This is a genomic window from Streptomyces tatrensis (assembly GCF_049310065.1).
In the GTDB taxonomy this organism is placed as follows: domain Bacteria; phylum Actinomycetota; class Actinomycetes; order Streptomycetales; family Streptomycetaceae; genus Streptomyces.
This window is the reverse complement of sequence record NZ_JBMDLB010000011.1, coordinates 3,370,941-3,486,283: the sequence shown is the minus strand read 5'-3', so window position 1 is coordinate 3,486,283 and position 115,343 is coordinate 3,370,941. Positions and strand designations below refer to the sequence as shown.

The 115,343-nt window shown below is 72.7% G+C and carries 92 protein-coding genes and 3 tRNA genes; 49 read left to right on the top strand and 46 right to left on the bottom strand.

Annotation, left to right across the window (positions count from 1 at the left end; genetic code table 11):
* Positions 1-39: 39 nt before the first annotated feature.
* From ACODT5_RS31565 to ACODT5_RS31555, 3 genes are all read right to left on the bottom strand, one after another.
* On the bottom strand, positions 40-240 hold the full coding sequence (locus tag ACODT5_RS31565; RefSeq protein ID WP_030297784.1) for a helix-turn-helix transcriptional regulator: 201 nt from the start codon (positions 238-240) through the stop codon (positions 40-42).
* A gap of 432 nt (positions 241-672) precedes the next feature.
* Positions 673-1,686, bottom strand: a complete 1,014-nt coding sequence (locus ACODT5_RS31560; RefSeq protein ID WP_422522539.1) for a Gfo/Idh/MocA family protein — start codon at positions 1,684-1,686, stop codon at positions 673-675.
* Positions 1,687-1,729: 43 nt separating this feature from the next.
* The gene (locus ACODT5_RS31555; protein WP_422522538.1) at positions 1,730-2,644 is read right to left on the bottom strand and encodes a sugar phosphate isomerase/epimerase family protein; all 915 of its coding nucleotides are present in this window, start codon (positions 2,642-2,644) and stop codon (positions 1,730-1,732) included.
* A 66-nt stretch (positions 2,645-2,710) separates the two neighbouring features.
* Here ACODT5_RS31555 and iolC point away from each other — a divergent pair, with 66 nt between their 5' ends.
* The 4 genes from iolC to ACODT5_RS31535 are packed head-to-tail and all read left to right on the top strand — an operon-like array spanning position 2,711 to position 8,091.
* A complete protein-coding gene (gene iolC / locus ACODT5_RS31550) occupies positions 2,711-3,697 on the top strand; it encodes a 5-dehydro-2-deoxygluconokinase (protein ID WP_422522537.1) in 987 nt (328 codons plus the stop codon).
* Positions 3,681-4,703, top strand: coding sequence for a 5-deoxy-glucuronate isomerase (iolB, locus tag ACODT5_RS31545; RefSeq protein ID WP_422522536.1), 1,023 nt, complete (start codon positions 3,681-3,683; stop codon positions 4,701-4,703). The genes iolC and iolB overlap by 17 nt, the downstream gene beginning before the upstream one ends.
* Entirely contained in the window at positions 4,700-6,580 is a 1,881-nt protein-coding gene (gene iolD / locus ACODT5_RS31540) for a 3D-(3,5/4)-trihydroxycyclohexane-1,2-dione acylhydrolase (decyclizing) (RefSeq protein WP_422522535.1), read from the top strand. The genes iolB and iolD overlap by 4 nt, the downstream gene beginning before the upstream one ends.
* 11 nt (positions 6,581-6,591) lie before the next feature.
* Entirely contained in the window at positions 6,592-8,091 is a 1,500-nt protein-coding gene (locus ACODT5_RS31535; RefSeq protein WP_422522534.1) for a CoA-acylating methylmalonate-semialdehyde dehydrogenase, read from the top strand.
* Positions 8,092-8,234: 143 nt separating this feature from the next.
* Here the strand turns inward: ACODT5_RS31535 and ACODT5_RS31530 are convergent, their stop codons facing one another.
* The 5 genes from ACODT5_RS31530 to ACODT5_RS31510 all read right to left on the bottom strand — a co-directional run bounded on the left by ACODT5_RS31530 (position 8,235) and on the right by ACODT5_RS31510 (position 14,182).
* Positions 8,235-9,449, bottom strand: a complete 1,215-nt coding sequence (locus tag ACODT5_RS31530; RefSeq protein ID WP_422522533.1) for an alpha/beta fold hydrolase — start codon at positions 9,447-9,449, stop codon at positions 8,235-8,237.
* Between the two features lie 73 nt (positions 9,450-9,522).
* The gene (locus tag ACODT5_RS31525) at positions 9,523-10,542 is read right to left on the bottom strand and encodes a WxL protein peptidoglycan domain-containing protein (RefSeq protein WP_422522532.1); all 1,020 of its coding nucleotides are present in this window, start codon (positions 10,540-10,542) and stop codon (positions 9,523-9,525) included.
* 129 nt (positions 10,543-10,671) lie between these two features.
* Positions 10,672-11,964: a hypothetical protein gene (locus tag ACODT5_RS31520; RefSeq protein WP_422522531.1), complete on the bottom strand. Its 1,293-nt coding sequence runs from the start codon at positions 11,962-11,964 to the stop codon at positions 10,672-10,674.
* 310 nt (positions 11,965-12,274) lie between these two features.
* Positions 12,275-13,504 carry a S8 family peptidase gene (locus ACODT5_RS31515; RefSeq protein ID WP_422522530.1) on the bottom strand — a complete coding sequence of 410 codons (1,230 nt, stop codon included), beginning with the start codon at positions 13,502-13,504 and terminating at the stop codon, positions 12,275-12,277.
* 264 nt (positions 13,505-13,768) lie between these two features.
* Positions 13,769-14,182, bottom strand: a complete 414-nt coding sequence (locus ACODT5_RS31510) for a GNAT family N-acetyltransferase (protein ID WP_422522529.1) — start codon at positions 14,180-14,182, stop codon at positions 13,769-13,771.
* Between ACODT5_RS31510 and ACODT5_RS31505 the strand changes: the two genes are divergently transcribed.
* Both ACODT5_RS31505 and ACODT5_RS31500 read left to right on the top strand, forming a co-directional pair.
* Positions 14,181-14,828 (top strand): hypothetical protein, encoded by a 648-nt coding sequence (locus ACODT5_RS31505; protein WP_422522528.1) that lies wholly within the window; start codon positions 14,181-14,183, stop codon positions 14,826-14,828. The genes ACODT5_RS31510 and ACODT5_RS31505 overlap by 2 nt on opposite strands.
* A gap of 7 nt (positions 14,829-14,835) precedes the next feature.
* The gene (locus tag ACODT5_RS31500; RefSeq protein ID WP_422522527.1) at positions 14,836-15,492 is read left to right on the top strand and encodes a nucleoside deaminase; all 657 of its coding nucleotides are present in this window, start codon (positions 14,836-14,838) and stop codon (positions 15,490-15,492) included.
* Positions 15,493-15,511: 19 nt separating this feature from the next.
* On the opposite strand, the gene ACODT5_RS31495 is transcribed toward ACODT5_RS31500, so the two are convergent.
* Entirely contained in the window at positions 15,512-16,081 is a 570-nt protein-coding gene (locus ACODT5_RS31495; RefSeq protein ID WP_422522526.1) for a hypothetical protein, read from the bottom strand.
* A 168-nt stretch (positions 16,082-16,249) separates the two neighbouring features.
* Between ACODT5_RS31495 and ACODT5_RS31490 the strand changes: the two genes are divergently transcribed.
* A complete protein-coding gene (locus ACODT5_RS31490) occupies positions 16,250-16,720 on the top strand; it encodes a phospholipase (protein ID WP_422522525.1) in 471 nt (156 codons plus the stop codon).
* Between the two features lie 95 nt (positions 16,721-16,815).
* On the opposite strand, the gene ACODT5_RS31485 is transcribed toward ACODT5_RS31490, so the two are convergent.
* Together ACODT5_RS31485 and ACODT5_RS31480 are read right to left on the bottom strand one after the other, a co-directional pair.
* Entirely contained in the window at positions 16,816-18,180 is a 1,365-nt protein-coding gene (locus ACODT5_RS31485) for a metallophosphoesterase (RefSeq protein ID WP_422522524.1), read from the bottom strand.
* 26 nt (positions 18,181-18,206) lie between these two features.
* A complete protein-coding gene (locus tag ACODT5_RS31480; protein WP_422522523.1) occupies positions 18,207-20,513 on the bottom strand; it encodes an MMPL family transporter in 2,307 nt (768 codons plus the stop codon).
* Between the two features lie 392 nt (positions 20,514-20,905).
* Here ACODT5_RS31480 and ACODT5_RS31475 point away from each other — a divergent pair, with 392 nt between their 5' ends.
* Positions 20,906-21,889: an AfsR/SARP family transcriptional regulator gene (locus ACODT5_RS31475; RefSeq protein ID WP_422522522.1), complete on the top strand. Its 984-nt coding sequence runs from the start codon at positions 20,906-20,908 to the stop codon at positions 21,887-21,889.
* Positions 21,890-22,046: 157 nt separating this feature from the next.
* On the opposite strand, the gene ACODT5_RS31470 is transcribed toward ACODT5_RS31475, so the two are convergent.
* A tRNA-Arg gene (locus ACODT5_RS31470) sits at positions 22,047-22,119 on the bottom strand.
* A 323-nt stretch (positions 22,120-22,442) separates the two neighbouring features.
* Here ACODT5_RS31470 and ACODT5_RS31465 point away from each other — a divergent pair.
* The 5 genes from ACODT5_RS31465 (at position 22,443) to ACODT5_RS31445 (ending at position 29,436) form a co-directional block, all read left to right on the top strand.
* On the top strand, positions 22,443-24,071 hold the full coding sequence (locus ACODT5_RS31465; RefSeq protein WP_422522521.1) for a dynamin family protein: 1,629 nt from the start codon (positions 22,443-22,445) through the stop codon (positions 24,069-24,071).
* Positions 24,072-24,075: 4 nt separating this feature from the next.
* Positions 24,076-25,902, top strand: a complete 1,827-nt coding sequence (locus ACODT5_RS31460) for a GTPase (RefSeq protein WP_422522520.1) — start codon at positions 24,076-24,078, stop codon at positions 25,900-25,902.
* Positions 25,903-26,038: 136 nt separating this feature from the next.
* Positions 26,039-26,446, top strand: a complete 408-nt coding sequence (locus ACODT5_RS31455) for a single-stranded DNA-binding protein (protein ID WP_422522519.1) — start codon at positions 26,039-26,041, stop codon at positions 26,444-26,446.
* A 68-nt stretch (positions 26,447-26,514) separates the two neighbouring features.
* Positions 26,515-27,876, top strand: coding sequence for a thioester domain-containing protein (locus tag ACODT5_RS31450; RefSeq protein ID WP_422522518.1), 1,362 nt, complete (start codon positions 26,515-26,517; stop codon positions 27,874-27,876).
* Positions 27,877-27,948: 72 nt separating this feature from the next.
* Positions 27,949-29,436, top strand: coding sequence for a bifunctional phosphatase PAP2/diacylglycerol kinase family protein (locus tag ACODT5_RS31445; RefSeq protein WP_422522517.1), 1,488 nt, complete (start codon positions 27,949-27,951; stop codon positions 29,434-29,436).
* A gap of 64 nt (positions 29,437-29,500) precedes the next feature.
* Here the strand turns inward: ACODT5_RS31445 and ACODT5_RS31440 are convergent, their stop codons facing one another.
* Positions 29,501-30,094 carry a hypothetical protein gene (locus tag ACODT5_RS31440; protein WP_422522516.1) on the bottom strand — a complete coding sequence of 198 codons (594 nt, stop codon included), beginning with the start codon at positions 30,092-30,094 and terminating at the stop codon, positions 29,501-29,503.
* Positions 30,095-30,289: 195 nt separating this feature from the next.
* On the opposite strand from ACODT5_RS31440, the gene ettA reads away from it, so the two are divergent.
* From ettA to ACODT5_RS31425, 3 genes are read left to right on the top strand one after another with little or no spacing between them, the layout of a single operon-like run.
* Positions 30,290-31,954 (top strand): energy-dependent translational throttle protein EttA, encoded by a 1,665-nt coding sequence (gene ettA, locus ACODT5_RS31435; protein ID WP_422522515.1) that lies wholly within the window; start codon positions 30,290-30,292, stop codon positions 31,952-31,954.
* Positions 31,955-31,972: 18 nt separating this feature from the next.
* Positions 31,973-32,425 carry an acyl-CoA thioesterase gene (locus tag ACODT5_RS31430; RefSeq protein ID WP_385368904.1) on the top strand — a complete coding sequence of 151 codons (453 nt, stop codon included), beginning with the start codon at positions 31,973-31,975 and terminating at the stop codon, positions 32,423-32,425.
* On the top strand, positions 32,422-33,135 hold the full coding sequence (locus tag ACODT5_RS31425; protein WP_422522514.1) for a DUF8010 domain-containing protein: 714 nt from the start codon (positions 32,422-32,424) through the stop codon (positions 33,133-33,135). The genes ACODT5_RS31430 and ACODT5_RS31425 overlap by 4 nt, the downstream gene beginning before the upstream one ends.
* Positions 33,136-33,349: 214 nt before the next feature.
* Here ACODT5_RS31425 and ACODT5_RS31420 read toward each other — a convergent pair whose 3' ends face one another.
* Positions 33,350-33,754 carry a globin gene (locus ACODT5_RS31420; protein ID WP_422522513.1) on the bottom strand — a complete coding sequence of 135 codons (405 nt, stop codon included), beginning with the start codon at positions 33,752-33,754 and terminating at the stop codon, positions 33,350-33,352.
* A 115-nt stretch (positions 33,755-33,869) separates the two neighbouring features.
* Here ACODT5_RS31420 and ACODT5_RS31415 point away from each other — a divergent pair, with 115 nt between their 5' ends.
* The 3 genes from ACODT5_RS31415 (at position 33,870) to ACODT5_RS31405 (ending at position 36,185) form a co-directional block, all read left to right on the top strand.
* Positions 33,870-34,856 (top strand): methyltransferase domain-containing protein, encoded by a 987-nt coding sequence (locus ACODT5_RS31415; RefSeq protein WP_422522512.1) that lies wholly within the window; start codon positions 33,870-33,872, stop codon positions 34,854-34,856.
* Positions 34,857-34,944: 88 nt separating this feature from the next.
* Entirely contained in the window at positions 34,945-35,322 is a 378-nt protein-coding gene (locus tag ACODT5_RS31410; RefSeq protein WP_422522511.1) for a PadR family transcriptional regulator, read from the top strand.
* Positions 35,319-36,185, top strand: a complete 867-nt coding sequence (locus tag ACODT5_RS31405) for a hypothetical protein (RefSeq protein WP_422522510.1) — start codon at positions 35,319-35,321, stop codon at positions 36,183-36,185. The genes ACODT5_RS31410 and ACODT5_RS31405 overlap by 4 nt, the downstream gene beginning before the upstream one ends.
* A gap of 75 nt (positions 36,186-36,260) precedes the next feature.
* On the opposite strand, the gene ACODT5_RS31400 is transcribed toward ACODT5_RS31405, so the two are convergent.
* The 14 genes from ACODT5_RS31400 to ACODT5_RS31335 all read right to left on the bottom strand — a co-directional run bounded on the left by ACODT5_RS31400 (position 36,261) and on the right by ACODT5_RS31335 (position 56,350).
* The gene (locus tag ACODT5_RS31400) at positions 36,261-37,313 is read right to left on the bottom strand and encodes an FHA domain-containing protein (protein ID WP_422522509.1); all 1,053 of its coding nucleotides are present in this window, start codon (positions 37,311-37,313) and stop codon (positions 36,261-36,263) included.
* A 112-nt stretch (positions 37,314-37,425) separates the two neighbouring features.
* Positions 37,426-38,751, bottom strand: a complete 1,326-nt coding sequence (locus ACODT5_RS31395; protein ID WP_422522508.1) for a vWA domain-containing protein — start codon at positions 38,749-38,751, stop codon at positions 37,426-37,428.
* Positions 38,752-38,777: 26 nt separating this feature from the next.
* Complete coding sequence (locus ACODT5_RS31390; protein WP_422522507.1) at positions 38,778-41,171, bottom strand: protein phosphatase 2C domain-containing protein; 2,394 nt, start codon at positions 41,169-41,171, stop codon at positions 38,778-38,780.
* 3 nt (positions 41,172-41,174) lie between these two features.
* Positions 41,175-43,916 (bottom strand): serine/threonine-protein kinase, encoded by a 2,742-nt coding sequence (locus ACODT5_RS31385; RefSeq protein ID WP_422525098.1) that lies wholly within the window; start codon positions 43,914-43,916, stop codon positions 41,175-41,177.
* Between the two features lie 5 nt (positions 43,917-43,921).
* Positions 43,922-45,238 (bottom strand): hypothetical protein, encoded by a 1,317-nt coding sequence (locus tag ACODT5_RS31380; RefSeq protein ID WP_422522506.1) that lies wholly within the window; start codon positions 45,236-45,238, stop codon positions 43,922-43,924.
* 131 nt (positions 45,239-45,369) lie between these two features.
* Entirely contained in the window at positions 45,370-46,305 is a 936-nt protein-coding gene (locus ACODT5_RS31375) for a glutamate ABC transporter substrate-binding protein (protein WP_422525097.1), read from the bottom strand.
* A gap of 161 nt (positions 46,306-46,466) precedes the next feature.
* A complete protein-coding gene (locus ACODT5_RS31370) occupies positions 46,467-47,870 on the bottom strand; it encodes a hypothetical protein (RefSeq protein WP_422522505.1) in 1,404 nt (467 codons plus the stop codon).
* Positions 47,871-48,025: 155 nt separating this feature from the next.
* Positions 48,026-49,051, bottom strand: a complete 1,026-nt coding sequence (locus tag ACODT5_RS31365) for an N-acetylglucosamine kinase (protein WP_422522504.1) — start codon at positions 49,049-49,051, stop codon at positions 48,026-48,028.
* Entirely contained in the window at positions 49,042-50,307 is a 1,266-nt protein-coding gene (locus tag ACODT5_RS31360; protein WP_422522503.1) for a 6-phospho-beta-glucosidase, read from the bottom strand. Before ACODT5_RS31360 ends, ACODT5_RS31365 begins: the two co-directional genes overlap by 10 nt.
* 5 nt (positions 50,308-50,312) lie before the next feature.
* Positions 50,313-51,230 carry a carbohydrate ABC transporter permease gene (locus ACODT5_RS31355; protein ID WP_422522502.1) on the bottom strand — a complete coding sequence of 306 codons (918 nt, stop codon included), beginning with the start codon at positions 51,228-51,230 and terminating at the stop codon, positions 50,313-50,315.
* Positions 51,231-51,235: 5 nt separating this feature from the next.
* A complete protein-coding gene (locus ACODT5_RS31350) occupies positions 51,236-52,192 on the bottom strand; it encodes a carbohydrate ABC transporter permease (protein WP_422522501.1) in 957 nt (318 codons plus the stop codon).
* 4 nt (positions 52,193-52,196) lie between these two features.
* A complete protein-coding gene (locus ACODT5_RS31345; RefSeq protein ID WP_422522500.1) occupies positions 52,197-53,531 on the bottom strand; it encodes an ABC transporter substrate-binding protein in 1,335 nt (444 codons plus the stop codon).
* Positions 53,532-53,787: 256 nt separating this feature from the next.
* On the bottom strand, positions 53,788-55,035 hold the full coding sequence (locus tag ACODT5_RS31340) for an ROK family transcriptional regulator (protein WP_422522499.1): 1,248 nt from the start codon (positions 55,033-55,035) through the stop codon (positions 53,788-53,790).
* 217 nt (positions 55,036-55,252) lie between these two features.
* Positions 55,253-56,350, bottom strand: a complete 1,098-nt coding sequence (locus tag ACODT5_RS31335; protein ID WP_422522498.1) for a mechanosensitive ion channel family protein — start codon at positions 56,348-56,350, stop codon at positions 55,253-55,255.
* 262 nt (positions 56,351-56,612) lie between these two features.
* On the opposite strand from ACODT5_RS31335, the gene ACODT5_RS31330 reads away from it, so the two are divergent.
* Positions 56,613-57,167, top strand: a complete 555-nt coding sequence (locus tag ACODT5_RS31330) for an HNH endonuclease (RefSeq protein WP_266877654.1) — start codon at positions 56,613-56,615, stop codon at positions 57,165-57,167.
* 341 nt (positions 57,168-57,508) lie between these two features.
* Here the strand turns inward: ACODT5_RS31330 and ACODT5_RS31325 are convergent, their stop codons facing one another.
* Positions 57,509-60,535, bottom strand: coding sequence for a glycoside hydrolase family 84 protein (locus ACODT5_RS31325; RefSeq protein WP_422522497.1), 3,027 nt, complete (start codon positions 60,533-60,535; stop codon positions 57,509-57,511).
* 476 nt (positions 60,536-61,011) lie between these two features.
* Between ACODT5_RS31325 and ACODT5_RS31320 the strand changes: the two genes are divergently transcribed.
* From ACODT5_RS31320 to ACODT5_RS31310, 3 genes are read left to right on the top strand one after another with little or no spacing between them, the layout of a single operon-like run.
* Complete coding sequence (locus ACODT5_RS31320) at positions 61,012-61,209, top strand: hypothetical protein (RefSeq protein ID WP_422525096.1); 198 nt, start codon at positions 61,012-61,014, stop codon at positions 61,207-61,209.
* A gap of 15 nt (positions 61,210-61,224) precedes the next feature.
* Positions 61,225-63,279 (top strand): 4-alpha-glucanotransferase, encoded by a 2,055-nt coding sequence (locus ACODT5_RS31315; RefSeq protein ID WP_422522496.1) that lies wholly within the window; start codon positions 61,225-61,227, stop codon positions 63,277-63,279.
* 20 nt (positions 63,280-63,299) lie between these two features.
* The gene (locus ACODT5_RS31310) at positions 63,300-63,539 is read left to right on the top strand and encodes a hypothetical protein (protein WP_422522495.1); all 240 of its coding nucleotides are present in this window, start codon (positions 63,300-63,302) and stop codon (positions 63,537-63,539) included.
* Positions 63,540-63,649: 110 nt separating this feature from the next.
* Here ACODT5_RS31310 and ACODT5_RS31305 read toward each other — a convergent pair whose 3' ends face one another.
* Positions 63,650-64,141 carry a MarR family winged helix-turn-helix transcriptional regulator gene (locus ACODT5_RS31305; protein ID WP_422522494.1) on the bottom strand — a complete coding sequence of 164 codons (492 nt, stop codon included), beginning with the start codon at positions 64,139-64,141 and terminating at the stop codon, positions 63,650-63,652.
* Between the two features lie 115 nt (positions 64,142-64,256).
* Between ACODT5_RS31305 and ACODT5_RS31300 the strand changes: the two genes are divergently transcribed.
* From ACODT5_RS31300 to ACODT5_RS31290, 3 genes are read left to right on the top strand one after another with little or no spacing between them, the layout of a single operon-like run.
* Positions 64,257-65,198: an EamA family transporter gene (locus tag ACODT5_RS31300; RefSeq protein WP_422522493.1), complete on the top strand. Its 942-nt coding sequence runs from the start codon at positions 64,257-64,259 to the stop codon at positions 65,196-65,198.
* Positions 65,199-65,240: 42 nt separating this feature from the next.
* Positions 65,241-66,191, top strand: a complete 951-nt coding sequence (locus tag ACODT5_RS31295) for a DMT family transporter (protein ID WP_422522492.1) — start codon at positions 65,241-65,243, stop codon at positions 66,189-66,191.
* Between the two features lie 10 nt (positions 66,192-66,201).
* Positions 66,202-67,104, top strand: coding sequence for a LysR family transcriptional regulator (locus tag ACODT5_RS31290; protein ID WP_422522491.1), 903 nt, complete (start codon positions 66,202-66,204; stop codon positions 67,102-67,104).
* Between the two features lie 277 nt (positions 67,105-67,381).
* Here ACODT5_RS31290 and pepN (ACODT5_RS31285) read toward each other — a convergent pair whose 3' ends face one another.
* The gene (gene pepN, locus ACODT5_RS31285) at positions 67,382-69,967 is read right to left on the bottom strand and encodes an aminopeptidase N (RefSeq protein ID WP_422522490.1); all 2,586 of its coding nucleotides are present in this window, start codon (positions 69,965-69,967) and stop codon (positions 67,382-67,384) included.
* Between the two features lie 148 nt (positions 69,968-70,115).
* Here pepN (ACODT5_RS31285) and ACODT5_RS31280 point away from each other — a divergent pair, with 148 nt between their 5' ends.
* Together ACODT5_RS31280 and ACODT5_RS31275 are read left to right on the top strand one after the other, a co-directional pair.
* Positions 70,116-70,346: a ribbon-helix-helix domain-containing protein gene (locus ACODT5_RS31280; protein ID WP_422522489.1), complete on the top strand. Its 231-nt coding sequence runs from the start codon at positions 70,116-70,118 to the stop codon at positions 70,344-70,346.
* Positions 70,333-70,680: a type II toxin-antitoxin system PemK/MazF family toxin gene (locus ACODT5_RS31275; RefSeq protein WP_422522488.1), complete on the top strand. Its 348-nt coding sequence runs from the start codon at positions 70,333-70,335 to the stop codon at positions 70,678-70,680. Before ACODT5_RS31280 ends, ACODT5_RS31275 begins: the two co-directional genes overlap by 14 nt.
* A gap of 61 nt (positions 70,681-70,741) precedes the next feature.
* Here ACODT5_RS31275 and ACODT5_RS31270 read toward each other — a convergent pair whose 3' ends face one another.
* The 4 genes from ACODT5_RS31270 to ACODT5_RS31255 all read right to left on the bottom strand — a co-directional run bounded on the left by ACODT5_RS31270 (position 70,742) and on the right by ACODT5_RS31255 (position 77,716).
* A complete protein-coding gene (locus ACODT5_RS31270; RefSeq protein WP_422522487.1) occupies positions 70,742-71,773 on the bottom strand; it encodes an aspartate-semialdehyde dehydrogenase in 1,032 nt (343 codons plus the stop codon).
* A gap of 127 nt (positions 71,774-71,900) precedes the next feature.
* Positions 71,901-73,415 (bottom strand): TerD family protein, encoded by a 1,515-nt coding sequence (locus tag ACODT5_RS31265; protein ID WP_422522486.1) that lies wholly within the window; start codon positions 73,413-73,415, stop codon positions 71,901-71,903.
* Between the two features lie 134 nt (positions 73,416-73,549).
* The gene (locus ACODT5_RS31260) at positions 73,550-76,882 is read right to left on the bottom strand and encodes a S8 family serine peptidase (RefSeq protein ID WP_422522485.1); all 3,333 of its coding nucleotides are present in this window, start codon (positions 76,880-76,882) and stop codon (positions 73,550-73,552) included.
* 273 nt (positions 76,883-77,155) lie between these two features.
* Positions 77,156-77,716 carry a CGNR zinc finger domain-containing protein gene (locus ACODT5_RS31255; RefSeq protein ID WP_422522484.1) on the bottom strand — a complete coding sequence of 187 codons (561 nt, stop codon included), beginning with the start codon at positions 77,714-77,716 and terminating at the stop codon, positions 77,156-77,158.
* Between the two features lie 119 nt (positions 77,717-77,835).
* Between ACODT5_RS31255 and ACODT5_RS31250 the strand changes: the two genes are divergently transcribed.
* Both ACODT5_RS31250 and ACODT5_RS31245 read left to right on the top strand, forming a co-directional pair.
* Complete coding sequence (locus ACODT5_RS31250; protein ID WP_422522483.1) at positions 77,836-78,294, top strand: VOC family protein; 459 nt, start codon at positions 77,836-77,838, stop codon at positions 78,292-78,294.
* On the top strand, positions 78,294-79,172 hold the full coding sequence (locus tag ACODT5_RS31245; protein ID WP_422522482.1) for a pyridoxamine 5'-phosphate oxidase family protein: 879 nt from the start codon (positions 78,294-78,296) through the stop codon (positions 79,170-79,172). The genes ACODT5_RS31250 and ACODT5_RS31245 overlap by 1 nt, the downstream gene beginning before the upstream one ends.
* A gap of 5 nt (positions 79,173-79,177) precedes the next feature.
* On the opposite strand, the gene ACODT5_RS31240 is transcribed toward ACODT5_RS31245, so the two are convergent.
* Together ACODT5_RS31240 and pepN (ACODT5_RS31235) are read right to left on the bottom strand one after the other, a co-directional pair.
* Positions 79,178-80,137 (bottom strand): hypothetical protein, encoded by a 960-nt coding sequence (locus ACODT5_RS31240; protein WP_422522481.1) that lies wholly within the window; start codon positions 80,135-80,137, stop codon positions 79,178-79,180.
* A gap of 308 nt (positions 80,138-80,445) precedes the next feature.
* Complete coding sequence (pepN, locus tag ACODT5_RS31235; RefSeq protein ID WP_422522480.1) at positions 80,446-83,001, bottom strand: aminopeptidase N; 2,556 nt, start codon at positions 82,999-83,001, stop codon at positions 80,446-80,448.
* A gap of 111 nt (positions 83,002-83,112) precedes the next feature.
* On the opposite strand from pepN (ACODT5_RS31235), the gene ACODT5_RS31230 reads away from it, so the two are divergent.
* Positions 83,113-83,760 carry a mycothiol-dependent nitroreductase Rv2466c family protein gene (locus tag ACODT5_RS31230; protein ID WP_422522479.1) on the top strand — a complete coding sequence of 216 codons (648 nt, stop codon included), beginning with the start codon at positions 83,113-83,115 and terminating at the stop codon, positions 83,758-83,760.
* A 50-nt stretch (positions 83,761-83,810) separates the two neighbouring features.
* Complete coding sequence (locus tag ACODT5_RS31225; RefSeq protein WP_422522478.1) at positions 83,811-84,005, top strand: hypothetical protein; 195 nt, start codon at positions 83,811-83,813, stop codon at positions 84,003-84,005.
* Between the two features lie 521 nt (positions 84,006-84,526).
* On the opposite strand, the gene ACODT5_RS31220 is transcribed toward ACODT5_RS31225, so the two are convergent.
* The 3 genes from ACODT5_RS31220 to ACODT5_RS31210 all read right to left on the bottom strand — a co-directional run bounded on the left by ACODT5_RS31220 (position 84,527) and on the right by ACODT5_RS31210 (position 88,345).
* Positions 84,527-85,183 carry a superoxide dismutase gene (locus ACODT5_RS31220; RefSeq protein ID WP_422522477.1) on the bottom strand — a complete coding sequence of 219 codons (657 nt, stop codon included), beginning with the start codon at positions 85,181-85,183 and terminating at the stop codon, positions 84,527-84,529.
* Between the two features lie 167 nt (positions 85,184-85,350).
* On the bottom strand, positions 85,351-86,760 hold the full coding sequence (locus tag ACODT5_RS31215) for an amino acid permease (RefSeq protein WP_422522476.1): 1,410 nt from the start codon (positions 86,758-86,760) through the stop codon (positions 85,351-85,353).
* Positions 86,761-86,905: 145 nt separating this feature from the next.
* Entirely contained in the window at positions 86,906-88,345 is a 1,440-nt protein-coding gene (locus ACODT5_RS31210) for an amino acid permease (RefSeq protein ID WP_422522475.1), read from the bottom strand.
* Between the two features lie 284 nt (positions 88,346-88,629).
* On the opposite strand from ACODT5_RS31210, the gene ACODT5_RS31205 reads away from it, so the two are divergent.
* Complete coding sequence (locus tag ACODT5_RS31205) at positions 88,630-89,211, top strand: biotin transporter BioY (RefSeq protein ID WP_422522474.1); 582 nt, start codon at positions 88,630-88,632, stop codon at positions 89,209-89,211.
* Between the two features lie 88 nt (positions 89,212-89,299).
* On the opposite strand, the gene ACODT5_RS31200 is transcribed toward ACODT5_RS31205, so the two are convergent.
* Positions 89,300-90,739, bottom strand: coding sequence for an amino acid permease (locus tag ACODT5_RS31200; protein ID WP_422522473.1), 1,440 nt, complete (start codon positions 90,737-90,739; stop codon positions 89,300-89,302).
* A gap of 220 nt (positions 90,740-90,959) precedes the next feature.
* Here ACODT5_RS31200 and ACODT5_RS31195 point away from each other — a divergent pair, with 220 nt between their 5' ends.
* Together ACODT5_RS31195 and ACODT5_RS31190 are read left to right on the top strand one after the other, a co-directional pair.
* Entirely contained in the window at positions 90,960-91,445 is a 486-nt protein-coding gene (locus tag ACODT5_RS31195; protein WP_385368828.1) for a ribose-5-phosphate isomerase, read from the top strand.
* Between the two features lie 138 nt (positions 91,446-91,583).
* Positions 91,584-92,390, top strand: a complete 807-nt coding sequence (locus tag ACODT5_RS31190) for an Fpg/Nei family DNA glycosylase (RefSeq protein ID WP_422522472.1) — start codon at positions 91,584-91,586, stop codon at positions 92,388-92,390.
* Between the two features lie 31 nt (positions 92,391-92,421).
* Here ACODT5_RS31190 and ACODT5_RS31185 read toward each other — a convergent pair whose 3' ends face one another.
* On the bottom strand, positions 92,422-93,648 hold the full coding sequence (locus ACODT5_RS31185) for a GNAT family N-acetyltransferase (protein WP_422522471.1): 1,227 nt from the start codon (positions 93,646-93,648) through the stop codon (positions 92,422-92,424).
* Positions 93,649-93,766: 118 nt separating this feature from the next.
* Here ACODT5_RS31185 and ACODT5_RS31180 point away from each other — a divergent pair, with 118 nt between their 5' ends.
* The 6 genes from ACODT5_RS31180 to ACODT5_RS31155 all read left to right on the top strand — a co-directional run bounded on the left by ACODT5_RS31180 (position 93,767) and on the right by ACODT5_RS31155 (position 102,639).
* A complete protein-coding gene (locus ACODT5_RS31180) occupies positions 93,767-94,912 on the top strand; it encodes a SpoIIE family protein phosphatase (RefSeq protein ID WP_422522470.1) in 1,146 nt (381 codons plus the stop codon).
* Positions 94,913-96,515: 1,603 nt separating this feature from the next.
* Entirely contained in the window at positions 96,516-97,556 is a 1,041-nt protein-coding gene (locus ACODT5_RS31175; protein ID WP_422522469.1) for an ATP-binding cassette domain-containing protein, read from the top strand.
* Positions 97,556-100,009 carry an FtsX-like permease family protein gene (locus tag ACODT5_RS31170; protein ID WP_422522468.1) on the top strand — a complete coding sequence of 818 codons (2,454 nt, stop codon included), beginning with the start codon at positions 97,556-97,558 and terminating at the stop codon, positions 100,007-100,009. The genes ACODT5_RS31175 and ACODT5_RS31170 overlap by 1 nt, the downstream gene beginning before the upstream one ends.
* A 452-nt stretch (positions 100,010-100,461) precedes the next feature.
* Entirely contained in the window at positions 100,462-101,862 is a 1,401-nt protein-coding gene (locus ACODT5_RS31165) for a pyridoxal phosphate-dependent decarboxylase family protein (RefSeq protein WP_422522467.1), read from the top strand.
* The gene (locus ACODT5_RS31160; RefSeq protein ID WP_422522466.1) at positions 101,859-102,314 is read left to right on the top strand and encodes an HD domain-containing protein; all 456 of its coding nucleotides are present in this window, start codon (positions 101,859-101,861) and stop codon (positions 102,312-102,314) included. The genes ACODT5_RS31165 and ACODT5_RS31160 overlap by 4 nt, the downstream gene beginning before the upstream one ends.
* A gap of 130 nt (positions 102,315-102,444) precedes the next feature.
* Positions 102,445-102,639, top strand: coding sequence for a hypothetical protein (locus tag ACODT5_RS31155; protein ID WP_250739483.1), 195 nt, complete (start codon positions 102,445-102,447; stop codon positions 102,637-102,639).
* A gap of 305 nt (positions 102,640-102,944) precedes the next feature.
* Here the strand turns inward: ACODT5_RS31155 and ACODT5_RS31150 are convergent.
* Positions 102,945-103,015: transfer RNA gene (locus ACODT5_RS31150), tRNA-Gly, on the bottom strand.
* A 178-nt stretch (positions 103,016-103,193) separates the two neighbouring features.
* Here ACODT5_RS31150 and ACODT5_RS31145 point away from each other — a divergent pair.
* From ACODT5_RS31145 to ACODT5_RS31120, 6 genes are all read left to right on the top strand, one after another.
* Positions 103,194-103,270, top strand: a tRNA-Pro gene (locus ACODT5_RS31145).
* A 188-nt stretch (positions 103,271-103,458) separates the two neighbouring features.
* A complete protein-coding gene (gene tig, locus ACODT5_RS31140) occupies positions 103,459-104,862 on the top strand; it encodes a trigger factor (protein ID WP_422522465.1) in 1,404 nt (467 codons plus the stop codon).
* A gap of 332 nt (positions 104,863-105,194) precedes the next feature.
* Positions 105,195-105,812, top strand: coding sequence for an ATP-dependent Clp protease proteolytic subunit (locus ACODT5_RS31135; protein ID WP_243334854.1), 618 nt, complete (start codon positions 105,195-105,197; stop codon positions 105,810-105,812).
* A gap of 113 nt (positions 105,813-105,925) precedes the next feature.
* Positions 105,926-106,576 (top strand): ATP-dependent Clp protease proteolytic subunit, encoded by a 651-nt coding sequence (locus ACODT5_RS31130; RefSeq protein WP_327252748.1) that lies wholly within the window; start codon positions 105,926-105,928, stop codon positions 106,574-106,576.
* Positions 106,577-106,729: 153 nt separating this feature from the next.
* The gene (gene clpX / locus ACODT5_RS31125; protein WP_250739478.1) at positions 106,730-108,016 is read left to right on the top strand and encodes an ATP-dependent Clp protease ATP-binding subunit ClpX; all 1,287 of its coding nucleotides are present in this window, start codon (positions 106,730-106,732) and stop codon (positions 108,014-108,016) included.
* Positions 108,017-108,185: 169 nt separating this feature from the next.
* Positions 108,186-108,467 carry a hypothetical protein gene (locus tag ACODT5_RS31120; RefSeq protein ID WP_422522464.1) on the top strand — a complete coding sequence of 94 codons (282 nt, stop codon included), beginning with the start codon at positions 108,186-108,188 and terminating at the stop codon, positions 108,465-108,467.
* A gap of 56 nt (positions 108,468-108,523) precedes the next feature.
* On the opposite strand, the gene ACODT5_RS31115 is transcribed toward ACODT5_RS31120, so the two are convergent.
* Positions 108,524-109,495, bottom strand: a complete 972-nt coding sequence (locus ACODT5_RS31115; RefSeq protein ID WP_422522463.1) for a flagellar basal body-associated FliL family protein — start codon at positions 109,493-109,495, stop codon at positions 108,524-108,526.
* Positions 109,496-109,622: 127 nt separating this feature from the next.
* On the opposite strand from ACODT5_RS31115, the gene ACODT5_RS31110 reads away from it, so the two are divergent.
* Positions 109,623-112,244 (top strand): valine--tRNA ligase, encoded by a 2,622-nt coding sequence (locus ACODT5_RS31110; protein WP_422522462.1) that lies wholly within the window; start codon positions 109,623-109,625, stop codon positions 112,242-112,244.
* Positions 112,245-112,333: 89 nt separating this feature from the next.
* Here the strand turns inward: ACODT5_RS31110 and ACODT5_RS31105 are convergent, their stop codons facing one another.
* Positions 112,334-112,915, bottom strand: a complete 582-nt coding sequence (locus tag ACODT5_RS31105; protein ID WP_327252744.1) for a vitamin K epoxide reductase family protein — start codon at positions 112,913-112,915, stop codon at positions 112,334-112,336.
* Between the two features lie 153 nt (positions 112,916-113,068).
* Between ACODT5_RS31105 and ACODT5_RS31100 the strand changes: the two genes are divergently transcribed.
* Positions 113,069-114,220, top strand: coding sequence for a sensor histidine kinase (locus ACODT5_RS31100; RefSeq protein WP_422522461.1), 1,152 nt, complete (start codon positions 113,069-113,071; stop codon positions 114,218-114,220).
* Between the two features lie 21 nt (positions 114,221-114,241).
* Here ACODT5_RS31100 and ACODT5_RS31095 read toward each other — a convergent pair whose 3' ends face one another.
* Positions 114,242-115,291, bottom strand: a complete 1,050-nt coding sequence (locus tag ACODT5_RS31095; protein WP_422522460.1) for a rod shape-determining protein — start codon at positions 115,289-115,291, stop codon at positions 114,242-114,244.
* Positions 115,292-115,343 lie beyond the last annotated feature (52 nt).

Sequence of the window (115,343 nt, the reverse complement as noted above, 5' to 3'; positions counted from 1 at the left end):
GGGGCCCGGGAGGGTCCCGTCCCTGGACCGGACGCCGTGTCAGTCCTCGCGGCGTCCGCGGTTGCCGGGCCGGCGCGCCACCCAGGTGCGGATGGTGTCGGCGTACCAGTAGGGCTTGCCACCCTCCACGTGGTCGGGTGCGGGCAGCAGCCCGTGCTTGCGGTAGGAGCGCACCGTGTCCGGCTGGACCCGGATGTGAGCGGCGATCTCCTTGTACGACCACAGCTGTCGGTCGCTCATCCTCGACACCTCCTTGTCCACGCCGCGGGGCCGGCCGGGAGGCCGTCGGGGGAGCCGGCGCGTGGACACTGACGATCACTCAGGTTGTGCCCGGGGAACGACGCAGGGTGAGGCCAGGGGAGGGCCTGTCGTCCGGCTGTGACGGAAGACCCGCGTAATGCGGACATGCGTGACACAAGGGCGACCCTCGTGACACGGGTGGCACACGGCATGCAGGGGGAAACGGCATCCCCGGAGTGCTGTGTGGTGCCGCATCACATGGGCAGGGAGAGCAGCCGTACCGGGCCCGGGGGCCAGGGGGGCTCCGTCTTCGTGTACCGGGGCAGCCGCATCGCGGTCGGGGCCGCGGAGGGAGGTAGCTCAGGCATCCCTCCATGATGCTCCTCCTCCGGGGGCCTGCCGAGGGGTGCGGCGCGGGCCGGGGCGGGCGGATCAGCGGTAGAGGGCCGGGCGTTGGGCCAGTTCCACCTGGGTCCGTACGCCGCTGCGTGCCGCGGTGAGGCCCGCCTCGGAGACGGCCGCCGCCGCGTAGCCGTCCCACGCGTCGGGACCGTCCACCCGGCCCAGCGCGGCCGCGGCGACCCAGTGGCGGAGCTGGCGGTCGTAGGCGTCGGCGAACCGCACCGTGAAGTCCTGGTCGATCTCCCCGCCCCAGCGGCCCTCCGACTGCACGACCATCGCGTGGCCGTCGCCGATCCGGGCGGTGCCGGACTCGCCGACCGCCTCGCACTGCACCTGGTAGCCGAAGCCGCAGTTGACGAAGATCTCCACGTCGACCACGGCGCCTCCGGAGGTCTCCATGAGGACGAACCGGGGGTCGCGCAGCCCTTCGCGGGCGGCCGAGGTGGGGGTCGGGGAGAGCACGGTCACCGCGGTGATCTCCTGGCCCAGCAGCCAGCGGGCCGCGTCCACCTCGTGCACCACCGAATCGCTGATCAGCATGTCGCTGGTGAAGAAGGACGGGGAGGAGGCGTTGCGGTGCCGGCAGTGCAGGAACAGCGGCCGCCCGATGCCGCCCGCGTCGAGCAGCTCCTTGAGCCGCGCGTACTCGGAGTCGTAGCGCCGCATGAAGCCGACCTGGACGAATCGGCGGCCCAGCCGCGCCTCCGCCTCCATGATCCGCAGGGCGCCCGCCGGATCGGGGGTCAGCGGCTTCTCGCAGAGCACCGGCAGCCGCCGCTCCAGCGCGTGCAGGATCGCTTCCTCATGGGCGGGCCCGGGCGAGGCGATCAGTACGGCGTCCACCCCGGGCGCCGCTATCGCGGCCGCCGGATCGGTGTGCGCGCTCGCCCCTTCCAGAGCGGCCGCGACCTCCTTGACCCGGTCCCCGTCCGGGTCGGCCACCGCCACCACCCGGGCCCCGCCGACCGTCCGGCCGAAGCGGCGGACGTGGTCGGAGCCCATCTTCCCGGTACCGATGACGGCGATGCCGAGCGTGCTGGTCATGTTCTGTTCCTCCACGAGGGTGCGTACGGCCGGGGGATCCGGTTCAGCGGGCGCCGCAGGAGCGCAGGTGGGCGCGGGTGCGGCGGGCGATCGGCAGCGGCCGGTCGGGCGGGCACGGGTACATGTCCTGCTCCACGATGGCGAACAGGTCCACGCCGAGCCGCTCGGCGGCCGCCAGCACCGGTTCCAGTGCGGGCACCCCCGCAGGCGGCTCGCACATCACCCCGCGGGCCACGGCCGGCCCGAAGGGGACCTGGTCCCGGACGACTTCGGCGAGGATTCGCGGATCGACCTGCTTGAGGTGGAGGTAGCCGATCCGCTCGCCGAAGGTCTCGATCGCCCGGACGCTGTCGCCGCCGCAGTACGCGTAGTGCCCGGTGTCCAGACAGAGGGAGACCAGCGCGGGATCGGTGGCGTCGAGGAAGCGCGCCACGCTCGAAGGGGTGTCGATGTGGGTGTCCGCGTGCGGATGGACGACGATCCGCAGCCCGTACTCGTCCTGGACCCGCTTGCCCAGCCGCTCGGTCTGCGTGGTCAGTTCGCGCCAGGCCCCGGGGGTGAGGGTGCGGTCCTCCAGCACCTCGCCGGTCTTGTCGTCCCGCCAGAAGGCGGGGATCACGACGAGGTGCGCCGCACCCATGGCCCGGGTGAGCTCCGCGATCCGCGACACGTGCTCCCAGGTCTCCTCCCACACGGCGGGCCCGTGATGGAGTCCGGTGAAGACGGTTCCCGCGGAGACCCGCAGGCCGCGCGCCCCGACCTCGTCGGCGAGCCGGACGGGATCGGTGGGGAGATAGCCGTAGGGGCCGAGCTCGATCCACTCGTACCCGGCTTCGGCGACCTCGTCGAGGAACCGCTCCCACGGGGTCTGCCGGGGATCGTCGGGGAACCAGACACCCCAGGAGTCCGGAGCCGAACCGACGCGGATACGGGTCAACGCGGGCGGTGAGGACGTCATACGGCCACCTTAGGGTGCGAGGCTCTTTGGTACGGGGAGCACTCGGTCGGGAGGAATGGTGTGGTGATGGCTGCGGATCCGTTGGCGTTCGACCTGATCACGATGGGGCGGATCGGGGTGGATCTCTACCCCCTGAAGACGGGCGTACCGCTCGGCGAGGCGGACACCTTCGGGAAGTTCCTGGGCGGTTCCCCGACCAACGTCGCCGTTGCGGCGGCCCGGCTGGGCCGGCGGACGGCGGTCATCACCCGGACCGGCGCGGACCCCTTCGGCGCGTATCTCCGGGCGGAGCTGCGCGGGTTCGGGGTGGACGACCGGTGGGCCGGGGAGGTGGCGGCCTATCCGACGCCGGTGACCTTCTGCGAGATCTTCCCGCCGGACGATTTCCCGCTGTACTTCTACCGGTACCCGAAGGCGCCCGACCTGGAGATCGGCGCGGACGAGCTCGACCTCGACGCGGTGCGGGCGGCGCGGGTGTTCTGGATGACCGGTACGGGGCTCAGCGCGGAGCCGAGCCGGACGGCCACCCTGGCCGCGCTGGAGGCCCGCGGCAGGAGCCCGTTGACGGTGTTCGACCTGGACTGGCGGCCCATGCTGTGGCCCTCCGGGGAGGGGGACGGGGCCGGGGCCGGCGGGGCGGGGGAGTGGTACCGCCGGGCGCTGTCCCTCGCCACGGTGGCCGTGGGCAACGCCGAGGAGTGCGCGATCGCCACCGGCGAGACCGAGCCGTACGCGGCCGCGCGGGCCCTGCTCGCGGCCGGCGTCGAGCTGGCGGTGGTCAAGCGGGGCCCGGCGGGGGTCCTGGCCGTGCACCGCGACGGGACGGTGGCGGAGCTCCCTCCGGTACCGGTGACGGTCGTCAACGGGCTCGGCGCGGGCGACGCCTTCGGCGGGGCACTGTGCCACGGGCTGCTCGCGGGATGGGAGTTGAGGCGGGTGATTGGCTACGCGAACGCGGCCGGGGCGATCGTGGCCTCGCGGCTGGCGTGCTCGACGGCGATGCCGTTCGGAGAGGAAGTGGAGGAGGTGCTCGGCCGTGCCGGTGGTGTCTGAGTGGGCGATGGAGTGGACGGGGCTGCGCGTGCTCGACCTCGCACCCGGGGAGGTGTACGCGCACCCGTGCAGGGAGTCGGAGTGGATCGTCCTCCCCCTGGCGGGCGGCTGCGAGGTCCGCTGCGCGGAGCCGTTCCCCCACCCCGCCCCTTCCCGAAACCGGGGCTCCGCCCCGGACCCCGCGCCTCAAACGCCGGCGGGGCTCAAGGACCGGGGCTCCGCCCCGGACCCGGCGGGGGCTCTGCCCCCGGACCCCCGCGCCTCGAATGCCGGCGAGGCTGGAGTTGTCCAGGAGCGGGGTCCGGAGCGGCGCCCCGGGAGCGGACCGCAGGTCTTGCGGCTGCGGGGGCGACGCGGGGTGTTCGACGGCCCCACCGACTTCGCCTACCTCCCCCGGGACGGCCACGCCGAGATCCAGTCGGCCGGCGGCGGCCGCTTCGCGCTGGCCGGCGCGCGCTGCGAGCAGCGGCTGCCCGCGCGGTACGGGCCCGCCGCCGAGGTCCCCGTAGAGCTCCGCGGAGCCGGACAGTGCTCCCGGCAGGTCAACAACTTCGCCGCCGCCGGAGTCTTCGACTGCGACCGGCTCATCGCCGTGGAGGTGCTCACACCCGGCGGCAACTGGTCCTCGTACCCGCCCCACAAGCACGACGAGCACCATCCCGGCGTGGAATCCCGGCTGGAGGAGATCTACTACTACGAGATCGCCCCGCACGGGGACACACCCGGCCTCGGCTACCAGCGTGTCAGCCCCTCCCCGGCGGGGAAGACCGACATCCTCACCGAGGTGAGGACCGGCGACGCGGTCCTCATCCCGGACGGCTGGCACGGCCCCTCCATGGCCGCGCCCGGCCACGACATGTACTACCTCAACGTCATGGCGGGCCCCGGCGCGACCAGGGAGTGGCTCATCCGGGACCACCCCGATCACGGCTGGATCCGCTCCACCTGGACCGGCCGAGACATTGATCCAAGGCTCCCCTTCCACCGAGCGGAGGACCCCGCATGACCCGGACCGTCCGGCTCACCGTCGCGCAGGCACTCGTCCGCTTCCTCTCCCGGCAGTACACCGAGCGCGACGGACACCGCCGCCGCCTGATCGCCGCCACCTGGGGGATCTTCGGGCACGGGAACGTCGCCGGGATCGGCCAGGCCCTGCTGGAGACCGGCCGCGGGGAGATGCCGTTCCTGCAGGGCCGCAACGAGCAGGCGATGGTGCACGCCGCCGTCGGGTACGCCCGGCAGAGCGGGCGGCTGTCCGCGCACGCCGTCACCACCTCCATCGGGCCGGGCGCCACCAACCTCGTCACCGGGGCCGCCCTCGCCACCATCAACCGGATCCCGGTGCTCCTCCTGCCCGGGGACGCCTTCGCGACCCGGCCGGCCGACCCCGTCCTCCAGCAGCTGGAGGTGCCTCATGCGGGTGACGTCTCCGTCAACGACACCCTGCGCCCCGTCTCCCGCCACTTCGACCGCATCACCCGTCCCGAAGCGCTGATCCCCGCCGCACTGCAGGCCGTGCGGGTCCTCACCGACCCCGTGAGCACCGGCGCCGTCACCCTCGCGCTGCCGCAGGACGTACAGGCCGAGGCGTACGACTGGCCGGAGGAGTTCTTCGCCGAGCGGGTGTGGGGTGTACGCCGGCCCCGGCCCGACCGGACCGAGCTGGCGGCGGCCGCCCGCGCCGTACGGGGCTCCGCGCGGCCGCTGATCATCGCCGGCGGCGGGATCCGGCACAGCGCGGCGGGAGCGGCGCTGGCGGAGTTCGCCGAGGCCACCGGGATCCCCGTCGCCTCCACCCAGGCCGGCAAGGGGGCCCTGCCCTGGGACCACCCCGCCGACGTGGGCGGGATCGGGCACACCGGCACGGCCACCGCCGACGCGCTGGCCCGGGAAGCCGATCTGGTGATCGCCGCCGGGACCCGGCTCACCGATTTCACCACCGCCTCCGCGACGCTGTTCCGGCACCCCGGCGTGCGGTTCCTCGGGCTCAACCTCGACCCGTACGACGCCCACAAACTCGCCGCCCGCCCCCTGGTCTGCGATGCGCGGGAGGGCCTGGAGGAACTGGCGGCCGCGGTCGCCCCGTACAGGGTGGACCCCTCGTACGAGGCGGCGTACAAAGAAGGGAAGAGGGCGTGGGAGCGGCTGGTCGACGGGGCCTTCGCGGCTCCCGACGAGGACTCCGTCCCGACGCAGGCACAGGTGCTGGGTCTGCTGGACGGCCTCGTCGACGGTGACGACATCCTGATCAATGCCGCCGGTTCGCTCCCCGGGGACCTGCACAAGCTGTGGCGGGCCCGCTCCGCGGACCAGTACCACGTCGAATACGGGTACTCCTGCATGGGCTACGAGATCCCCGCCGCGATCGGCACCGCGCTGGCCGCCCCCGGCCGGCCGGTGTGGGCGCTGGTCGGCGACGGGACGTACCTGATGAACCCGACCGAGATCGTCACCGCCGTACAGGAGGGGATCCCGGTCAGGCTGGTGATCCTCGACAACCACGGATACGCCTCGATCGGGGGCTTGTCGGACGCGGTGGGCGGCGAGGGGTTCGCCACCGCCTACCGCTTCCGGGCGGTGGACGGTTCGTACAGCGGTGCGCCGCTGCCGCTGGACCTGGCGGCCAACGCGGCCTCCCTCGGGATGGCCGTGTTGAGGCCCCGCACCATCGGTGACCTGCGCAAAGCCCTCGCCGAGGCGCGGGCGGCGGACCGTCCCACATGTGTCTACGCATCGACCCGAACACCCGACACTGTGTCGGGCCCACCCCCGGCACAGGCGTGGTGGGATGTCCCTGTGGCCGAGACCGCGACCCGTGCGTCGGCGGTCGGAGCCCGAGAAGAGTACGACCGGCAAGCCGCGCAGCGACGTCGCCATCTGTGAAGGAGTTAGGCATGAAGACCGTCAACCACTGGATCGGTGGCAAGACCGTCGAGGGCGCGTCGGGCAACTACGGCCCGGTCACCGACCCCGCCACCGGCGAGGTCACCACGCAGGTCGCCCTCGCGTCCGCCGACGAGGTCGACGCGGCCGTACAGGTCGCCAAGGAGGCGTTCCTGTCCTGGGGGCAGTCCTCGCTGGCCGCCCGCACCAAGGTGCTGTTCGCCTACCGCGCCCTGCTGGACGCCAACCGCGACGCGATCGCCGACCTGATCGTCGCCGAGCACGGCAAGGTGCACTCCGACGCGCTGGGCGAGGTCGCCCGGGGCCTGGAGATCGTCGAGCTGGCCTGCGGGATCACCGTGCAGCTCAAGGGCGAGCTGTCCACCTCGGTGTCCAGCCGCGTGGACGTCTCCTCGATCCGCCAGCCGATCGGCGTGGTCGCGGGCATCACCCCGTTCAACTTCCCGGCGATGGTGCCGATGTGGATGTTCCCGCTGGCCGTGGCCTGCGGCAACACCTTCATCCTCAAGCCGAGCGAGAAGGACCCCTCGGCCTCCACGCTGCTGGCGCAGCTGGCGAGCCAGGCCGGTCTGCCGGCGGGCGTGCTGAACGTGGTCCACGGTGACAAGGTCGCCGTCGACGCGCTCCTCGCGCACCCCGACGTCGCGGCCGTCTCCTTCGTGGGCTCGACCCCGATCGCCCGCCACATCCACACCACCGCCTCCGCCAACGGCAAGCGCGTACAGGCCCTGGGCGGCGCCAAGAACCACATGCTGGTGCTGCCGGACGCCGACCTGGACGCCGCCGCCGACGCCGCGGTCTCGGCCGCCTACGGCTCGGCCGGCGAGCGCTGCATGGCCATCTCCGCGGTCGTGGCCGTCGGCTCCATCGCCGACACCCTCGTGGACAAGATCCGCGAGCGCGCCGAGAAGATCAAGATCGGCCCCGGCAACGACCCGACCTCCGAGATGGGCCCGCTGATCACCGCCGCCCACCGCGACAAGGTCGCCTCGTACGTGACGGGCGCGGCCGCTCAGGGCGCCGACGTGGTCCTGGACGGCACCGGCTACACGGTGGAGGGCAACGAGAACGGCCACTGGATCGGCCTCTCGCTGCTGGACAACGTCAAGACCGACTCCGACGCCTACCGCGACGAGATCTTCGGCCCGGTGCTGTGCGTGCTGCGCGTGGACACCTACGAGGAGGGCGTGGCGCTCATGAACGCCTCGCCGTTCGGCAACGGCACCGCCATCTTCACCCGCGACGGCGGCGCCGCCCGCCGCTTCCAGCTGGAGATCGAGGCCGGCATGGTCGGCGTCAACGTGCCGATCCCGGTGCCGGTGGGCTACCACTCCTTCGGTGGCTGGAAGGACTCGCTCTTCGGCGACCTTCACATCTACGGCAACGACGGCATCCAGTTCTACACCCGGGGCAAGGTCGTCACGACCCGCTGGCCCGACCCGTCGGACGCACCGGCCGGCGTGGACCTCGGGTTCCCGCGCAACCACTGACGGGAGTCCCCGGCCCCGGCCCCGGCCCCGGCCGGGCGCACGCCTCGTAGGACCGCTCGCCCCCCGCAACCCTCACCGCGGGGGGCGAGCCCCGTTCCGAGCCCTGTTCCGAGCCCCGTTCCGAGCCCCGTTCCCGGACGGCTTCAGATCAGCGACCAGACGTCCGCCGACGCCGTGTCCGACCAGAGCGGGTCGCCGTGCCCGTAGCCCGGGACGACGGTGTAGCGGACGTGCTGGTTGCCGCCCGCCCGGATCAGCCGGGGGCCGCGCGTGTGGTCGCCGCGGCCCAGCTCGGTGTTGATCCACACCACTTCGGCGGAGATCCGCTCCCAGTCGATCGCGTACGTCTTCTCGTCGCCCGCCCAGACCGCGGCCAGGTCCCGCGCCAGGGCGGTCGGGATCAGCCCGCTGCCCAGGGCGGAGGCCGCCGCGTGCCAGGTGGCGAGCGGGGTGTGGGTGAGGCCGAAGCGGTCCCCGGCCGGGGTGGCGCCGAAGGCGTACGAGCCCGCGGCGTGGCCCTGGGTGTGGATCCAGTCCGCCGGACCGGGCAGCAGGGTCGTGCGGACCAGCACGTAGTGGGCGAGCCCGGCGTGGGTGAAGCGGAGCTCCGGGTCCGGGGGCCAGGGGACCTCCGAGGGGCCCGCCGGGTCGGTGACGGCCCGGGCGACCAGCGCCGCCAGGCCCGGATCGGCCGCGTACGCGCCCTCCGCGAGCCGGGCCTCGTACGCGTCCCGGGTCTGGGCGGCCCGTACGGCCAGGTCACCGGAGTAGGGGCCGGTCGTGTCCAGGGCCACCACCCGGGTCAGGCGGGGCGAGTCGTCGTGCGCGGCCGCGTCCAGGCCGAGCAGGGCCCCGGCGGAGTGGCCGACGTACTGGTACGGCAGCCCGAGCGCCACGTCCAGCGCCTCCACTACCGCGGCCAGGTCCCGGCGGTGCGCCGCGAGCCCCTGCTCGGGGCCGATGTCCTCGGCGGTCGCGGCGTCCTCGCGCGGGGTGACGCCGACGACGAGCAGGCCGTCGCGGCGCAGCCGGTGGGCGAGGTTCAGGTCGGACGGGGTGAAGAAGGCGGAGCCGAAGTTCAGTCCGGCGCCCGGCAGGAGGTACGCGATCCCGCGCGGGGCCCGTCGGGTGTCCGCGATCACGTCCACCGTGACGGGGGCCGGACCGCCGTCGTCGAGCGGGAGCGTGAGGCGGATCCAGCCGTCCCCCGGGACGTACACCGCGGTGCCGGTGCCCAGCGTCCGTTCGACGAGGGTCAGCAGCCCGACCCCCGCGTCGGCGGGATCCGCGGGCCGGCCTGCGGGGACGGTTCCGTGCGCGGGCCGGCCGGGCTCCGCTTCGCCGTGCTGTCGTGCCATGTGTGGTGCCTCCCGGCGCCTGCCCCTGACCGGGGTTGGCCGGATGCCGCCCCCTGGGGGACACCTTTGCCGATCAGCGCACTTCAGCCAAGTCCGGTGCCGGTTCCGGCTGTTCGGCGGCGGCCCGGCGGCGCCGGCGCACCACCCGGGCGGCGATGGCGGCGCCGGCCAGCACCAGGAGGGCGCCGAGCGCGGTCCACGGTACGGCGATGAGGTCCGTGGCGGAGGAGGAGACGAGGTCGGGGTAGGCCGAGGCGCCGGCGGTGATGTCGACGGTGACCCAGTCCGACTGGGGTGCGTCCGCCCAGTCCTCGGTCAGCTCGATCCGCTGGCCGGGCAGCAGCACGAGCTTCAGCTCGCGGGCCGGCCGGTCGAGCACCCGGCGGCCGAACAGCCCCTCGGCGGAGACGGTCACCTTCGGCTCGACGACCACGTTGCCCCGGTTGACCAGGGAGTACGTGATCTTGGCGCGGGCGTCCTTGACCCAGGGCAGCAGCGGCGCCGCCCGGCTGATCTTCACGTCCTCCACGCTCAGCCCCGGGGTCACCGGGCCCGGGACCCGGAAGTACAGCCGGGCGCCGACCTGGCGCTTCACCCCGACCTGGACCTTGCCCTCCTGCTGGATGCCCTCCACGGCGGTGTTGAGGGCGACGATCCCGCCCACGTGGTCACCGGGCGTCGCGTCCGCCGGGACCTTCACGGAGAAGGGGAAGTCCTTGCGGCCCTTGGGCGGCACGGTGACGGTGTTCCTGGTCTCCGGCGGCAGCGCGACCCACGTGCCCACGTCCTTGGGCTTCGTCTCCACCGGCAGCAGCGCGAAGCCGCCGCCCACCGGGGTGTTCACGGCGTCGGTGGCGAACATCTGGAACGTCAGCTCCTTGTCGGAGGAGTTCACGATCGTCGCGCTGTCGCTGATGGTGGTGCCGGCCTCGCCCTGGTGGAAGAAGTACGCGCGGTCGGTCATCGCCGCACCGGCCGGAGGCGTCGGGAACACGCCCCACGTGCCGTTGTCCGCGGCCGTCGCGGGGAGGGCGGGGAGCAGCAGGGCGGCGAGGCCGAGGAGCAGGCCGAGGAGGAGGGTGCGGGTGCGCATGGGCGGTTCTCCAGTCGGGCCGGACGGGGGGAGGGCGTGAGCCGGCGGATCGTCGGCGAGGGGTGGTGCGCGGAAGGGTGGTGCGGCGCCGGAGCGCCGCACCACCCGGGTGGAGCGGGGTCGTACGGGTCAGGCGATCGAGAAGGTGACGACCGACTGGTAGGTGTCCGCGAACATGAACGGCGGGAGCTGGATCATTCCGGCTCCGCCGATCTCGAACTCTCCACCGGTCAGGTTCTCGCCGCCCGCGGCCGCCGAGGCGACCTTCAGCGGGACGTCGGAGATCGCACCGGGCGTACCGGTGGTGCAGACGCTCGGGCTGGCCGGGTTGGTCACCTTGCAGGTCGGCTGGATGCCGATCTGCGCCGTGGCCATGGAGTGTCCGGTGACCGAGTTCAGGAACGGCGTCCGGGTCGCCGAGACGTCCCAGCCGAGGGTCCCGCCGCGGAAGTCCTGGACGGCCATCGCGGTGAACTGACCGACGACCGACTGGGACTTGCCGTTGATGGTGACCGAACCGAAGCTGACGGCGGGGTTGCCCGCCTGCGGGCCGATGGCCAGCGGGCCGGGCAGGACCTCTACGTCCACCGGGTTCTGCACACCGGGCTGCGGAACGATGAAGATGAAGCCCTTGTACGGGAGGATCGAGCCGTCGATCTTGATCGCGTCGGCGGGCTGGTTGACGGTGATGTTGCAGGTCGCGACGCCGGCCGCGGTGGCCGTGCCGGTACCCGTGTCACCCGTGGCCGTGCCGTTCTTCAGCGCGGAACAGGTGACCGCGCCCGCAGGGAAGTTGGCGCCCGTGACGACGACTGCGGTGCCCGCCTCGCCGCTGTTGGGCGTCAGCTTGGTGGTGATCGGGTCCTTGGGCAGCGCTTCCACGACCACCGAGCCGAGCGAGGCGCTCGGGCGGGGGTTGGGCGTACAGGTGGTGGTGAAGACCGAGCCCATGAGGCTCGCGTCGGTCACCGCCAGGTCCAGGGCCACCTGAACCGTGGTGCCCTCGGAGCCGTCCGGGACCTTGATGGTCCCGGAGAAGCCGGCGGGGTCGAGGGGTACGCCGGGCTGCACGTTGACCGTCTCGGGCGGGCTGACCACGGTCTGGAGGGTCGAGCCGACCTTGAGGGTGATCTTGGAGACGTTGGTGGTCGTCACCGCGAACCCGGGGACGACCGGGCTCGGGCCCGGGTCGATGGTGATCGGCACCACGTCGCCGGCCTTGGCGCCGTCGGGCAGCGTGATCGTGTAGGGCTGGGTGCCCGAACCACCCGGCTGGGGCGCCGGCGCGACGCAGTCCATCGGGACGGGCGTCGTCTTGGTCGCGGCCTGCGCGGTGCCCGACAGACCCACTACGGCGCCCGTCAGGGCCAGGGACAGAGCGCCAGCCCCGGCCAGAACTCTTCGTCGAAACGTTGTACTCACTGGGTCGCGACTCCTTCGTCATACGAACCCTCCCCCCACCCGCTGTGTGGGGGAGGTCGAGCCGGTGCGGTGGCCGACATTGACGCGTCGCGGGATTGAGAAGTCAATGACTTGCTTTCGCCCGAAGCACACAGAAATTGATGTGCCATCAGGCCGGGTGGAGCGGAGCGGCGGATACCCGTTGGCCCGTGGCCGTGCGGGTGGGGCGGGTGGGGTTTCGGACCGGGCCTTCGGAGCGGGCATCCGCGGTGGTCCGGCCGGGGTCCGCCGGGGCGGGGGGAAGCGCCGCCGGCGGAGGGCCCCGTACGGGCTACGGGCCGGTCGGGACGTGCAGCAACAGGTTCGGCGTCCCGGCGGGCAGGGCGGTGATCCGGTCCCGCACGGAGTCCCGTACGAGAGTTTCGGCCACCTGCGCGGGCGTCTGGCGCGGGCCGCCGGCCGCCGCGCCCTGCGCCAGCACCAGCGCGGCGGCGCCCGCCACGTGGGGGGCCGCCATCGAGGTGCCGGAGGCGCGGGCGGTGGCCGTGACGGAGCCCTTCCAGGCGGAGGTGACGGCCACGCCGGGGGCCGAGAGGTCCACGCAGGCACCGTGGTTGGAGAAGGCGGGCCGCCGGTCCGCCGCGTCCGTCGCGGCCACGGTGAGTGCCTGCGGGACGGCGGCGGGGGAGCCGGTGCAGGCGTTCTCGCCGGCGTTGCCCGCCGCCACGGCGAAGGTGATCCCGGACGCGATCGCCCGCGTCACGGCCCGGTCGAGGGCGAAGCTGCGGCCGCCGCCCAGGCTCATGTTGGCCACGGCCGGGGTGGCGGGCGACTTGAGGGCGTCCTTGACCATCCAGTCGAGGCCGCGCGTGATGGCCGACAGGGTCGCGTCCCCACGGCAGTCCGCCACCTTCACGGCGACGAGCGAAACCCCCTTGGCCACCCCGTAGGTGGCTCCGCCGACGGTCCCCGCGACGTGCGTGCCGTGGCCGTTGCAGTCCGTGGCGCCCTCCATGAACACCGCGTTGGCGCCCCAGCGGGCCCGGCCGCCGAACTCCTGGTGCAGGGTGTTGATCCCGGTGTCGACGATGTACGCGGTGATCCCCTCGGCCTTGGCCGGGTACGTGTACGAGCCGTCGAGGGGCAGTTCGCCCTGGTCGAGCCGGTCCAGCGCCCAGGGCGCGGGGGCCTGGACGAGGGGAGCGGCGGGGGCGTCGAGGGGGGTGTCGTCGATCCGGAAGACCATGTCGGGCTCCACGGAGGCGACCCGGGGATCGGCGGCGAGTTCGGCGGCGCGGGCGGCGGTGGTGTGGACGGCGAAACCGTTCAGGGCGGTGTCGTAGACGGACCCGACGCGGTCGCCGGCGGCCTCGGCCTCGGCGGCGAGGGCGCGCGTGACGGCGGCCCCGGAGGCGCGGGTGGCGGCGTCCTCGAGGACGACGACGTAGGGGGCGGTGGGGGCGTCGGCGGTGGCGGCTGCGGCGGTGTCGGCGTACGGCGGCAGGGCGGTGGCCGCCGCCAGCAGGGCGGCGGCCGGGAGCAGCGCGGTGAATGCGGTCATGCCGCCGATGCTCGGCGAGGCACGGGCCGCCCGCGCGGAGGGTGCGCCGACTGGCCCCACGACACGCCGCCCCGGGGGGCGGCGACCCTCCCCAGGGCCTGTCGTCACACTCCCGCCGTCGCCCGAAGGGCGGCCGCGCGGCGTCTGGTGCGTGCTCTCGGCGTGCCGGGCGGAGGCCCGCGTATGGACGTACTTGGTTTTCGCCCGGTGCGGCGAGAGCGCGTGCCAGGCGTCGCGAGGCAGGCGGGAGTGTGACGACAGGCCCTAGCGGGCGAAGGGCCGGCCGAGCATCCTGAAGACGCCTTCGTCGCGGGCGCCGGAGGCCCGGTACGTGGCCAGCGCGGCCTCGTTGTCGGTGTCGACGCCCACCCACATGCCGTAGCAGCCGCGCGACTCGGCCTCGGCGGCGAGCGCCTCGGTCAGGGCCCGGCCGATGCCGCGCCGGCGGTGGGCCTCGTCCACGGAGAGCTCGTAGAGGCACATCTCGGTGCCCTTGTCGGGGTGGATCATCTCGATGCCGGAGACCATGCCGACGGGCGCGCCATCCACGTAGGCGATCAGCATCAGGTGCCCCGGGGCGGCGAGGAACCGCTCTGACCAGTCCGCGCGGGCGGGACCGTCGAAGAGGTCTTGCGCGGCGAGGAGTTCGGAGACCGTGCGGGCGGGGCGGATGTCCATGGCGGCGACGATAGCGCTGCCGCTGCCGCTGCCGGTCCCGATTGCGGTGCCGATGCCGGCCCCGGTCCTTGCCCCGTCCCCGGCTCCGTCCTCGGCCCCGGCTCCGTCCTCGGCCCCGTCCTCGGCCCCGTCCCCGGCCCCGGCCCTGGCCGCGTCCGCGGCCCCGGCCCTGGCCGCGTCCGCGGCCCCGGCCCTGGCCGCGTCCGCGGCCCCGGCCCTGGCCCCGGCCCCGGCCCTGGCCCTGGCCCTGGCCCTGGCCCTGGCCCCGTCCCCGTCCCCGGCTCCGTCCCCGGCTCCGTCCCCGGCTCCGTCCTCGGCCCAGGCTCAGGCCCAGGCCCAGGCCCAGGCCCCGGCCCAGGCCCCGGCCCAGGCCCCGGCCCCGGCCCCGGTGCTGGTGGCGATCGTGATCGTGATCGTGATCGTGATCGTGATGGGGGTGGGGGTGGCGATGGCGCGAGCGGCGGCGAGTGAGGAGCCGGTGGCGATGCCGAATGAGGCGCCCACGGTAGTGGCGAATGGGGTGACGCCAGGAGTGACCCAAGTGGTGACGAACGGGGTGACGCCAGCGGTGGCGAACGGGGTGATGACAGCGGCGAGGACGGTGCGGGGGATGGTGCCAGGGCGGTGGTCAAGGCGGTCGCGATAATGGCCGGATGACCAACGGGGAGCACGATTTCGACACGGAGTGGCGCGCAGCGCCGGAGCCTCTGCGCAGGGCGCTCGCCCTTGCCTACGAGTCGCTCGCGGCCGGAGGCCTCGCGGTGGGATCGGTCCTGACGGACGCCGACGGGAAGCCGGTCGCCGAGGGGCGCAACGAGGCGTACGAGGACGGCCCGGGCACGGGGCCGCTGCGCGGCACGCCGCTCGCCCATGCCGAGATGAACGCGCTCGGAGCCGCCCGAACGGGCTGGGACCTCGGCACGGCGACGCTCTGGAGCACCCAGGAGCCGTGCTCGATGTGCGCGGCGGCGGCCGAGTTCACGGGCGTCGGCCGGGTGCGGTACCTGGCCCCGGACCCGTGGGCGCTGTCGAGCGCCAACGGCGCCGGCGCCGACGCAGACCCGGGCCGGCCGCACTGGCTGCTCGTGGCCAACACCATGTTCCTGCGGAGCGTGGCCATTGCCTCGGACGGCCCCGGGGAACCGCGGATCCTGACGCACCACCGAGCCGTCGAACCGGAGACCACGGCCTTCCACGACGGTCTGCCGGCGGGACTGCCGACGGCCGCCTCGCCGGAGGACTGGCTGCGCCCCCACTGGACCCGCCTGACGGAACTCGCGGCGGCCCGCGAGCTGCGCACGGCTCGCTGAACCCCCGGGCGGACCCGGGTCAGGGGGTCGTGGCCGACACCTGCCGCACCGGGGTGCCGTCCTGCGTGCCCGCGTCCGGGGAAGGGGTGCCGTCGGTCCAGGCGTAGACCTCCTTGCCGCGCACCGTGACCTGGTACTGGTAGGTACCCCGGCACTCGGGCCGCTCCTCGGCCCCGGTGCCCGCAGGCCACCACTTGGCCTCCAGCGCCGTCCCCGCGTGCTTGCTCGGCGTGCCCGCCGAGCACTGCGGGCCGTCCAGCGGGGTCGCGCCCAGCGTGAAGCGGAGCAGCCGCGCCTTGCCGTCGGTGCGCGCCATTATTCGCACGTCGGTCGCGTCCTTCGGCACCCAACGCGGCAGCACCCACGTCTCTTCCCCGCGCGCGGACTTCCCGCGCGCGGGCTCTCCGATCGCCGGCTCCGCACGCGTCGGAGCGTCGGCGGCCGTCGCGAAGCGCATGCCCTTCTCCTTGAACACCCGGTCGTTGATCGTGTCGGTCAGGGGGTTGGGCGGGAGGTTGGGCAGGGCGATGGCAGCGGTGGCGAGCACTCCCACGGTGGCGGCGGCGATGACGAGAGGACGGCGGTTCATGTCTACGAGTATTCGCGGCGGAGGACGTAGTCCGCGTCCCTCCCGAGGCTGAAGCGGATCTCTGCCGGAAGAGTGACATCGGCTCATACCTGAGTACCGGTCCCGCCCTCCGGGCGCCCGCGGCTGCCACGCCCGACACCCCGGTCGGCACCCTTCGTTAGACGCTGCGTGCCCCGCCGCCCCGCCCTCGCCCCCGCCCTCCTCTCCGCCGCCGCGGCAGCCGTGCTGGCCTTCGCGCCCCCGGCGTCCGCGGCTCTGCGGGCCCCGCAGGTTCCCGAGGACAAACCGCAGGTGCTGAGCGGCTGGACGCAGCCGGGCACGGCCAGCCAGGGTGCCTGGGCCGCGGCGCGCGGGAACCAGGGCGAGTGGGAGCCGTACGCCTTCGACTGGACCACGGACTACTGCACCACCTCCCCGGACAACCCCTTCGGCTTCCCGTTCCGGACGGCCTGCGCCCGGCACGACTTCGGCTACCGCAACTACAAGGCGGCGGGGGAGTTCCGGGCGGCCAAGCCCCGGCTGGACGAGATGTTCCACGCCGACCTGAAGCGGGCGTGCGCACGCTACTCGGGCGCCCGCAAGGCCTCCTGCGACGGCACCGCGTGGACCTACTACCAGGCCGTCAAGACCTTCGAGTAGCCCTCCGGACCGTCCACCGGCGGCAGCCGGGGCCGGTCCTGGGACGGGGTGGTGCGTGAGTGCGCGGGCTACGGGGGCTACACGGGCTACACGGGCTACGCCTGCGGGGAGCGCAGTTCCAGCAGGCTGATGTCCGCCGGGGCGCCGACCCGGACCGGTGGGCCGAAGAAACCCGCCCCGTTCGTCACGTACACCTTGGTGTCGTCCACCTTGCCGAGGCCGGAGTTGACCGGATTGGCCAGTTCGGTGATCGCGGTCAGCGGGAACATCTGGCCGCCGTGCGTGTGCCCGGACAGTTGGAGGTCCACCCCGTGCCGGGCGGCCTCGGCGGCGAACACCGGCTGGTGGGCGAGGAGTACGACGGGACGCGACAGGTCCCGTCCGCCCAGGGCCTTCCCGAGGTCGGGCCCCCGGCCGTGCTCCTCCCCGGCGAGGTCCTCGACCCCGGCCAGGTCGAGGTAGGCCCCGTTGTGCCGGATCTCCACGCGCTCGTTCACCAGAGGGCGGACACCGACGTTGCGCATCTCGTCCAGCCAGTCCTCGACCCCGTCGTAGAGGTACTCGTGGTTTCCGGTGACGAAGAAGTTTCCGTAGCGCGATTCGAGCCCCTTCAGGGGCCGGGCCGCGGGCCCCAGTTGGGACGCCGTTCCGTCGGCGAGATCGCCGACGATCGTCACCAGGTCCGCCTGCAGGCCGTTGACCATCCGGACGATCCGCTCGGTGTGGGCGCGCCCGAGGAGCGGCCCCAGGTGGATGTCGCTGACGACCGCGATCCGCAGACCGGCCAGGCGCGGGTTCACCTTGGAGAGGGTGATCGGTACGCGCTTGATCAGCGGGTCCCCGAGCGCCGAGGACATGCCGTAGCCCACGGTGCCGAGGGCGGTGGCCCCGGCCAGGGTGCTTACCGCCCGGCCGAGGAAGAGCCGGCGGCCGACCAGGCGGTCCTGCGCCCCGGCCCCAGCCCCGGCCCCGGCCCCAGCCCCGGCCCCGGCCCCGGCCCCGGCCCCAGCCCCAGCCCCGGCCCCGGCCCCAGCCCCGGCCTCGGCCGGTGCCGACACAGCCGCCGCCGCCGACGCCCCCGACACGGCCGCCGGTACCGGTACCGGCACCGGCACCGGAGCCGTGTCCGTCCGCTGCCCGGCCCGCCGCCACGTGCGCAGCGCGAACGCCCGCGGCAGTTCGAGCATCACGAGCGTCGGCAGCAGGTAGAGCAGCACTCCGATCAGGACGTAGCCGGGCCACGCCAGGAACCGGCCACCGCCTCCGTCCGAGGGATCGAACAGCGGGGTGAGGATCCGGGTCCCCGGAGCGAGCAGCGCCGACAGGACCACCCCCCACGTGGCCGGCCGCCGCACGGACGTCCCCGGCCTGGTCGTGTCACGGACCAGCCGGATCCACAGGTAGTAGTGGACGGCGGCGGAGCCCACCAGCATGAGCGCCGTCACTCCGAATCCCAGCACGTCTCTCCCCTCTCGCTCCGGACGGATCAGGCGCGGTCGGCGGGTACGCCGACCCTTGCCGTGGCGGGCTGCCCGGAGGCAGCGGCATTGCCGGTAGAAGCGGTAGAAGCGGTAGAAGCGGCAGCAGGCGCCGCCGGGGCCGACGACTCGGAGATGCCGAACCGCGCGTGGAACGCGCGCAGGGGCGCCGGGGCCCACCAGTTGGCCTTGCCGGCGAGCCGCATGGAGACCGGTACGAGGACCGCGCGGATCAGCGTGGCGTCGACCAGGATGACCACGACCATGCCGATGCCCAGCATCTTGAGGAAGACGATCTCGGACGAGGCGTACGTGGCGAACGAGGCGGCGAGGATGACCGCCGCCGAGGTGATCAGCGGCCCGCTGCGCTCCAGGCCCGCGGCCACCGCGCCCGCGTTGTCGCCGGTGAGCGCGTACTCCTCCTTGATCCGCGACAGCATGAAGACCTCGTAGTCCATGGAGAGGCCGAAGGCCACGCAGAACATCAGGATCGGGATGCTGGGCTCGATCGAGCCGCTCGGGGTGAAGCCGAACAGGTCGGCCAGATTGCCCTCTTGGAAGATCCACACGAGGACGCCGAACATCACGCCCATGCTCAGGGTGTTCAGGAGCATGGCCTTCGCCGGGAGGAGCAGGCTGCCGGTCATCAGGAACAGCACGAGGAACGTGGTCACCAGGATCAGCCCGAAGACCAGCGGCAGCCGGTCGACCAGCTCGGAGCGGAACTCGCTCAGCTCGGCGGGGTAGCCGCCGATCTTCACCGTGCCCGGCTCGGCGCCCTTGGCGGCTACGGAGCGGATCTCGGAGCGGGCCCGGTCGATGTCCTGGGCGACGGTGCGGTGCGTGGCGACCACCGAGTACCAGGTGCTCTGCTCGTTCGCGAACCGGCGGGAGGACTCGCCGGGTTCGGCGATCTTCCGGCCCTTCGCGTACGAACCGGTGAGGGCGTCGACCTGGTGGATGCCGGAGACCCGGGACAGCTCGGTGGCCGTGGCCTCGATCGAGGACCGGTTGGCGTCGGTGCCGGCCTGGCCGGTACGCAGGACCTTGATCGCGCTGGTTTCCTCGGCGGCGAAGTTGTCGAGGATCTGCTGCTGGACCACCCGGCTGGACACGTCGCGGGGTAGCACCTGCGCACCCGGCACGCCGAAGGTGAGACCCAGGGCCGGCGAGGCCAGCCCCAGCAGCACTACCAGCGCCGGGATTCCGTACAGCAGCGGGCGGCGCATCATGCGCAGGGCGGTGCGGTGCCACCAGCCCTGCTCGGGGCGGGTGTTCTCGTTCTTGCGGGCGACCTTGTGGCCGAGGCGGGCCAGCGAGGCGGGCAGGATCACCAGGGCCGCGAAGACCGAGGTGAGGACCGTGGCGATGCCGGCGTACGCGAACGAGCGCAGGAAGGGGAACGGGAAGAGCAGCAGGGCGGCCAGCGACAGGATCACGGTGAGACCGCTGAAGGCGACGGTGCGGCCGGCGTTCGCGACCGACCGCTCGACCGCCTCGTGCACGGACCGGCCGGCCCGCAGCTCCTCGCGGAAGCGGTTGATGACGAAGAGGCTGTAGTCGACGCCGAGTCCGATGCCCATCACCAGGGCCAGGTTGGCGGCGAAGGTCGAGACGTCGGTGATGTACGTGACGCCGCGCATCAGCGCCAGGGTCGTGATCACCGAGAACAGGCCCATGCCGAGGGTGAGCAAGGCGGCCGAGAACCGCCGGTAGATGGCGAACAGCAGGAGCAGCACCAGCGGGAAGACGATCATCTCGGCCCGCAGGAAGTCCTTGCGGGACTGCTCGGCGGCCTGCCGGAACACCTCGTCACCGCCGCCGACCCGGACCTTCAGCAGGGCGCTGTCGCGGGTGAAGGCGGGGGAGATGTCCGCCAGCCGGGTCCGGGCCTCGGTCACCGTGCCCGACATGCGGGCGATGATCAGGGCCTGCTTGCCGTCGTTGCCGCGCATGGTGGGCGAGTTGCCCCGCGACCAGTACGAGAAGACTTCGGCGACCCCGGCCTGCCCGGCCAGCTCCCGCTCCAGGGCGCGGCCCTCGGACGCGACGGTCGCCTCGTCCACGGCGCCCTGCTGGGCGGTGACCATCAGCAGCACGCTGGGCGTGCCCGCCTCGAACTCCTTTTCCAGGACGGCCCGGGTGGTGACGGACTCGGATCCGGGGGTCTCGAAGCGGCTCAGGACCAGGCGGTCCATGGTGCCGGCGGCGAGGACCAGGCCCAGTACGGCCAGGCCGATGCCGACCCAGACCACGAGCCGGGACCGCGAGGCGGCCACCCGGCCCCAGCGCTGCAGTGCGGAGGGATGTTCCACGGGGTCGGTGCGAGGGGACTGCTGTGTTCTCGGTGTGCTCGGCATTTTCTGCTCTCTGGGGAGGACCGGGACCTCGACCGAGCCCGGGCGCTTCGGATCCGTGGAGCGGAGTCGGGCCGCGAGCTCGTGTGTCGCCGCGGGGTTCACCTTGGAGGGCGGCGTTTGACCAGCCGCTGGAGTGATCGCTGACCGTCCGCAGGACCGGCCTCCGCAGGACCGTCCTCCGCAGGCCCTGTTGGTCGCCGCCGTCGCGGACGTACGCCCTTGGCCCCTCTCAATTGCCGGACGGCGTCAGGGCGTCACGCGGTATGACCTCCCTCTCACCAGGCCTTCGGGCGACGAGAACCAGCCGGTAATGCCTAGCCTTACGAAGGTTTGTCTGGGGAGTGGAAATGTCTGGTGTACTGCTGCGCGAGCGCGGCTTCGAGGAAGGCGACGGAGGCCCGTCGCGACTGCGGTTCCGCCTTCTCGGACCGCTGCAGACCAATCGGGGAACGAAGGCGCTGGAGCTGGGTCCGCCCAAACAGCGAGCCCTGCTGGCGGTGCTGTTGCTCAGACCCGGCATGGAGACCGGGGTCGATCAGCTGATCGAGGCCCTCTGGGGGGAGGACCATCCGGCCTACGCGAAGAACCTGATCCAGAAGTCCGTCTCGGGCCTGCGCGGCCTGCTGTCCGCCGACGCGGCCGACGCGGGCGGCTCGGGCGGCAAGGGCGGCAAGGGCGGCACGGGCGACAAGGCCGGCGAGGGCGACAAGGGTGACGGCCGGGGAGTCTCCCTGGAGTGGTCCGCCGGCGGCTACCGGCTGGACATCGGCGACTCCGAAGTGGACCTGTACGAGTACGAACGGCTGGCCGCCGCCGGCATCGCCGCCGCACGCAAGGGCGAGATCCCGCAGGCGGTCGGGCTGCTGGAAAAGGCGCGCACGATGTCCACGGGGCCGCTCGCGGAAGGGCTCGAGGGGCCCATGCTCGACCGTGAACGGCTCTACCGCCAGGAGCGCTTCCTGGCGGACATGGAGGTGCGCGCCGAGCTGGAGCTGGAGCTGGGCAGGCACCGCAACGCCGTTCCGTACCTGTACTACGCGGTGGACAAGTACCCGCTGCGGGAGCGCTTCCTGTGGCTGCTGATGCTCGCGCTCTACCGCTCGGACCGGGGCAACGAGGCACTGACGGTGTACGGCGCCCAGCGCGCCCGCGTGGTCCGGGAGCTCGGCGTGGAGCCGGGCTCGGCCCTGCGGGCCCTGCACGCGCGACTGCTGCTCCAGGATCCGCAGCTGATGGTGATGTCGGCCCTGCGCCGGGACAGCGGGGCGGCCGAGGACGAGTTCGTCCCCGCCCCGCGCCTCCCACCGGCCCGCCGCGGCCCGTTCGGCTGACCTGCCGGCCCGCCCCGGACCTCTCCCGGACCTCCCCCGGGGAGTTCCGGGGCTTTCGCGTCTGCGCTTACGCTGCCACTACGGTGGCGGCGCTAAGGTGCCCTGACCTGCACGAAAGCCCTCCACATGGGAGGGCTTCGGGGTGGGACGGGAAGTGTGCCCCCGGCAGGACTCGAACCTGCGGCCAAGTGCTTAGAAGGCACCTGCTCTATCCACTGAGCTACGGGGGCCGGAAGGTGGCCGTGGTGGCCTGGAGCCCCTGGACGGGGGTGGGGCTTTGGTCCGTGCCGGGTCAAGGATAGGGCTCCGGTTGCCTTGTCCCGGTTGCTTCACTCGCGTGCCACGATGTGGAGGTTCGGTGAAGCGGTCCCGATAATCGCAGGCAGGTGCGATTCTCGCACCGCTTTTGCGCCGTGGCGCCCCGGGTGTTGTGCACTCGTTATGCCTGCGCCCCACTCGTCCGCTGTGTCCGGGATGTGCCGCTGGAGTAGCGCTCGGCGCGCAGAGGACGTATAAGCTTCAAAAATGCTCCTAAATTGGGCATTCTTCGCATGTGGTGACCTTGGATGTTCGGCCTCAGCTGCTCGATGCCCTGTCCGCCCTGCGCGACCGGGTGGCGTCCGTGCGTCTGCCGCTGCCCCTGCCCGGCGCCCCCCGCGCCCGCCAGACCAGAGCGGAGCTGCTCGCGCAGCTCGACGACTATCTCGTACCCCGGCTGAAGGCGCCGGAGGCGCCGCTGCTCGCCGTCGTCGGCGGGTCCACCGGGGCCGGTAAGTCCACTCTCGTCAACTCCCTCGTGGGGCGCCAAGTGAGTGAAGCCGGGGTACTCCGGCCCACGACGCGCACCCCCGTCCTCGTCTGCCATCCGGATGACCACCACTGGTTCGCCGGAGTGCGGGTGCTGCCCGATCTGATGCGGGTCTGGGCCCCCCAGGACGACGAGGACACCCCCGCCTCCGCCCGCAGGCCCCACCGGCCGGGCGGCCACCACGGGCACCCGCCCGCCACCCGCGAGGTGCGGATCGAGACCGTCTCCACCCTGCCCCGCGGCCTCGCCATCCTCGACGCCCCCGACATCGACTCCCTCGTGGTCGACAACCGCACGCTCGCGGCCCAGCTCATCTGCGCCGCGGACGTCTGGGTGATGGTCACCACCGCCTCGCGGTACGCGGACGCCGTGCCCTGGCACCTCCTGCGCACCGCCAAGCAGTACAAGGCCACCCTCGTCACCGTCCTCGACCGGGTCCCGCACCAGGTGCTCGCCGAGGTCTCCCGTCAGTACGGGGCCCTGCTCACCCGGGCCGGGCTGGGCGACGTACCCCGGTTCACGGTTCCCGAGCTGCCCGAATCGGCCGGCGGGGGCGGGCTGCTGCCCGCCAGCGCCGTGGCCCCGCTGTTCGCCTGGCTCGCGCACCACGCGCAGGACCCGGCGGCCCGTCAGTACGCGGTCGGGCGCACCGCGCTCGGCGCGCTCGACTCCCTCGGGCGCCGGATGCCGGAGCTCGCGTCGGCCGTCGCGGCCCAGCACGCCGCCGCCGTACGGCTGACCTTCGCCGTCGAGGACGCCTACAAGCGGGAGGGCAAGCGGGTCCGGGGCCGCCTGGACCGGGGCGCCGTACTCGCCGGGGACGCGCTGACCCGCTGGCGCGGCTACCCGCTCGACACCAGCGCCGACGAACTGCTCGACTCCCTCGCGGAATCCCTCGCGGCGCTGCTCCAGTGCGCCGTCGCCGCCGCCGACGAACGCATCGCGGAGGCATGGCGGCGCGAGCCCGCCGCCGGCGCCGTTTCCCTGCCCGCCCCCGACCGCGAAGCGGCGGAACGCATCGGCGTGGCCGTACGCCGCTGGCGGCGCGTGCTGGAGGAACTCGCCGAGGAAGAGGTCGCACGGCTCGACAAGCAGCCGGCGCCCGACCCCGACGGGGTCGCCGCCCTGCTGGTCGCGGCCCTGCTCGGCGGCAAACGGGCCCGGCCGGCCGGGGAGAAGCTCGCCGAACGGATCGGAGTGCAGGCCGCCGTACGCCTGCGCGACCGCGGCGGCGAGCTCGTCGCCGAACACCTCGACCAGGTGCTGCGCGCCGAACGCGACCGCCGCCTCGCCCCGATCGAAGCGCTCGAAGTCAGTCCCGAACCCCAGGCCGAGCTGATCGCCGCGCTGTCCGTACTGCAGAAGGAGAGGTGACGCGGTGACCGCCCTGACCGACCGCACCGACGACCGCTGGGACGACGGACTGATCGCCCGCTCGCGCCCCCGGGCCGGCGAGGACGACTGGCCCGCGAGCGGTGACGAGGAGGGCGACGAAGCACTCGTACGGGCGGTTTCCGGAGCCGGAAGCGACGGCGGCAAGGCCCCCGCGCCCCCGCTCAGCCCCGAGGCGCAGGCCCTGCGCGTCCGCCTCGACGCGCTGCGCCAGCTCATCGGGCTGTCCCGGACCAGGATCCTCGACGGAAAGACCCTCGCCGAAGCCGGACGCGTCCTGGACGAGGCGGCCGCCCGCCGAGGGCTGTCGGCGCAGCACACCGTCGTCGCCATCGCCGGAGCCACCGGAAGCGGCAAGTCCACGCTCTTCAACTCACTCGCCGGAGTGCAGATCTCCGAGACCGGACTGCGCAGGCCGACGACCGCCGCACCCATCGCGTGCAGCTGGTCCGACGGCGCCGCGGGACTGCTGGACCGCCTGGAGATCCCCGGACGGCTGCGCCGCCGCCCCCGCGAGACCTCGGAGGCCGAGGTGCTGCGCGGCATGGTCCTCGTCGACCTGCCCGACCTGGACTCGGCCGTCGGAGCCCACCGCGACCACGTGGACCGGGTACTGGCCCTGGTCGACGCGGTGGTGTGGGTGGTGGATCCGGAGAAGTACGCGGACGCCGTCCTGCACGAGCGCTACCTGCGCCCGCTGGCCGGGCACGCCGAGGTGACCTTCGTCGTGCTCAACCAGGTGGACCGGCTGCCCGGGGAATCGGCCGACCTCGTACTGGACGACCTGCGCAGGCTCCTCGACGACGACGGGATCGCGCTCGGCGAACACGGCGAGCCCGGGGCCACCGTCATCGGACTTTCCGCCCTGACGGGTGAAGGCGTCGGGGAACTGCGCGAGATGCTCGGACAGTTCACCCAGGAGAAGGGCGCCGCGACCCGCCGCATCTCCGCCGATGTCGACAAGGCCGCGGCCCGCCTGCGGCCGCTCTACGTGGCCGACGGCCACGCCGGGCCGGAGATCGGGGAGACCGCGCGCGCCGAGTTCGAGGACCGGCTCGCTGAAGCCGTCGGCGCGTACGCGGCCGGGCTCGCCGCCGAGCGGGCCTGGCGGCGCAACGCCGGAAAGGCCTGCGGCACCCCGTGGCTGCGCCTGTGGCGGTGGTACGAGAGCCGGCGCTCCCCGCGCTCGCTGGCCGGTCTCGCCGCGCTGGCGGCGATCGGGCGTTCCCCGGCGGCCTTCGACCCGCCGGTCGAGGAAGAGGTGACGGCCCGCCAGCGGGTGGAACAGGCCGTACGGACCGTCGCGGACGAGGCGGTACGGGGCCTGCCCGACCCCTGGGCGCAGGCGGTGCGGGAGACCGCGGTCCGCGGCGCCGAAGGGCTGCCCCAGGCGCTGGACGAGATCGCGGTGACCCTCGGGCCGACGGTCACGGTGCCCAGCGCCCGTCCGCCGCGCCCCTCGTGGTGGCCGGCGGCGGTGCTGGCGCAGGCGGCCATGACCCTGCTCCAGATCTTCGGCGGACTGTGGCTGGTCGGGCAGATCGTCGGGGTCCTGGAGCCGCGACTGATGCCGCCGGTCCTGTTGATGGTGGCCGGGATCATCGGCGGACCGCTGGTGGAGTGGGCCTGTTCGATCGGGGCCCGGGGTCCGGCACGGCGCTACGGGCAGGACGCGGAGCGGCGGCTGCGGCAGGCCGCGGCCGGCTGCGGGCGGGCCCGGGTGCTGGAGCCGGTGGCGGCCGAGCTGCTGCGCTACCGGGAGGTGCGCGAGCAGTACGCGACGGTGGCGAAGTTGTCCACAACCCGTCAGTAGTCCACAGCCTCCGGCAGGTTCCGGCCGCCCGCGCCAGCATGGTCCCACCTCGTGCGGATGGTCCGGACGGGTAGGGAACGCGGGTCCGGGCGGCGCGTGGTCGAGCGCGCCGCCGGGCCCCGGAAGGGCGGCCGGGATGAACGACACCCAGGTGACGCTGGTGGGCTACGTGGCCACACAGATCGACTACAAGGACACGCAGAGCGGGCCGGCGGCCCGGTTCCGCTTCGCGGTCACCCCGAGGTACTACGACCGGAAGAAGGAGACCTGGGCGGACGCGCCCACCAGCTTCTACACGGTGTGGGCCCGGCGCGGCCTCGCCGTGAACCTCGCCGGGTCCGTCTCCGTGGGTGAACCGCTGGTGGTGCACGGAAGGCTGCGGGTGCGGGAGGACCCGCCCGACGGGGAGGGCAACCGGTGGTTCTCGGCCGACATCGACGCGACCGCCATCGGGCACGACCTGAACCGCGGCACGGCCGCCTTCCGCCGGGTGGTCAGGACGGACGTGCCCCTGATGGCCACTCAGAAGGCGGCGGTGGTCTGAGTGTTCGAGGAGGCTAGGATTCCCCGGTACTCATGTGTACCTGGGCCTTCGGCCCGAAGGGGAAGACTGTGTCGATTGACGTTCCCGCACCCTCCGCTCCTGCCGCCGTCAGCGGCGTTGCTCCTGTCGGCGCTCCGGGCGGTGTTCCGCTTCCCGCTGCCGCGCAGGCCTGCGGCGCACCGGCGACGCGCACCGCGGTCGCCGCGGCCATACGGGGCTCCGTACGGCGGCCGATCGCGCTGGCCCTGCTCGCCGCCGCGCTGGCCGGGGCCCCGGGGGCGGTGGCGGCAGCCGACGCCGGCCCGGCCGCACCCCGGACGCCGGAGGGAGCGAGCGCCGTCCTGGACGGGCTGAAGACCTACGGACAAGCGGTCCTGCGCGGCACGGACGGAACCGTGCGGCAGATCCCGGCCGGGCTGTACGAGATGCGGGTCGACGGCGGCGGCATGCTCCAGACGTACGGAGTCGGCGTCACGGGAGACGCGCAGCCCCAGGCCCGGTTCACGGAGATCGGGTGGAACGGCACACCGCTCGCCGGGAAGGGCGACGCGGGCCGGATCCGCTGGGTGCTCGAGCACTCCTACCCCCAGCTGAACGATCTGGCCGGGCTCGCCAAGGCGGCCGGAGCGGCGGCGCTCACCGCGGAGAGCGCCGCGGCCGGGACCCAGGTGGCGATCTGGCGGCTGGCCGAGGGCGTATCGGTGGAGGCCCTCGACCCGGCCGCGGAGAAGCTGGCCGACTACCTCCAGCGGGCGGCGCGGCGGCTGCCCGAACCGCCGGCGTCGCTCGCGGTGGACCCCGGCGAGGTGTCGGGGCCGCTGGGCACCCGGATCGGCCCGGTCACCGTGCGGACGGGCGCGCAGAGCGTGAGCGTGACCCCGGACGCGGCGGCCGTGGCCATGGGGGTGCGGGTGGTGGACGCGCGGGGCCTGCCGGTGACCTCCGCCGTCAACGGAGCGAAGCTGTACTTCCAGGTGCCCGAGGGGACGCCGGACGGCAGCGCCGAAGTCACCCTCCGCGGGTCCACCCGGGTACCGGTCGGCCGGGTCTTCACCAGCGGGGTCCCGGCGCAGGTCCAGATCGTGGCCGGCTCCAGCCAGTCCGCCACCGTGGCCACGGCGACGGCGAAGTGGCCCCGCCTCCCCGCCGCCGCCCAGCCGTCCGGCGGCTCGGCCTCGCCAGGGGCGATGACCGCGCTGGGAGCCCCGGGGGCCCCGGGATCCCCCGGCGTCCTGTCGGCGTCCATGCCGGCCGCGGATCCGGACACCTCCGGGGAGCGGCTTGCCGCCAGCGGCAGCTCGGCGGCCACCCCGGTGATCGCCTCCCTCGCCGTGGGCCTGGTCGTCCTGGGCGGCCTGGTCGTCATCCTCCTGCGCAAGCGCCCCCTGGAGGACGGCCCCGGCCCGGACCGGTCGACCCATCCGGAGTAGGGCAGGGGCGGGGACCGGGCGCTCCTGCCCGGGCCCCCGATTCGGATCCGGGGGTTCGGGTAGGGGCAGAGGATGTCTGATCAAGAACTGACCTGGCGGGGCGCGGTCGCACGAGGGGACCGGTGGCTGTTCGACGTGGTGGCCCGGCGGCACTGGCCCGGGGCCGACCGGGTGCTGCCCCGGCTCGGGCGGGCCGCGAACCACGGGCTGCTCTGGGGCGGCGCCGCCGTCGGGATCGCCGTCCTCGGCTCCGCCGGGGCCCGCAAGGCGGCCGTACGCGGGGCCGCGTCGCTGGCACTGGCCTCCGCGACCATCAACACCGTCGGCAAGTGGTCCGTACGCAGGCCGCGCCCGGTGCTGGACGGGGTGCCCGCCGCGCGGCAGCTCACCACGCAGCCGCGGACCACGTCCTTCCCCTCGGGGCACGCCGCGTCCGCGTTCGCCTTCACCGCCGGAGTGGCGCTCGAGTCCCCGCTCTGGGGCGCCGTACTGGCCCCGGTCGCCGCCTCCGTGGCGTTCTCGCGGGTGTACACCGGCGTCCACTACCCCTCGGACGTGGCCGCGGGCGCCGCGCTCGGGGTGGCGGCCGGGTTCGTCGTCCGCCGGCTCACCCGGGACGCCGAGGTGGCCCGGATCGTGCCCGGTGACGAGCGCGCCGCCGTGGGGGCGCCCGCGCTGCCCGACGGGAACGGGCTCACGGTGGTGATCAACACCGGGTCCGGCACGGCCGCCACGACGGGGCTCGACGTACTGCTGCGGGAGCGGCTGCCGAAGGCCGAGCTCGTCGAGTGCCAGGGGCCGGAACTCACCGCGGAACTGGCCGCGGCCGCCGAGCGGGCCACCGTGCTCGGCGTGTGCGGCGGCGACGGCACCATAAACGCCGCCGCCACCGCCGCACTGCGCGCCGGGATCCCCCTGGCGGTGTTCCCCGGCGGCACGCTCAACCACTTCGCGATCGACCTCGGACTCGCCGGGATCGAGGACACCTGCCGGGCCGTCGCGGCCGGCCACGCGGTCCACATCGGCGTCGGCCGCTTCACCCCAGGCCCGGACCCCGAGGACACCCGGGCCGGGTACTTCCTGAACAACTTCAGCATCGGGGCCTACCCGGAGCTGCTCGGCCACCGGCTCCGCTGGGCCCCCCGGATCGGCGGCGGCCCCGCCGCCCTCCTGGCGGCCTGGCGGGTGCTGCGCGCCGAGCGCCCCGTACGGCTCAAGCTCGCCGGGAAGCCGCGCAGCGTCTGGCTGCTCTTCGCGGGCAACGGCACCTACCAGGGCACGGGCCCGGCGCCCCGCTACCGCAAGAGCCTGGGCGAGGGCCTGCTCGACGTACGCCTGGTCCACGGCGGCGGCCGCCCCGGCCCCCGGCTGCTCGCCGCCGCCTTCGCGGGCCCGCTCACCCGCTCCCCGGTCCACGTGGCCACCCGGCTGCGCAGCCTGCGCGTGAGCGACATCCCCACCGGCACCCCGCTCGCCTACGACGGCGAATACGCCCAGGCCCCCACCGCCCTGGTCCTGGACGAGCTCCCCGACGCCCTCACCGTGTACCGGCCCCACTGAGGCAGGACACCCCCGCCCGGCCGCGCCGGAATCACCTTCGCGTCCCGCCCCGGCCGGGCAGTCGTCACGGACCCGGGGCCAGGCCGGGCGGGGACGGTGGCAGCCCCATCGGAACGGCGTCCACGCCCAGGTCGGCCCGCATCGCGCTCCGCATGACGTCGGCGCGCGCTGAGAGGCCGACGAGCCGGGCGTGGATCTCCTCGAACGACCCGTCCGGTTCGGGGGTGCCCTCCGCCAGCCGCATCGTGCGGGCGTAGGCCCGCGTCATGCCCCGCGTCATGGTGTCCAGCTCGGCGAGCACCGCGGCGGAGGCGATCATCTGTGCCTCGGCGAAGGCGGCGTGATGGCCGCCCCGGACCTCCTCCAGCACGGCCCGCTCCTCCGGGGTGACCTGCGACCTGTGCGCGAGCCAGAGGAAGGACATGAGGCCGATCCGATAGCGCCGGTACGCTGCGTTCGCCGCCGCGTAGCACTCGCGACGCCGGGCCAGCTCCGCCAGCTCCTGCTCCCGCAGCCACCGCGTGCGGTCGACCCGCTGCTCCCGGTCGAACTGCGCCGCCTGCACCCGCGCCAGCATCCGCTGCGAAAGCACCGTCGCCAGCAAAGTTCCGGCCACGCCGACCACGGCCGCTCCGAGCGCGATCAGTCCGCTGTCCATACGTCCCCCCACCTCGGACGCAGCCCCCCGGCCGCACCCTCGTCGAGGGCATCCTGCCGTGCGGCACAAGGCCCCGGGGCGGTTTCGCGAACCTCGGTCGGGTGGTCTCGGGGCCGAACGGGTTTCCCCCCGGGGATGGACGTCAGGCAAGATGGGGTGTATCTGCCCACCCATCGATCTGCCGGACGGTTTCTCTTGGCTGAGTTCATCTACACCATGCGCAAGACGCGCAAGGCGCACGGCGACAAGGTGATTCTTGATGACGTCACCCTGAACTTCCTGCCCGGCGCGAAGATCGGTGTGGTCGGCCCCAACGGCGCCGGTAAGTCCACCGTCCTCAAGATCATGGCGGGGCTGGAGCAGCCGTCCAACGGTGAGGCGTACCTGTCTCCCGGCTTCACCGTCGGCATCCTCATGCAGGAGCCCAAGCTCGACGAGTCGAAGACGGTCCTGGAGAACGTCCAGGACGGCGCCGCCGAGATCATGGGCAAGCTGAAGCGCTTCAACGAGGTCGCCGAGGAAATGGCGACCGACTACACCGACGCGCTGCTGGACGAGATGGGCAAGCTCCAGGAGGTCCTGGACCACGCCAACGCCTGGGACCTCGACGCCCAGCTGGAGCAGGCCATGGACGCCCTGGGCTGCCCGCCCGGCGACTGGCCCGTCACCAACCTCTCCGGTGGCGAGAAGCGCCGCGTCGCGCTCTGCAAGCTGCTGATCGAGGCCCCGGACCTGCTCCTCCTCGACGAGCCCACCAACCACCTCGACGCCGAGTCGGTGAACTGGCTGGAGCAGCACCTTTCGCAGTACAAGGGTGCCGTCGTCGCCGTCACCCACGACCGGTACTTCCTGAACAACGTCGCCGAGTGGATCCTCGAGCTCGACCGCGGCCGCGCCCACCCGTACGAGGGCAACTACTCCACCTACCTGGAGAAGAAGGCCACCCGCCTCAAGGTCGAGGGCCGCAAGGACGAGAAGCGCCAGAAGCGTCTCAAGGACGAGCTGGAGTGGGTGCGGTCGAACGCCAAGGGGCGCCAGACCAAGTCCAAGGCCCGCCTCGCCCGCTACGAGGAGATGGCCGCCGAGGCGGACAAGGTGCGGAAGCTGGACTTCGAGGAGATCCAGATCCCGCCGGGCCCGCGTCTGGGCTCGATCGTCGTCGAGGTCAACAACCTCTCCAAGGCGTTCGGTGAGAAGGTCCTGGTCGACGACCTGTCCTTCACGCTGCCGCGCAACGGCATCGTGGGCATCATCGGCCCGAACGGCGCCGGCAAGACCACGCTCTTCAAGATGCTGCTGGGCCTGGAGGAGCCGGACTCCGGCGCCGTCAAGATCGGCGAGACCGTCAAGATCTCGTACGTCGACCAGAGCCGCGCCAACATCGACCCCAAGAAGTCCCTCTGGGCCGTCGTGTCGGACGAGCTGGACTACATCAACGTCGGCCAGGTCGAGATGCCGTCCCGCGCGTACGTCAGCGCGTTCGGCTTCAAGGGCCCGGACCAGCAGAAGGCCGCCGGCATCCTCTCCGGTGGTGAGCGCAACCGCCTCAACCTGGCGCTGACGCTCAAGGAGGGCGGCAACCTGCTGCTCCTCGACGAGCCCACCAACGACCTCGACGTCGAGACCCTGTCCTCGCTGGAGAACGCGCTCCTCGAATTCCCGGGCGCGGCCGTGGTCATCTCCCACGACCGCTGGTTCCTGGACCGGGTCGCCACGCACATCCTGGCGTACGAGGGCGAGTCCAAGTGGTACTGGTTCGAGGGCAACTTCGAGTCGTACGAGAAGAACAAGGTCGAGCGGCTCGGCGCGGACGCGACCCGTCCGCACCGCGCCACCTACAAGAAGCTCACCCGAGGCTGAGGGCCGAGGAAACGGGCCATGGCCAGACACCACTACCGATGCCCCCTCCGCTGGGCGGACATGGATGCCTTCGGGCACGTCAACAACGTCGTCTTCCTCCGCTATCTGGAGGAGGCGCGGATCGACTTCATGTTCCGCCTCGCGCCGGGGGAGGGCAGTGAGTCCTTCACGGGCGGTTCCGTCGTGGCCCGTCACGAGATCGACTACAAGCTGCCCCTCGTGCACCGTCACGAGCCGGTGCTCATCGAGTCCTGGGTGACCCGGATAGGCGCCGCGTCCCTGACCATCCGCTACGAGGTCAAGGACGAGGCGACCGAGGACGGGCCCGAGACGGTCTACGTGCGCGCCGAGACCGTGGTCGTGCCCTACAACCTCGCCGAGGGGCGGCCCCGCCGCATCACGGCCGAGGAGAAGCTCTTCCTCCAGGAGTACCTGGACGAGCCGAAGAAGGCACAGGGCATCGCGGCATGAACGAGCAGCTGCACTTCGCCGACTCCGGAGAGGCGGCGGACCTCGCCGCCTTCCTGGGCCGGCTGGTGCACTACGACCGCGCCGCCGCCGTCCGCCTGCAGGCGCAGGCCGGCGGCGGCGCGCTCGCCGTCTTCGGGCGGCCGCCGTCCTTCGACGTCCTGGCCGTCCGTACGGTCCGGCTCGCCGCGCCGCTGTCCGCTCCGCTCGACCTGACCGTCTCGGCCGGGGAGCTGCTGGAGTCCGTGGACGAGGGCGAGCGGGCCGGCGCCGTCGTCCCGGCGGCCGTCACCGGACCGCCCTGGGCGGGCGTGCTCCCGCCCCGCGGCGGCTGGACCCCGGTGGCCGGGCTGCCCGGCCCCGAGGCGATGGCCAAGGCCCTGGCGGCGGCCGTCGCCGAGTTCCGGGCCCGCGACGAGGCCCTGCCCCCGCAGCACCGGACCCGCTCCGAGCGCGACCGCATCGGCCGCGAGATCTGGTCCCGCACGCTGGGCGACACCGAACTTCCGCTGCGCGCCGTGCACGCCGCGCAGTCCCTGGGCTTCCTGCGGCCCGTACGGTCCACCGTGCCCGCCGCGCCCACCCCGCCGGGAACCCCCGAGCCGGTGGCACTCTTCGCCTCCGGGAGCTGGCTGCGGCTGCGCACCCCGTACGGGTCCGTGGCCACGCGCCGCCCCGGCGGCCTGGGCACCCTGCTCGTCCGGCCGGTCTAGGCCGTCCCGGCCGCGCCGTACGGGACCCCCGCGCGGGATCCCGTACGGGCTAGGCCGTCTCTTTCGGATCTTGCCGGGCCCGCGCCGTCCGGCACCGCACCTCGCCGCTCTGCCGGGGCTCCCGAGTACGTCCAGTACGCGGGAGCCCCGGCAGCGCGGCGAGGCACGGCACCGGACGACGCGGACCTGACCGACAAGATTCGAAAGAGACGTCCTAGCCCGCGGTGTTGATCATCGACGCGGCGGCGTACGTCAGGTACCGCCACAGCTGCGCCTCGTGCTCCGGCGCGAGGGCGAGCTCGTCCACCGCCACCCGCATGTGGGCCAGCCACGCGTCGTGCGCGGCGGCGTCCACCTGGAAGGGCGCGTGCCGCATGCGCAGGCGCGGGTGGCCGCGGTTCTCGCTGTAGGTGTTCGGGCCGCCCCAGTACTGCATCAGGAACAGTGCGAACCGCTCCTCGGCGGGACCGAGGTCCCCCTCCGGGTACATCGGGCGCAGCAGCGGGTCCTCGGCGACCCCCTGGTAGAAGCGGTGGACCAGTCGGCGGAAGGTGCCCTCGCCGCCCACCAGTTCGTAGAAGGTCTGCTCCTGGACCGTGCCCCGCGGAATCTCATTCACCCGACCATCGTCTCAGACGCCCGGACGGAGGACCCCGGTCCTAGGACCTCCGGGACCCGCTCCGCGCGCTCGCGGCGCGGTCGCACCAGGGCGGTGTCCGCAGGACAGTGGAGACATGGGCGCACACGCCGAGGTACGCGACGTGCGGGAGACCGCGCACGCCGCCCAGGTACGGGAGCTGACCGCCACCGGGGCGCTGGAGGATCCGCGCTGGCGGGCGGCCTTCACCGCCGTGCCCCGGCACGTGTTCGTCCCGTACTTCTACACCGGCCGCGGCGCCGGCCACGAGCGGCTCTGGGCGGAGGACCCCGACCCCGAACTGCGGGCCCGCTGGCTGCGCGGGGTCTACACCGACGCCCCGCTCGCCACCCGGCTGCGCGACGGCGAGCTGGTCTCCTCCAGCAGCCAGCCCTCGCTGATGGCGAAGATGCTGGAGGCCCTGGACGTCCGCGACGGGGACAGCGTGCTGGAGATCGGCGCGGGCACCGGCTACAACGCGGCCCTGCTCTGCCACCGGCTCGGCGACGGGCTGGTCACCACCGTGGACCTGGACGAGGAGATCACCGAGTCGGCGCGCACCCACCTGGACCGGCTCGGCTACCACCCGGCCGTGGTCACCGGCGACGGCGCGCGCGGCTGCCCCGCCCGCAGCCCCTTCGACCGGATCCTGGTGACCTGCACGATCCCGCTGATCCCGCACGCCTGGCTGGGCCAGTGCCGGCCCGGCGCCCGGATCCTGGCCCCGCTGTCGACCGGGCTGATCGCGCTCACGGTGCGGGACGCCGGGTTCGCCGAGGGCCGCTTCCTGCACACCCCGGCCTACTTCGTGCCGCTGCGCGGGGCCACGGCCGCGCCGCCGGGCACGTACGGGATGCCGCAGGGGATCCCGTACGAGCTGGTGGAGAACGAGCGCTTCCAGTTCATGCTCGTGCTGACCTCGGGCGCCCTGCACCCGAGGGAGGCGCTGGACCTGTGGCGGCGCGAGGACCGGCCGGCGCGCGAGCGCTTCGGGGTGACGGTCGGCGACGCGGGGCAGTGGTGCTGGCTCGACGACCCCCAGGGGCCCTACGTGTGGCCCCTGGGGGAGGCCGGCCAGTCGTAGGCGGGCCGGTCAGAGGCGGGCCGGTCAGAGTCGGGGGCGTCATAGGTCGGCTATCGACATATGTCGGCTACCGAGCTATGGTCGGGATGTGAATGATCAAGCTCTCCGCGAGCCGACCCTGCTGATCCTCACGGCGATCGCCGATGCCCCGCGGCACGGATACGCGATCGCCCAGGAGGTCGAGAAGATTTCGGAAGGCCGCACCAAGATGCGCACCGGAACGCTCTACGGGGCCCTGGAGCGGCTCCTGGAACAAGAACTCATCGCCGTCCACGAGGAAGAGGTGGTCGACGGACGCCGGCGGCGCAGCTACGCCCTCGCCCCGCGCGGCCGGGAGACCCTGGCCGCCGAGGCGGCCCGGCTGGCGCGCACCGCGCAGGAGGCCACCCGGCGGCTGGGGCTCGGCGGGTCCGCCGCCTCCCTCGGCACTGCCCTCCGCGTCGGCCGCACGGCGGTGGGCAGGTGAGCGCGCTGCTGAAGCTGTATCCCGCCGCCTACCGGCGGGAGTTCGGCGACGAGATCGCCTACGCGTACCAGGAGGCCACGAGCGGGGCGGGGGTGCCCGCCCGGGTGCGGGAAGGCGCCGACGTGGCCGGGCACGCCCTGCGCATGCGGCTCGGCCTGGGCTCCGCGGGACGCCCCGGCCGGCTCCTGGCGGCGCTGGCGCCGTTCGCCCTGGTCGCCATCGGGGCCGCCGCGTCGAGCTGGGCCGGACTGACGCGCAACGTCTTCTTCGTCGTGGGACCGGACGAGATCGGTCCGGGCTTCGTGGGCACGGTGGCGGCCTACCTCGTCATGCTGATCGGCGTGTTCCTCGCGCTGGCCGGCCGCTGGTCGGCGGGCAGTTGGACCGTGCTGGCGGGAGCGGTGGCCGTGCTCGCGGCCATTGCGGTCCGGATGGGCATCGGCACCTCCGCGCTCTTCACCGGGCCGGTGCTCGCCCTGGCCCTGGTGGCGGTGGCCTGTCCGCCGGACCTGAGGCCGGCTCCCCGTATCCGCACGCGGGCCGGGGTGCTCGCGGTGATGGCGTGGACGCTGGTGCTGACGAGCGCGGTGATGCTGGTCCCGCTGGTGTATCCGGTCACCCAGCTGCGCTTCGCCGTACCGCTGGCCGCCGGACTGCTGCTGGCCGGACGGCAGGCCTTCGCCCGGCTGCGCACCGCGCCGGCCGTCCTGCTCGCGGGGCTGCCGTTCCTGTACTTCGGCGCCGCGCCCGGGACGGTGCCCCCGCTCGCCCTCGCCGGTCTGCTCGTCCTGCTGCTGGTCGCCGCCGCGGTGGTGAGCGTCCGGAGCCGGCGGAGCGCGCGGGATCCGCTGGTCGGCGGCTGAGCACCCCGAACGCGGCGAAGCCCCCCGGTCACACCGGGGGGCTTCGCCGCGTTCAGGACCGGGGTGCGCGCCCGGTCAGCCGCGCCGGACGGTGATCGTGGTCCAGGCGCCGACGTGGACGCGGTCCCCGTCGGCGAGCGGAACCGGCACGTACGGCTGGATCGACTCCTCGCCGCCGTTGATCGTGGTGCCGTTGGTGGAGTTCTGGTCCACCACGGCCCAGCTGCCGTCCGGCTGCTGGACGAGCACCGCGTGCTGGTGCGAGACGCCCGGGTCCTCCGGGGGCACCGACAGGTCGATGTCAGGGGACTCGCCCGTGGAGGCGCGGCGGCGGCCGATGGTGATCTGGCCGCCGGCGAGCGGGAGGTGCTGCTCGGGGGAGTACGCGGGCAGGTCGAGCCCGGAGGCCTCCGGGCCGCTGCGCTGCATCATCGCCATGAAGTACGAGCGGTCCGGACCGATGGTCGCGGTCCACGACCCGCCGCCCTGGGGCTGGTAGGGCTGCTGGTACGACTGCTGCTGCTGAGGCGCCTGGGGCGCCTGATGCTGCTGGTGGTGCGGGGGCTGCTGGGGCGGCTGGTACTGCCCGGTCCGGGACGGCTGCTGCTGGTACTGCGGCGGAGCCTGCTGCGCCTGCTGCTGGTGCGCCTGCGGCTGCGGCTGCTGGTGCTGCTGCGGGGGCGGCTGCTGCTGGTACGGGGGCTGCTGGAACTCCTGGTGCGCCGGGGGCGGCAGCATCCAGTCGTCCTCGCGCTGCAGCGGCTCGGCCGGGCGGTTGACCCGGGAGGGCCGCGAGCCCTGGTAGTCGAAGTGGTCCTGGGAGTAGCCCTGCTGCGGGGCCGCGGGCATGCCAGGTGGCGGGGGCAGGTCCGGGGTGACCGGGGTGTACGAGGTCGCCGTACGGGTCAGGAAGTTGTACCGGCACTCCTCGCAGAACGGGGCCATGGCCTCGCGCGGGGTCCGGCACTGCGGGCAGAGCTCGGCCTGTGCGGTCGGCTCGCCGGTGGGAGGGTAGCCGTAGCCGTAGGAGGGCGCCCCGGGGCTGCCCGTGGGGGCGGCCATGCGGTGGCCGCAGACCTCGCACCAGTCGTCGGAGGCGGACTGGTGCCCGTTCGGGCAGGTCGGCATCGCGGCGCTTCCTCCTTCTTCCTGCGTCAACGAGGCAGGGTCTTCTTCTGCTGCTTCTTCTGTGCATCCGATCGCGTCTGGTTCACGTCTGATCAGAGGGTCGAGCTTTACGTCAAGATTTTCGCACTCGAACGGTTTGAGTGGAACGCGTTTCTAGTGTCATCTCGTCCGCGTCGGCGACCTTTGCCTTCAGTCGCACAGTACCCGCCGCCGCATCGACGACATCCACCACCTTGGCGAGCAGCTTGGCGGTGTCGGCGTTGCCCGAGGAACTCGCCAGCTGCACGGCCCGGCCGAGCTTGGCCGTGGCCCCGCCGACGTCCCCCAGTTTGCGGGCCTCCAGACCCTGCTGGATGGCCTGCGCGAGCTCCGCCTGCCCGGTGTAGTGGGCCACCTGCGGGTTGATGGCGGTGGACGCGGCGAGATCGTCCGTCCAGACGGCGCGGACCAGGCCCTGGGCGAGTACGGCCGGGGCCTCACCGGGCGCTCCCGGCATGACGAGGGCGGCGCGGGCGGCGAGCATCTCCTGGCCGACGGAGGCGCCGGGGACCCGTACGCACACGTGGTACTCGCGGGACTCGTCGCCCCAGGAACCCGTCGGATAGTCCCCGGCGCGCGGGGACGCCTCCGTGCGGCGTGCGGTCAGGTCCTGCACGGCGGGAGCGACCTGCTTGACGTACAGGACCTCCGCGCCCACCGGGGTCCACAGGCGCAGTGAGACGTCCGCCACTTCCTTGCCCATGACCTTCTCCATCATGAGCGTGAAGTCCTCGGTCAGCCGCGCCGGATCGGCCACGATGTCGGCCGTGCCGAGCAGCGCGCTCGCGATGCCGGTGACCTCCTTGACCTCCCAGTCGGTTCCCACGCCACGGGCGTCACAGGTGAAACGGCCCGCGCAGGCGTCGAGCGTGGCGCGGAGCACGGCCGGGTCCTCGTGCTCGTTGCGGCCGTCGGTGAGCAGGATCCCGTGCCGGATCGCCGCGGTGGACCCGCGCAGCAGGCCGTCGGCGAGGCGCAGCCAGGTGCCGATGGCGGTGCCGCCGCCGGAGGAGAGGCCGCGCAGGGCCTCCTTGGCCTGGGCCCGGGTGGTCGCGTCGGCGATGGCGAGGAGGCCCCGGCGGGGGAACACCTCCTTGGCCACGTGGGTACCGGCGATCACGGCGAAGGCGGTGCCGTCGCGGAGGGTGTCGACGGCCGCTGCCGTCGCCTCGCGGGCGCCGCGCATCTTGTCGGGCGGGTACTCCATGGAGCCGGAACAGTCGACCATGATCACCACGGCGGCGCCGCCGGGGGCGACGGCCGTCCGGGTGGCCGTGGCACCGCCGGTGGAGGTGACCGTGACGATGGCGTGGACGTCGCGGGCGCCCTCGGCGAGGAACTCGTTCTGGTACACCTCCACGCTGAAGCGCGGGGCGCTCGGCTTGGCGAAGTTCGCCATCGGTCGCTACTCCTCGGGGACGGGGATCAGGCCTGGGCCTGCGGGGCGGCGGGGCCCGCGGGGCTTGCGGGCGGGGCCGGCTGGGTCGGCGTGGTCGGCGTGGTCGGTGGGGTCGCCGCGAACGGGACGATCGCCACGGTGACGTTGTCGTGCCCGCCGCCGTCGAGCGCGTGCCCCACCAGGACCTGCGCACTGTGCAGGGGCCGGACGGCGGCGTCGTACGGGAGCACCTGGGCCATGTCCCGCGCGGACTCGGCGTAGTTCCACAGTCCGTCGGTGCAGACCACGACCACGCCGTCGTGGTCGGGCTTGAAGGTGGCGGTGTGCGGCTCCAGGTCGTACGCGTCGGCCCCGAGCCAGCCGGTGATGGCGTGCGCGCGGACGTCGGCGTAGGCCTCGGCCTCGCCCATCAGGCCCGCCGCGACCATCTGGGCGGCCCAGGAGTCGTCCTCGGTGAGGCGGCGGGGCAGGGCGGCGCGGTCGTCGGGGACCCAGTACGCGCGGCTGTCGCCGACCCAGCCGATGGTGAGCAGGCCGCGGCTGACCACGGCGCCGACCAGGGTGCAGGCGGGGGCGTTCTGGGCTCCCGGCACCTCGGGGGCGAGGGCGTTCACCGCGGCGGCGGCGGCCAGGATCGCCTCGTGCATGGCCTCCTGGGGGTGGGCGCCGCGGGGGAGGGCGTCGAGCAGCGCCTCGTTGGCGGCTCCGGCGGCGGCCGCGGAGGCCTCGTCGGGGCGGCTGGCGGAGGAGACCCCGTCGCAGACGATGGCCACGGTGGCGGCGGAGCCGTCGGGCAGCGCGGTGGCCGCCACGGCGAAGGAGTCCTCGTTGCGGTGGTGGCGCAGCCCGCGGTCACTGACGGCGGCGACGCTCCCGAGCTCCTCCTCGAGGTGGTCCCGCTCCCGCGGCTGCGCGTGGCCGCAGTGCTCGCAGTACCCGTCGGTGTCCACCCGCCCTGCGCGGCAGGCCACGCAGGTCTTCCCACCGGCCTCCCCCTGCGGGGCGGGGCTCTGGGGGGCTTCGCCCCCGGGGACCTGACCTTGCTGCCCTGCGGGGCCGCCGGCGTACGGGGCTTCGCCGCCGGGGGCGTGCCCCTGCGGGGCGGGGGCGCCGTACGGGGCTTCGCCCTCGGGGGTGTGCCCCTGCGGGACGGAGCTGCCGTACGGGGCTTCGTGCCCCGGGCCGGGGCCCTGGGGGCCGCCGTGCCCGCCGGCCGGGGCGCCGTACGGGGCTTCGCCCTCGGGGTTGTGGCCCTGTGGGGCGGGGCTGCCGTACGGGGCTTCGCCGCCGGAGTGGCGGCCCTGCTGGGCGGGGTGGTCGTAGGGGGAGGCGTGCTCTCCCGGGCCCGGGGTGCCGTACGCGTCGTAGCCGGATCCGCCCGCGGAACCCGGGCCCTGTGCGCTCGCTCCGTAGGGGGTGGTGTCCGCCGGGTGCCGGCCCTGAGGGGGCGCGGCGTACGGGCTCTCGGGGGCCGGAGGCGTGCCGTGGGGCTCTGCCAGGGAGCCGGGGTCGGCCCAGCCGGTGGGGCCCGACACCAGGGTGGGGGCGGCGGTGGACACGCTGCCCCAGCCCGGCGCGGCCTCGCCGGCGTACCCGGGGGCCGCCGGTTCGGCGTAGCCGCCGGAGTGCCGGGGCGCGGGGGCCTCGTCGGGCGAGGGACGCCCGCGGGTGGCCGGGATCCCGCCCGCCGGGGTGGCCTGGCCGGCGGCGCCCGCGTGAGCGGCCGCAGCCGGATCCGCAGCTCCCGGGCCCACGGGTGCCGAGCCCGCCGGGCCGCCCGGCGCAGCGGGATCCGCCGCGAACCGGGCGGGGGAGGGCGGGGCCGGCGGAGCCGAAGGGTTCACGGCGGTCGAAGGCGCCGGGGTGATGGGCGCGCCCGGACCGGCCGCAGACGCGAAGCCCGGCGCAGCCGGGGCCGGGCCCACGGGTGCCGGGCCCGCCGGGGTGGCGCGTGCCGCGCCCGTCGGGCCGAAGGCCGCGTCCGGATCCGCCGCGGGCGGGGTGGCCGGCGCAGCCGGGGCCGGGCCCGCCGGGCCCACGCGTGCCGCGCCCGTCGGGCCGAAGGCCGCGTCCGGATCCGCCGCGGGCGGGGTGGCCGGCGCAGACGGGGCCGAGCCCGCCGCGCCCACGCGTGCTGCGCCCGCCGGGCCGAAGGGTGCGCCCGGATCCGCCGTCGGCGGGGTGGCCGGCGCAGACGGGGCCGAGCCCGCCGCGCCCACGCGTGCTGCGCCCGTCGCGCCGAAGGCTGCGCCCGGATCCGCCGTCGGCGGGGTGCCCGGCGCAGCCGGGGGCGTGGGGGACGCCGCCCGTTCCGTGGGGGCGGTGGTGGTGAGGGCGTAGCCGCAGAGGCCGCAGAAACGATCACCCTCCTCCAGCGGTTCCGCGCAGCTGGGGCAGCCCGACAGCCGATGCATCGACATCAATCACACCCACGTCCGGGGACGGAAACGGTTTGCCCGCTCCACCAGTTCGATCCTCTCCTCGCCCCGCTGCGCCAGCCGTGCCAGCACGCGGAACGAGCGCTCCAGGCCGAAGCGCAGCCCCCGCTCGTCCAGTTGGCAGCCGAGTAGCGAGGTACGGCCGGGGTCGGAACCCCGGCTGCCCGACAGTACCCAGTCCAGCGCCGAGCCCAGAACTTCCGCCCTGAGCCGCTCGTGGCGCACCGAGTCCAGGCCGAACCTCCCCAGCGCCTCCACCTGCGCCGCTGCCGCCGTCAGATCGGGCAGCAGCGCCTCCTGCGGAGACCGGTCGCGCAGGCGTGCCCGTACGGCCGCCACCCGCGCGGCCGTGTGATGGATCGACACCTCCGGTACGGACTCCAGCGTGCGCACGGCTCCGCTCCGGTCCCCGGAGGCAAGCTGCACCCGGGCCAGCCCGAACGCGGCGCCGACGAAACCGGGGTCCGTGGCCCACACCAGCCGGTAGTACTCGGAGGCGTTGTCCAACTGCCCCAGCACCTCCGCGCACAGCCCCAGCGCCAGCTTCGGCGCCGGTTCGCCGGGGAAGGCGTCGTAGACGGCGTCGAAGGACAGGGCCGCCGTCTCGTCCTCCCCGACGGCCAGCGAGGAGATGCCCCGGGCCCACACCACGCGCCAGTCGTCGGGGTGCCGCGCCTCCAGCCGGGTCAGCGCGTCGGCGACGAGCGGCGCGTCGGCCCCGCCCAGTTCGAGCCGGGCCCGCAGCTCCCGCAGTCGCAGCTCCGCGGATTCGGCCGGCGCCGAGCTCAGCGCGGCCAGCAGGTCGGCCGGCGCGGAGGCCAGCAGGCCCGCCAGGAAACCGGCGTTGGGGTCCGCGGCGTCGACCAGCGGCACGGGCAGGGCCAGCGCGGCCTCGCGGGTGTCCAGCGTGGACAGCTCCGGCCGCCGCGAGGCGGTGATCCCGACGGGTGGCAGCGGCGTGGCCGCCGGAGCCCGGCGGGGGGCCGGCACGCCGGGACCCGCGGCCCGGTGCGTCGCCGTGGTGACCAGCCCGGTCGTGCCGTACCCCGTGATCGGCGAGGCCGAAGGGGCCGGCGGAGCCGCGGCGTCGGGCGCGGCTTCCACCGCCGGAGCGGGCCCCGGGGCCGGGACGGCGGCCGGAACCCGGGCCGGACCGGCACCCCGCCCCGCCCGCCACCGCTTCACGGGACGCTCGCCCAGCTGGGACACGTGCCCGCCCGACCTGTCGTCGATGAACAGCCGGTCGTCCGGGACCCGCAGCTCGGGCCCGAAGAGGGTGGAGACCTGGGGCCTGGGGCGGCCCGTCTGGAGCGCGACGACCTCCCGCAGCACCCCCGTCAGCTGGTCCGCCATCTCCTGCGCGGAGGCGAACCGCCGTCCGGGATCCGGGTCGGTGGCCCGTACCAGCAGCCGGTAGAAGGACTCGTACCGCCCGAACACCTCGATGTGCTGCGGGTCCGGCAGCGAGTCCACGAACACGTTCGTGTAGCCCTGGAAGTCGAAGGTCAGCACGGCCAGCGTGCGCGCCACGGTGTACAGGTCGGAGGCGACCGACGGGCCGAGCTCCGCGACCTCCGGCGCCTGGTAGCCCACGGTGCCGTAGATGGCCGACTCCTCGTCGTCCATCCGCCGGACCGCGCCCATGTCGATCAGCTTCAGCTGGTCGGCCTGCTGGATGGCGTTGTCGACCTTGAAGTCGCAGTACAGGAGGTTCCTGGTGTGCAGGTGGCCGAGCGCCTCCAGCGCCTCGATGCCGTACGCGCACGCCTGCTCCACGGGCAGCGGGTCGCGGCGGCCGTCCGGCCGGCGCCGCTCGTTGGCGATCTCCTTGAGCGATTTGCCGCCGACGTACTCCATGACGATGTACCCGTCCAGCGAACCGGTCCGCTGGTCCAGGTGCTCCACGAAGTTGTAGATCCGCACGATGTTGGAGTGCTCGATCTCCGCGAGGAAGCGCCGCTCCGAGATCGCGGCCGCCATCGCGTCCTGGTCCCCGGTGTCCAGCAGGCCCTTGAGCACCACCCACCGGTCCGACACGGCCCGGTCCACCGCAAGGTAGACCCAGCCCAGCCCGCCGTGCGCGAGGCAGCCCGCGACCTCGTACTGGCCGTGGACGAGGTCGCCCCCGCGCAGCTTGGGCACGAAGGAGTACGGGTGCCCGCACTTGGTACAGAAACCTTCCGTCCGCCCCGGCCGCTCCCCGCGCGCCCGCCCCACGGGCGCCCCGCAGTCCGAGCGCGAGCAGAACCGCTTGCGCTCCGGGACCTCGGGATTCTCCAGCACCGCCGCCGAGGGATCCGGACGAGGCACCTCCGGTACGTTGACCAGCCCGGCGCCCAGCCGGCTGCGGCCCGACACCGAGGCGGCCGAACCCGAACTGCGCACCGACACCGACCGGGTGGACGCGGACCCGGAGAGCGCGCGCGAGAGCCGGCCCGACACGGAGCGCCGGGAGGAGGAGGACCGCGACGAGCGGGCCGAGCGGGAGGCCCGCGAGGAGGACGCGGAGGACCGTCCGGAGCCGTGCGAGCCCTGAGACCCGTTCGACCCCTGCGAGTCCCCGTGGCGGGCCGCGCTCGTCATCGCCGTCGGCACCGACACCAGCTCCTCGGCGCCCGCCGCGACGGCCCCGGCGGGCGCCAGCCCGCAGGTGTCGCAGTAGACCTCGCCGCCGCCCATGTCCTCGTACGCCCCCGGGCAGCCGGGGCGCATGCACGCCGTTCCGATCAGACTCACGCGTCCCCCTCCCTCGGCCCGTCGGGCCACTCACGCGCCGGTCGGCGCCCCTGCTCGTCCTGCTGGTCCTGTCGGTCCTGCCGGTCCTGCTGCTGTGGCGGCAGCGCCTCGGCCGTCGCCCACTGGTAGCGCAGCACCGCCTGCTCGGCGGCCCGCAGATCGCAGGGCGCGCTCCACAGCATCCGCCGGGCGGTGTCGTACCGCTCCATCAGCAGCGGATCATCCGCCATGCCCAGCCGGGCCGCCTTCGCCTTGTAGGCGTCGAGCCGTCCGCGCAGCTCCGCCCGCACCGCCAGCGGCGCCGTCACCGCGGTCAACGATTCGCGGGCCCGCCGCAGTTCCTCCCCGGCCCGCTCCTCCAAGGACTCCAGCAGCGGGGACAGCCGGTGCCACTGGGCGCCCCGCCGGTACTCGGCCGCCGCCGAGAGCTGCTCCTGCAGCGCCGTCGGCGGTCCGCTCACCGCGGGCACCTCGGACGCCGCGATCTTCGCCAGCACCTCGCCGCGTGCCAGCCGGGCCTCCGCCAGGGTCCGGTCGGCCCGCGAGAGCACGTCCCGCAGGCCGATCAGCCGCTGCTCGGCGTCCTGCCGGACGTCCAGCACCGCCTCGACCTCCCGGCGTACGTCCTCCAGCGCGAGCGCGGCCCGGTCGTAGCGCCCGGTGTCCGGACGGCCGCCGCCCGGCGCGGAGCTGCCGGCCACCGGGAACCAGAACGCCAGCGGGTCCTCGATCACCCGGGCCCGCAGGTCCGCCAGCTCGGCCGTGATGGCCTCCAGGTCGTCCCCCGAGGGGTGTTCTCCCGGCCGGACCCCCACCGAGTGGGCGAGGGCGCGGGTGCGGTGCAGTTCGGCGGAGAGGAGGTCGATCCGGGCGGGCAGCGCCGACCAGACGGAGTCCGCGGCGACCACCACGTCCAGGGAGCGCGCGTACAGCTCGTTCATGCGGGAGACCAGCTCGGCGAGGGAGAACCGCTCCGCGAGCGGGGCCCCCTCCACCGCGGCGCCGGAGATCAGCACCCCGGGCCCGCGCAGCCGGTCCGTCAGCTCGATCAGGTCCTCGCGGCTCGGCCAGCGGCGCCGCTCACGGATGGCCCGGGCGGCGCCGAGCGCCCCGCTGTAGGCGTCGAAGTACCGCCACAGCCGGGTGATGGCCGCGTCGGCCTCCGCCCACCGCTCCTTGGTGACCCCGGTCAGCCCGGCGCCCTCCAGGAGCCGCCGGCCGGAGTGGTCCTGGAGGGCGAGCAGCGAGGTCTCGACGGCCTCGTGCTCCGCGCCCAGCCGGGCCAGCGCCCGGTCCACGCCGTCCCGGTCCATCACCGCGGGCTGCGCCCCCGAAGCCTGCGCTCCCGAAGACTGTGCTCCCAAAGCCTGCGCCCCCAAAGGATGTGCCTCCACCGATCCCGCCTCCGGTCTCGTGACATCGGGCTCAGAATCCGCCACCGGCCTCAGTCCCGGTACTTGGGAGCGGGCGGGCCGCCCACGCCGGGCAGCACGGGCTCCAGGTGGGCCTTGTAGGCCGTCATCCAGGGGCTGTTGCCGCCGCCCGCGCGGTAGTCCTCCAGCACCTTGTTGACCCGGCGCACCAGGTCGTCGGCGTCCTTGTTCATGGCCACCCCGTAGAACTCCTTGGTGAACGGGGAGCCGACCAGGCTGACCGAGGGGTCCTGCGCGGCCTGGCCGGCGGCGAGGGCGTTGTCGGTGATGATGCCGTCCACCTCGCCCAACTGCAGCCGGACCAGGCAGTCGAGCTGGTTGGGCACGCTGACCGGGACCGCGCCGTAGGACTGGGCGGTCAGTGCCGCCTCCGCCGTGGAGCCGGCCGCCGTGCAGATGCGGCGTCCCTTCAGCGAGGCGTCGTAGCCGGTGATCGCCGAGCCCTTGGGGGCCAGCACCTGCTGCCCGGCCTCGAAGTACGCCGTCGAGAAGGCGACTTCCTCCAGCCGCTTGCAGTTGACGGTCATCGTGCGCACGACGATGTCGACGGTGCCGTCCTTGAGCGCGGGGATGCGCTGACTGGTGGGGATGGCCCGGTAGATGACCTTGCCGTCCTCGCCGAATATGTCCCTCGCTATGGCCTTGACCAGGGCGATGTCGAAGCCGTCGAGCTCCCCGGCCGGGTTGCGGTAGCCCCATTTGAAGCTGTTCTGGTCCACGCCCGCGACGAGGTGGCCCGCGGCGCGGATCCGCTCGATGGCGGAGCCGTCCAGCCCGTTGGGGCGCAGGCTCGCCTCGGGGTTCTCGCAGGTGTCCCCGGGGGTCTGCGGAGCGACGGCCATCCTGGCCGGCTCGCGCACCAGCGAGGAGGGTCCCGGCCCGCCCGGGGCCGCCTGGGCCAGCGGCAACAGCACGGCCGCCGCCGTCAGCGCGCAGGCCACGGCCATCGCCCCGACCCCGCCCCAGCCGCGCAGCCGTCCCGCCGGCCGCCGCAGGCCGTGCGGCTCCTGACCTTCCGCGGCGCCCTCGGCGGCCACCGCGGTGCCCCCGGCCCGGCCGGACTCCCCGGAGCCCTGGCCCGTGCGCTTCACCCGTCCCGGCATCGCTCTCACCTGTACTCCGAAAGCCTGCGCCCGATGCCGAGCAGGGCGGCCACTGCGCCGACGACCGCGAGGGCCGCCGTGCCTGTCACCAAACCGTCGAGCGCCCCGAGCCCGTCCCGCGCCGCCCGGGTGAATTCACGCTGCTCGTGGACCACGGCCGCTTCCAGCGAGGCGTCCACCGTGTCGAAGGCGGTTCCCGTGGGCTCCTTGTGGTCCTTGTCCCCGATGACCTGCCCGACGGCGCCCTGGTAGTCGCCCTTCAAGTCGGTCTGCCGGGCCGCGGCGTGCAGTTCCTTCCACCGCTTCACGCCGTCCACGGCGCGGGACACGGGGTCGCGGCCGGCCGCGTCGTCGGCCAGTTCCGCCGCCGTCGCCAGGCCCGCGTCCAGGTCCTTCATGTCGTTCGAGAAGTCCACGTCGTACTTGTCGGACTTCTTGTCCTCGGCCAGTACGGCGCCGCGCGAGATCAGGGTCAGGTTCTCGTTGGCCCGCGCCTGGAGCGAGGCGATCCGCGCGTCGTTGAGCACCTTGAGCGACTCCTGCCCGTCCGTGCGGGCCTCGCTCAGCCCCGACCGGGCGACCGTGTGCCCCGCGGCCAGCCACAGCAGCAGCACCAGCGAGGCGGTGGTCGCGGCGACGAGCCCGTGGTTCAGGACGCGGTTCGTACGCCGGTAGTTGCGCCGCTGGGCCAGGGCCAGGGCGGCGAGTGCGAGCAGACCCGCCCCGAGCGAGCCCAGGGGCAGCGCGCGGGCCTGGTCGTAGTCGGTGTAGAGCCGGCCGGTCTCCGCCTCGTAGAGCCGCTGGGCGGCCGGCAGCAGCTGGGTGCTCATCTGCTCGTTCGCGTACCGGAGATAGGCGCCGCCGAGCGGCAGGCCCTGCTTGTTGGTGGCCCTGGCCTGCTCGATCAGTCCGGTGTAGCGGGGGAGCTGCTCGCTGAGCAGGGTGATCTGCTTGCGGGAGTCCTCGCCGGCCGTGGTGCTCGCGGCCGCGTTCACCAGCAGCCGGGACGCGTTGGCGATGTCCTTCTCGTACCGGCTGCGGACCTCGCGGGGCTCTTCGCCGCCCGCGAGGAAACCGCTGGAGGAGGCGGTGTCGGCGTCCGCGAGGGAACGGTAGATGCTCGCCGCGTCGGCGCTCAGCGGCTGGCTGCGGCCCACGACGTCATCGGCCGCGGTGACCCGGCCGGAGATCTCCCAGACGGCCACCGCGCCGAACAGCAGGACCAGCGCGGCCAGGGCCGCGCCGACGATCCGCAGCCGGCCGGGCTCGGTGGTGGCGGCGGCGCGCAGCCGCTCCACGCCCTCGGCCCAGGCGGTGCCCCGCCGGGGCAGCCCGTCGGGCGGCGGCGCCGGCGGCCCCGAGGGCGCCAGGACGCCGCCGGGCGCGGGCGCGCGTGATGTGATGGCCACCCTGACCTCCCCCTCGGTCCTTCGTGCTTCGCAGCAGTATGGCCTTAGTGGCGGTCCTCCACAGCACCCGGTCCGGGATCGGGCACGATCCGCCCGATCCGTCCCCCCGTCCTAGTACGCCCTGAGAGCCGGGATGGTTCCGGCGCGGGCACGGTTCACCCGAAATGGGCACGCAGCTTCCCGTAGGCCTCGGGCCCCGCCCCCAGGGCGTCCAGGCCCAGCAGGCCGGCCCCCAGCACCGGCGGGGCCGTCACCACCGAGACCCGTGCGTGCGGGGCCCGTTCGGCCAGGAGGGCCTCCACCCGGCCGTTCAGCTGCGGGTGCCGGGCGGCCAGGACGCTGCCGCCCAGCAGGACGGGCGCCTCCTCGGCGAGCAGCCCGAGCCGCTCCAGCGCCACCGAGGCCAGTGCCACGACCTCCTCGGCCTGCCGCTCGACGAGGGCCGCGGCGACCGGATCACCGGCCGCGGCCACCGCGAACAGCACCGGCACCAGCTCGTGCATCCGTACGGGCTCGACGGAGCCCAGGTGCAGCGCCTCGATCAGCGCGTACATGGACTCCCGTCCGAAGTGCCCCGGCAGGGCCGCCGCGAGCTCGGTGGGGCCGCCGCGCCCGTCCTCGGCGCGGGCCGCCCACCACATGGCCTCGGCGGCCAGTCCGCCACCGCCGCCCCAGTCGCCGGAGATCTGCCCGAGCGCCGGGAAGCGGGCCGTGCGCCCGTCGGGCAGCATGCCCACGCAGTTGATGCCCGCCCCGCACACCACCGCGACCCCGCGCGGCCCCCCGTCGTCCTCGCCGAGTCCGGCCCGCAGGATCGCGAAGGTGTCGTTGCGGACCTCGGTGTCCGTGCCCCAGCCGCGCGCGCCGATGGCCTGCGCGAGCCCGAGCTCCTCCACGGGGAGGTCCGCGTTGGCCAGACAGGCCGAGACCCGCAGGGCGTACGGACCCGCGTACGGCGCTCCGGCCGCCGCTGCCGGCAGCCCGGCGGCCCCGGCCGCCTCGGCGACGGCCCGCCCGAGGACGTCCAGCGCCGCCTCCACTCCGACGCGCGGGGGCTGGAAGCCGCCCGCGCGCCCCGTGCCGAGGACGCGGCCGTCCGCGGCGATCAGCGCCACGTCCGTCTTGCTGTTGCCCGCGTCGACGGCGAGGACGGCTGCCTGCGGGGGCCGGCTCACGCCCATGCCAGGTGCTCCTTGTTGTGCGCGAGGAGCCGGTCCGTGAGCCCCTCGGCGAGGTCGAACTGGCCCACCAGCGGGTGCGCCAGCAGCGCCTTGAACACCCGCTCGCGGCCGCCCCGCAGCGCCGCGTCCAGCGCGAGGTCCTCGTACGCCGTGACGTGGGCGATGAGCCCCGAGTACAGCGGGTCCAGCCGGGGCACGGCCAGCGGCGAGGCCCCGGAGCGGTCCACCCGCGCCTGCACCTCGACGACCGCGTCGTCCGGGAGGAACGGCAGGGTGCCGTTGTTCAGCGTGTTGACCACCTGTACGGCGCTCCCGCCGTCGCCCAGCAGGGCCGCGGCCAGGTCCACGGCGGCCTCCGAGTAGAAGGCGCCGCCGCGCTTGGCGAGCAGTTCCGGCTTCTCGTCCAGCGCGGGATCCCCGTACAGGCCGAGCAGTTCCTTCTCCATCGCGGCGACCTCGGCGGCCCGCGAGGGCTTGGTGCCGAGCTCCCGGACCACCTCGTCGTGCGCGTAGAAGTAGCGCAGGTAGTACGAGGGGACGACGCCGAGCCGGTCCAGGACCGCACGCGGCAGGTGCAGGTCGGCGGCGATGGCCTCGCCGTGCCGGGCGAGGAGCTGCGGCAGCAGGTTCTCGCCCTCGGGGCCGCCCTTGCGCACCCCCAGCTCCCAGGTGAGGTGGTTGAGGCCGACGTGGTCGAGGTGGATGTCGGCCGGCGTCAGGTCCAGCAGCGCGGCGAACTTGCGCTGGAAGCCGATGGCCACGTTGCACAGCCCGACCGCCTTGTGCCCGGCCTGCAGCAGGGCGCGGGTGACGATCCCGACCGGGTTGGTGAAGTCGATGATCCATGCGTCCGGGTTGGAGCGCCGGACCCGCTCGGCGATGTCGAGGACCACCGGGACCGTGCGCAGCGCCTTGGCGAGGCCGCCGGCTCCGGTGGTCTCCTGGCCCACGCAGCCGCACTCCAGCGGCCAGGTCTCGTCCTGGAGCCGGGCCGCCTGCCCGCCGATGCGCAGCTGCAGCAGGACCGCGTCCGCGTCGGCGACGCCCGCGTCGAGGTCGGAGGTGGTGGTGATCAGCCCCGGGTGCCCCTGCTTGGAGAAGATCCGCCGGGCCAGGCCGCCGATCAGCTCCAGCCGGTCGGCGGCCGGGTCGATCAGCACCAGCTCGCTGATGGGCAGGGTGTCGCGCAGCCGGGCGAACCCGTCGATCAGCTCGGGGGTATAGGTGGAACCGCCGCCCACCACTGCGAGTTTCATGGTCACTAGCCTTTCACTCCCGTCAGGGTGACGCCTTCGACGAACGCCTTCTGGGCGAAGAAGAAGAGGACGATCACCGGGGCCATGACCAGCACTGTTGCGGCCATGGTCAGGTTCCAGTTGGTGTGGTGGGCGCCCTTGAAGGACTCCAGTCCGTAACTGAGGGTCCAGGCGGCCGGGTTGTCCGAGGCGTAGATCTGCGGGCCGAAGTAGTCGTTCCAGGCACAGAAGAACTGGAACAGCGCCACGGCCGCGATCCCGGGCTTCGCCATCGGCAGCACCACCCGCAGCAGGGTGCGCAGCTCGCCGCAGCCGTCGACCTTCGCCGCGTCCAGGTACTCGTCCGGGATCGTCAGCAGGAACTGGCGCAGCAGGAAGATGGAGAAGGCGTCGCCGAAGGCCATCGGGATGATCAGCGGCCACAGGGTGCCGGACAGGTCCAGCTGCTTGGCCCAGAAGAGGTACATCGGGATGACGACCACCTGGGGCGGCAGCATCATCATGGCGATCACCAGCAGCAGCGACAGCCGCCGGCCGCGGAAGCGGAACTTGGCGAGCGCGTACGCGACGGGCACCGAGGAGACCACGGTCAGCAGGGTGCCGAGCCCGGCGTACATCAGGGTGTTGCGCCACCAGGTCAGGAAGCCGGGGGTGTCCCACACCTTCGCGTAGTTGCCCCACTCCCAGGTGCGCGGCCACAGGTCGCGGGTCAGCGCCTGCTGGTCGCTCATCACCGAGGTCAGGAAGAGGAACACGAAGGGCAGGACGAAGAAGAGCGCCGCAGCGACGCCGAGGGAGTGCACGGCCACCCAGTGCAGGGCGGCCCGGCGGCGTGCGGTGCGTACCGCGTGCGCGGAATCCGGGGCGGGGGACGCGGCCGTACGGGGGGTCCGGCGCGGGCCGCGGGTCAGGGTCTGGCTCATCGTCCTCAGTCACCTGCCTGGATCAGGCCGCCGCGCCGCCGCATCAGCAGCGCGGTGAAGGCCATGGAGAGGGCGAACAGCACCAGGGCGACCACGCAGGCGGTGCCGTAGTCGAAGCGCTGGAAGCCGACGTTGTAGATGACCTGGGGCAGGGTCAGCGTGGACTTGTCGGGGTACCCGGGCTCGGTCGGCTGGCCCGAGCCGCCGATCACGCCGGACGCCACCTTCCCGGCCACCAGGGGCTGTGTGTAGAACTGCATCGCCTGGATGACCCCGGTGACCACCGCGAACAGGATGATCGGGGAGATGTTCGGCAGGGTGATGTGGCGGAACCGCGCCAGTGCCCCGGCCCCGTCCAGCTCCGCGGCCTCGTACTGCTCGCGCGGTACGTCGAGCAGCGCGGCCATGAAGATGACCATCAGGTCGCCGACCCCCCACACCGCGAGCGCGGTCAGCGCCGGCTTGGACCAGTCGGCGTCCGTGAACCAGCCGGGCGTGGGCAGCCCGACCGCGTCCAGCAGGGTGTTCACCGGGCCGGTGCCCGGGTTGAGCAGGAAGACGAAGGCCAGGGTCGCCGCCACCGGAGGGGCCAGGTAGGGCAGGTAGAACAGGGTGCGGAAGACGCCCGTACCCAGCTTGATCTTCGTGATGAGCAGGCCGATGCCCAGGCCGAAGGCGACCCGGCAGGCGACCATGATCACGACCAGCCACAGGGTGTTGCGCATGGCAGGCCAGAACATCGGGAGGTCGGAGAAGACGTAGGTCCAGTTGTCCAGCCCGTTGAAGACGGGCGGGCGGAAGCCGTCGTACTTGGTGAAGGAGAAGTAGACGGTGGAGACGAGCGGGTAGGCGAAGAAGACGCCGAACCCGATCAGCCAGGGCGACATGAAGGCCGCCGTGCGCAGCGCCGACCTGCGGCGTTTGGTGCGCAGTTCGGGGGAGGGGGACAGGGTGCCGTTCATCGGGCTACTTGGCCTTCGCGATGTCCGTGTCGATCTGCTGGTCGGTCTTGGCGAGACCGGCCGCGATGTCCGTGACCTCGCCCTTCTCGACCGCGTACGCGAAGTCGGTGAAGGTCAGCTGGTAGGTGCCGCCGTCCGCCTGCGCCGGGGTCGTGGTCGACTTCGGGTGCCTGGCGATGTCGATGAACGTCTTGAACTCCGGGCTCACCTGGAGCTTCGGGGACTCCAGGGCGGCCAGCGTGGAGGGCACGTTGTGGATGGCGTTGGCGAACTCCACGACCGCCTCGGTGTCGGTCGTCATGTACTTCGTCAGCTCCCAGGCGGCCGCCTGCTTCTTGCTGCCCGAGGCGATGCCCATGATCGTGCCGGCGAGGTAGCCCTTGCCGTACTCGGCGATCCGGTCGTCGGGGACGGGCATCGGAGCGGTCCCGATCTCGAACTTCGCCCCGGCCTCCTTCGCCATGGCGGGCCGCCACTCCCCGTCGATCTGCATGGCCACCAGGCCCAGGTGGAAGGGGTGTTCGGCGCTCCACTCGTCGCCGAACGTGGTGCGGAACTTCTCCAGCTTCTCGTACCCGCCGAGCTTGCCGACCAGGTCCTTCTGCGCCGTCAGCATCTGCGCGAAGCCGGGGTCCTTGGCCAGGTTGGACTTGCCGTCGGCGTCGAAGTAGGCCGGGCTCCACAGGGCGGCCAGGCGCTGGGGGGCGGTCTCGTAGCCGTGATAGGTGGGCATGATGCCGAGCTGCTGGTACGAATCCCCCTTGGGGACCGTCAGCTTCTGCGCGGCGGCCACGAACTGGCTCCAGGTCTTGGGCGGTTCGGTGATCCCGGCGGCCTCGAAGGCGGTCTTGTTGTAGACGAGGCCGTACGCGTCGTTCAGCAGCGGCAGCGTGCACTGGTTGCCGTTGAACTGGGTGTACTCCAAGAGGGTCTTGGGGAAGACCTTCTCCTTGTCGACCCCGGACTTCTTCAGGAGGGGGTTGAGGTCGGCGAAGGCGCCGGTGTTGCAGAACTTGCCGACGCTGTCGGTGGTGAAGGAGGAGACCACGTCGGGGGCCTTCTCCCCGCCGGCGCGCAGCGCCTGGTTGATCTTGTCGTCCGTCATGTTGCCCGTGACGTTCACCTTGATGTTCGGGTGGGCCTTGGTGAACCGGGCGATGTTGTCCTCGATGGCCTTGATCTCGCTGGGGGCGGACCAGCCGTGCCAGAAGTTGAGGGTGACGTCCTTGTTCGGGTCGTCGGCGGCCGTGTTGGAGGCGGAGCCCGTACACGCGGTGGCGAGTACGGATATCGCGGCGACGACGGTGGCGGCAACGGTCAGGCGGCGGATTCCGGGCATGGCGGAGTCACTCTCTGCGCGGGGGGACTTCCTGGAGGGGTGGGGAGGAGCGGTGTGGGCTCACGCAGGGGAGGCGCGGGTCAGGTGGTGCGGGTGTGCTGTACGGGGCTGCGTGGGCCCGGGGCTCGTGCGGGGAGATGCCGTGCGGGCTAGTGCGGGAGGTGCGGGGCAGGCTCGTGTGGGTGGTGCAGTGAAAGCTCGTACGGGCTCGTGCGGGCTCGTGCGGTGCTGTGGAGGCTCGTGCCGGTGGTGCGGTTCAGCGGCGGGAGGTGTCGAAGACCTCGTCGCGGGTCGCGGCGAGGGCGCTCTCCAGTGCCCCGCGCAGTACGGGCCGTTCCCGTACCTCGCCGGTCACCAGCAGGGGCCGGGACGGGGCGAGGTCGGCGAGCTCGGCTTCGAGGAGCTCGCGCAGCGGTTCCCCGCCCGCGATGGTCAGGGCGCCGGACAGGATCACGATCTCCGGGTCCAGTACGGCGACCAGCGAGGCGAGGCCGGTGGCGAGGGCGGTGGCGTACTCCCGCAGGAGTTCCAGGTGGGGACCCTCGGGCGCGGCTGCGGCCTGGGCCAGCAGCGCGGCCGCCGCTTCGACCATGGCCCCGGACTCCGCCCCGTGCACGGCGCCGTGCACCGAACCGGCCCCTGACGCGGCGGCCGGCGGCGCGTCGACGCCGAGCCGGGCCGCCATCGCGGGCAGCACCTGCGCGCCGGCCAGCTCCTGGTAGCCGCCGGAGTTGACCCGGGTGACCTGGCGGACCAGCGGGTGCCCGGCGACCGGCAGGAAGCCGATCTCCCCGGCGCCGCCGGTCCAGCCGCGGTGCAGCCGGCCGCCGAGCACGAGGGCGGCGCCGAGGCCCTCCTCGTTCCACAGCAGGACGAAGTCCTCGTGTCCGCGGGCGGCGCCGAGCCGCTGTTCGGCGACGGCGGCGAGGTTCACGTCGTTCTCGTACTCGACCGGCATCGGCAGGGCCGCGGCGAGCTCGTCGAGGAGCGTGGGGGACTGCCAGCCCGCCAGGTGGTCGGCGTAGCGCAGCACCCCGGTGCGGGGGTCGAAGGAGCCCGGGGTCGCGATGACCACCCGGTGGATGTCGGCGAGGTGCAGCCCGGCGTCCTTGACGGCCTCGCCGAGGGCGCGGGTGACCTGCTCGACCGGCCCGGTGCCCTCCGCGTACGGGAGCTCGTGGCTGCCGATCACCTCGCCGGTGAGGTCGGCCACGGAGGCGAGGATCCGGCCCGGGGTGACGTCGAGCCCCGCGACGTGGGCGGCCCGCGCGTTGACGGTGTAGAGCTGCGCGTTGGGCCCGGGGCGGCCGGTGGCGGTGCCGGTGGCGACGACGAGCCCGGCGGCCTCCAGACGGGCCAGCAGCTGGGAGGCGGTGGGCTTCGAGAGGCCGGTGAGATGCCCGATCCGGGTCCGGGACAGTGGACCGTGCGTCAGCAGGAGCTCGAGCGCGGCCCGGTCGTTCAGGGCGCGCAACAGGCTGGGCGTACCGGGGGTGGCGGGCATGGGGTGGCTTCTCCCTCACGGAGATGAACTGTTAGGTAAGTTTCCTATTGGTGGGTCGCTCGTGTCAATGGTGCTGCGCACACGACTCGAGGGTGGTGTGCGCACGACTCGAGGGTGTTGCGCACACGAGTCGACGGTGGCGCGCACACGACTGCCCCCGCAGATCGGATCTGCGGGGGCAGCGGTGTACGCGTACGGGCCGGGGCGCCGGCGGGCGCTACTTCGTTATGCGCGGACCGGAGACCGAGCCGCCCACGGCAGGCGGCGGGATCTCCGCGGTGGCCAGGGACTGCGGGGAGGTCGGGTTCGCCAGCGCAGACGGCGGGGCGACCGAAGCCGAGGGGTCGGCCGGGGCCGCGTCCTCCTCGGGCGCCGGCAGGCCCCCGACGATCCCGATGCCCGCGGCGTCGAAGGCGTCCTTGATCCGCCAGCGCAGCTCGCGCTCCACGGAGAACTGCTGGCCGGGCATCGTCTTCGCCGACACCGACACCGTCATGGAGGCCAGCAGCACCTCGTCCAGGCCCAGCACATCCACCGGACCCCACAGCCGCTCGTCCCACGGGGACTCCTTGGCCATGGTGTCCGCGATCCCCTTGATCACCTCGCGGATGTGGGAAAGGCTCTCGGTCGGCTTGACCTGCACCGCCACGCTCGCCGTGGCCCAGCCCTGGCTGAGGTTGCCGATGCGCTTGATCTCGCCGTTGCGGACGTACCAGATCTCGCCGTTGTCGCCGCGCAGCTTGGTGACGCGCAGGCCCACCTCGACGACCTCGCCCGAGGCCACACCGGCATCGATCTTGTCACCGACGCCGTACTGGTCCTCGAGGATCATGAACACGCCGGAGAGGAAGTCCGTGACCAGGTTCCGGGCGCCGAAACCGATCGCCACGCCCGCCACACCGGCGCTCGCCAGCAGCGGTCCCAGATTGATGTCGAGCGCGCCGAGCACCATCAGGCCGGCCGTGCCGAGGATCAGGAACGAGGCGACCGAACGCAGCACGGAACCGATGGCCTCGGACCGCTGGCGACGCCGCTCGGCGTTGACCAGCAGCCCGCTCAGGGCCGTGCCCTCGACGGCGTCGGCGCCTCGGTTCATCCGGGTGATCAGCTTGGTCAGCGACTTGCGGACCACCGAACGCAGGGCGAAGGCGATGACCAGGATGAGGAGGATGCGCAGGCCGAGGTACAGCCATCCGGCCCAGTTCTCCTCTATGAAACTGGCGGCGTTCGTCACGCTCTCGTGTGTTTCTCTGATCGTTTCGGACGCGTCCGGGTTGTCGGCTGCGAGCGGGAGCAGTGCGGCAGGCCTGGGCACGGCGGGTACCTCCAGATGTAGCGTCCTGCCCGCGGAAGGGGTGGGGCGGGCAGACCATCCACCCTAACGGGGCACTTGCCCGGACTTGTTGCCGTGTTCGAGGGAGAGACCAGACTCACGCGGGGATGAAAGCGGATGTGGTCGAAAACACCTCGGACCCGTTACGGGCGCGTGGTGGCGCTTCGACCAGCCGTAAGGGGAGACTGGAAAGCAGATCGTCCCGGCGCGAGCCACGCGCCGCCGGCGTTATAGGAGGCAGTCCGTGCCGCACGTCCTGGTCCTCAACGCGTCGTACGAGCCCCTCGGCGTCGTACCGCTCCGTCGCGCGCTCGTCCTCGTCCTGGAGAACAAAGCAGTCTCCCTGGAAGAATCCGGCGCCTTTCTGCACAGCGCGACAAGGGCCGTCCCCGCGCCCAGCGTGGTTCGGCTCAAGCGCTTCGTGCGGGTCCCCTACCGGGGGCCCGTTCCACTTACCCGCCGCGCGCTGTTCGCCCGGGACGGCGGCCGCTGCATGTACTGCGGGGCCGTCGCCACCAGTGTCGACCACGTCATCCCGCGCAGCCGGGGCGGGCAGCACGCCTGGGACAACGTCGTCGCCGCGTGCCGCCGCTGCAACCACGTGAAGGCCGACCGGCACCTCGTCGACCTCGGCTGGCGCCTGCGGCACCAGCCGGCTCCGCCGTCCGGGCTGGCCTGGCGGATCATCGGGACGGGGCACCGGGATCCGTGCTGGATGCCGTACCTCCAGCCGTACGGCGCGGAGGACGCGCTGGACCGCATCGGCGTCCCGGTCGCCGCCGCGGCGGTCGCGTCGTAGCCCCCTGAGCCCGGCCCCCGGCTGCGGGTGTCCCGCTGCGCGGGGCCGAGGTCCGCGCAGCGACCCTTGCCGCTGCGCGGGGGTGAAGTCCCCGACCCGCCCTTCCTCCGTTCCCTGGGGCTCCGCCCCGGACCCCCGCTCCTCAAACGCCGGCGGGGCTGGAATTGCCCTGCGGGCAATCCAGCCCCGGCCAGGCAAAATCCAGCCCCTCCGGCGTTTGAGGAGCGGGGGTCCGGGGGCTGGCCCCCGGCGACGGCGCCGCACACGGCAGGGGTCCGGGCGGAGCCCGGGGAACGGGCGAAGGGTGGGTAGGGGACAGCCCCCGCAGGGTTCCCGGCCCCCTACGGGGCCAGCGCGAAGGCTTCCGCACCCAGCAGGCTGCAGCCGTAGCGGGTGGCCCGGGTCTCGCAGGTGACCCGGACGAAGCGGGCCGGGGCGGCCACCGGGTCCAGGTGGACGGAGTCCACCCCGCCGCGCGAGGCGACCGTCGCCGACGGATGCCAGGTGACACCGTCCGCAGAGGTCTCCACCCGGAACCGGGACGGATAGGCCTCCTGCCAGCGCAGCCGCAGCAGCCCGATCCGCGCCGGAGCCGGCAGCTCCGCCTGCCACCAGGCCCCGTCGACCGCCGGCGAGGACCAGCGGGTGGCCGGGGAATCGTCCAGCGCCCCCGAGGCGGGGAACGCCGGGGTCTCGTCGGCCGAGGACGAGGCCACGGCGGAGCGCAGCAGGTTCGGGCCGGCCGTGCGCGGATGGGCGCGGACCTTCAGCGTGTGCGTCTGGGAGCCGAAGGTGACCGGGACCTCGTAGGTGCCCGGCGCCGTGCCCGCGGCCACCGCGACCTCCACCGGGACGGTCGCCGTCGTACCGCGCGCCGCCGCGGCCGTCTCCGGCAGGCGTACGGAGATCCCCGGCGGAGCGGTCGCCGACAGGGGTCCGCGGACCTCGCCGGGACGCAGCGCGGACAGCTGCGCCGGGATGCGCTGCGCGGCCCCGCCGATCTCCGCGTCCACGGTCTCGGCCAGCTCGAAGCGGGACTCGGGGCCGTCCGCCGTCCACGGGACCACGCCGTGCACGGCCGGAGCCGGGCCCGACCAGACGAGCCGGACCGCGTCGGCCCGCAGGCCGCCCACGTCCGCCTGGGTCCAGCCCGACGCCGCCGCGTCCGCGACCTTGCGCCAGCCCTCTCCCGGTACCCGGGCCTCCACGGTGCCCCGGCTGCCGGGCGGCAGCGGGTCCGTCATTACGGTCACCACCGACACCGGCCGGGCACCGGACAGCTCGACCGTCCACGCGTCGGCCTGCCGGGTCACCGTGCCCGGCGCGCGGGCCGCGCCGGTCCACGCGTCGGCCTCGGCCGCTGCCCGCGCCAGGAAGGGGTCCAGCACCGCCTTGTCGACCCGGGCGGATTCCGCTCCGGACAGCGCCGCGCGGGCGGCGGTGAGGGCCCGCGATGCCCGCCAGGCCGCCGCCCCGTCCCCGCGGGCCTGCGCCTGGAGGACGTCGAGCGCCAGTTCCCCGGCAGTCCCGTAGCGCGCGAGCCGCGACAGCCAGGGCCCCGCCTCCTCGGAGAGCGCGGGCAGCCGGTCCGGGGCCTCGCGCAGCACGCGGAAGGCGGCGCGCAGCCGCTCGCCGGCCGCCGGGTCTCCGGAGCTGCGGGCCCGCCAGAACTGGTCCATCAGCGGGACCAGGTAGGCGGACTCGGGCTGGGCGAGGCCCGAGGAGGCGTTGTTCCCGGCCAGCGCGGCCAGCGCCTCCCGGGCCTTGGGGTCGGGTCCGGCGAGCGAGGCGACGGCCGCCGCCCAGGAGTCGGCGGCCCGGTAGCCGCGCGGGTTCCACGTGAAGTCCGCCGCGGTGAACAGCGGGATGCGCGACAGCGTGCCCTGGGGCATCGCGTTGGCCAGCACGGCCGCCGAACCGCCCGCGACCACCGGGTCGCGTCCCGCGTACGGGCCGAGGAAGATGCGGCCCGGATCCCAGTCGTTGACCGGGTAGTTGTCCATGGTGACCAGCGGGTGCTGCCCGAGCGCGGAGCGCGCCCCGGTCATCTCCTGTCCGGTGATGGTGCGCGGCACCACACCGACGCCCGTCCAGGCCACTTCCACCCGGTCGTCCAGGGACTCGGCGAGCGCGGTCCGGTAGGGCGTCGCGCCCTCCTGGTAGTACTCGGTCGGCAGCAGCGACAGCGCGGGCGCCCCCGGGTAGCGCCGGGCCAGGTGCGCGGCCAGCTCGCCCGCGACCTCCGCGTGCGCCTTCGCGGCCGCCTGCGGGCCCCTGCCGTACCGCTCCCGGTCGTCGCGGCAGCCCCACTCGGTGTAGCTGACGTCCTGGAACTGCACCTGGAACGCCCGGAATCCGAGGTCCCACATGGCGTCCAGCTTGCGGGCGAGCGCCGCCCGGTCGGCCGAGGAGGCCAGGCACATCGACTGCCCGGGCGCCACCGCCCAGGCGAGCACCACCTTGTTGGCGCGCGCCCGCTCGGCCAGCTCCCGCAGCTCCGCCGCCTGCGCCGCGGGGTAGTCGCGGCGCCACTCCGTGGTCCGGTACGGGTCGTCACCGGGCGCGAGCAGCAGCCGGTTCAGCTTGGTGCGGCCCATGAACTCCACCTGCGCGAGCCGCTGGGCGGCCGTCCACGGAGTCCCGTAGAACCCCTCCGTGATCCCGCGCACCGCGGCCGACGGCCAGTCCCGCACGAGGACCCCGAGCACCTTTCCGCCGCCCTGGGACAGCAGTTGACGCAGCGTCTGTGCCGCGTGGAACAGCCCGTCCTCGCCCACGCCGGCCAGCGCGACCGTGTCCCGGCCCTCGGCGCGGCCCACCGCCAGCCGGTAGCCGCCGGCCGGCAGGTCACCGGCCTCGCTCGCGCCCAGGGCCCGCAGCGCCCGCTCCGCATCCGGCCCCTGGAGGCGCACGACGGGTCCCGCAGCGGGCAGCGGTTCCCCGTCGGCCCGCTCGTGCAGGGTCCGTACGCCCGCCCCGCGCAGGGCGTCGCGCACCAGCTGGGCGGCGTACGGGTCCACGCCGGCGGGCAGCACCAGGACGGCCTCGGCGCCCAGCGGCACCGTGCGCGCCGGGTCGGCGGCCGTCGACTGCGGCCGGGGGTACACCGCGGGCCCCTCGGCGGCGGCGCGCGCCGGAGGGGTGCCGGGGTCGAGCACGGGGGCGGGTGCGGGGAGGGGCGCCGGGTCGCGCAGCGCGGCGGGAGCCGCGGCGGTGCCGGGCGCGGCGGGCGAGTCCGGCGCGTCCGGCGAGGTGGGTGCGGTGAAGGCGGTGGGGGGACCCACGACCGCCGAGCCGCTCAGCAGTGCACCGATGACGGCGACCGCCGCGGCGGTCGCCGTGGCCCGCTTGCTGCCCCTGATCTGCACGGAGCCACCCCGTCCCGAGTCGTCTCCCGCTCGTACGAACGAGCCAGAGCCCACCATCCGCACGGCCGGGGTGTCAACGCCCGCGGGTGATCTGACCTGGATCGGCCAGGAATGCGGCGGCGCCGACGGGGTATGGCTGGGATGTTCTCCGGGCCGCGCGCCGGAGCGTGTTCCCGACGGTCCCGCACGTCAGGGCGAAGGCTCCCGGCGTGCGGTGAGCGGCGCGGAGCTCCGCAACACCTTTCGCGCACGGCCCGAACGCAGGCACGTCTGTACGGATTCACGGACCGCACAGGAGAATTTCCGCTGTCGGTGGTGCGCGGACGGCGCGCGGACCGACACAGTGGGAGCCGTCCACGGGTCCGAAACGATCCTCACGTACGAAGGAGAGCCTGCCGGTGAACACCAAGGCCGTGAAAACCGAGAACGCCACCAGCGCCACCACCGTCATATCCGCCGCATCCGCCGCATCCGCCGTGCCCGCCCCCAAACAGCGTCCGCCGCTCGCCCATCTGCCGGCGCAGTCCGGACCCGACGACTGGCCCCTCACCAGCGAGCCGTCGCTCGCCGACGCCGCGCACGCGCCGTTGACCAGTGAGCCCCCGCTCGCCTGCGAGGCCCCGCTGACCAGCGAGCCGACCACCCATGCCGCGGCGGCCGCCGCGGGTGACTAGACGACAAGGAACCTGATGGACGACCTCGCCCGGCTCGCGGCCCTGTACGGAGTCGCCACCACCTACCAGCCCGCCGAGGACGTCACCCTCCGGGTACCGGAGGCCACCGTCGCCGCCGTACTGCGGCAGCTGGGGGTGGACACGGACACCCCGGAGTCCGTACGGGCCGACCTGGCCGCGGCCGAACACGACGCGGCGCACCGGCTGTTGCCGCGCGTCATGGTGTGGTGGGCCGGGTCCCGGCCGCCCGTGGAGCTGGGCGCGCTCCCGCCGGGGACCCGGACCCTGCTGGAGGCGGAAGAGGACGGGCCGCCCGAGGCGGCGGGCCGCGCGGGCCCCCAGGAGCCGCCGGTGGCCTGGAGCGCGGCCGAAGCGGGGGAGCCGCCGCTCGGCGTGCACCGGATCCACGCCGAGGCCCCCGACGGCCGCACCGCCACCGCCACCCTGATCATGGCCCCCGACCGGGCCCCGGCGGCGCCCGAGCGCACGCACGGGCTGCTCGTCCAGCTCTACTCGCTGCTCTCCGAACGCTCCTGGGGCATGGGCGACCTGGGCGACCTGGCGGAGCTGGCGCGCTGGGCGGGCCGCGTCCACGGAGCCGGCTTCGTCCAGGTCAACCCGCTGCACGCAGCCGTGCCCGGCACCCCGACCGACCCCTCCCCCTACCGGCCGTCCTCGCGCCGCTTCCCCGACCCGGTGCACCTGAGGATCGAGGACGTCCCCGAGTACGCCGACTGCCCGGACCGGGCCGCCCTCGCGGAACTGGCCGACCGGGGAGCCCGGTTGCGGCGCGAGGTGCTGGAGAAGGGGGCGCTGATCGACCGGGACGCCGTCTGGAGCCTCAAGCGGACCGCCCTGGAGCTGCTGTACGCCGTCCCGCGCGGCCCCGAACGGGAGGCGGCCTACGCACAGTTCCGTGCCGAGCAGGGCGAGGAGCTGGACCGGCACGCCGTCTGGTGCGCCGGGCACGCCGGGGAGGACCCGCAGGCGCGGGCCGACTTCCACCGCTGGCTGGTCTGGCTCACCGACGCCCAGCTCGCAGCGGCCCAGCGGGCCGCCAAGGAGGCCGGGATGGCGGTCGGCATCGTGCACGACCTGGCCGTCGGGGTGCACCCGGAGGGCTCGGACGCCACCGGAGCCCCTTTCGGAGCCCCCCACTACGCCCGGGCCGTCTGCGTCGGCGCCCCGCCGGACGCCTTCAACGCGCGCGGCCAGGACTGGGGGCTGCCCCCGTGGCGGCCCGACCGGCTGGCCGATACCGGGTACGCGCCGCTGCGGGCCCTGCTGCGCGGGGTGTTCCGGTACGCGGGCGCCCTGCGCATCGACCACGTCATGGGACTGTTCCGGCTCTGGTGGATCCCGGAAGGGGCCCCGCCCGCCGAAGGCGCGTACGTCGCGTACGACGGGGAGGCGATGCTCGCCCTGGTGGTCCTGGAGGCCCACCGGGCGGGGGCCCTGGTCATCGGCGAGGACCTCGGCACCGTGCAGCCGGGGGTCCGTCAGGCGCTGGCCCGGCGCGGGGTGCTGGGCACCTCGGTGCTCTGGTTCGAGCGGGACTGGGGCGGGGACGGGGAGCCGCTGGAGCCGGAGCGCTGGCGGTCCGATTGCCTGGCCACCGTGACCACCCACGATCTGCCTCCCACGGCCGCCAAACTGGCCGGCTCCCACGTGGAACTGCGCGACCGGCTGGGCCTGCTGACCCGCCCGGCGGAGCGGGAGCGTGCCGAGGACGCCGCCGACACCGCGCGCTGGCTGGACGTACTGGAGGACCTCGGGCTCGACACCAAGGGCGAGGAGGCCGCCGTACGGTCCCTGTACGCCTTCCTGCTGCGCACTCCGGCCCGACTGGTGGGGGTCTGGCTGCCCGACGCGGTGGGGGACCGGCGGCCGCAGAACCTGCCCGGCACCTGGGACCAGTACCCCAATTGGCGGCTCCCGGTCGCCGACGCGGAGGGCCGGCCGCTGACCCTGGAGGCACTGGCCGCCTCGCCGCGGGCGAACGCCCTGCTGGGGGCGGTGCGGGGGGCGGCGGGAACCCGTACGGCACCCCCGGGCGCGCGCGGCGTTTAGGTGTTCGCTACGTTTGCACCGTGGACAAGAAGAACGCTCTGCGCGCCGGCGCCGTCACGGCCGGAACGACGCTGATGATGCTGCTGATGACGTCTCCCGCCCTCGCGCTCACCCGTGACGACGGCGACGACCCGGGTCCGGGCCTGAGCGTCGCCGAGACGCTCGGCCTCTACGTGGCCGCGCCGATCGTGCTGTTCCTGCTCATCGCCGGTCTGGTGATGGTCGGGGACAAGTCGGGCAAGACGCAGAACGAGAGCTGACCGAAGACTGAACGAAGGCGCCGGGAGTCCGTGAGGACACCCGGCGCCCAGTCGTACCCGGGCCCGGATTCCGCGGCCCGGCTTCCCCGTCCACGGGTGCCCACGGGTGCCTACGGGGCCCCTGCCATCACCTTGCGCAGCAGCCCGGTGAGCGCCGTGATCTCCGCCGCGTCGAGCCCGGTGAGCGCCTCGCGCTGCACCTCCAGTCCCGCCCCGACCGCCTCGTCGATGAGCGCGAGGCCCCGGTCGGTGATGGTCACGCGCAGCCCCCGCCGGTCGTCCGGATCGGGGCTGCGGCGGAGCAGCCCGGCCTTCTCCAGCTTGTCCAGCCGTCCCGTCATCCCGCCCGTGGTGAGCATCAGCGTGGCCGAGAGCTGGCGGGGCGAGAGGGTGTACGGGTCCCCGCTCCGGCGCAGCGTGGCCACGACGTCGAACTCCCCGCGCGAGATCCCGTAGCGCCCGTAGGCCTTCTCCATGGCGTCGCCCATGGCTTTGGAGATCCGGTAGATCCGGCCGAAGACGGCCATGGGCGCGGTGTCCAGATCGGGGCGCACCGCGAACCACTGGTCCGCGATCGCGTCGACGGGGTCCTTGTCGGTCATAGGCGCAGTATCCGGCTTCCGCTTGTTCGTTGGCAAGAAAGTAGCTTGCAGGAAAGTAGCTTAGAGCTAAGCTACTTCCGAGTGAGCTACTCGTTCCTGCCGGAGGAGCACCGCCGTGAACCGCGCCACCACCATCGCCCTGACCGCCCTCGCCCCCATCTCCTGGGGATCCACCTACTTCGTGGCCTCCGAACTGCTGCCGCCCGACCGGCCGCTGTTCACCGGGGTCATGCGGGCCCTGCCCGCCGGGCTGCTGCTCACCGCCCTCGCCCGGAAGCTGCCCACGGGCCAGTGGTGGTGGAAGGCGGCCGTCCTGGGCGGGCTCAACATCGGCGCCTTCTTCCCGCTCCTGTTCCTCTCCGCCTACCGCCTGCCCGGCGGGGTCGCGGCCGTACTGGGCTCCCTGGGGCCGCTGTTCGTCGTGGGGCTCGCCGCCCTCCTCCTGGGCGAGCGGGCCCGGCTGCGGACCGTGCTCGCCGCCGTCGTGGCGGCCTTCGGCGTCGGCATGGTGGTGCTGACCGCGCAGGCGCAGCTCGACCCGGTCGGGGTGGTGGCCGGCGTGGTCTCCTCCGCTTCGATGGGCGCGGGCATCGTCATGACCAAGCGGTGGGGGCGCCCGGAGGGCGTCGGCCCGCTGGCCATGACCGGCTGGCAGCTCACCGCGGGCGGCCTGGTCATCATCCCGGTCGCCGCGCTCGTGGAAGGGGCGCCGCCGGCCCTCGATGGCCGGGCCTTCCTCGGCTACGGCTACATGATGCTGATCAACACCGGCATCGCCTACTGGCTCTGGATCCGCGGCATCGGGCAGCTCACCGCCACATCGGTCACCCTCCTCGGCCCGCTCTCGCCGCTCACCGCCGCGGTCATCGGCTGGGCCGCCCTGGGGCAGACCCTGTCGCCGGTGCAGGTGCTGGGCATGGCGATCGCCTTCGGCGCCACCGTCGCGGGGCAGCTCGCGGCGGGCACCCCGCGGCCGAAGGCCGAACCGTTCAGTTCTGCTGAAGGAACCAATCGAAATGTTTCGATGGACCTGACGGGTGACTCGGTGCGACGGTAGACCGACGAACCGACACTCCGAACCCCGAGGGGGAGACACACAGTGGCCGTCACGGACCGCGTCCGCACCATCCCGACCGACCCGCAGCAAGCACTGCCCGGCAAGGCACTGCCCGGCAAGGCGAAGAAGGGGGCCGCCGGTCTCGGCGTCCTGCTCGCCCTGATCGCCACGGTCGTCTGGTCCGGCAGCTTCGTCGCCACCCGGGGCATGGCGGACAGCATCCCGCCCGTCCAGGCCGTCTTCTGGCGCTGGGTGATCGCCACCGTGGCCGTCGCCCCCTTCGCCGCCCGGCAGGCCTGGCAGCAGCGGGCCCTGATCCGCAAGCACTTCGGCTACATCGCCCTGGCCACCCTCTTCGGCGTCACCCTCTACAACACGCTCGTCCACCAGGCCGGACTGACCACCTCCGCCTCCAACATGGGCATGATCATGGCCGCCTCGCCGGTCATCATGGCCCTCTACGCCCGCCTCGGCGGTGAACGGCTCGGTGCCCGGCGCACCTTCGGCCTGGCCCTCGCGGCCCTGGGCGTGCTCCTCCTGGTCGGCAAGGGCTCCATCCGCTTCGACTTCGCCGCCGGCGACCTGTGGATGTTCGGCGCCGCCCTGTCCTTCGCCACGTACAGCGCGCTCCTCAAGCGCAAGCCCGCCGAACTGGGCGGCCTCGCCTTCCTGCTCACCACCTTCGTCCTCGGCGCGCTGATGCTCGCCCCCGCCTACGCCGTGTCGGTCGGCGTCCAGGGCGGCTTCCAGGTCACCCCCTCCACCGCCGGAATGCTCCTGTACGTCGGTGTCTTCTCCTCCGCCGTCGCCTTCTTCGCCTGGAACAAGGCCGTCGCGATGATCGGCGCCGCCCGCGCCGGAGTCGTCTACTACCTCCAGCCGGTCTGCGTCGCCGGCCTCGGCCTGCTGCTCCTCGGCGAGACCACCGGCCCGACGCAGCTCCTCTGCATGGCGCTGATCCTGGGCGGCGTGGGTCTGGGTGCCCGGCGGTAGGTTCGGTCCCATGATCGAGTGGGACATCAAGAAGCTGCGGATCCTGCGGACCCTCGCCGAACAGGGGACCGTGACCGCCACGGCCGAGGCGCTGCACATGACGCCCTCGGCCGTTTCGCAGCAGCTGACCAACCTGGCCAGGATGCTGGGGGTCCCGCTGCTGGAGGCCCAGGGCCGCCGGGTCCGGCTCACCGACGCCGCCCACCTCGTACTGCGGCACGCGGAGGCCGTGTTCGCACAGCTGGAGCGGGCCGACGCCGAGCTCACCGGGTACCTCGCGGGGGAAGCGGGGGAGGTGCGGATCGGGGCCTTCTCCACCGCCGTACCGGTCCTCGTGGTCCCGGCGGTCGCCGCCCTGCGGCGCTCGCACCCCGGCGTGGAGGTCCGCGTACGGGAAACCGAGGCCGCCGAGTCCTACGAGCTGCTGTCCGCCGGGGTCGTCGACCTCGCGCTCTCGCTGGCGGCCCATGCCCCGACGGCGCGCGATCCCCGCTTCACCCGCAGGACCCTGCTGGAGGACCCCCTCGACGTGGCCCTGCCCCCGGACCACCCGCTGGCCGGCGCGGCGGAGCTGCGGCTCGCGGACCTGTCCGGGGACCCGTGGATCTACGGGGGCTCCGGGCCCTGGTCGGAGATCACCCGCAACGCGTGCGAGGCGGCGGGCTTCGTCCCTGAACAGGCGCACTCGGCGTCCGGCTGGACGGCGATCCTCGCCATGGTGGAGGCGGGCATGGGGGTGGCCCTGGTCCCGCGCATGGTGGCGAGCCGCGCCTCGGGCGTCGCCGTTCGGGACCTGCCCCACGACCGGCCGACCCGGCACGTCATCGCGGCCCTCCGCAGGGGCTCGGAGTCGGCCCCGGCCGTGGCGCACGTCCTGGCGGCCCTGCGGGCCGTCGCCGTGGCTCGGCCGTAGCCGTCACCGCAGGTGGGTGGGCGGGCCCTGCGGGGCGAAGTCCCCGCAGCGACCCTTTGCCGCTGCGCGGGGCGAAGTCCCCTACCCGCCCTTCGCCCGTTCCCCGGGCGCTGCCCGGACCCGGTCCTCAAACGCCGGACGGGCTGAAATCAGCTCCGCCGGGACCCGCACCTCAACGCCGGACGGGCTTGAATGTGCCGCGCAGCGGCACATCTCAGCCCCGCCGGCGTTTGAGGCGCGGGGTTCGGGGCGGAGCCCCAGCAGCGGCGCGAGCCGGTTACGCCCGAGCGTCGGCCGCCTGGGCGCGCAGCGCGCGCTCCACGCCCGCGCGGGACTCCGAGACCAGGCGGCGCAGGGCCGCGTTGGGCTCGGCCGAGGCCAGCCAGGCGTCCGTCGCCGCGAGGGTCTCCGCGGAGACCTGGAGGGTCGGGTAGAGCCCCACCGCGATCTGCTGGGCGATCTCGTGGCTACGGGTCTCCCAGACCTCCTTGACCGCCGCGAAGTACTTCGCCGTGTACGGGGCGAGGAGCTCGCGCTGGTCGGTCTGGACGAAGCCGCCGATCACCGCCTCCTGCACCGCGTTCGGGAGCGAGTCGCCCTCGACGACCGAAGCCCAGGCCTCGGCCTTGGCCTCCGCCGTCGGACGCGCCGCACGGGCGGTCGCCGCGTGCCGCTCGCCCGCCGCGGTCTTGTCCCGCTCCAGCTCGGCCGCGATGGCCGCCTCGTCGGCGACACCGGTGGCGACCAGGCGTTCCAGGAACGCCCAGCGCAGCTCGGTGTCCACGGCCAGGCCCTTGACCTCCGCCGAGCCGTCCAGCAGCGCCGACAGGTACGTCAGCTGCTCCTCGGTACGGGCCGTCGCCGCGAAGGCGCGGGCCCACGCCAGCTGGTGGTCGCTGCCCGGCTCGGCCGCGCGCAGGTGCTCCAGCGAGGCCTCCGTCCAGATGGCCAGGCCCTGGTCGCGCCACGCCGGGTCGGCGTACAGCTCCACGGCCAGCTTGACCTGGCGGTGCAGCGACTGGACGACGCCGATGTCCGACTCCTTGCCGATGCCCGACAGGACGAGGGCCAGGTAGTCGCGGGTGGCCAGTTCGCCGTCGCGGGTCATGTCCCAGGCCGAGGCCCAGCACAGCGCGCGCGGCAGCGACTCGGTGAAGTCGCCCAGGTGCGCGGTGACGTTGGCGAGGGACACCTCGTCGAGGCGGACCTTGGCGTACGACAGGTCGTCGTCGTTCAGCAGGACCACGGCCGGACGGGGCCGGCCGATCAGCTCCGGCACGGCGGTGAGGGCGCCGTCGATGTCCAGCTCGATCCGCTCGCGGCGCACCAGCTTGCCGTCGGTCAGGTCGTACAGGCCGACCGCGATGCGGTGCGGGCGCAGGACCGGCTCGCCCTTGGCGCCGGCGGGCAGCGCCGGGGCCTCCTGGCGGACGGCGAAGGCGGTGATGGAACCGTTCTCGTCCGTCTCGATCTCGGGGCGCAGGATGTTGATGCCGGCCGTCTCCAGCCACGCCTTCGACCAGGCGGTCAGGTCGCGGCCGGAGGTCTCCTCCAGGGCGCCCAGCAGGTCCGACAGGCGCGTGTTCCCGAAGGCGTGCGCCTTGAAATAGGCCTGCACGCCCTTGAAGAAGGCGTCCTGGCCGACGTAGGCCACGAGCTGCTTGAGCACCGAGGCGCCCTTGGCGTACGTGATGCCGTCGAAGTTGACCAGGACGTCGTCCAGGTCACGGATGTCGGCCATGATCGGGTGCGTGGACGGCAGCTGGTCCTGCCGGTACGCCCAGGTCTTCATGGAGTTGGCGAAGGTGGTCCACGCGTGCGGCCACTTCGAGTCCTGCGCGTACGCCTGGCAGGCGATCGAGGTGTAGGTGGCGAACGACTCGTTCAGCCACAGGTCGTTCCACCACTCCATGGTGACGAGGTCGCCGAACCACATGTGGGCGAGCTCGTGCAGGATGGTCTCGGCGCGCGTCTCGTAGGCCGCGTCCGTCACCTTCGAGCGGAAGACGTACTGGTCGCGGATGGTCACCGCGCCCGCGTTCTCCATCGCGCCCGCGTTGAACTCCGGCACGAAGAGCTGGTCGTACTTCGCGAAGGGGTAGTCGTACGCGAACTTCTCCTGGAACCAGGTGAAGCCCTGCCGGGTCACGTCGAAGATCGCGTCGGCGTCGAGGAACTCGGCGAGCGAGGGACGGCAGTAGATGCCGAGCGGGACGGACTGCCCGTCCGCGCCCTCGTAGGAGCTGTGCACCGCGTGGTACGGGCCGACGATCAGGGCCGTGATGTACGTGGAGATGCGCGGGGTGGGCTCGAAGCGCCAGACGTTGTCGGCGGGAGCCGCCGCCACCTGGGAAGTGTCGCGCGGGGAGTTCGAGATGACCGTCCAGCCCGCGGGGGCCGTCACGGTGAACCGGAACGTCGCCTTCAGGTCGGGCTGCTCGAAGCTCGCGAACACGCGGCGCGCGTCCGGGACCTCGAACTGGGTGTACAGGTACGCCTGCTCGTCGACCGGGTCGACGAAGCGGTGCAGACCCTCACCGGTGTTGGTGTAGGCGCAGTCGGCGACGACGCGGAGCTCGTTGGCCCCGGCGGCGAGGTGCGCGAGCGCGATCCGGGAATCCCGGAAGACGGCGGCCACGTCGAGCGACTTGCCGTTGAGGACGACCTCGTGCACGGCCGGAGCGACCAGGTCGATGAAGGTCTCGGCGCCGGCCTCGGCGGACTGGAAGCGCACGGTGGTCACGGAGGGGTACGTGCCACCCTCCTGCGCGCCGCTGAGATCGAGCTCGATCTCGTACGAGTCGACACTGAGCAGCTTTGCGCGCTGCTGAGCCTCTTCACGGGTCAGATTCGTGCCTGGCACGCGGTCATCTCCTTCGATGGTGACGTTCCGGCCCATCCTTCCACGCGGGCCGGGCCACCGCGCCGGAGTAATCCAGAGGCGAACACCCCGGTGCCGCAGGGTTGACACTGAGGTAGCGCGCTAGGTCCTACTTCGGTAGCATAAGGGTATGAAGATTAGTGTGAGCTTGCCTCAGGAGGATGTCGAGTTCGTCGATAAGTACGCTGCTGCGACAGCGGCGGACTCCCGGTCGGCAGTGATACAGGCTGCGATCGAGATGCTGCGGGCATCTCAGCTGGAAGCCGATTACGAGGCTGCTTTCGCAGACTGGGACGCGAGCGGGGACGCTGCGTTCTGGGACAAGTTCTCCGGGGACGGGCTGGCCGATGAAGCGCGGTGACATCTACCTGGTCGACTACGAGCCGGTCCGGGGGAGCGAAGCGAACAAGGCGCGCCCATCGGTCATCGTCTCAAACGACGGTGCCAACGTGGCAGTCGAGCGGATGGGCCGAGGTGTGATCACGGTTGTCCCGCTCACCTCGAACACTTCTCGGGTCTACCCGTTCCAGGTGCTCCTGCCGGCCGTGGAGTGCGGCCTCGCCAAGGACTCCAAGGTGCAGTGTGAGCAGGTCCGGGCCATGGCGTCCGAACGCTTCCTCCAGCGAGTGGGCGCGGTTCCCCGCCAGCGGATGGTGGAGATCGACGCGGCGCTGCGGCGCCACCTGGCGCTCTAGACACGCCGGAGGGGCGACACCGTCACGGTGCCGCCCCCCATACGCATGCGCGCGACCGGCGTCAGCCCTGGCGCAGCTCCTCCGCGACCAGCTCCGCGATCTGGACCGCGTTCAGCGCGGCGCCCTTGCGCAGGTTGTCGTTGGAGAGGAACAGCGCGAGGCCGTTCTCGGTGGTCTCGTCGACGCGGATGCGGCCCACGTACGAGGCGTCCTTGCCGGCGGCCTGCAGCGGGGTCGGGATCTCCGAGAGCTCGACGCCCGGGGCGTCCTTCAGCAGCTCGTAGGCGCGCTCGACGCTCAGCGGACGGTCGAAGCGGACGTTGACCTGGAGGGAGTGGCCGGCGAAGACCGGCACGCGCACGCAGGTGCCCGAGACCTTGAGCTCCGGGATCTCCAGGATCTTGCGGGACTCGTTGCGGAGCTTCTGCTCCTCGTCGGTCTCGAAGGAGCCGTCGTCGACGATCGAGCCCGCGAGCGGGATCACGTTGTAGGCGATCGGGCGCTTGTAGACGGCGGGCTCGGGGAACTCCACCGCGTCGCCGTCGAAGGTCAGCTGGTCGGCCGCCTCGGAGATGGCGCAGGCCTGGCCCTTGAGCTCGGCGACGCCCGCCAGGCCCGAGCCGGACACGGCCTGGTAGGTGGTGGCGATCAGCGCGGTCAGACCGGCCTCGTCGTGCAGCGGGCGCAGCACCGGCATCGCGGCCATCGTGGTGCAGTTCGGGTTCGCGATGATGCCCTTGGGGCGGTTCTTGATCGCGTCCGGGTTGACCTCGGAGACGACGAGGGGGACCTCGGGGTCGCCGCGCCAGGCGGAGGAGTTGTCGATCACGACGGCGCCCTGCGAGGCGACCTTCTCGGCGAGGGCCTTGGAGGTGGCGCCGCCCGCGGAGAAGAGCACGATGTCCAGACCGGAGTAGTCGGCCGTGGAGGCGTCCTCGATGGTGATCTCCCGGCCCTCCCACTCGAGGGTGGAGCCGGCCGAACGGGCCGAGGCGAACAGCCGCAGCTCGTCCACCGGGAACTTGCGCTCGGCGAGGATGCCGCGCATGACTCCGCCGACCTGTCCGGTGGCTCCGACGATTCCGACCCTCACGGTGACTCCTCTTGTACGTACGACGCGGGCGCGCGTGAAGCCATCATGCGTTCGACCCCACGAGCCTTGTCCAATCCATTGTCCGTACTACGGACGATCTGTGGCACGGAACCGGTCCGCGGACCGGTCAGTCGCGGACCCGCAGGCTCCATTTGCCCGTGGCGCGGACGGAGACCAGGCCGGGCGGCAGCTCGTGGACGCCCTGTTCCGTGCACAGCCGCTCCCCGGGGAGCAGGTGCGGTCCGAGGGCGAACAGCGGGGTGATGAACCTGTCGTGCCGGACGTCCGCCGTCGCCCCCTTCCCCCGCACCACGACCACCTGCGCACCCCGGCCGGACAGCTTCCGCTCCAGCACCGGGGCGGTGTGCAGGGGCATCGGCTCGAGCTTCCACGAGACGGTCTCGGAGGTCTCCACCAGGACGTGGCACCAGTCCCCGGGGCCCACGGCGAGCGGGCCGGTCACGGGGTGGTGGGAGTCCGCGTTCGCGACGACGTGGCAGCCGCCGTCCGCCTGGAGGGTGAACACCTCCATCGAGGCGTTCTTGTCGCGCCCGCGCTCGACCCTGAGCAGGGCGGGCGGGCCGTCGTACCGCAGGACCGTGGTGCCCCGCCCCGAGGTACCCGCCGCGAGGGCCCGCGCCGTCCCGACCGGGCGCAGCCGCAGGCGCCAGCCGCAGTTCGCTTCGATGCGCAGCCGGAACTCGCGGCTGCCGTGGCCGAACGCCAGCAGCTGCCCGCGCAGGCCGTGGCGGCCCCGGTAGAACACCAGGAGCGGCTCGTCCCGTCCGTCGATCCGGTCCGCGGTGAACCAGGTGTCGCGGTCCGTCGGGCCGAGCGCCTCGTACTCGAGGATCGCCGGGTGGCCGGGCTCCGGGTTCACCACGGTGACCTCCCCGTCGCCGTCCCCCTCGTGCACCACGTCCGCCCAGGGCGGGCCCCCGGCGCGCCCCGGGTCCCACCCGGGCGCGGGGAGCGGCTCCACGGCCGCCGGGGCCGGTGTCCGCGCGGCGACCGGCGCGGAGGTCGGCGCGGGGGTCTGCGCGGAGGTCGACGCGGGCACCTCGTCCTCCTTGTCGACCTCGGTCATCGGGGGACCGGCCACCGGGGCGGTCGGGAGCGCCTGCGGCCGTATGCCGTGGTCGGCGGCGAGGGCGTCCGGTCCGCCGGTGTAGCCCTGGCCCACCGCGCGGAACCGCCAGGCGCCATTGCGGCGGTAGCACTCGCCGAGCACCAGCGCGGTGTCCATCTCCGCGTCCGCCACCTCGTACCGGGCCATCGGCGTACCGTCGCCGGCCGCGACCTCCACGGACAGCCCGTCGACCGCGCCGAACGTCCCGCCGGCCGTGAGGGCGGCGATCAGGATCCGCTGCACGGACGGTTCCACGTCGTCCGGGTCCACCTCCAGCCGCTGGACGAGCAGCCCGCCCTCCCGCGCCCCACCGAGGTGCCGCACCGCGCCGGACGGGTGCCCGGGCCCGGCGGCCAGGACCACGTCGGCGTCGTCCCGTACCCGGCCGACGGCGTCCAGCAGGATCGCCGCGCCGGCCACCGCCGGGGTCCCGGGGCGGTCGGTGCGCGCCACGGTGATGCGGAACGGGCCGGTGGACAAAGGGGCGTTGGCCCCTCTTTCTATGTTCGGCATACCGGCATCCTGTCATCGGGCCGGCCCGGCCCGGGGCTCGGGCCGGCACGGGCCTTCGCGCCGGGCCCGGGCAGCGCGAAGGGGCCGGCGCCCTCGGGCGCCGGCCCCTCCTTCATGCGGTCAGCAGGTCTCCGTTACGGCAGGACCTTCTCGATCTGCACGCTGCCGGTGCCGGCGGCGGTGCCGCGGGCGTTGAGCAGCTTGATCTCGCCGAAGAACTGGCGGCCTTCCGGAGCAGCGCTGTTGACCAGCACGTTCGCGGAGACGGCGGCCGAAGCACCGTTGGCGAGGTTGACCGCGGCGGCCTCGTCGACCTGGACGGCGCCCAGGGCGGCCGAGTAGTAGACGTCGCGGTAGTCGTACGTGGTGGAGCCGGACGGGATCGCGTAGCCGAACACCTCGATGGTGTAGGTGCCCGCGGCCGGGTTGACGAGGCTCACGGCCTCCTCGGAGTCGCCGTCGGCGGAGGAGCCGACCTTGATGCCGTCCTTGTACACGTCCAGGTCGAGGTCGGCGGCGGCGTCGGAGACGTTGCCGATCGCGATGTCGAGGCGGGAGACGCCCTCGCCGATCGTGACCTCGGTGGTGTGGGTCTCACCGTTGGCGATGGTCGGCTTGGCGACCTTCGCGGAGCCGAGCGGACCACCCTGGAGCTTGCCGCCGGTGATGGCGGCCCCGTCGTTCTTCACGGTCCACTGGACCGGCGCCGGGGTGCCGAGCTTGACCTCGGGCAGGACCTTGACCGCGGGGTCGAAGGCCGCGCCGAGCACGGACACGTCCAGCTTGAACGGGTTGTCGAGCAGCGGCGACGTACGGCGCGACTCGACCTCGATCTCCCAGACGCCCGGCTGCGGGTTCGGGTACGAACGCAGGTCGGGGCGGCACTGGTTGGCCGGGTTGTCGTAGTTCGGGTAGCACTGGGTCGTCGCGCTGTCCTCGACGCCCACACCGTACGGGTGGATCGAGATGAAGCGCGTCTGGCTGCCCGCCGCGAGTCCGCCGAGGGAGACCTCGAGGGTCTTCGCGCCCGCCGGGACGGTCACGAAGTACGACTTGTGGCTGTTGCGCTGCACGGTGGAGGTGCTCGAGTAGCTGAACGAGGGCTTCGCCAGCGGGGTCGAGACGACGACCGTGGAGAGGATCTGCTTGTCGATGCCCTCGGTGGAGGGGTCGTCGAGCTGCAGGATGCCGCTGTGGACGCCGGCCGTCGTGGCCTTGGCCTCGACCTTGATGGTGACGGGCTTGTTCAGCGGCAGGGTGACGTAGTCGTAGCCGCCGATGACCTTGAAGGTGCCGTCGTTGTTGCGCCAGCTCAGCTCGTGCGGGGTGCCGTACTTGACGCCCGTGGTGCGGGTGACGACGACGTCGTAGACCTTCTTCTGGCCGACCTTCAGGCCGCCCTCACGGTCGTAGACGCCGGTGCCGAAGCCCGGGGTCTTCAGGAACTGGTCGATCGCGGTGTCGACCGGCGCCTTGACGGTGAACTCGTCGGCCTTCGCGCCGCGCTGGATGGACTCCCACGCGCCGGGGATGTTGATCAGGCCCGCGCCCTGGGCGTGCGCCGGAACGTCCTCGATCTTCTTCGCGCTGCTGGTGAGCGCGATGCGCAGACCCGCCGGGGTGAGGGCGATCTTCTGCTGCTTGGCCGCCGAGATCAGCAGGGCGCTCGCGCCCGCCGCCTGCGGCGAGGACATCGAGGTGCCCTGGAGCATCGCGTAGCCGGCCGGCAGGGTGTAGCCGGCCTCCTTCACCGGTGAGCCCGGGATCCAGGTCTGCGCGGTGTTGATGGCGGCGCCGGGGGCCGTGATGGTCGGCGTGAAGCCGCCGTCCTCACGCGGACCGCGGGAGGAGAAGGGGAACATGTTGTACTTCTTGGCCACACCGGCGCCGTAGTTGGCCGCCCAGGTCTCCTTGGAGACCGACGCACCTACGGAGATGACCTTGTCCGCGAGACCGGGGTCGCCGATGGTGTTGATGCCGGGGCCCTCGTTGCCCGCCGAGATGACGAGCTGGACACCGTAGGTGTCGATGAGGTTCTTGTAGAGCTCGGTGCGCGCGTTGTTGCCGTCGTTCAGGGCCGGCAGGCCGCCGATCGACATGTTGACGATGTCCACGCCGCGGTTGACGACGAGGTCGATCATGCCCTCGGTCAGCGCGATGTTGGTGCAGCCGCCGGACCAGGAGCAGGCGCGCGAGGAGACGAGCTTGGCGCCGGGCGCCTCGCCGTTCATCGCGCCGCCGAACAGGCCGTTGGCGGCGGTGATGCCCGCGACGTGCGTGCCGTGCGTGCCCTCGATGATGCCGATGTTGACGAAGTCGGCCTTCTTGCCGACCCAGTCGCCGCCGTACGGGTCCATCGGGACGTCTTTGCGGATCTCGATCACGAACGGGATGCGCTCGGCGACCTCGGTCGCCGGGTTGTCCGTGCCGAAGTAGCCGATCTGGTAGCCGTCCTTGTACGGCTTCATCGGCTCGTTGTTCGTGAAGTCGTTGTCCTGGTCGGTGTCGACGCGGACGGTCCCGGCGACCGGGTCGTAGAGCAGGCCGAACCGGTCGGTGGTGTCCCCGTCCCGGTTGACGTCGCCCTGCATGTCACCGTTGGCGGTGATCGACTCGGTGAAGCGGCTCCACTGGAACGAGCCCTCCGGGGCCTTCCAGCTGCCGCCGCCCGCGGTGAAGGTGCCACCGGCGACCGGGGTGATCTGCGGCCGCCACGTGGCGTCGCTGTCGGTGATCGGGTCGGTCGCGGTGACCCAGTCGACGATCTTGCGCTCGCCGGTGGTGGTCTTCTGGAGCGCGGGGTGGCCGAGGTCGACGCCCGAGTCCATGATGCCGATGGTCACGCCGCGGCCGTCGGCCTTCGGGTTCTTCTTGAGGAAGTCCAGCGCACCGGTTTCGAAGACCGGGTTGTACGGGTTCTTCGCCGGGGTGTTCTTGTCCGGCGCGGGGTAGGTCTCGGCGGCGGTCCGCTTCACCGTCCCCGTCTCGCGGTCCGAGTCCGGACGGGGGTCCGGAAGCTGGATCTCGTGCCGCAGGTCGATGCCGTGCACGGACGACAGCTTGGCGGCCGCCTTCAGCGCGGCCTCCGCCTTGTCGGTCGGCAGGGTGGCGCGCACGTAGCCGAGCTTGTCGTACGTCCGGCCCACCGAGGCGCCCTGGACGTCGTCGAGCTGCTTGGCCACCTGCTGGGTCTCGCCGGGGGCCGTCGCGACCATGACCGTGACGGTCTTCTCGCCCTTGGTCTTGGCTTCCTGGAGCAGTTCGGCGTCGGCCGAGCCGAGCTTCTGGTCGGCCGACTTCACCGCGGGGTTGGGCGCGGGGGTATTCGAGCCGGTCGCCGCGAAGACGGGCATGGCACCGGTGGCCGCGAGGGCGGCCACCAGGCCGGCCGCGGCCGCGACGCGCGCGGCGCGTCGGGTCGCGGGTATGCCGCCCTGTATTGAACGAGCGGGGGAGTCGAGGGTCATCAGCATCCCTGGCTAAGTGAAAGGTACGGTCCGGATTTCGGTGCCGGATGACCGGTCAGCCTCGCGTAAGCGACCGCTCTTTGGGGAGAGTTGTCACGGACCGATACCTGCCATGGCGGACTCCCGCCATCTCGGGGCATACGCCAGAAGGCTCGTACCGGAACGAACCGGTGCGAACCTTCGGGTCAGAACGTGGATTTGTAGATTTCCCGACCGTGCGTCAGGGGTGGGACGGGCCCCGGTCTCGGATCGGGTGTGACAACTTCAGGGCGTTCAGCGCTCGCGCGTGCGCGCGTAGTGGCGGGAGGCTTTCGCCCGGTTTCCGCATGCCGACATCGAGCACCAGCGCCGGGTGCCGTTGCGCGAGGTGTCGTGGAAGCGCAGCACGCAGGTTTCGGAGGCGCACTTGCGGATCCGGTCGGGGTCGGAGCCCAGCAGGTCCAGGTAGTCGCGGGCGGCCGTCCAGGCCGGACCCCAGGTCGGGTCGTCGAACTCGGTCCGCTCGCCGGGCCCTTCGGCGGTCAGGGTGGCCCGGATCCGCCCGTGCTCCAGGACGGCGTCGACCAGGGTGCGGGCGCTCTCGTCGGAGGGGTCCGCGACCGCGCGGGCCAGGGACTCGCGGGCGGTGAGCAGGTGGACCAGGGTCGAGGCGTCGGCGCGGAAGCGGCCGGCCAGTCCCGTGCTCTCCAGCCAGAGGGCGAGCCCTTCGACGCGGGTGAGCCCGAAGGCCCCCGCGAAGAGGTCGACGCTTTCGCCGTCCTGGACCCAGCGGGTGTTCAGCAGGTCCAGGGCCACCGGTTCCCCGGTCAGGGGTCGTGGGTCCGCCGTCGTCATGTCCGCCTCCTCGTGGCACTAACCCCTCAAGAGTACGTGAGCGGTTGACTCCCTCGCCTCTAACCGCTAATCTCGATTTAGAGGGTTAGAAATTACGTAGTTCTGGGGAAGGAACCGTTGTGACGACCGTCATCAGCAAGCTGCGCACCGGCCACGTGGGCCTGAACGTCACCGATCTCGACCGGTCGCTCGCCTTCTACCGCGACGGCCTCGGCTTCGAGCTGCTCGGCGAGGGCAAGGAGGAGGACCGGCGCTTCGCCTTCCTCGGCCAGGACGGCGAGCTCGTGCTGACCTTGTGGCAGCAGGCCGGCGGGGCCTACGCACCCGGCGCGGCCGGACTGCACCACCTCGCGCTCTCCGCGGACGCCATCGAGGAGGTCAGGGAGTACGAGGAGCGGCTGCGCGGCCTGGGCGTCGACTTCGCCTACGAAGGGGTCGTCCCCCACGGCGAGGGGGCGGCCTCGGGCGGGATCTTCTTCCACGACCCCGACGGGACCCGTCTGGAGATCTCCGTGCCGAGCGGCGCCGAAGGCGCCGAGGCTCCCACCACAGGGGCCCCGACCTGCGGGTTCTTCTAATGTCCGGGTACCACTGGGGCTCGCTGGCCATCCAGGAAAGGGTCGGCGTCAGGGAGCACGCCGTGCACGTCGGCCAGTCCATCAGCCCGCACATCAAGACCGTGGCGGCGGCCTTCCTGGGGCTGCAGCCGCACCTGGTCGTCGGCGCGGCCGATTCCGGAGGTCTGCTCTGGGCCTCACTGCTGACCGGCGCCCCCGGCTTCGTACGGGCCACCGGGCCGGACCGGATCGCGGTCAAGGGGGGAATCCCCGAGGGCGATCCGCTCGCCGAGGCGCTGGCCACCGCCGGCACCCGGGTCGGGACCATCTCCCTCGACCCGCGCACCCGGCGCCGGATGCGGCTGGGCGGAACCCTGGAGGTGACCGCGGGCGGATTCGCCCTGGCGGCCGAACGGGTCTTCGCCAACTGCCCCAAGTACCTCCAGAAGCGGCAGCCTGTCCAGCTCGTCGCCGAAGGAGCCGGTGTCGTGCGGCGCGGGGACGCGCTCACCCCCGACCAGGAACGGGCCGTCCGCGCCGCCGACACCTTCTTCGTCGCCACCTCCGCGGGGGCGGACGGGGCCGACGCGAGCCACCGGGGCGGAATGCCGGGCTTCGTCGAGGTGCTGTCCCCGACCGAACTGGCCTGGCCGGACTACGCGGGCAACGCGATGTTCCTGACGCTGGGGAACCTGCTGGCGGACCCGCGGGCCGGGCTGCTGTTCCCCGACTGGGAGAGCGGCGCGCTGCTCCAGCTCAGCGGGCGGGCGGAGCCCGAGTTCGGGGCGGGCGGGGAGCGGCGGGTCCGCTTCCGGGTCGAGTCGGTGGTGGAGAGCGTGCACCCGGGGCGGCTGGTGTGGAGCGCGCCGGAGTACTCGCCGGCGAATCCGCCGCCGTAGGGCGCTCACCTGGGCAGGACCACGAGGTAGGCGGCGGGCTCGCGGTCGGCGGACGCCGTCAGGGCGGTCCGTACGACCGCCGCCTGCTGCTCGGGCCAGTCGCGGAGCTTGCGCGGGGTGATGTGCAGGACGGTGATTCCGCACCGCTCCAGGGTCTCCCGCTTGCGGACGGACTCCGACCAGGCCTCGTCCTCGCCCTGGCGCGGGGCCCGGGTGTCGATCTCCACGGCCACCGCCTGCTCCGGCCAGTAGGCGTCGACCCCGCCGAGGTGCGGGCCGCCGGGGAGCCGCAGGTCCACGTTCCAGACCGGCTCGGGGAGCTCGTAGCCCCGTACGAGCTGGTACAGGCGGTCCTCGGCGATGGCCCGGCCCTCGGCGAGCAGCGACTCGACGGCGTCCACCACGTGCGGGCGGTTCAGCAGCCGGGCCACCGTCAGCTCCCGCACCACGGCGGCCGGTTCGCAGTGCCCGCCGCGGACGGCTTCGCTGAGCAGGCGGCGGACCGTACCGGCGTCGGAGAGGTGGGCGACGGCGTCGGCGACGGCGCGGGCCACGGGGGCGACGGGCAGCCCGGTGACCTCCACCGGCCGGGGCGGGGTGTGCGTCCGGACGATGCGGACCTGTCCGGCGGAGCGCAGCCGGCGGGTGTTCGGGACGAGCACGTCGATCTGGGGGAGGCCGAGCAGGGCGGGGGCGGAGGAGAACCGGTACAGGGCGAGGGCGGCCAGCCCGGTGATCATGACCTCGTCCCCGCGGCGCCCCGCGTAGAGCAGCGCCGCGTGCAGCCGCTCCTCGCTGGTCGCGGTACCTGCGTGCAGCAGGAACACCCCCGGCAGGATCTGCTGCCAGGACCGCTCGGCGGCGTCGGAGGCGGTGACCCCGTGCTCCCGGAGCTGGGCCAGCGACAGCACGCGGGGGCGGTTGTCGGTGAGGTGGGCGAGGGGGAGGGGTGCGTTGTGGTTCATGACGCTGAGATTCCCTCAGGCCATGGCCTCGCTAACCCCTGTTACACATTCGTCGGCAAATCGGGACAAGGCGGGGCTAAAGTACGGGCGTTCGACTGCCGATGAGCTGCGCAGCGAATCCCCCTCCACCTGGGACTCCGCCCCAGACCCCGCGCCTCAAACGCCGGCGGGGCTGAATCCTTTTGCCGGCGTCGGCCCGCACCTGAACGCCGGCCGGGCGAACAATCAGCCTCGCCGGCGTTTGAGGCGCGGGTCTGGGCAGAGCCCAGGGAACGGGGGAAGGGCGGGTAGGGGACAGCCCCGCAGGGCTAACCCGCCGCCACGTCGCAGGCCTGCGCCCGCAGCGCCCGCGCCAGGTCGTCACGGGACTCCAGCACCAGGCGTCGCAGCGCTGGAGCCGCATCCGCATGCGCCGAAAGCCACGCGTCAGTCGCGGACAGGGTCTCCTGGGAGTCCTGCAGCGACGGGTACAGCCCCCTCACCACGTCCATGCCGATCTGGATCGACCGGTCGGCCCAGATCCGCTCGATCACGGCGAAGTAGGGCTCCGCGTAGGGCGCCAACAGCCCCCGCTGCGAAGACTGCTGCATCCCCGCGATCGTCGCCTCGACCAGCGCGTTCGACAGCGCGTCCGACTCCACCACCGCGGCCCACGCCTGGTCCTTGACCGCCGCCGACGGCCGCGCCGCCAGGCACCGCACCTGGTGCCGCTTGCCCGAAGCAGTGTCGTCCCGCGTCAGTTCCGACGCGAGGAGCTCCTCGCCGATCGCCCCGTGGGCGGCCAGCGGCAGCAGGAAGTCCCAGCGCAGCTCCTGGTCCACCTCCAGCCCGTCGATCCGCGCCGATCCCTCCAGCAGCCCCAGCAGCAGCTGGAAGTCGCCCTCGGTGGCCGCGCACGCCGCGAAGAAGCGGGCCCAGGTGAGCTGGTGCTCCGACCCCGGCTCCGCGAACCGCAGTTCCTGCAGCGCGCACGCCGCCAGCACCTTGCCGCCCTGCTCCCGCCAGTCGGGCGCCGCGTAGCGGGTGACCGCGGTCTGCACCTGCACGTGCAGCATCTGGAGCACGCCGACGTCGGTCTCCCGGCCCGCGTGGGCGACGACGAGCGAGACGAAGTCCCGCGCCGGCATCAATCCGTCGCGCGTCAGGTTCCACAGCGCCGACCAGCACAGCGCGCGGCTCAGCGGGTCCGCCACCGAGCCCAGGTGCGAGCGCAGCGCGGCCAGCGAGGCCTCGTCGAAGCGGATCTTGCAGTACGTCAGGTCCTCGTCGTTGACGAGCACCAGGGCGGGCTTGTCCTGCCCCGCCAGCTCGCCGATGACCGTCCGGGCCCCCGCGACGTCCGCCTCGGCCCGCGCGTAGCGCACCAGCGCGCCGTCCGGGTCCAGCCGGTACAGGCCCACCGCGACCCGGTGCGGGCGCAGCTCGTCGCCGTCCTGGACCACCGCCAGCTCGGTCACCCGGCCGCCCGCGTCGCAGGTCACCACCGGGGTCAGCGCGTTCACGCCGGCCGTCTGGAGCCAGGCCCGCGACCACTCGGCCATGTCCCGCCCGGAGACCTCGGCGAGCACCGACAGCAGGTCGTCCAGGGTGGTGTTCCCGTAGGCGTTCGCCTTGAAGTAGCGCCGCGCGCCCTCCAGGAAGGCGTCCCGTCCCACGTACGCCACGAGCTGCTTGAGCACCGCCGCGCCCTTGGCGTAGGTGATGCCGTCGAAGTTCAGCTTCGCGTCCTCCAGGTCACGGATGTCGGCCGTGATGGGGTGCGTGGACGGCAGCTGGTCGGCCCGGTAGGCCCACGCCTTGCGGCTGTTGGCGAAGGTGACCCATGCCTGGTCGAAGCGGGTGGCCTCGACCAGCGCGAAGGAGCCCATGAAGTCCGCGAAGGACTCCTTCAGCCACAGGTCGTCCCACCACTTCATGGTGACCAGGTCGCCGAACCACATGTGGGCCATCTCGTGCAGGATCGTGTTCGAGCGCCGCTCGTACGAGGCCTGCGTGACCTTCCCGCGGAAGATGTACTCCTCCCGGAAGGTCACCATCCCCGGGTTCTCCATGGCGCCCAGGTTGTACTCCGGCACGAAGGCCTGGTCGTACTTCCCGAAGGGGTACGGGTAGTCGAAGATCTCGTGGAAGAGGTCGAAGCCCTGCTTCGTGACGAGGAACACGTCGTCCGCGTCGAAGTGCTTCGCCAGCCCCTTGCGGCAGATCGCGCCGAGCGGGATCGTCAGGTCCCCGCGCGTGTAGGAGTCCGTGACGTAGTGGTACGGCCCCGCCACCACGCAGGTGATGTACGTGGAGATCGGCGCGGTCTCGGCGAAGCGCCGGGTCTGCCCCTCGCGGGACTCCTCGACCCCGTTGCTCCAGACGTGCCAGCCCTCGGGCGCGGTCACCTCGAAGCGGTACGGGGCCTTGAGGTCGGGCTGCTCGAAGTTCGCGTACACCCGCCGGGCGTCGGCCGGCTCGTACTGGGTGTAGAGGTAGACCTCGCCGTCCTCCGGGTCCACGAAGCGGTGCATGCCCTCGCCGGTCCGGCTGTACGCGCAGTCGGCGTCGACCACGAGCACGTTCTCGGAGGCCAGGTCGTCCAGGGCGATCCGCGCGCCGTCGAAGACGGCGGCCGGGTCCAGCGCGCGCCCGTTGAGGGTCACGCCGTTCACCTTGGGCGCGATGAGGTCCGCGAAGCTCGAAGCTCCCGGAGCGGCGGCGCGGAAGCGGACGGTGGTCACCGAGCGGAACGTCCTGGGGCCCTCGGCCGGTTCGGCCTCGTCCACCGCGGACCTCAAGTCGAGGACCACCTCGTACCCGTCGACGGACAGCAGCTCGGCCCGCTCGCGGGCCTCGTCACGGGACAGATTCTCTCCGGGCACGTGCACTCCTTCGTGCGTGATCGCGATACCTGACCGAATCCTCCCACGGGGGAATGCGCGTGCGGTCGGAGCGGTTGGGCAGGCAGGAACGTTCCGAATAAGAGGAGAGACATGGCTGACACCCAGGTGCGCGAGAAGACCCCCGTCGACTTCTGGTTCGATCCGCTCTGCCCCTGGGCCTGGATGACGTCCCGCTGGATGCTGGAAGTCGAGAAGGTCCGTGACGTGGAGGTCCGCTGGCACGTGATGAGCCTCGCGGTCCTCAACGAGAACAAGCTCGACGAACTGCCCGAGATCTACCGCGAACTGCTCGGCCCCAAGGGCTGGGCCCCCGTGCGCGTGGTCGTCGCCGCCCAGCAGAAGTTCGGCGACGAGGTCACCGGCAAGCTCTACACCGCCCTCGGCACCCGCTTCCACAACGAGGGCCAGGGCCCGACGCGCGAGGCGATCGCCGACGCGCTGAACGAGGTGGGCCTGCCCGCCGAGCTGATCCACTACGCGGACTCCGACGAGTACGACGAGGTCCTGCGCGACTCGCACAACGACGGTATAAACCGGGTCGGCCAGGAGGTCGGCACCCCGGTCATCTCCGTGCCCGGCGCCGGCGGCGAAGAGGTCGCCTTCTTCGGTCCGGTCGTCACCCCCGCCCCGCGCGGCGAGGCCGCGGCCCGCCTCTGGGACGGCACCCTGCTCGTCGCCTCCACCCCGGGCTTCTACGAGATCAAGCGCACCCGCACGCAGGGCCCGATCTTCGACTAGCCCGACCGGTCCGACTAGCAGGGGTCCGGTTCCTTCCTTAACGTCCCTCTATGGGGATCAGTCCGACACGCGAGGAACCGCTCGGCCGCAGCGGCGGCCGGGCGGAGCCCGCGATACCGAACGACAATGCCGCGCACGCAGGCCTGCCCGCACGCCCCCGAGACCGGGTGCTGCGGGCAGCTTGCGTGGTGGTGCCCCCGCTGTGGACGGCCCTGGGGCTGCGGCGCATCCCCAGCTGTCCGTGAGGCCGGGTGGGTGGCGCGGCTGCCGGTGATGCCGCCCTTCAGGCGGGGGGTAAGGCATTCTCGAACCCGAGCCGCGCAGGGGCGGTTTGCGCTACGCTCAGATCCGGCATCGGCGACAACCAAGCTGATACCACCCAGCAGTACGGCCGCCGGATCGGCGGTTGCAGGGCGTGGAGCCTTAGCCGTTGGGCAGGCTGTGAAGCGTCAACCACCCAGCGAGCTGCACATCGGCCCGACTGGGAGTCTGCTCCACAAGCGGGGCAGAGGAGATCGACGCTTCCAGGTGCACAACGCTGGAACCTCCATTACGGGGAGTCCGAGTTCGGTCCCCATTCGCGCGCAAGGCCCGGCTCCACGAGCCGGGCCTGGCCGGCGACTTCACGGCTGGTCGGCGAGGCCGACCGTCTGGTGGACGCAGAAGACCCCCGCGAGTCACGTCCTCACGGGGGTCTACTGGTGGACACGCCCGCAAGCGAAGGTTGAGAAGACGATCACGAGGCGGGCGGGCTGGGTGGCGCCGGTCAGCCCTTGACGGGGATCAGCAGCGGGGTGTTCGCCTTGGCGTCGGCGTAGCGCCGGGCCACGTCGCGCCAGTTGACGACGTTCCACATCGCCTCGATGAAGTCCACCTTCTGGTTCTTGTACTGAAGGTAGAAGGCGTGCTCCCAGGCGTCGAACACGAGGACCGGGGTACTGGCGATGCCGACATTGCCCTGGTGGTCGTAGATCTGCTCGACGATCAGGCGGCCGCTGACGGGCTCGTACGCGAGCACGCCCCAGCCGGAGCCCTGGGTCGCGGAGGACGCGAAGGTCAGCTGCTTCTTGAACTTCGCGAAGGAGCCGAAGGATTCGGCGATCGCGTCGGCCAGCTCGCCCAGGCCGTCGGCGGCGGTGGGCTCGCCGCCGCCCTCGCCGGTCTTCGGGCTGGCCATGTTGTGCCAGTAGATGCTGTGCAGGATGTGGCCGGAGAGGTGGAAGGCCAGGTTCTTCTCCAGGCCGTTCAGCGCGCCCCAGTTCTCCTTGTCGCGCGCCTCCGCCAGCTGCTCCAGCGTGTTGTTGGCGCCCGTGACGTAGGCCGCGTGGTGCTTGTCGTGGTGCAGCTCGATGATCTGCGGGTTGATCACCGGCTCGAGAGCCGCGTAGTCGTAAGGAAGCTCAGGAAGCGTGTAAATGGCCATGCGTGTGTCCGGTCCCCTCGGCGTGCCAACTGCTTATTGCAATCAATGCGCAATTGCACGGTAGCAGCACCTGATCATGGACGGGGGCAAGGGGTCCGGGTACGGCGAAGGCGCGCCCCGTGCCTTCGCACGGGACGCGCCTGTGGTCCTCGGGGCGGGCGGGCCGGTCAGGCCCTGGCCGCCGCCCGGCGCTGGATGACGTAGCCGGTGACGGCCAGGGCCACGGTCAGGCCGCCGGTGAAGGCGAGCTGGATCCGGGTGTCGTCGCCCATGGCCATCAGGACCAGGACCCCGGCGAGCCCGGCCAGCGCGACCCAGGTCAGATAGGGGAAGCCCCACATCTTCACGGTCAGCTTCTCGGGGGCCTCGCGCTCCATGCGGCGCCGCAGCACGAACTGCGAGACGGCGATGAAGCCCCAGACGACGAGGATGACTCCGCCGACCATGTTCAGCAGCCAGGCGAAGAGGGTGTCCGGGTACCAGTACGACAGCAGCACGGTGACGAAGCCGAAGCCGGAGGAGGCCAGCACCGCCCGGCGCGGCACCCGGCCGGAGACCTTGCCCAGCGCCTTGGGGCCCTGGCCGCGGGAGACCAGGGAGTAGGCCATGCGGGAGGAGCCGTAGATGTTCGCGTTCATCGCGGACAGCAGGGCGATCAGGATGACCACGTTCATGACCTGGCCGGCGTGCGGGATGCCCAGGTGGTCCAGGGTGGCCGCGTACGGGCCCGCGGTGGTGACCGCCGGGTCGTTCCACGGCAGCAGCGTGACGATGACCAGCATCGAGCCGACGTAGACGATGGCGATCCGCCACATGGTGGTCTTCACGGCCTTGGCGACGCCCCGGACCGGGTTGTCGGACTCGGCGGCCGCGATGGTCACCGTCTCCAGACCGCCGTACGCGACCACGGAGGCGAGCAGGCCGACCAGCAGTCCGTCCACGCCGTTGGGAAGGAAGCCGCCGTCGTGCAGCAGTTTGGCGGTGCCGGGGGAGCCGGTGCCGGGCAGTACGCCCAGGACGGCCAGCACGCCCAGGCCCAGGAAGAGGCCGATCGCGCCGATCTTCAGGGCGGCGAACCAGAACTCGAACTCGCCGAAGTTGGAGACGGCGGCCAGGTTGGAGCCGCAGAACATCGCCATGAAGACCAGGACCCACATCCACGAGGGGGTGCCCGGGAACCAGCCCGTCATGATGTGCGCCGCACCGATGGCCTCGATGGCCACGCCCACGCACAGCAGGGTCCAGAACATCCAGCCGGCGGTGAAACCGGCCCAGGGGCCGATGGCCCTCTCCGCGTGCACCGAGAAGGAGCCGGAGGCGGGGTTCGCGGCGGACATCTCGCCGAGCATCCGCATCACGAACATCACGAGCAGCCCGGAAGCGGCGTACGCGAGCACGATCGAGGGACCGGCGGCCGCGATGCCGGCGCCGGAGCCGACGAAGAGGCCCGCGCCGATGACCCCGCCGAGGGCGATCATCGAGAGGTGGCGCTGCTTGAGTCCGTTGCCGAGGGGCGATCCCGCTTCGGGCCGTGCCGGGATCTGCTGCTCAGGGGGTGTGATGGTGCTCTGGCTCATGGGGGCCAGTTTGCCGATCGTCCGATAATCGGACGTCTTATGTCCATCATACGGACACCCGTTTCACCCGACGTGATCGTCCGCCCGCACGGCAGAAGGGGCCCGGGACCGAAGTCCCGGGCCCGTTCCGTCACCCCGCGGAAGGTCAGGGCCTCTTGGCCCGGGTCTCGCGACCCTCCCGGCCCGACCGGGCCTCCCGGATCCACGCCACCACCAGCACCGCGGCCGCGGCCCCCGTGGACCACAGCAGCTGAGGCCGCGCCGAATCGTCGAACAGCATCAGGACCAGCACCGTGGCCATCCCGATCAGGGCCGCCCACGTCGCGTACGGAAACAGCCACATCGGCAGCGTCAGCCGCTCCGGCATGTCCCGCTCGATCTTCGCGCGCAGCTTCAGCTGCGAGACCGCGATCAGGGCCCACACGAAGATCAGTACCGCGCCGACCGCGTTGAGCATGTAGAGGAAGATCGTGTCCGGCCACAGCAGGTTCAGCACGACCGAGAAGAAGCCGAAGGCCACCGACGCGAAGACGGCCCGGCGCGGCACCCCGCTTCCCGACACCTTCAGCAGGGACCTCGGCGCCTCGCCCCGCTCCGCGAGCGAGAACACCATGCGCGAGGACCCGTACAGGTTCGCGTTGAGCGCCGACAGCAGGGCCACGAAGATAACGACGTCCATGATCTGGCCGGCGTGCGCGATGCCGATCGAGTCGAGGACGGCCACGTACGGGCTCTGGCCCGGCGTCAGCGAGTCCCACGGCAGCAGGGTCACGATGACCAGCATCGAGCCGACGTAGAAGAAGAGGATGCGCCACACGGCGCTGCGCACCGCGCGGGACACCGAGCGGGCCGGGTCGTCCGACTCGGCGGCCGCGATCGTGACGACCTCCAGGCCGCCGAAGGCGAAGACGACGGCCAGCATGCCGGCCACCACGCCGCTCGCGCCGTTGGGGAAGAAGCCGCCCTGGCCGGTCAGGTTGGCCATGCCGACCGGGTCGCCAGAGTAATGGGACGCCGGGGGCAGCAGGCCGAAGACGGCCAGCGTGCCGAGGATCAGGAACAGCACGATCGCGCCGACCTTGAGGGCCGCGAACCAGAACTCGAACTCGCCGAAGTTCCGCACGGCGGCCAGGTTGCAGACGGTGAAGACCACCATGAAGACGAGCACCCAGACCCACTGGTCCACCGAGGGCAGCCAGCCGTTCGCGATCTTCGCCGCGGCGGTGGCCTCCACCGCCAGCACCACGACCAGCAGGAACCAGTACAGCCAGCCGGCCGAGAAGCCCGCCCAGCGGCCGAGCGCCTTCTCCGCGTAGACGGAGAAGGAGCCGGAGGCGGGCATCGCCGCCGACATCTCGCCGAGCGCCCGCATCACCAGCATCGCGAGGATGCCCGCGAGCAGGTACGAGCAGATGATCGCGGGACCGGCGATGGTGATGCCGGCGCCGGAGCCGACGAACAGCCCGGCGCCGATCACGCCGCCGAGGCCCAGCATGGTCAGGTGGCGCTGCTTGAGGCTGTGGCTCAGGGGCTCCGGTGGGAGTTCGTCCGTGGTGCCGGGAGGGGCGGACGGGAGGTCGCGCATGAGGGGTGCTCGTACTCTCTAAGGCCTGGCGGCGGTGGGGGCTCCGCGACAGTTGGAGGGACCCTACAGTCTCTCCGGAGAGCGCCCATCCGTGCAAAACGGACGTGCTGTCGGTCGTCGCCCGTGACGCGGATCACTGCAACACGGGCGTGGGGCAGGGTCTTTGTGCACTCCCCACCAAACCGGGGAGTACGGCTTTGTCCCGGGCAGCCCTGATGCGACCCCGGACCCGGGACTAACGTCGGTGATCGTCCCTGTCGACCCCACCTCCCGCGGAGTCCCCGATGAGCACTGCTTCCGTCTCCTTCCGCCCCGGCGCCGTCCTCGCCGACCTGCTGCCCGCGAGCCGCGTCCGCGACATCGCGCTCGTGGCCGGCGGAGCCGCGCTCACCGGCCTGGCCGCGCAGATCGCCGTGCCCGTCCCCGGCTCCCCGGTCCCCGTCACCGGCCAGACCTTCGCGGCCCTCCTGGTCGGGACCGCCTTCGGGGCCCGCCGCGGCTTCCTCGCGCTGGCCCTCTACGCGGTCGTCGGCATGGCAGGCGTGCCGTGGTTCGCGGGCGGCAGCTCCGGCGCGGGCGGCGCCTCCTTCGGCTACGTGCTCGGCATGCTGCTCGCCGCCACCGTCGTCGGCGCCCTCGCGCGCCGCGGCGCCGACCGCTCGGTGCCGCGTACGGCGGGCACGATGGTGCTGGGCTCCGCGGTCATCTACGCCGTCGGCGTCCCCTACCTCGCGCTGTCCACCGGGATGTCCTTCGGCGCGGCCGTCGCGGCAGGGCTGACGCCCTTCCTGATCGGCGACGCGCTCAAGGCGGCGCTGGCGATGGGCCTGCTGCCGGCCGCCTGGAAGCTCCTCGGCCGCGCGTGAGCGCCCGTACTCCACAGGCTCCACCCGCTTCACACGGCAGCCCCGGACCGCGCAGTGCGGTCCGGGGCTGCCGTCGTTCGCGGAGCGACTACGCGGAGGCCTTCAGAGCGGCCTTGCGGCGCAGGTCCCGCACCACGCCGACGGCGATCACCACGGCCGCGACCAGCAGCGACAGCAGGACGGTCTCGCGGTTGTCCTTGTCGTAGACCATGTAGCCGAGGACGAAGGTGATCATCGCGGCGGTGGCCCAGGTCAGGTACGGGAAGAACCACATCTTCACCGTCACCTTCTCCGGGGCCTCGCGCATGAGGATCCCGCGCATCCGCAGCTGGGTCAGGCAGATGACCAGCCACACGAACAGCGCGATCGCACCCGAGGCGTTCAGCAGGAAGCTGAAGACCGTGTCCTTGAAGGCGTAGTTGAAGTAGACGGCGACGAAGCCGAAGACGACCGAGCCCAGGATGGCGGCCACCGGCACGCCCCGCTTGTTCACCTTGGCGAAGGCCTTCGGGGCGTCACCGCGCTCGCCCAGCGAGAAGGCCATGCGGGAGGCGGTGTAGAGGCCCGAGTTCAGGCAGGACAGCACGGCCGTCAGGACGATCACGTTCATGATCTGGCCGGCGTGCGCGATGCCGATCGAGTCCAGGGCGGCGACGTACGAGCCCTTGTCGACGATCGACTCGTCGTTCCACGGCAGCAGCGTCAGCACGATGAAGATCGAGCCCAAGTAGAAGACGCCGATGCGCCAGATCACCGAGTTGGTGGCCTTGGTGACCGCGCGCCGCGGGTCCTCGGACTCGCCGGCGGCCAGCGTGACGATCTCGCTGCCCATGAAGGAGAAGACGACCATCAGCACACCGGTGAGGACCGAGCCCCAGCCGTTCGGCATGAAGCCGCCCGTGTCGGTGAGGTGGGCGAAGCCCGCGCCCGGGTTGTCCGAGCCAGGCAGCACGCCGAAGACGGCCAGCATGCCGATGATCACGAAGCCGCCGATGGCGACCACCTTGATGCCGGCGAACCAGAACTCGAACTCGCCGTACGAGGCGACCGAGCCGAGGTTGGTGACCGTCAGCACGGCCATCACGATCAGCGCCCAGGCCCACTGCGGGACGGCCGGGACCCAGCTTTCGAGGATGACGGCGCCGGCGGTGGCCTCCACGGCCAGGACGACGACCCAGAAGAACCAGTACAGCCAGCCGATGGAGAAACCGGCCCAGCGGCCGAGCGCCCGGTCGGCGTACGCGGAGAAGGAGCCGGAGTTCGGGCTGGCGGCGGCCATCTCGCCCAGCATCCGCATCACGAAGACGACCATCGCGCCGACCAGCGCGTAGGACAGCAGGATGGCGGGACCGGTCTTGGCGATACCGCCGCCGGAGCCGACGAAGAGCCCGGCGCCGATGACGCCGCCGATGGCGATCATGGACAGGTGGCGGTTCTTGAGACCGGCCTTCAGGCCGTCGGAGGGCTTGCCTTCACCGGGATCGCCGGTGGGGGAGCCTTCCTTCTGAAGGGTCGTCGTGGAGCTCATGAACGGATCCTTAGGTTCTCGGGTGGCGAGCCCCGGCATTCAAACCTGAGATGAACGCAGGGCGGAAGACCCCAATCCGGATCGTTGCTTCGGGGCGAACGTCCAGGACCTTGGTCCCGCGGTGTCCCATCTGCGTTCTTTGGGTTTACTTGAGCTTTAGAAGTGACTTACGCGACACCCCGCGGCGGGCCCCCGGCCCGGCTCGTGCCACACTCGGACCATGCGCGTGTACCTCGGATCCGACCATGCCGGCTTTGAGCTCAAGAACCACCTGGTGGACTGGCTCAAGAACAACGGCCACGAGCCCGTCGACTGCGGGCCCCACATCTATGACGCGGTGGACGACTACCCGCCGTTCTGCCTGCGCGCCGCGGAGAAGACCGCCGCGGACGCCGACAGCCTCGGCATCGTCATCGGCGGCTCCGGCAACGGCGAGCAGATCGCCGCGAACAAGGTCAAGGGCATCCGCGCCATCCTCGCGTGGAGCGTCCAGACCGCCGAGCTCGGCCGTGAGCACAACAACGCCAACGTCATCTCCGTCGGCGGCCGGATGCACACCCAGGACGAGGTCGTCAGCTTCATCGACGCGTTCCTGAAGACCCCGTACTCCGACGAGGAGCGCCACACCCGCCGGATCGACATGCTCTCCGCCTACGAGGCCACCGGCGAGCTCCCCCCGATCCCGGCCCACCACCCGCAGGGCTGATCCCGCGTCCGGCCGTGCCGCCCCCGGGGTGGCACGGCCGGTTTTTCATGTCCCGGTTCTTCCTGTTCCGGTTTTCCTGTCCTGGTTTCCCTGTCCTGGTTTTCCTGTCCCGGTCGTTCGTTCGCGAGGAGTACCGCCGTGCCCGAGGGGCATACGATCCACCGCCTCGCCGAGGACCACACCGAGCGCTTCGCCGCCCGGCCGGTCCGGGTGAGCAGTCCGCAGGGCCGCTTCGCCGAGAGCGCGGCCCTGCTCGACGGCCGCGAGCTGGAATCCGCCGAGGCGCACGGCAAGCACCTGTTTCTCGAACTCGGCGACGCCTGGATCCACATCCACCTCGGCCTCTTCGGGAAGCTCGGCTTCGGCCCCGCCCCGGCCCCGCCGGCCACCGAAACGGTCCGGCTCCGGCTGCTCAACGAGGACCACTACGCCGACCTGCGCGGCCCCACCGCGTGCGCGCTCATCGACGAGGGCGAGAAGAAGGCGATACACGACCGCCTCGGCCCCGATCCGCTGCGGGCGGGCGACGACCCGGACCGCGCCTGGGCCCGCATCTCCCGCTCCCGCACCACCGTGGCCGCCCTGCTCATGGACCAGAAGATCGTCTCGGGCGTGGGCAACGTCTACCGCGCCGAGGTCCTCTTCCGGCACGGCATCGACCCCTACCGGCTCGGCAAGGACCTGACCCGCCGCGAGTGGGACGCGATCTGGGCCGACCTCGTCCTGCTCATGCGCGAGGGCGTGCGCAACAACCGCATCGACACCGTCCGCGACGAGCACCTGCCCGAGGCCATGGGCCGCCCGCCGAGGGTGGACGACCACGGCGGCGAGGTGTACGTCTATCGCAGGGCCGACATGCCCTGCCACATCTGCGGGGGCGAGATCCGCACCGCCGGTCTCGCCGCCCGCAACCTCTTCTGGTGCCCGGGCTGCCAGGCCCGCTAGGCGGTCCCTCCCGGAACCCGGCCGGCCCCGGCTAGAACCCGTGCGGCAGCCAAGGGGCCACGTCTCGGCGGGAGGCGCGGGCCAGGGATCCCGCGCGGAGTTCGCGCACCAGGCCGGCCGCGGCCAGCGTGTTCAGGGCGACCCCGCCCAGGTATGCGGCGCCGAGCTCCCGCACCGTCAGCTCCAGGTCGGCCGGGTCCTCCGTACGGGTACAGACCGCGGCCCCGTCCGCGCCGACGGCGAGCCGCCAGCGCCCCGCGTTCCACGGGCAGAACGCGTCCTCGACCTCCAGCACCACGTCCAGCGGAGCCCCGTACGCCCGCGCGGCCAGCGCCGCCGGCAGGTCCACGAGCCGTACGTGCAGGGAGTCGCGCAGCCGCACCTGTGTCCGGCGCACATCGGTGACCAGGTGCAGCAGCGCATCGTCCGCCGGCCGCTTGACGGCCCGTACGGTCCAGGTCAGGTCGATGGAGCACACGTAGCGCCACAGCGCCGCGTACGCCGCCGGATCGAGCGCGTCGAGGTCCGCCACGTCCACCCGGCCGTCCGAGCCCGTCAGGTCCCACTCGGGCTTGACCCGGTACCGGGCGTACCCGACCACCTCGCCGTCCGCCCGCTCGGCGACCACGCACTTCAGGGGAGAGGCGCCGTTCCTCGTCGCCTCCGGGTCGAGCAGCGCCTGCAGCTCCCAGCCCGGCTGCCGGGCCGGCATCCCGGGACGGCCCGCGACCAGCGCCGCGTAGACCCGCTCGCAGTCGGCCAGTGCCTTGCGCGGATCGACCAGCCGCAGCCGTACGCCGTCGGTCCCCGGCGGCACGGAGAGCCGTACGCGGGTCTTGTCGATCTCCACGGACATCGAGTACGCGGCGGTGCCGTAGCCGAAGCGCCCGTAGATCGCCGGATCCGAGGCCGTCAGCACGGCGATCGGTTCACCACCCGCCCGGACCTCGTCCAACTGGCGCCGCATCAGCGAGCTCAGCACACCCCGCCTGCGGTGCGTGGGGGAGACGCCCACCATCGTGACCCCGGCGGCGGGGACGAGCGCACCGCCCGGCACCGAAAGCCGGAAGGAGAACGCCCCCGCCGTGCCCACGCAGGTCCCGCCGTCCCAGACGCCGAGGGACCGCTCCGTCTCCGTCAGCGACCGGTAGAGCTCCCGCTCCTCCGGGGATTCGGGCACTCCGCCGAAAGCCAGTTCCAGCTGGTCGTACCAGACATCCCACTCATCGGCCTGCAATACGCGCGTCTCAAGAGGCATACGGCCATCCCTATCAGGGCAATCCGCCCCGGGGCGATCTCTTTTCGGTTGCCGATGGGCCCATCTCAGGGGGTACCCCCTGCGCGCGCACAGCCAGGATGGATAGGGTCCCGAAGCAATGGCCGGAGCACACGTGGAGTCCCTCCTGGCCCGGTCCCGCATGACGTGGCACCGGGCGCGCACAGCGCTGCGCAAATCCGCCGTCGACTACTTCCGCGGCGACGCCTCCGACTGGCTGGCCTTCGGCGGCCTGCTCCTGACCATCCCGGCCATCGCCTGCGGCACGCTGATGCTGCCCGTGTGGTTCTCGCCCGCTGCCCTCGTCCTGCCGATCGTGGCCGGAGGCCTCCTCCTCCGCCCCGCCAGCCTGCTCGCCCTGTACGGGGCCTCCGCGGCCGCGCTCATCGTCGAGGCCCTCGTCCTCGGCCCGTACACCCAGGGCCCGGCCCGGGTCACCCCCGGCACCGTCCTGGTCGTCGCGGCCTGCGGCTTCTTCGGCCTGGTCATCGCCCAGTTCCGCAGCCGTGTCGGCGTGCCCTGGCGACGCGGCGGCACCATGCTCTTCGACCTGCGCGAACGCATCCGGGTCCAGAGCAAGCTGCCCCCGCTGCCGCGCGGCTGGCACCGGGAGATGGCCCTGCGCCCGGCCGGCGGCCAGTCCTTCTCCGGCGACTTCGTCGTCGCCGCCCGCACGAACGGCGGCCGCACCCTGGAGATCGTCCTCACCGACGTCTCCGGCAAGGGCATGGAAGCGGGCTCCCGCGCCCTCCTCCTCTCGGGCGCCTTCGGCGGCCTCCTCGGAGCGCTCCCCCCACACGGCTTCCTGCCCGCCGCCAACGGCTACCTCCTCCGCCAGGACTGGGACGAGGGCTTCGCCACCTCCATCCACCTCGTCCTGGACCTGGAGACCGGCGACTACGAACTCCTCTCCGCCGGCCACCTGCCCGCCCTCCAGCTCTCCGCGGGCACCGGCCGCTGGCAGGAGATGACCGGCGAGGGCCCGCTCCTCGGCGTCTACGACGGCGCCGAGTTCACCCCCGCCCGCGGCAACCTCCGCCCCGGCGACGTCCTGATGCTCTTCACCGACGGCCTGGTCGAAACGGCCGACCGCGACATCAGCGAGGGCATCGACCGCCTCACCGGCGAGGCCGACCGCTACGTCGCCGCCGGCTGGGAGGGCGCGACCTGGCACCTCATCGAAAAGGTGGCCAAGGACGTCAACGACGACAGGGCCCTCCTCCTGATCCGCCGCCATTCCTTTTAACGCGGTACCCGCACCACTCGGCCCTGACGGGCCTCCCAGGCTTCGCACCGCTGCGCCGGGCACCTTCTTGTTTGACGCGCGGCTCGCGCGGTGCGGCCCTTTGGGGGCCTTACCGGCTTCGCACCGCTGTGCCGGGCACCTCTTTGACGCGCCGCTCGCGCGGTGCGGCCCTGGCGGGCCTTACCGGCTTCGCCGCGCTGCGCCGGGCACCTTTTCGACGCGCCGCTCGCGCGGTGCGGCCCTGGCGGGCCTTACCGGCTTCGCCGCGCTGCGCCGGGCACCTTCTTGACGCGCCGCTCGCGCGGTGCGGCCCTGGCGGGCCTTACCGGCTTCGCCGCGCTGCGCCGGACTCCGTCCGGCGGTGGCTGGTCGGTGCCGCCGCCACTGCCGCCCCGGGGCGGGGCCGGTGGGCGGGTGCGGGTGGTCGTGCCCTGCGGGGCGAGGTCCCCTACCCGCCCTTCGCCCGTTCCCCGGGGCTGCACCCCGGACCCGCCGCGGCCCCTCCCGCACCCGGGTGAGTCCCTGCGGATCCGGTGCGGCTTCTCCCGGACCCGGGTGCGTCCCTGTGGATCCGGTGCGGCTTCTCCCGGACCCGGGTGCGTCCCTGTGGATCTGGTGGGGCCTTTCCCGGACTCGGGGGAGTCCCCGTGGATCCGGTGCGGCCTTTCCCGGAGTCGGGTGAGTCCCTGTGGGTCCGGTGCGGCTTCCCCCGGACTGGTGCGTCCCCGCGGACCCGGGGCCGCCTCCCGGGCGCGATGCGGCCCCCGGACCCGATGCCACGTGCGGTGCCGTTGCCGGGCGCAGCCCGCGGCCCCCGCGCCTCGGATGCTGCAGGGCCGGCATCCGCCATTTCCAGCCTCGCCGGCGTTTGAGGCGCGGGGTCTGGGGCGGAGCCCCAGGGGGTCCGGGCGCAGCCCGGGGAACGGTGGAAGGGCGGGTAGGGGACAGCCCCCCGCAGGGCCCCGCAGCCCCGCCCCAAGCTGTGGCCAGCCCCTGCCCGGTGCCCGCGCGGGCCCCACCCGATGCCCGCCTCGGTACCTGCCGGGTGCCCGAGGCGGCATCCGCCCGCTGCCAGGGTCGGTACCTGCCCGATACCCGTGTCGGCAGCTGCCCGGCGCTAGGGCCGGCCCTGCCCGGTGCCCGCGTCGCCCCTGCCCGGTGCCCGCGCGGGCCCCACCCGATGCCCGCCTCGGTACCTGCCGGGTGCCCGAGGCGGCATCCGCCCGCTGCCAGGGTCGGTACCTGCCCGATACCCGTGTCGGCAGCTGCCCGGCGCTAGGGCCGGCCCTGCCCGGTGCCCGCGTCGCCCCTGCCCGGTGCCCGCGCGGGCCCCACCCGATGCCCGCCTCGGTACCCGCTGGTGCCTGCGTCGGCACCCGCCGGTGCCTGCGTTGGTACTTACCCGATACCCGTGTCGGCCCCCGCCAGTGCCTGAGTCGGCCCGCCCGGCGCCCGCGCTGGTACCCGCCCGCCCCGGCCGGTGGTCGGGTTACCCCCACCACCCGTCCGCCAGCTCCCGTCATGGTCCCGACCACCGCTCCCTCCGTAGCGTCGGAGACACGATCACCACCGGGTGGTCGACCGGCACGGAAGGCGGCACACCATGGGGCTCCGGCGCAGCAAGCGGCAGGCCGAGCAGCAGACGCAGCAGACGCAGCAGACGCAGCAGGCCGGGCAGCCGGGGCACACGGGCCAGCTGGGTCAGCCGGCCCACGCGGGCGAGCCGGGCCAGCCGGGTCAGCCGGGGCACTGGGGTCAACCGGGGCACGCGGGTCAGCCGGGCCACCGGGGCCAGCCGGGCCAGTCAGAGGCGGCCCACGAGGCCGCCCCCGCGGTCGAGCTCCGCTCGGTCCGCCGCCAGTACGGCCGCGGCGCCACCGCCGTACACGCCCTGCGCGGCATCGACCTGAGCCTCCCCCGTGGCAGCTTCACGGCAGTGATGGGCCCCTCCGGCTCCGGAAAGTCCACCTTCCTCCAGTGCGCCGCCGGCCTGGACCTCCCCACCGAGGGCTCCGTCCGACTGGGCGGCACCGAGATCACCGGCATGAACGAGAACGAGCTCACCGAACTCCGCCGCAGCCGCCTCGGCTTCGTCTTCCAGGCCTTCAACCTCCTCCCCTCCCTCACCGTCGAGCAGAACGTCCTGCTCCCCATGCGCCTGGCCGGCGGCACCGGCATGGGCATCGGCCGCAGCCGCAGCCGCACCGCGGCCCAGGGCCAGGCCCGCGCAGCCGACCTGCTCGCCCGCGTAGGCCTGGAGGGCAAGGGCCGCCGCCGCCCCGCCGAACTCTCCGGCGGCCAGCAGCAGCGCGTGGCCATCGCCCGCGCCCTGGTCACCCGGCCCGACGTGGTCTTCGCCGACGAGCCCACCGGCGCCCTCGACACCACCACCGCCACCGAGGTGCTCGGCCTGCTCCGCGACGCCGTGGACACCCTCGGCGCCACCGTCGTGATGGTCACCCACGACCCGGCTGCCGCCGCCCACGCCGACCAAGTGCTCTTCCTCGCCGACGGCCTCATCGCCGACCGCCTCCCGCGCGGTTCCGCCGCCACGATCGCCGCCCGCATGACGGCCCTGACCGCGCCCGCGCCCGCCGCGCCCGCCGCGCCCGCCGCGCCCCGATTCGCGGGAGCAGCCGCCTGATGCCGAAGCTCCGCCCCCGTTCCAACGGCCTGGCCCGCGCCGTGCTCCGGTTCCGGCCCGCCGCCTTCGCCGGCACCTTCGTCGCCCTGTTCCTGGCCGTAGCCATCGTCTCCGCCTGCGGGATCCTGCTGGAGACCGGTGCCCGCGCGAGCACCCCGCCGACGCGGTACGCCGGAGCCCCCGTCGTCGTCGCCGCCGATCAGCAGGCCCGCCTGCGGATGGGCCGCGGCGACGGCGCCTACGAGGTCGCAGCCCCGCTCCCGGACCGGGCGCGGGTGGACGCCGCCCTGCTGCAGCGGCTGGCTCCGCTGGGGCGGGCGGTGCCCGACGTGGTGTTCCCCGTACGGGACGGAGCGGGCCGCACGCTCGACGCCTCCGGCTGGGGCTCCACCGCCTTCAGCCCTGCGGAGCTCCGCGCGGGCCGCGCCCCGGCCGCCCCGGGCGAAGTCGTCCTGGGCGGGGCCGACGGCCCGGACCGGGTCCGGCTCGACACCCCCGCCGGACTCCGGGAGTTCCGCGTCGTCGGGCGCGCCGACCGGCCCGGGGCCTGGTTCGCCGACGCCGAGGCCCGCAGCCTGTCGGGACACCCCGACGCACTCGACGCCATCGTGCTGTTCGGGGCCGACGCGGCGCGGGCCCGGGCCGCCGTCGACGGCCGCGCCCAGGTACTGACCGGAGACGCCCGCGCCCTCGACGGGCGGCTCGCGGGGGCCCGGGAAGTGCTGACCGGCCTCGGTGGTTCCTTCGGCGGGATCGCGACGCTCGTCGCCGTCTTCACCGCCGCGGGCACCGTCGCCCTCTCCCTCGGGCAGCGCTCCCGCGAGTTCGCCCTGCTGCGCGCCGTCGGAGCCACCCCGCGCCAGATCCGCCGCACGGTCGCCACCGAAGCCCTGCTCGTGGCTCCGGTCGCGGGCGCGCTGGGCTGCGTACCCGGCATCGCGCTCGCGGCCTGGTGGTTCGGACAGCTCAAGGCGAAGGGCGCCGTCCCCGCCGAAATCGACCTCGTCGTCTCCTGGATCCCCCTGGTCAGCGCTGTCGGCCTGGCACTGGCAGCCGCCCTGATCGCCGGCTGGGCCGCATCCCGCCGACCCGCCCGCATCCGCCCCGGCCAGGCCCTCGCCGCGGCCGCCGTGGAACGGCTGCGACCCGGGTGGATCCGTACCCCGCTCGGCCTCGCCGCCCTGGCCGGCGGCACGGCCTGCGCGACCCTGGCCGCCGGCAGCAGCGGCCCGGACGCCGCCAACGCCGCACTCGGCGTCGTCATGCTCTTCATGCTCGCCGTCGCCCTGCTCGGCCCGCTGATCGCCCGCGCCTGCGCCGCCCTCGTCGGCCTCCCGCTGCGCGCGGCCGGCGCGCCCGGCGAGCTGGCCGCCGCCAACTCCCGTACGCACGCCCGCCGTCTCGCCTCCGCCATCACCCCGATCGTGCTCGCCATGGCCTTCTCCTCCACCCTGGTCTTCCTCCACACCAGCGAGGACCGGGCCGTCCGGCAGCAGCAGGAGGCGGGACTGCTGGCCGACCACGTCGTGCCCCTCGGCGGGTCCGACCCGCAGGGCGGCCCGGACCGCCCGGCTGTCGACGGGCCGGCCATCCACGGGTCGGCCGTCGACCGGGCGGCCGTCGACCGGGCCGTCGCGGCCGGGGCCGTCGCCCTCACCCGTACCTCCGTCCTCACCGTCGTCGGCTCCGGCGGCGACCGGACCTTCCACACCGCCTCCGCGCAGGGCGTCACCGGGGACGTCACCAAGGTCCAGGACCTGGGAGTCCGTACGGGTGACCTCTCCCGCCTCGCCCCCGGCACGGTCGCCATCGACCGCACCCTGGCCGAGGCAACCCACACCGGGACCGGCGACCGCATCGACCTGCGCCTGCCCGACGGAACCCGTGCCGCCCCCGAGATCGTGGCCGTCTACACCCGCGGCCTCGGCCTCGGCGAGGTCACCCTCCCCGCCGCCGACCTGGCCGGCCACACCACGGACGGCCGCCCCACGGAACTCCTGTTCCGCGGCCCGGCCCCCGAAGGCCTCGGCCCCGTGCTGTCGCCCGCCGCCTGGACCTCCGAGCAGAGCGCGGACCGGCAGCTCAACGCCTGGGCCAACACCACCATGGCGGCCGTCCTCGGCGGCTTCGCGGCCGTCGCCGCCGCCAACACCCTGGTCATGACCGTCCTGGACCGCCGCCGCGAACTGCACCTCCTCCGCCTGATCGGCTCCACCCGCCGCCAGATCCTGCGGATGCTCTGCTGGGAAGCCCTCCTGGTCAGCGGCGCGGGCATCGCCCTCGGCTCGGCGATAGCCCTGGCCACCCTGACCCCCCTGACAAAGGCGGTGACGGGCTCGCCCCCGTACATCCCGCCCCTCGTCTACGCCTCCTTCGCAGCAGCCGCCATCACCCTGACCCTGGCCGCCACAACCCTCCCGGCCCGCCGAGCCCTACACCCCGCCCGAACCTGACGCGCCACACGCCGACCGGCACGCGCAGAATCCGCCTCCCGCTTCAGCAGCCCGCACGCAAAGGCTGACGCCGGCCAAATCCAGCCTCGCCGGCGTTTGAGGCGCGGGTCCGGGCGGAGCCCGGGGAACGGCGGAAGGGCGGGTAGGGGACGAGCCCCGCAGGGCCACCCGCCCCACGCGCACCGACGCCGCGTACCCGTTCAGACCCACGAGGCGTCACCGTGTCCCCAACCGGCCCCGGGCAGTGGTCCGTCCTGTCCCGGCAGCGGCACCGTACGGTCGGCCTGCCCGCGCAGCGGCACCGTACGGCCCGCCCGCCCGCCCGCCCGCCTGCCCGCGCAGCGGCACGGCAGCGGCACGGCAGCGCCCCCCTCACCCCGGGCCCCGGCGGGCGGGCCACTCCCTCCCGATTGGCCGGTCCGCCAGGGCCCGGCGGCCCCTACCGTGCACCCATGGACCGCACCCTCGCCGCCGACCTGGCCCGCCTCCCCGAGCTCCTCGACGCCACCCGCGACGCCGCCGCCGCGACCCTCGCAGCACTCGACGCGCGTCCGGTCGTACCGGTACGACCGCCCCACCCGGCGGCGGAGCCGACCCCGCCGCTCCCCGAACATGGCACGGGGACCGAGGCCGCCCTCGCGGCCTTCGAGGAGCGCTGGGCGCCGCGCCTGTCGGCCTCCGCCGGCCCCCGCTACCTCGGCTTCGTCACCGGCGGCGCCACCCCCGCCGCCCTCGCGGGCGACTGGCTCACCGCGGCCCACGACCAGAACTCCAACTCCGCCCTGGACGGCGGGGGCCAGGACCTCGAACGCGAAACCGTCACCTGGCTCCGCGAGCTCTTCCACCTCTCCGCCGCCCACACCGGCACCTTCGTCAGCGGCGCCACCATGTCCAACACCACCGGCCTGGCCATCGCCCGCGAGTGGCTCGGCGAACGCCTCGGCGTCTCCCCGGCCGAGGACGGCGCGGCCGCGCTCGGCCCGGTCCGCGTCCTCTCCGGCGCCCCGCACTCCTCCATCGCCAAGGCCCTCTCCGTCCTCGGACTCGGCCGCGCCGCCCTGATCCCCGTACCGACCCTGCCCGGCCGCGAGGCCGTCGACCCGGCCGCGCTGGACCGCGCCCTCGCCGACGCGCCCGGCCAGCCCGCCGTGGTCGTCGCCAACGCCGGCACCGTCAACACCGTGGACTTCGACGACCTCCGCGCCATCGCCGCGCTCCGCGAACGCCACGACTTCTGGCTGCACACGGACGCCGCCTTCGGCGCGTTCGCCGCCCTCTCCCCGGACCACGCCCACCTCACCGCCGGCCTCGACGCCTCCGACTCCATCTGCGTCGACCTGCACAAATGGCTCAACGTCCCCTACGACAGCGCCGTCCAGTTCACCCGCCGCCGCGACCTGCAGGCCCGCGTCTTCCAGAACGCCGCCACCTACCTCGGCCCCCTCTCCGAGGACCCCGACCTGGTGCACCTCACCCCGGAGAACTCCCACCGGCTGCGCGCCCTCGCCGCCTGGTTCACGCTGCGCGCCTACGGCCGCGAGGGACACCGCGAGATCGTGGAACGGGACATCGCCTGCGCCGTCTCCCTCGGCGAAACCCTCACCCGGGACCCGTACTTCACGGTCCTGGCCCCGGTCCGCCTGAACGTCGTCTGCTTCACCCTCTCCAGCGCCCCCACCCCGGCCCGCCTGACGGCCCTGCGCGAAGCGGCGGGCCCCGAGGTGTTCGTCACCCCCACGACCTACGCGGGAACCCCCGCCCTGCGCGCGGCGTTCTCCAACTGGCGCACCACACAAGCAGACGTACGCCGGATCGCGCAGGCCCTCCACACGGCGGCGAAGGAGCTCGGATGACGCACAGCCCACTCACCCTCATCGAGGTCGAGGCACTCGCCCGCACCGCGCACGAGGGCCAGACCGACAAGGCCGGCCGGCCGTACGCGGAACACCTCGCCGCCGTGGCCGAGGGCGTCCGCGCCCGCGGCGGCACCGCCGAACAGCAGGCGGCGGCCTGGCTCCACGACGCGATCGAGGACGAAGCCCTCACCCCGGCCTGGCTGGAATCGGCCGAACTGCCGCAGCCCGTCAAGGACATGGTCCTGGCCGTCACCAAACGCCCCGGCGAACCGGTCGAGGCGTACACGGCCCGCATCCTCGCCACCCCCGGCGCCCTCCTGGTCAAGGAAGCCGACCTGGCCCACAACGCGGACCCCGCCCGCCTCGCGGTCCTCGACGCTCCCACCCGCGACAGGCTGTCCGGAAAGTACGCATACGTCCGCTCCCTCCTCGGCCTCACCACCCCCTGACGCAAAAGCGTCACCGTCTCTTCGTCACGAGACGGATAGCCGGGGCGTGTTGGTGGGAGGATGGACCATGTGGGGGTGCGCACGGCCGTGCCCCGGGCCGACCAGGGGACGACCGAAGGTGTGATCAGAAGTGGCCATTTCGCTGTCAGTGGTAGTCCTGTTGGCGATCATCCTCGTGGTGCTCGTCCGCGGAGGCCACCTCAAGGCCGGCCCCGCGATCGTCGCGGTCCTCTTCGGCTTCTTCCTCGCGTCCAGCTCCATCGCCCCGGACGTGAACCGCTTCCTGAACTCCCTCGCGGACACGATCGCAGGCATCAAACTCTGAGCGGGGGCCTCCCAGGGCACCCCGGGAAGCCCGACCGAACCCGCGAGGACGTGGCGCTACGGCGTCCCCTTCGCGAGGACCGGAGAGAGGGACGTCCAAGTACGCCAAGATCCAGCGTCGTTGATGTCGGGCGATGATGTCGCCGGGCGGGACCGGTAGTGGCGGAGGCGGTATCCGTCCCGCATGCCTGGCCGGTCGGCCGGGCCCGCCACGTTCCAGGCCCAGGTCCAGGACGTGGAGAGTCCCGGGAACGACGAAGGGCCAGGTGGAGGAAACATCCTCTGACCTGGCCCTTTGCGTCTCTGAGCGGGTGACGGGAATCGAACCCGCGTAGCTAGTTTGGAAGACTAGTGCTCTACCATTGAGCTACACCCGCAGCACGTGCGACGCAGGTCCGGGGACCGCGGCACGAACAGCATCCTAGCGGGTCCCGGCGGGGGATCGCACACAGCATTTCGCGCCCGCGTGTGGTCGCGGCGGGTCCCGGGCGGGCCATTCGCCGAAACTCCGCACGGCGGAGGGTCTTCGGGCATGTACCCTACGTGTCGCACCGACGGGGTGTGGCGCAGCTTGGTAGCGCGTCCGCTTTGGGAGCGGAAGGTCGTCGGTTCGAATCCGGCCACCCCGACCAGCAGGAGGATCGCGCGATCCCCTCTCCGGGACCGCGTCGATGATCGCGTTGTGGGCTGATTGCCGCTTGCGGCTACTATGCAAGCTGCGTGCCCGTGTGTCTGATGTACCGGGCCCGATCCGCTGAGAACCGCTAGACCGCGGCGATGAGCAGAGACCCCCAGCAGTCAGCCACAAGGAGACCGAACCGTGAAGAGCGCCGTGGAGACCCTGAACCCGACTCGGGTTCGGCTCACTGTTGAGGTGCCCTTCGAGGAGCTCAAGGACAGCCTCGACGCGGCCTACAAGAAGATCAACCAGCAGGTCACGGTGAAGGGCTTCCGCAAGGGCAAGATCCCGGCCCGCGTCATCGACCAGCGCTTCGGCCGCGGTGCGGTGCTGGAGGAGGCCGTCAACGACGCCCTCCCGAAGTTCTACACCGAGGCCGTCAACGAGGCCGACCTGAACCCGCTGGGCCAGCCCGACGTCGACATCACGGAGCTGAAGGACGGCGAACTGCTGGCCTTCACCGCCGAGGTCGACATCCGTCCCGCGATCGAGATCCCGGACTACTCCGGCATCGAGGTCACCGTGGACGCCGTCGAGGTCTCGGACGAGGACGTCGAGAAGTCGGTCGAGCAGCTGCGCGGCCGCTTCGCGTCCACCAAGGACGTCGAGCGCGCGGCCGAGGACGGCGACGTCGTCACCATCGACCTCGAGGCCAAGGTCGACGGCGAGGTGCTGGAGGACGGTGTCGCCCAGGACGTCTCCTACACCATCGGCTCTGGTGAGCTTCTCGAAGGCATCGACGAGGCCGTCAAGGGCCTGGAGGCCGGTGGCGAGGCCACCTTCACCTCCCAGCTGAAGGGCGGCTCCGCCGAGGGCAAGGACGCCGAGGTCACCGTCAAGGTCACCAAGGTTTCCGCCCGTGAGCTGCCGGAGCTGGACGACGAGTTCGCCGGCATGGCGAGCGAGTTCGACACCCTCGACGAGCTCAAGGCCGACAGCCGCAAGCGCCTCGAGAACATGAAGCAGTACGACCAGGCCACGCAGGCCCAGGAGCGCGTCCTGGAGAAGCTGCTGGAGCTCGTCGAGGTCCCGATCCCCGAGAAGCTCCTCGCGGACGAGGTCCAGACCCGCAAGCACAACCTCGAGCACCACCAGCTCGGCCAGATGGGTCTCACCATCGAGAAGTACCTCGAGATCCAGGGCAAGACGGTCGAGGAGTTCGACGCCGAGACCGCCGAGCAGGCGATCAAGGGCATCAAGACCCAGTTCGTCCTCGACGAGCTGGTCAACAAGGAGAAGCTGAACGTGAACCAGGAGGAGCTCACCGAGCACCTCATGCGTCGCGCCGCCTCCTCCGGCATGTCCCCCGACCAGTTCGCCCAGGCCGTCGTCGAGGGTGGCCAGGTTCCGATGCTCGTCGGCGAGGTCGCCCGCGGCAAGGCCCTCGCGGCCGTCGTCGAGGCCGCCAAGGTCACCGACACCAACGGTGAGGTCGTCGACCTCTCCGACGACGAGGACGACGAGAACGCGGTCGAGCAGGCCGCCGAGACCGTCGAGAACGTGGTCGAGGCCGACGGCGAGATCGCTGCCGACGAGGCCAAGTAACACCTGGGGTCACCCCCGCTGAGCAGTACCAGAGCACGGCCCGGAGGGCCCGTACGCCATCGCGTCCGGGCCCTTCGGCCTTCCCGTGGGACGCACTCCGGGAGACCCTCCCCGGGACTCTCCCGAGACCCTCCGTGAGGGGCCTCTGACCTTGCGCTCCGAGCGAACAGTTCGGGAAGCGGGATGGCGTTGTCGTAGCTGCGCGTTAGGGTCCATGAATACGAGGGCACGGGAGTACCCGACGCCGGTGGACATCGTCCGCACGGCAGGTCCGCGCCCCAGAACGAGACGCTGAGACGGCACATGGCCGTCGGAGACGAGCAGGTGGATACGTGACGAATCTGAAGCCTTACGCCGCGGGTGAGCCGTCCATCGGTGGCGGCCTCGGCGACCATGTCTACAACCGGCTGCTCGGCGAGCGCATCATCTTCCTCGGCCAGCAGGTCGACGATGACATCGCCAACAAGATCACTGCGCAGCTCCTGCTCCTGGCCGCCGAGCCGGAGAAGGACATCTACCTGTACATCAACAGCCCCGGTGGCTCGGTGACGGCCGGCATGGCGGTCTACGACACCATGCAGTACATCCCGAACGACGTGGTCACCATCGGTATGGGCATGGCGGCCTCCATGGGCCAGTTCCTGCTCACCGGCGGCACCGCGGGCAAGCGCTTCGCGCTCCCGAACACCGACATCCTGATGCACCAGGGCTCCGCCGGCATCGGCGGCACCGCCTCGGACATCAAGATCCAGGCCCAGTACCTGCTGCGCACGAAGCAGCGCATGGCTGAGATCACCGCGCACCACTCCGGCCAGACCGTGGAGACGATCATCCGCGACGGCGACCGCGACCGCTGGTACACGGCGGAAGAGGCCAAGGCATACGGCCTCATCGACGAGATCATCTCCGCCGCGTCGCTGGTCCCGGGCGGCGGCGGCACCGGGGCCTGATCCCGGCCCCGGCCCGGCGTACGGGATCCCCCTACGGGGGCTCGTACGCCCGCCCGCACCAGGCAAGCCTCAGCCCGCAGAACGCCACCAGGACGGTGAACACTCAGATGCACATGAACAACCTCTCTCCCGCGAGCGGCCTCTACACCGGCGCGCCGGTGGACAACCGCTACGTCATCCCGCGCTTCGTCGAGCGCACCTCGCAGGGCGTCCGCGAGTACGACCCCTACGCGAAGCTCTTCGAAGAGCGCATCATCTTCCTCGGCGTGCAGATCGACGACGCCTCCGCCAACGACGTCATGGCGCAGCTGCTGTGCCTGGAGTCGATGGACCCGGACCGCGACATCTACCTGTACATCAACAGCCCCGGCGGCTCCTTCACCGCGCTGACGGCGATCTACGACACGATGCAGTTCGTGAAGCCGGACATCTCGACGGTCTGCATGGGCCAGGCGGCCTCCGCCGCCGCGGTCCTGCTCGCCGCCGGTGCGCCCGGCAAGCGCATGGCGCTCCCGAACGCCCGCGTGCTGATCCACCAGCCCTCGGGCGGCACCGGCCGTGAGCAGCTCTCCGACCTGGAGATCGCGGCCAACGAGATCCTGCGCATGCGCGACCAGCTGGAGAACATGCTGGCCACGCACTCCTCGACGCCGATCGAGAAGATCCGCGACGACATCGAGCGCGACAAGATCCTGACGGCCCAGGACGCGCTGGCGTACGGCCTGATCGACCAGGTCGTCGCGACCCGTAAGACTTCGAACTGATCCTTGCCGCCAGTTGGCGCGGGCACCTCGCCGCATTGGGCGATGTGAACCACGTCAAGGGGGCCCCGCACGGGGCCCCCGGCAAGGTACCGTCGGATATGAGGCACCAGGAGCGCTGAACCAGGCGTCTCCCAGGCGAAGGGGAAGCACCTCGTGGCACGCATCGGTGACGGCGGCGACCTGCTCAAGTGCTCGTTCTGCGGAAAGAGCCAGAAGCAGGTGAAGAAGCTCATCGCGGGACCCGGTGTGTACATCTGCGACGAGTGCATCGACCTCTGCAACGAGATCATCGAAGAGGAACTCGCGGAGACCTCCGAGGTTCGCTGGGAAGAACTTCCCAAGCCCCGTGAGATCTACGAGTTCCTGGAGAGCTACGTCGTCGGCCAGGAGCCGGCGAAGAAGGCGCTCTCCGTCGCGGTGTACAACCACTACAAGCGCGTCCAGGCCGGCGAGAACGGCGGCGGGACGGGCCGTGACGACGCGATCGAGCTCGCGAAGTCCAACATCCTCCTGCTCGGCCCCACGGGCTCGGGCAAGACGCTGCTGGCCCAGACGCTCGCCCGGATGCTCAACGTCCCGTTCGCCATCGCGGACGCGACGGCGCTGACGGAGGCCGGGTACGTCGGCGAGGACGTCGAGAACATCCTGCTCAAGCTGATCCAGGCGGCCGACTACGACGTCAAGAAGGCCGAAACCGGGATCATCTACATCGACGAGATCGACAAGGTCGCCCGCAAGAGCGAGAACCCGTCGATCACGCGCGACGTGAGCGGCGAGGGCGTGCAGCAGGCCCTCCTGAAGATCCTGGAAGGCACCACCGCTTCGGTACCGCCGCAGGGCGGCCGCAAGCACCCGCACCAGGAATTCATCCAGATCGACACGACGAACGTGCTGTTCATCGTGGGCGGCGCCTTCTCCGGCCTGGAGCGGATCATCGAGTCCCGCGCCGGCGCCAAGGGCATCGGCTTCGGGGCGACCATCCGCTCGAAGCGCGAGATCGAGGCGAGCAACCAGTTCCAGGAGGTCATGCCGGAGGACCTGGTGAAGTTCGGGATGATCCCCGAGTTCATCGGCCGTCTCCCCGTCATCACCTCGGTCCACAACCTGGACCGCGAGGCCCTGCTCCAGATCCTCATCGAGCCGCGCAACGCCCTGGTGAAGCAGTACCAGCGGCTGTTCGAACTCGACGGCGTGGAGCTGGACTTCGAGCGCGAGGCCCTCGAGGCCATCGCCGACCAGGCGATCCTCCGCCAGACCGGCGCGCGCGGCCTGCGCGCCATCATGGAAGAGGTCCTGATGTCGGTGATGTACGAGGTCCCGTCCCGCAAGGACGTGGCCCGCGTGGTCATCACCTCGGACGTGGTCCGCTCCAACGTCAACCCGACGCTGGTCCCGCGGATCGTCCCGAAGGACCAGGGCCCGCACGAGAAGTCGGCGTAGCCGCCGACCGGTTACGCGTACGCAGAAGGGGCGCCCCCGACCGGGGGCGCCCCTTCTGCGGTCGGCCTACCTTGCGCTGTAATCAGACATAAGTTCGCCATGGCCTGGCGTGACGCACATTTCCTTGATCGGCTTTGCCTCGAACCGTTTTCGATCGAGAGGTAAGAGCGTGAAGTTCAACCGTGTCATGGGAGCCCTGGCGGTGACTGTCGCCGCTACCGTGCTGCCGATGGTGGCGGCCACACCGGCGTCGGCTGATCAGGGTGATTGCCAGTTCTACCTGCACACACAGAACTACAGGATAGGCCCGAAGGTAGAGGCCGCCTGCAAGGCGGGTAGCGCCAACCCCTTTTTCAACCCAGGACGCTGGGGGCAGTGCTACTACGGGTTGACAGGCATTGGGGTCAGGCAGGAACACGCCGTCACGGCGTGCAACCGCGCGGGCTGGTAGCCCTCTGGCCGCGGCCGGCCTGCATGGAGACGAGTGCCCATGCAGGCCGCTGGCGATCAGGCCTTTGAGCGAGCCGTGTTGTAGAGCTTCGCGGTATAGCCCGCCGTCTGATCCAGGGTGAAGCTCTGGGCGCCGCCCATGATGGAGGCGAAGTCCATCATGGTCACGACGGACAGGGTGCTGTAGTCACCCCAGATGCAGACCGGGACGGTGAAGGGCTTCGTTAGTGGGTTGTTCGCGGACTTCTTCGGAGTGATCTTGAGTTCCTGGCACTTCATCACCGCGCCCTTGAAGCCGGCTGGCTCCATCACCTTGGGGGAGCCGACTAGTTCCGCCTCCCCGTCGTCGGCGCTCTTCATCGAATTGGCCTTGGCCATGGCGAAGTAGGCGTCCACGGCCTTCTCCGGGTCGGCGATCTCGCCGTACACGCCCTCGAAGTTGAGCGCCTTGACGGCCAGCGGGTTCTTAGGGTCACCGGACTGGTAGCCCTGGGCGACCTGCTTCGGGTTCTTCACGCCGACCGCCTCCGCCTCCTGGCGGTCCTTGTCGGTGAACTCCTCGGCCTTGCCCTTCGGATTCTTCTTGTATTCGTCTACCGACGCCGGAGCCACCAGCTTGTAGCCCTTGGTGTCCGCGGAGATCGAGGCCGAGGCGCCACCGCCCATCGTGAAGTACCAGCCGGCGCCGCCGATCACGGCCACCGCCAGGACCACCGCGATGATCACGCCCGCCTTGGACTTCTTCGGGGGCGTCCCGCCACCGTACGGAGGCTGCTGCGGGTAGCCGCCGTACGGGGGCTGCTGCTGCTGGGGGAAGCCGGGCTGCTGCTGCGGGTAGCCCTGCTGCGGGACTCCCTGGGGGGCCTGCTGCGGGTATCCGTAGCCGGGCTGCGCGCCGGGCTGCTGGCCGTAGGGGCCGGGCTGCTGGCCGTACGGGTTCGGCTGCTGAGGCTGCTGCGGCTGCTGTCCGTAGGGCCCCGGCTGCTGCGGCTGCTGGCCCCCGTACGGTCCCGGCTGGTTGTAGCTCATCCCGCGTCCCCCCATGAGGTTGTTTATGCGTCCCACACATCCTGGCGGAAGCCGGGGCGGCGCAAGGCCCCGGGCCCCCGGAAACCCGGTTTCATGACCGGACCGTTACGGCCCTAAACTGTGGCTCGTGACCGAGAACACGCAGACACCCAGCAGCCCCTACTCCGAACTGCCGACTTCGTACGCGCCGGCCGATGTAGAGGGGAAGCTCTACGAGCGCTGGGTAGAGCGTGGGTACTTCGAGGCGGACGAGAAGAGCGACAAGCCCCCCTTCGCCATCGTCATCCCGCCGCCGAACGTCACCGGAAGCCTCCACCTGGGGCACGCCTTCGAGCACACGCTGATCGACGCCATCACCCGCCGCAAGCGCATGCAGGGCTACGAGACCCTGTGGCAGCCCGGCATGGACCACGCCGGCATCGCCACCCAGAACGTCGTCGAGCGCGAGCTCGCCAAGGAGGGCAAGTCCCGCCACGACCTGGGCCGCGAGGCCTTCGTCGAGCGCGTCTGGCAGTGGAAGGGCGAGTCCGGCGGACAGATCTCCGGCCAGATGCGCCGCCTCGGCGACGGCGTCGACTGGTCGCGCGAGCGCTTCACCATGGACGAGGGCCTGTCCGAGGCCGTCCAGACCATCTTCAAGAAGCTCTACGACGACGAGCTGATCTACCGCGCCGAGCGCATCATCAACTGGTGCCCCCGCTGCCTCACCGCGATCTCCGACATCGAGGTCGAGTACCAGGACGACGAGGGCGAGCTCGTCTCCATCCGGTACGGGGAGGGCGACGCCTCCATCGTCGTGGCCACCACCCGCGCCGAGACGATGCTGGGTGACACGGCCGTCGCCGTCCACCCCGACGACGAGCGCTACAAGCACCTCGTCGGCACCGAGATCGTGCTGCCGCTCACCGGCCGCCGCATCCCGGTCGTCGCCGACGAGCACGTCGACCCCGAGTTCGGCACCGGCGCCGTCAAGGTGACCCCGGCGCACGACCCGAACGACTTCGAGATCGGTCAGCGCCACGGCCTGCCCAACCTCGCCGTCATGGACGAGCACGCCGTCATCACCGTCCACGGCCCTTTCCTGGGCCTGGACCGGCTCGAGGCCCGTTCCGCCATCGTCGCCGCGCTGCGCGCCGACGGCCGGATCGTTGCCGAGAAGCGCCCGTACACGCACTCGGTCGGCCACTGCTCGCGCTGCAAGACCACCATCGAGCCGCGCCTGTCGCTCCAGTGGTGGGTCAAGGTCGGCCCGCTCGCCAAGGCCGCCGGTGACGCGGTCCGCGACGGCCAGGTCAAGATCCACCCGCAGGAGATGGAGAAGCGCTACTTCGACTGGGTCGACAACCTCCACGACTGGTGCATCTCGCGCCAGCTCTGGTGGGGCCACCGCATCCCCGTCTGGTACGGCCCGAACGGCGAGATCGTCTGCGTCGGCCCCGACGAGCAGCCGCCGAGCGGCGAGGGCTGGACCCAGGACACGGACGTCCTGGACACCTGGTTCTCCTCCGGCCTGTGGCCGTTCTCCACGCTCGGCTGGCCGCAGCAGACCGACAGCCTGGCGAAGTTCTACCCGAACGCCGTCCTGGTCACCGGCTACGACATCCTCTTCTTCTGGGTCGCCCGGATGATGATGTTCGGCCTGTACGCGATGGACGGCACCCCGCCGTTCCACACCATCGCCCTGCACGGCATGGTCCGCGACGAGCGCGGCAAGAAGATGTCGAAGTCCTTCGGCAACGCGGTCAACCCGCTGGACTGGATGGACAAGTACGGCTCCGACGCGGTCCGCTTCACCCTGGCGCGCGGCGCCAACCCGGGTGTCGACGTCCCGATCGGCGAGGACTGGGTCCAGGCCTCCAGCAAGTTCGCCAACAAGATCTGGAACGCCACCCGCTTCGCGATGATGAACGGCGCCACGATCGAGGGCGAACTGCCGTCGGTCGAGGAGATGTCGGCGACCGACCGCTGGATCCTGTCCCGGCTGAACGAGACGGTCGCGCAGGCCGACGCCTTCTACGAGGACTACCAGTTCTCGAAGCTCAGCGAAGCGCTCTACCACTTCGCGTGGGACGAGGTCTTCGACTGGTACGTCGAGCTGTCGAAGACGACCTTCTTCGCGGGCGGCGAACCGGCCAAGGCATCCGCCCGGGTCCTCGGCGAGGTCCTCGACGTCATGCTGCGCCTGCTGCACCCGGTGGTCCCCTTCGTCACCGAGACGCTGTGGACCACGCTGACCGGCGGCGAGTCCCTCGTGATCGCCGACTGGCCGAAGGACAGTGGCTTCCGTGACGCGGCCGCCGAGGCCGAGATCGAGGGCGTCCAGAGCCTGGTCCGCGAGGTCCGCCGGTTCCGCAAGGAGCAGGGCCTCGACGACAAGCAGAAGGTCCCGGCCCGCCTCGACCTCTCCACCACGACGCTGGCCGCCCACGAGGCAGCCATCCGCCAGGTGCTGCGCCTCCAGCCGGAGGGCGACGCCTTCAGCGCCACGGCGACCCTGCCCGTCGGCGGTGCCACGGTCGCGCTCGACCTGTCGGGGACCATCGACATCCCGGCGGAGCGCAAGCGGCTGAGCAAGGACCTGGCCGCCGCCGAGAAGGAGAAGCAGCAGGCCGAGGCGAAGCTCGGGAACGAGGCGTTCATCGCCAAGGCCCCCGACAACGTCGTGGACAAGATCAAGGGCCGCCTGGCCAAGGCCGAGGACGACATCGCCCGTCTCAAGGCCCAGCTGGCGGCGCTGCCCGCTGCCTGAGGGCGCCCGTAGGACGCAAGCGAAGGCCCCCACGCCGTCGGTCGACGTGGGGGCCTTCGCGGTATCTGTTCCCCGTGAGGGGCCCGGCATCACAGCAGCTGAGCGCCGAACCTCGTCAGGATGAGCGCCGCGACCACGCCGTACGCGGCCAGCGGCACCAGCCAGTGCGGGATCGCCCGCAACCGGGAGCCGGCCGGGGCCAGGTGCCGGGTGACGTACCAGAACAGCGGGATCATCACCGCCCAGACGACCATGCACCACGGGCACAGGGCCCCGATCACGTACAGGCACTGGCTGATCAGCCACACCGTGAAGGCGAACCCGGCCGCGACCCCGGCCCACACTCCGCGCCACAGCCACCGGGGGAGCAGCGCCCCGGCGACCAGGGCCGTGCCCAGCCCGGCGAGGGCCGCGAAGCCGGCGAGGCCGAGCAGCATGTTGGGGAAGCCGAGCAGGTTGCCCTGCCAGGTGGTCATCACGTCGCCGCAGCTCAGCACCGCGTTGACGTTGCAGCCCGGGGTGAAGAGCGGGTCCTCCAGGGTGCGGATGCGGTCGTAGGTCAGGACGCCGGAGGCCAGGGTGCCGACGAGGCCGCCGATGAGCAGGAGCAGTGCGGTGCCCCGCGGGGTGGCGGGTCCCCGGTGGGCGGTCGTTCCCCGGTGGGTGGTCATTCTCCCGACGCTACGAGCCCGCGTGCGGCCCCGGGTAGAGCGGAAGGCCTCCGGGCCGGGGGGACCTCCGGCCTGTCCGAAGTGCCCTAAATCACGCCTATCCGTGGTCGCCGCCCCCGGATCCGGGGGCGGCGACCACGGATGATGGAGGGCATGCACGTCAAGCCCGCCCTCTCGGCGCCCCGCCGGCTCCTGGCCTTCGGTCGCCGGCTCGCGCAGGGCTGGGCCGGTTCGCCGCGCGCGATGGACCTGCTCGCGGCTCTCAGCTGCCTGGGCCTGATGGCGCTCGACCTGCCGGGCCTGGCGGCCGCCGACAACTCCCTCGGCGGGCCCGCGGCGGCGGTCGTCCTGGCGCTCGGCTGCTCCACCCTGCTGGTGCGGCGCCGGCTGCCCTGGGTCTCGTACCTCGCCGCGCTGCTCTTCATCGGCTGGCTGCACGAGCTGACCCTGATCCAGTTCGCGCTGTACTCGGTGGGCCGCTTCCGCGGGCGCCGGGCCGGCGTCCTCGCCACCCTCGGCTACCTGGCCTTCGCGGTGTGCCTGTTCTGGTGCGTGCCGGGCTGGCCGATGTCCCGGGCGCAGACCCTCAGCTCCTTCCTCAGCATCGTCGTGCCCATCGGGGTCCTCGCCTCGGCCGTGGGCATCGCCGCCTACCGCCACGACCTCGTGCGCGAGCTCGACACCCGGCGGGCCGAGTCCGCCGTCCTGCACGCCGTCCAGCAGGAGCGGACCTCCGTCGCCCGCGACGTCCACGACTTCGTCGGGCGCGAGCTGACCCTGCTGACGGTCCGCTCCGAGGTGCTGTCGATGCGCTCGCGCGAGACGGCGTACGCGAAGGACTTCGAGGAGCTCGCCGACACCGCCCGCCGGGCCCACCTGGTGCTCAACGAGATCATCGTGCAGCGCGGGGAGCGGGCGGCCACCCCGGGCGTGGAGGGGCTGGCGGCGCTCGCGGAGGAGAGCGGGCGCGCGGGTTCGCCCGTACGGCTGACCCTGGATCCGGACGTGCACGCCCTGTCGCCGCTGCGCCAGGCGGCGGTCTACCGGGTGGTGCAGGAATGCCTGACCAACGCCGCCAAGCACGCGCGCGGCGAGACCGTCGAGGTGTCCATCGCGGCGGACGGGCCGCAGCTGCGGATCGCCGTCCGCAACGGGCTGGCGCAGCGCAGCCCGACCAGGGACCCCGTCTCGGCGGGCTCGGGCACGGCGAGCATGTGCGAGCGCGTGCGCAGCCTGGGCGGCACCCTGACGGCCACGCGCACGCAGGACGCGTACGAGGTCCTCGCGACCCTCCCGAAGGGCTGAGCCCACGGGCGCCCGCCGCCGCTAGCCCCGCGCCGGTGCCAGCAGGCTGCTGAGCGCGTCCATGTCCTCCACGCAGCGGCCCGAGCCCAGGGCCACGCAGTCCAGCGGGTCGTCCGCGACGAAGACCGGGATCCCCGTCGAGGAGGCCATCCGCAGGTCCAGGCCGGGCAGCAGCGCGCCGCCGCCGGTCAGGACGATGCCGTGCTCCATGACGTCGCCGGACAGTTCGGGCGGGCATTCCTCCAGGGTGGCGCGGACCGCCGCGATGATCGCCTCGACCGGCTCGTCGAGGGCGGTCCGGATGTCGCGCGCGTCGAGCCGGAGCGTCTGGGGCATGCCGCCGACCTTCTCCCGGCCCCGCACCGTGAAGCCGGCGGTCTCCAGCTCCGGCCGGTCCGGCACGGGCCAGGCCGAGCCGATGGCGATCTTGACGTCCTCGGCGGTGCGGTCGCCGATGAGCAGGGAGTGCTCCTTGCGGACCCAGTCGGTGATCGCGGCGTCCATCCGGTCGCCGGCGACCCGCAGCGACTGCGAGGTGACGATGCCGCCCAGCGAGATGACGGCGACCTCGGAGGTGCCGCCGCCGATGTCGACGACCATCGAGCCGCGCGGTTCGGAGACCGGGAGCCCGGCGCCGATCGCCGCGGCCATCGGCTCCTCGATCAGGTGCACGGTCTTGGCTCCGGCCCGGGTGGAGGCGTGGATGATGGCCCGCCGTTCCACCTGGGTGACCCCGGACGGTACGCAGACCACCATGCGGGTGCGGACCCGGCGGCCGGGGACGGCCTTGCGCACGAAGTGCCGGATCATCTCCTCGGCGGCCTCGTAGTCGCAGATCACGCCGTCCTTGAGGGGGCGGATCGCGGTGATGGAGCCGGGGGTGCGGCCGATGGTCTCCTTGGCCTCGGTCCCCACGGCCAGGGCGGTGGTGGTGCCCGCCCTGACGGCCACTACGGACGGCTCATTGAGGACGATGCCGTGCCCCCGTGCGTAGACGAGGGTGTTGGCGGTTCCCAGGTCTATCCCTATGTCGCGGCTGGAAGCTGTCTTGTTGATGCTGGCCTGCGGCATTTGTTCCCCAATCTCCTGTCCGCAAGGCTTGCATAACGATCAGGTCGCACCG

Bases quoted from the DNA above. Each gene is read 5' to 3' on its own strand.
- ACODT5_RS31280 (WP_422522489.1), top strand. From the start codon at position 70,116: ATGAAGATTAGTGTGAGCTTGCCTCAGGAGGATGTCGAGTTCGTCGAT.
- ACODT5_RS31165 (WP_422522467.1), top strand. From the start codon at position 100,462: ATGGACCGCACCCTCGCCGCCGACCTGGCCCGCCTCCCCGAGCTCCTC.
- ACODT5_RS31455 (WP_422522519.1), top strand. From the start codon at position 26,039: ATGAACGACACCCAGGTGACGCTGGTGGGCTACGTGGCCACACAGATC.
- ACODT5_RS31275 (WP_422522488.1), top strand. From the start codon at position 70,333: ATGAAGCGCGGTGACATCTACCTGGTCGACTACGAGCCGGTCCGGGGG.
- ACODT5_RS31440 (WP_422522516.1), bottom strand. From the start codon at position 30,094: ATGGACAGCGGACTGATCGCGCTCGGAGCGGCCGTGGTCGGCGTGGCC.
- ACODT5_RS31260 (WP_422522485.1), bottom strand. From the start codon at position 76,882: ATGACCCTCGACTCCCCCGCTCGTTCAATACAGGGCGGCATACCCGCG.
- ACODT5_RS31210 (WP_422522475.1), bottom strand. From the start codon at position 88,345: ATGCGCGACCTCCCGTCCGCCCCTCCCGGCACCACGGACGAACTCCCA.
- ACODT5_RS31415 (WP_422522512.1), top strand. From the start codon at position 33,870: ATGGGCGCACACGCCGAGGTACGCGACGTGCGGGAGACCGCGCACGCC.
- ACODT5_RS31500 (WP_422522527.1), top strand. From the start codon at position 14,836: ATGACCAACGGGGAGCACGATTTCGACACGGAGTGGCGCGCAGCGCCG.
- ACODT5_RS31115 (WP_422522463.1), bottom strand. From the start codon at position 109,495: ATGAGCTACAACCAGCCGGGACCGTACGGGGGCCAGCAGCCGCAGCAG.
- ACODT5_RS31445 (WP_422522517.1), top strand. From the start codon at position 27,949: ATGTCTGATCAAGAACTGACCTGGCGGGGCGCGGTCGCACGAGGGGAC.
- ACODT5_RS31255 (WP_422522484.1), bottom strand. From the start codon at position 77,716: ATGACGACGGCGGACCCACGACCCCTGACCGGGGAACCGGTGGCCCTG.
- iolD (WP_422522535.1), top strand. From the start codon at position 4,700: ATGACCCGGACCGTCCGGCTCACCGTCGCGCAGGCACTCGTCCGCTTC.
- ACODT5_RS31390 (WP_422522507.1), bottom strand. From the start codon at position 41,171: ATGTCGATGCATCGGCTGTCGGGCTGCCCCAGCTGCGCGGAACCGCTG.
- iolC (WP_422522537.1), top strand. From the start codon at position 2,711: ATGGCTGCGGATCCGTTGGCGTTCGACCTGATCACGATGGGGCGGATC.
- ACODT5_RS31240 (WP_422522481.1), bottom strand. From the start codon at position 80,137: ATGAACCACAACGCACCCCTCCCCCTCGCCCACCTCACCGACAACCGC.
- ACODT5_RS31095 (WP_422522460.1), bottom strand. From the start codon at position 115,291: ATGCCGCAGGCCAGCATCAACAAGACAGCTTCCAGCCGCGACATAGGG.
- ACODT5_RS31380 (WP_422522506.1), bottom strand. From the start codon at position 45,238: ATGGACCGGGACGGCGTGGACCGGGCGCTGGCCCGGCTGGGCGCGGAG.
- ACODT5_RS31530 (WP_422522533.1), bottom strand. From the start codon at position 9,449: ATGGCACGACAGCACGGCGAAGCGGAGCCCGGCCGGCCCGCGCACGGA.
- ACODT5_RS31245 (WP_422522482.1), top strand. From the start codon at position 78,294: ATGTCCGGGTACCACTGGGGCTCGCTGGCCATCCAGGAAAGGGTCGGC.
- ACODT5_RS31425 (WP_422522514.1), top strand. From the start codon at position 32,422: ATGAACGAGCAGCTGCACTTCGCCGACTCCGGAGAGGCGGCGGACCTC.
- ACODT5_RS31355 (WP_422522502.1), bottom strand. From the start codon at position 51,230: ATGAGCCAGACCCTGACCCGCGGCCCGCGCCGGACCCCCCGTACGGCC.
- ACODT5_RS31305 (WP_422522494.1), bottom strand. From the start codon at position 64,141: ATGACCGACAAGGACCCCGTCGACGCGATCGCGGACCAGTGGTTCGCG.
- ACODT5_RS31400 (WP_422522509.1), bottom strand. From the start codon at position 37,313: ATGCCGACCTGCCCGAACGGGCACCAGTCCGCCTCCGACGACTGGTGC.
- ACODT5_RS31175 (WP_422522469.1), top strand. From the start codon at position 96,516: ATGGGGCTCCGGCGCAGCAAGCGGCAGGCCGAGCAGCAGACGCAGCAG.
- ACODT5_RS31205 (WP_422522474.1), top strand. From the start codon at position 88,630: ATGAGCACTGCTTCCGTCTCCTTCCGCCCCGGCGCCGTCCTCGCCGAC.
- ACODT5_RS31510 (WP_422522529.1), bottom strand. From the start codon at position 14,182: ATGGACATCCGCCCCGCCCGCACGGTCTCCGAACTCCTCGCCGCGCAA.
- ACODT5_RS31200 (WP_422522473.1), bottom strand. From the start codon at position 90,739: ATGAGCTCCACGACGACCCTTCAGAAGGAAGGCTCCCCCACCGGCGAT.
- ACODT5_RS31515 (WP_422522530.1), bottom strand. From the start codon at position 13,504: ATGACCGCATTCACCGCGCTGCTCCCGGCCGCCGCCCTGCTGGCGGCG.
- ACODT5_RS31170 (WP_422522468.1), top strand. From the start codon at position 97,556: ATGCCGAAGCTCCGCCCCCGTTCCAACGGCCTGGCCCGCGCCGTGCTC.
- ACODT5_RS31160 (WP_422522466.1), top strand. From the start codon at position 101,859: ATGACGCACAGCCCACTCACCCTCATCGAGGTCGAGGCACTCGCCCGC.
- ACODT5_RS31430 (WP_385368904.1), top strand. From the start codon at position 31,973: ATGGCCAGACACCACTACCGATGCCCCCTCCGCTGGGCGGACATGGAT.
- ACODT5_RS31360 (WP_422522503.1), bottom strand. From the start codon at position 50,307: ATGAAACTCGCAGTGGTGGGCGGCGGTTCCACCTATACCCCCGAGCTG.
- ACODT5_RS31560 (WP_422522539.1), bottom strand. From the start codon at position 1,686: ATGACCAGCACGCTCGGCATCGCCGTCATCGGTACCGGGAAGATGGGC.
- ACODT5_RS31535 (WP_422522534.1), top strand. From the start codon at position 6,592: ATGAAGACCGTCAACCACTGGATCGGTGGCAAGACCGTCGAGGGCGCG.
- ACODT5_RS31565 (WP_030297784.1), bottom strand. From the start codon at position 240: ATGAGCGACCGACAGCTGTGGTCGTACAAGGAGATCGCCGCTCACATC.
- ACODT5_RS31375 (WP_422525097.1), bottom strand. From the start codon at position 46,305: ATGGCCGTGGCCTGCGCGCTGACGGCGGCGGCCGTGCTGTTGCCGCTG.
- ACODT5_RS31185 (WP_422522471.1), bottom strand. From the start codon at position 93,648: ATGCCTCTTGAGACGCGCGTATTGCAGGCCGATGAGTGGGATGTCTGG.
- ACODT5_RS31290 (WP_422522491.1), top strand. From the start codon at position 66,202: ATGATCGAGTGGGACATCAAGAAGCTGCGGATCCTGCGGACCCTCGCC.
- ACODT5_RS31475 (WP_422522522.1), top strand. From the start codon at position 20,906: ATGTCTGGTGTACTGCTGCGCGAGCGCGGCTTCGAGGAAGGCGACGGA.
- ACODT5_RS31230 (WP_422522479.1), top strand. From the start codon at position 83,113: ATGGCTGACACCCAGGTGCGCGAGAAGACCCCCGTCGACTTCTGGTTC.
- ACODT5_RS31555 (WP_422522538.1), bottom strand. From the start codon at position 2,644: ATGACGTCCTCACCGCCCGCGTTGACCCGTATCCGCGTCGGTTCGGCT.
- ACODT5_RS31395 (WP_422522508.1), bottom strand. From the start codon at position 38,751: ATGGCGAACTTCGCCAAGCCGAGCGCCCCGCGCTTCAGCGTGGAGGTG.
- ACODT5_RS31195 (WP_385368828.1), top strand. From the start codon at position 90,960: ATGCGCGTGTACCTCGGATCCGACCATGCCGGCTTTGAGCTCAAGAAC.
- ACODT5_RS31505 (WP_422522528.1), top strand. From the start codon at position 14,181: ATGGCGGCGACGATAGCGCTGCCGCTGCCGCTGCCGGTCCCGATTGCG.
- ACODT5_RS31220 (WP_422522477.1), bottom strand. From the start codon at position 85,183: ATGGCCATTTACACGCTTCCTGAGCTTCCTTACGACTACGCGGCTCTC.
- ACODT5_RS31180 (WP_422522470.1), top strand. From the start codon at position 93,767: ATGGCCGGAGCACACGTGGAGTCCCTCCTGGCCCGGTCCCGCATGACG.
- ACODT5_RS31345 (WP_422522500.1), bottom strand. From the start codon at position 53,531: ATGCCCGGAATCCGCCGCCTGACCGTTGCCGCCACCGTCGTCGCCGCG.
- ACODT5_RS31130 (WP_327252748.1), top strand. From the start codon at position 105,926: ATGAACAACCTCTCTCCCGCGAGCGGCCTCTACACCGGCGCGCCGGTG.
- ACODT5_RS31315 (WP_422522496.1), top strand. From the start codon at position 61,225: ATGGACGACCTCGCCCGGCTCGCGGCCCTGTACGGAGTCGCCACCACC.
- ACODT5_RS31100 (WP_422522461.1), top strand. From the start codon at position 113,069: ATGCACGTCAAGCCCGCCCTCTCGGCGCCCCGCCGGCTCCTGGCCTTC.
- ACODT5_RS31105 (WP_327252744.1), bottom strand. From the start codon at position 112,915: ATGACCACCCACCGGGGAACGACCGCCCACCGGGGACCCGCCACCCCG.
- ACODT5_RS31350 (WP_422522501.1), bottom strand. From the start codon at position 52,192: ATGAACGGCACCCTGTCCCCCTCCCCCGAACTGCGCACCAAACGCCGC.
- ACODT5_RS31225 (WP_422522478.1), top strand. From the start codon at position 83,811: ATGGGGATCAGTCCGACACGCGAGGAACCGCTCGGCCGCAGCGGCGGC.
- ACODT5_RS31525 (WP_422522532.1), bottom strand. From the start codon at position 10,542: ATGCGCACCCGCACCCTCCTCCTCGGCCTGCTCCTCGGCCTCGCCGCC.
- ACODT5_RS31495 (WP_422522526.1), bottom strand. From the start codon at position 16,081: ATGAACCGCCGTCCTCTCGTCATCGCCGCCGCCACCGTGGGAGTGCTC.
- ACODT5_RS31215 (WP_422522476.1), bottom strand. From the start codon at position 86,760: ATGAGCCAGAGCACCATCACACCCCCTGAGCAGCAGATCCCGGCACGG.
- ACODT5_RS31265 (WP_422522486.1), bottom strand. From the start codon at position 73,415: ATGCCGAACATAGAAAGAGGGGCCAACGCCCCTTTGTCCACCGGCCCG.
- ACODT5_RS31340 (WP_422522499.1), bottom strand. From the start codon at position 55,035: ATGCCCGCCACCCCCGGTACGCCCAGCCTGTTGCGCGCCCTGAACGAC.
- ACODT5_RS31365 (WP_422522504.1), bottom strand. From the start codon at position 49,051: ATGGGCGTGAGCCGGCCCCCGCAGGCAGCCGTCCTCGCCGTCGACGCG.